Source organism: Sporosarcina sp. USHLN248 (assembly GCF_037144575.1).
Classification (GTDB): domain Bacteria; phylum Bacillota; class Bacilli; order Bacillales_A; family Planococcaceae; genus Sporosarcina; species Sporosarcina contaminans.
Genome location: NZ_JBBCZC010000012.1, coordinates 1 through 82569, shown reverse-complemented (window position 1 = coordinate 82569; position 82569 = coordinate 1). Strand labels below are relative to the sequence as shown.

The following is an 82569-nucleotide window of genomic DNA, read 5'->3' as shown; positions in this document are numbered from 1 at the left end:
CCGCAAATTCTCACTGCGGGGCATCGAAAAGGTGCATACGGAATTCGGAATTGTGGCATTGGCCCACAATCTACTGAAAGTGGCCGGCATCCGCGAGCTACTTTCAGTATTAAATGAGAAAAATACAAGAACAGGTGGCGAAAAACGATTCGTTTTTCGCCACCTGTTCTATTTTAGGGACTTATTGGACAGCCCCGTTTTCTTTAAAGGCAGTGTCATTCAACGTGGGGACATCCCGAATAATGGCAAAAGCCCTAAACATTGCTTGCAAGTTAAGTCGTACATCTCTTATTGTTCAAAAACCTCTTCGTTGGGTACAATTTAGAATGTTTTCGTCATAAAAACTTGTGATATTGGCGTATTTTCAAAACCACTTGCTCGTAAAGATGAAATTGCGCGTCCATTTCCTTTTAGGAAGTTATAAGTTGTACGATTGATTGGTTTGTCGTATTCCAATGCATAAGATAGGAGTTTGTTTAAAGCATCTTCATTTCCATTTTCCTTCACTTGAAACAACGTAATGCTTTCCGTCTCATTGCCAAATGTACAATTTTTCCGAATGAGACAAGCTGCCTCCACTTCTCCATTCTTTATAATCAGGACAGCTTCCCCACCCAATTTCGGTGTGTTATTAGCATCTGTTTGCCAAGGAACGATACTTGGAAATAAATCCGATCCAATCGTTTGGGCAGCCGGAATTCTTACCATTTCATAGCCATCAAGCTCCGGCAACTGGCTAACTATTCTTCCGTTTGCACGCAAGAAAAGCAATTCGTCCTCTACTTGATAACCACAGTTTTCATATAAAGAGATTGCTGCCTTATTTTCAGAAAGGGACTCCAACGTCGCAACAGAGACATTACGCTCCAGTATGCGTTTTTCTGCTTCCTCCATCAAGGAATAACCTAACCTTCTTCCTCGGTATTCCGGAATAATCCCCGTTCCGCCATTCCAGGAAATCTTTTGACCATCCACTTCTCGAATGCCTTGAAGCACAAAGCCGATTGGGTCTGTTCCATCATATGCAACGACAGACAATGCCGAAGATAATCCATCATTCCCAAAACGGCCCACAAAAGTATCTAAAGATAAATTCATCGGCACTAAATACCCTTCAAACCCACGATTAAACAGGGCATGCGCCTCTTCAAAGCTAATTGATGACATTAATTTAAACGAAATGTTCATAATTTACCCTCACTCAGAAAAAATTTTGAAACAAATTATACATTATTAGAATGAAGTGAAGCAAACAGGTTTGTTGGTAGGCTTAAACCATCGATCCAACTGATTTGCTGGCCAATTGTTCACTTTTACTTTTCCATACTGAGCTAGCTGCTCCAAGCTAACACAGCCCATCCACCAGGAACTTAAATCCGAAACTGCGATGCTTACATCAACTTCCTCAATAGAAATGGACGATTTTTCTATGCTCCAACAATCTTCGCTATAGGATAAATTGTAACTACCGTTTTGCTCCTTTATAAACGAATCTTGAACAAATAAAGAAATCGTTACAGGACGATCAGGTCGATCTAAGGAATTAAAATTCGTTTGTTCCACAAATGACATGATCGAGCTAATTCTATACATAATCCCTGTACCAACAGTACCGATTTCGTGATAAACACTCGGAATTATACGATTGCTATCGTTCTTCGGGTCTTCCAGTTGATAAATAAATGATTCATCTTGCGTTCGAACGTAGACACGATCTACTTGATCCTGTTGTGAATGAATCCACGTACACATATCGATGAAAGCGCTTGGCTTCGTCCATACCCATTCAAAAATATTCATTTCATGATGTAGAAAATGACTATCCTTTACAGGTTGCAACTTATATGCAAGCGCACCAACTAACTCATTCCCCTCATAAACACCGGCATAATACGTAGCTTTTTTCTTAATTAAGTTACGTTCATGCCAAGTCCGTTCGATCATGCCATGATGCATCGATGCAAATTTATTGTACACGGCGACAATCTCTTCCTCATTGGACGGAGACAACATGACTACTTTCTTTCGTTCACCACTGCTTGGAAAACTTGTGGGCTTTAGTTTATATTGATAGCGAGTTGGTCCATATCCATACCCCATCTTTTGATAGAAAGACGTGTTAAAAGGGTATAACGAAACAATCCCGACATTTTCTTGTCTAGCAAGCTCATGAAAATGCTGCAGCAACTGTTTCGCAATACCTTCTTTTTTGTGAAAAAAGTGAACAGCTACCGTACCGATTCCCCAAACACGTACAATACTACCATTTACATTCATGTTAAGGTCATGAAGCTTATACAAGCCTAACAACTCATCTTGTTCGGTAAAGAATCCATAGAAACTCAAGTTATTTTCAGATTCAATTTCGAAACTAAGTCGTTCAATAAACGTTTGTTGAGCTTCCTTTCCCGATATTTGCATCCCCGGATAAGCCATCGCCACAAGAGAAGCAGCTTGTTGTAAATCACTTTTTGTTACTAAACGAATCATGTACATCCCCCTTTCCAAAATTGCACCTTTGTGTATGTGCGCCCGATTCAGCGAATAAATGCCGCTTCCTTGTTTGAAAGAGCATCATCTAACCATTGAGGGTGCATTGTTAACAAATCCTTTGGTAAATTGTCTTGACTAAAAAATTGTATTTCAAGCGACTCATCTGAGTTGCATTTAAGTTCCCCACCTGTAATTTCAGCAAGAAAACAAGTTGTTATAAAATGCACTACTTTGCCATTTGGATAATTGAACACTTGTGAATCTGGATCTGAGTAAACACCGATCAGCTTTTCAATTTTTATATCTAAATTAGTTTCTTCTTTTACTTCTCTTATAATTGCTTCAGACACTGTTTCACCAATTTCCACATGTCCTGAAGGAATACCCCACAACCCTACATCGGCTCTTTTTTGCAATAGCACCTGATTCTCTTTGTTCAAAATAATTACAGCAACTCCAGCTTTTAAATCATCTATTTTTTTCAAATCAAAGCTCCTCCTTCAAGAAACGGCCCTAACTACGGCACTGTTCTAAGGCTATACTCTCCATCCCACACTGTCATCTCTACTATCCACGTAATTCTACCATCTGTCATTACATATGAACGCAAAAACTTTCCTATTAGAAGTATCTATCACATTCATTATATAAAATAAGTGTAACTTGCTGGACCACTTCTAAATGCTTTAATTCTTTTGTCTTCGATAACGAATCATCCCTACGTAAACAATAGGCAATAATGCAGTAAGTGCAACGAGCCCGTGCCAACCTAAGCTCTCATACAGCGGACTGAGCAATGTACTGCCCATTGCAACGCCAATATAATAGGAGACCAAGTAAAGGCTCGATGCACTCCCTTTATGATGTGTCGCTTCCTTGCTGACAGAAGCCGCCGTCAACGAATGCGCCGTGAAGAACCCTAAGCAGATGACACATAATCCGACAACAATCAAAACAAGCGGTGATAATGCCGTAAGACCAATCCCTGCTGATAATAAAACGACCCCTACCCGCCTCACATTACGGAGGCCGAATTTCCCCGCAAGCCATCCTGCAAGCGGTGCACCGATCACTCCAAAACCATATGCTAAATATAAATAAGATATCCATTCAAGTGACAGCGAATACGGCGCCTCAATTAAATGAAACGGCAAGTATGTCCAAATCCCGGTGAAGGATAATTGCAGCACAATGCCTAACCCGAAAACGATTAGCAAAGCCGGGGTTTTCAGGTGAAAAGCAATCCCTTCAATATCTTTTTTGAACGTCGTATCACTCGGCACAAAATTCCTTGACTTCGGAAGGATTAACAACAGAATGACAAATAGTACCGTTCCAAAAATGGAAAGGATATATAATGACATTTGCCAAGATGCTTGCTCGGCAATAAACCCCGTCATGAAACGGCCAATCATTCCTCCCAATCCATTAAAAGCAATATAGAATGCCGTGGCGACACTCGTAAACTGCCTATGTATTTCCTCACTAATATAAGCAAGCGCTGCTGCTGGAACACCAGCTAGCGCAAAACCTTGTAGGAAACGTAAAATGACGATGGTTAAAAAAGAATCCGTATTTGCAATTAAAAGAAACGGAATGACCGAGCCAATGAGCGATAAATAAATATAAACATTCCGCCCGTTTCGATCCGAAAAAAATCCAAGGACGATTAACCCCACGATCAGCCCGATTGTCGTCATTGACATCGCTGTACTGGCGTAAGACACCGAAATACCGAATTCCTTCGTGAACAAAGGCAAAAGCGGCTGCATCGCATACATCGCAGCAAATATGAAAATAGAAGCAAACCCTAAACCAATTACGATTTTCCAAAATTGAAGATCCCTCAACGTATAGCCTTCATGTTGCATTGTGTCACATCCAGTCGTCAGCCTATTTACTTTTATTATAGCATTGTGAATATTTTTGTTCCCTCCGAGGAAATTTATTGCCAAACAAAAAATGAGCAAAGGATCCTCACATTCCCTTTGCTCATTTCAGTTAATTAACAGCCATATTTCTTCGTTCTTTGTACACAACGATAAGTACACTTGCTTCGTATAACACGATCATCGGGATGAGCACGATCAATTGGCTAATGAAATCCGGTGGCGTCAACAGACCAGAAAGAATTGCCAAAATGACGTAAGACCATTTCCGAACCTTTTTTAATGATGCAGACGTCAGCAATCCAATTGCAGAGAGGAACATTGCTACAATCGGCAGTTCAAATAATAAGCCGATCGGCAATGTCGTCATCAAGAGAAACTTTGCATACTCTTGCGCAGAAACCATTACTGTGAAATTTACCGCTCCTAAAGATACTAAAAAATGATAGCTCAAAGGATTTACGACAAAATAGCCGAACGCGATGCCTCCCGCAAACAATAACAACATGACAGGCGAGTAGAGCCCAAGAAATTGACTCTCCTTCTCATTCAGCCCCGGCTTAACGAATTGCCATAAAAAATGACATAGAAAAGGTAGTGACAAACCGAATGCCAATGCAGCCGATATGGACATATAAAATGTCACAACTTCCATCGGTCCAAGGACTACTAGTTCGTGACCTCTCGTAATGAGTGGAAACCATTTGTTAATCGTCACGAAAATGAATAAGAAGAAAGATAGGAAAGTGGCGATACTTTTAATGAGCTGCTTTCGTAAATCATTCAAATGATCAACAAGTGAAGGTTGAGGTTCTGTCGTTTTTACTACTTCATCCCGCTCTTGATTTTTTACCGTAGATTGCTTCTCATCTTCAGTGTTGACAGGCTTTTTATCCAATGGACTACGTACATTTCTATGTTCTTGATATGGATCCATAATCGATCCTCACAGCTGATCTGTTTTCTTCGATTGATCTTCTTTCCCCTCTTCGTCTTCTAAGACATCACGGGCCGATTTTTTAAATTCTGCTAGCGTCTTTCCAACTGCCGATCCGACTTCTGGCAATTTCCGAGGGCCGAAAAGGATAAGAATAATGACTAAAATAATGATTAATCCAGGTACGCCGATGCTTGCTAAACTCATGTTTCATGTCTCCTTTCGATTAGACAAGTGAACCGCCATTTTTGCTGTATTTAATAATTCCTTCTGCTGCTCGGTACGCAAGGGCACCAACAGTCGCTGTTGGATTGTAGCCACTATTATGCTGAAAATTTCCAGCACCAACGACAAATAAATTATCCGCGTCCCAATGCTGCAAGTAATTGTTGACTACACTATCATCGGGGCTTGCCCCCATCGTCGTTCCCCCTGTATTATGCGTCGATTGGTAAGGAACAATGTCATAATCAGTAATTGGGCTTCCCGGTACAACTGTCTTTGCACCCATCTCTTTCATAATTTCTGCTGTACGCTCGGTAATGAACTGATGCAAGTTTCGATCCTGTTCCGTAAAGTTATACGTCATTTGCAGCAAAGGTACCCCATATGCGTCGCGATAATTCGGGTCAAGCGTCATATAATTCTCCTTATGAGGCATCGTTGCTCCTTGACCATGCACGGATAATGTCCGCGTATAGTTATATATCGAAGCTTTTTTAAATTCCGCTCCCCACGCCGGCACATCAGGCGGCACAGGGTTAGTCTGAATTGGACGTACTCCTGTTTGTCCCAAAGTAATGCTTGCGCCGTGGATGAAATCAACGTCGGAATGATCAAAGCTATCTCCATTAAAATCATCAATGGACATTCCCAATGCCCCCGCGCCCATAAATACATTCATTTGATCTTCAAAAAATCCGGTCGTTCCTGGTCCAAGCTGATAGCAATAATTTTTCCCTAATGTGCCTCTGCCTGTGTCAGGATCATATTGTTCACCGATTTTCGACACCATGAGCAGCTTTGCATTGTTCAACACATAACTTGTCAAAACGACAACGTCTGCTGGTTGTATGAACTCTTCGCCAGTTTGTGTATCAAAATACCTGACGCCGGTCACTTTATTCCCAGACTTCAAAACTTCCACGACATTGGCATGGAAAACCGGCTCGAAATTTCCTGTATTCAACGCTGTCGGGACAACCGTGATTTCTGGAGATGATTTCGCTCCGTACTCACAGCCGAACCGCTCGCAAAAACCACAGTATTGACAAGGAGCAATCTTCTGTCCATCTGGATTTTCGTACGCCTCCGAAATATTTGCAGACGGCAGCATGTATGGATGATAGCCCAACTTTTTCGTTGCACTTTCAAACATTTTCAAGATCGGTGTCTTTTTCATTGGAGGGGTAGGAAAATCGCTTGACCGCTTACCCCAAAATGGATTATTATCTTCCCCAGAAATGCCCGCTGTTTTTTCATATTTGTCGAAATAAGGTTCCAACTCGTCGTACGTAATGCCCCAGTCCGTTAAAAGATAATCGCTGGGCAGTTTGTTTTTTCCGTATCTTTCTTCTGTCATTGATTTAATTTGAAAATCATAAGGCAAAAAACGGTACGACATCCCATTCCAGTGCGTACCCGCTCCACCTAAATTTTCACCCAACAGGAAAGACCCCATCTGACGCATTGGAAGGGCGCGCATTTTGCGATGGTTTCGGAAAGTAATCGTTTCTTTCGATAAATCCTGCATGAGATCATATCGAATTGCATACCTATATTCGTCATGAATCATCAAATAGTCTTGGGTTCCCCTATTTTTCCCACGCTCAAGGCCTCTAACTTTCAACCCAGCCTTTGCACATTCAGCTGCAACAATACCACCCGTCCAGCCGATGCCCACCGTTACAACATCTACCTTATCCAAAGTTTTCGCCATGGCAATTGCCTCCCTTAGTGCTGCATACTGCTAATCGATTTAGGTTCAATCACTTGGAACTTCTCTTCCTCTATAACATTGACATATGCCATTTGATGTCCCGGAAAGCCTTTCATACGCCATCCTTCCATATTGGCATTACCGTTGTAAATCGGATCTGCATATGCCCCTTCAAGCGTTGCTTGCCGTAAAAGCCTAAAAAAGAATTCTGAGGACACACCTTTCATCTCAACTTCGTTCTTCTGAAAAGCGGTTAAAATTGTATCCATTTGCTCAGCGTCCAGCTCCGCAAACCCTTTTTCATACCGAGCATTCGCTTCTTCATCCAACTTTGCGATACCTTGCCTAAAAATCTCCGCACGTGTTAAAGCGCTCTGGTACCCCTGTGTCGCTTCACCAGCGAAAAACGGACCTTGCATATACTCTCTTGCATTGCTGCCGTAATTACCCGCTAATTGATTATCAATAAAATACGGCACTCCAAGTGCAATTGCCCCAGGCCCTAAGTCATCTTCCGGAAAAATCCTCTCAGTAGCTTGAGATAGAACGTGAAATTCATTTTGATTCGTTAAAAACATAAGCCCTTTCGGAGCGCCCTCCACGCCTTCTGTAGCGAGCTGTCCTTCATTGGCAGTCTTTCCATCCTTCTTGACGTTATAGCCGACAAGTCCCCCGATTAACCCTCCACCTACTAAAGCGCCGGTCGCTATTCCCGTCGTCTTTAGAAAATCTCTGCGCGATAAACCTTGTTGATTGTCTGCCATCTATTTTCCTCCTAAAAAATTCACCACTTTCTCCAAAGGATGTCCTCATACATATGGCTTTTATACAAACGTGTCATAATTTATCAAACTTTGTATAAGCGGTAGAATTTAATCGGGTTACGCCAGTAACGGAGAGGAGTGCGCCAGTATCCGGGGTGTTCGAGCCAGAAAACAAGCACCTTACGCCAGTAATTGGAGTGCGTTCTAAAAAATCGACCGACGCTACATGAGAGTTTTACGTTTTGTGGTATGCACTATTATTCGAACCAACCACAGCTTTCCACTTTCAACGATCCTTTTAAATGTTGAGCCGCCGAATTATTTTCAGAATAAATATAAAAATATTCAATGATTTGACGATAAAAGAGATAGAGGAAAATATAGGGAGAGGTGAGTTTATGTTAGGTAATTGGAATGCAGTGGGGCTTAACATTTTGCGCAACATGAACATGCATAATAATCAGATCATGCTGTCCATGGAGCGGCTTTCCTCTGGACTAAGGATTAATCGTGCTGCGGATGATCCGGCAGGACTGGCCATTTCGGAGAGAATGCGGGCACAAATTCGAGGGTTGCAAGTCGCACAGCGCAATATACAAGACAGCATTTCTCTATTCCAGACTGCTGAATCAGCGTTGGACGAAACACATGCCATTTTGCATAGAATGCGTGAGTTAAGTGTAGAAGCTGCTAATGGCACGTTAACTAATGATGACCGTGAATTGCTGAATATCGAATTTCAAGAACTAAAAAAAGAACTTGAACGAATTTCAAAGGACACTCAATTTAACACAATGCCGTTATTGGACGGATCGCGCTCATCATTTAAAACACAGGTTGGAGCAAATGCGGGGCAATCAATCGAATTTACGATTGGAGATACAGGCATGGCTGCTTTGGGGATAAAAGATGCCACAATAGAAACTCGCGAAGAGGCAGATCAAGCCATTTCATCATTAGATGAAGCCATCAAAAAGGTGTCCTCCGAACGAGCACGCATGGGAGCTTATGTAAATCGATTAGAGCATGCGTATAACAACGCTATGACGATGGAGGAAAACTTGACTGCTGCTGAATCGCGCATACGGGATGTAGATATCGCAAAAGAAATGATGGCGTTGACAAAAGCAAACATCCTTTTACAAGCAGGGCAGTATGTATTTTCGCTTCATCTGCAGCAAGCGCAATCTGTCCTTCAACTGTTAAAGCAATAAATGAAAAGACAGTGCTGATTACGGCACTGCCTTCTTCATTCATCAAAACCTAAAATCGGCAAACGGTCTTCCAATATTTCTACCTCTTCTATTGGCAATACGATCCTAAATTCATCTCTGCCATAAGGTGTTACCGATAGCTTCTTCTGGACAAAGGGATTGTTTGTTGTCAACGTCACTTTCCCATCCTTCTCATGAAAGGTATCCACTACAAAACGGTAGCCCGACAGCATGACATAAGGAAATATTTCATAAGCGTCATCTAAATCCTCAACTGACACTTCTTTATATGCGGTATCACTATTCGTGCTCCATTTTTTAAATCCATTTATTTCATCTTCATAATCGGATTGTAAATACAAAGTTCGTTGTTGGGAAACGATCGGGTACTCTTTCCCTTTCCAAATTGCAAAGCGCCCTTTTCTTACCGCCATACGAATCTCCTCCGTATTTAGCTTCTTTGTCTTTCAATTATATAAAATGCCATTTCAAGTAACCACGTATGTTTCGATGCATTTTTCATACCCTATTTAAGGACTTTACACTCTTGCCATTTCACTCTCGAAACCTTCCATAGCCCATAAGTTTAATTGCATTCAAGACCGGGTACTTACAAACAACTACTTTTTAGGAGGCCATAAGAATGAAAGACAATAGTTATTCAGATAAAATCAAAGGTGCCGTTAATAAAACGAAAGGCGAATTGAAAGATCAAGTTGGCAATGCGACAGATGACGCCATGCTGCAAGCTGAAGGAAAGTTCGATAAATTAAAAGGCGAGGCACAGAAAGAAGCTGGGAAATTAAAAGATCGTGTTTCAGAAAATCATAAAAAATGGTGATCAAAAAGGCCGGGGCCATCGAAAATGGACCCAGCCTTTTCTAGTCAAAGATGATCGGTGTTAATGCGTGGAACAGTACCTGAGTTGTCGTCTCTCGGCTGCAAATCATCTTCTCCCGACAACGGTTCAAAACTGTTCGTCAAAGCAGCCCGACTATCCCTTTCCGTATCTTCTACAGCTCCACCGCCGCGTCCTTCTTTGGGCAATTGAGTATTTACGCGATCAACGAATATTGCAATGCCTCCATTTTTCACTTCATTATAAATATTTGCAGACTCTTCTTTTGAAAACCCCATATCTTCAAATACTTTTTCCTTCCTTTGCCGCTCGTCGATAAACATTGCTTTAAACCGCTCCAAAAGGTTTCCCTCATCCCTTCCATCTAACGCAATGAATGTCTGACTTCTCAGTTGAGATAGGTCTTCCTCCGAATATGCTACTGCAGAAATTTGTTCTTCACTATAGCCTTTCGATATCAATTCTGTAATTTTGTATAGCGCCGCATCAACCGAATGCATTGTGCCGACATATTCCTTTTCCATTACACCACTCTCCTCTATCTGCTTTTGATCACTTTACCCTCTGCATCTATAGAAAACACATGTACCTTAATTAGCAATATGGATTTGTAATCAATGTTTATAGTTATGCCAAACGGTAAATAGTATAAAAACAGAAAGGATGTGGATTCATTGAATAAGAAAAAGCCTTTCACTGAGCGTGATCGCAAAGATGCGGAAGGATCGTTCATGGATAATCCTGAAAACATGCCAACGGATAAAGAAAGTATTTACGACATGCATGAAGATATGCAAAACGTCGACCCGATTCCTTTGGAAGATTTGAGAATGGAAGAGGAAGAAGAAAGGCATCATCACAAAACAAAAAATCGTTCGTCAAGCGAAGAAAAATACAATCAATCATGATAGAAGGAAAGAAAAATCGTTGAAAGGTTTGCTTTTCCAAAAAGCTCCTCTTTTCAACGATTTCCTTCATGACTATGTGAGATCCCGGTAGAAATTTCCCGGGAAATGAAAATGCTTGTATTATACTGTCGTTTTCGATGCATTCTTTTTCGACGCAACTATTCCTAAGACGATGAAAAGTAGTATCAACATACTATTCAACCCGACCGTCATCCAATATCCAGATTGATCCATCGTATGGTAAAATTGATCCGCCGCATAACTCGATAGCTTCCAAGGAGTTACTTTCCAATACGCCCCAATGACGGAGTCAATCACTTGGAAAAATAATAAAAACAAAATAGATAAACCTGCAGTAGCGCCTGTTGATACCGAAGCGCTGAAAAACAGGATAAGCGTCACCGCAAAAACAATCCATAAACTGTACGTCGCAAGAAAGGCAAGCAGTTCCCCAATCGGCACTGTGTTAAATAAAATTCGAATATAATACCATGCTGCTAAAAACCCAATCCATACGCTGCTTAGCGCGATTCCATTAATGACGATCCATTTACTGAGGAAATAATTTTTGAATGATAAAGGACGAACATAAAGCAATGTCGCTGTTCCGCTTTTCCTTTCCCCTGCAATTGAGCCCATAAACGCAAGAGAAAATAGTAAAATGCCAACCGTTTGATATTGCCCCATCAACGATATGAAAATATCTTCACCGGTAAATTCAGGCCATAAAAAATCCATTCCTTCAGGCAAGTTCCCGACACTTTGCATAATTTGAGGCAAATAATAATTGGTGACTGGTTCTATTATGCCGAAGATGATGAATACGATCGGAATCCAATACAATTTGTAATTCCTGCTCATCTCTCGCCACTCTTTTCGAATAAGCACATTCAAATCATTCATGCGTCCATCACCGCTTTCATGAAGATTTCCTCTAAATTCGCCGTCTGCATTTCGACTTTCCGCACCGCGTAATCCCCTTTATGCAATATCGCCAAAACATGAGGCATCATCACTTTTCTTTCGACCACTTCTATCGACACTATTTTCTCTTTTGACTTCATGTCCCAAGAAGACATACGAACAAATCTACCTGCCTCCTGCGCCGTCTCAAATTCTATAACGATACGTGGATCAGCATATTTCGAGCGGATATCGTCCAGCGAACCATTTTCCACAAGAATGCCTTTTCGAAGGAACAATAATTGATCTGTCATTTCCTCGGCATCATTCAAAATATGTGTCGAATAAAGAATTGTCGTTTCTTGTTGCAACTCTTTCAATAAATTCATCACCTGTCTACGGCCTACCGGATCGAGGGCAGATACAGGTTCATCCAACAGCAGCAGCTGCGGTTTATGGACGATTGCCTGAGCCAATCCTAACCGCTGTTTCATGCCACCGGAAAATGTACCGGATCTTTTTTTCATTGCCTCTCCAAGTCCAACAAACTCCAACGCTTTTTGCGCTTCTTTTGCAGCTTGCCGGCTATCTACTCCACTTAACCTCGCTGCCATTTCCGTAAATTCCAATGCCGTCAGCCACGGGAAAAACTTTGGATATTGCGGCAGAAAACCGATTGCTGACCGTATATCAGATTTTGTTTGATTTAGAAATGAAATTGTACCATCCGTAGGCGTCACAAGTCCTGCCAGCATGGATAATGTCGTCGTCTTTCCTGCCCCATTGGGACCTATTAGCGCTGTGGATGTATGCGCTGTTAAGTCGAAGGTGATTGAATCTACAACTCTTTGCTCTCCATAGGCTTTAGATAATTTTCTGACATTCAGAAGCTCTGTCATGTTTGCTTCCTCCCAAAAATAAAGTACACGATCGGGCCTATAATATTTACGAAAACTATAATGAATATCCACATAATGAATGGCCCATTCGTCCGTTGATGGCGGATTACATCGAATAGCGCAACAATCATTAAAATCAACTGCAGCACAATAATGGGCATTATTAAATCCCAAGGGATTTTTGCGAGTTCTTGCATACTTTCACAGCCCTTCTTTTGTTATATGTTTAGTATAACACCCCTGTTCTATTTTGTATATAACAAATTGCATTACTCACATACGCTACTAAAGATTTCATCTATTAACCAAATCCATATTTTAGGATTCCACTATCGAATCTTTATCCTTTCCCGTGTTATACTATTGCATGGACTGGAGGATTATAAGATGAAACAATGGATGTATCCCTTATTAGTCATAATAGGGGCGAGCAGCTATGGTATTTTATCGACAATTGTCAAATTGGCGATTGCAGATGGTTATACAGCTGCCCAAGCAGTAACGAGCCAATATTTCACTGGATTTGTATTGGCCGCAATTCTATACCTTTTCACACATCGGGGCCTGCCCAAATTCGGCGGCGGGTTTACTCTTATATTAGCTGGTTTGCTGACAGCCACTACAGGCACTGTTTACGGCATCACTGTCAGCTATATGCCTGCTTCTTTGGCTGTTGTTATGCTTTTCCAATTTACATGGATTGGCATGCTTCTTGATTGTATACTTCACCGTCGATTGCCGAAACGTGCAGAGGTCATCTCTCTGCTTTTTTTATTTGGTGGCACAATATTTGCAGCAGGTATAATCGATGCGGATTTGAGTGGCATCCCTTGGCAAGGTTGGGTGTGGGGAATGGCATCCGCTATTAGTTTTTCAGCGTTTCTTGCAGTAAACCAGCGGCAAGTTGAAGGAATGGATACGATTACTCGCTTGCTATTCATGTCTTTCTTTGCAGCAATTGCCATTTCCTTTTTTCAAGAACCAGAAATTGTTTGGAACGGTGTGCTATTTAGCGGATTATGGGTATACGGATTAATATTAGGTGTATTCGGTATTATCATTCCAATTTTATTCTTCTCAATTGGTATTCCGAAAGTTGGAGGAGGAACCGCGTCTATCCTAAGCGCTATCGAATTGCCAGTAGCCGTCACCGCTTCCGTATTGCTTTTAAATGAACAAATGACAACCCTGCAAATATGCGGTATAGTGATCATCCTAATCGGAATGACATTGCCAACGATCGCTAACCGAAGAATTCGATTGCAGCAGGAAGTATAGATCCTATAGCTTTTACTTTTTTAAAGGTGTTTGTTAGCAACTGAAGATTCCACATGACTAAGAATAGTTGTGTGGAATCTTTTTTTCTACCGAAAACTTTTAGATCTTTCCGCGGGTATAGTAAGTAGAAGGATAAAAGCAATGCAGAAAGGTGGGGACAGCTTGGAGAAAAATTGGCTAACACTTATAAAATTTGGCGATAAAAAGGCATTTCGGCAATTGTACAATGCCTATGCAAACACTGCCATTCGCACAGCTTCTGCCATAACCAAGAACCGTGAACAAGCGAAAGATGCCGTTCAGGAAACCTTCATCCGTGTCTATCGGCAAATTGGAAGCTACGATGAATCATTACCCTTTGACCCTTGGTTTTATAGGATATTGACAAACGAATGCTTGCGCGTCATGAAAAAGGAAGCTTCACATAGCAAGTATGTTGAGCAAATTGAATTGTCTGCTCCTTATGAAGAAGAGCATTTATTTGATCTATATTCGCTCATTCAATCTTTAGAAGACCATCAAAGAATCCCAATCATATTGAAATATATAAAAGGATGTTCCGAAAAAGAGATTGCCGAAATTTTAAGTCTGAACCAAAACACGGTCAAATCGAGATTGTTTAAAGGTAGAAAACGGCTAAAAGAACAACTTATGAAGGAGGATTCCGAATGAGCAAGTTCGATGAACAAATTCAGCACATATTGAACGACAAAACAGAACAGGAAGCCATAGAACTGAAAGAAGAGATTTGGAAAGGCATTGAAAAAGAGTTATTTGAAGGACACCCAACACGGACGAAAAAGAAAAAGAGATTGTTGCCGTTAATCATGGCTGCTGTGGCAGCTATAGCGCTTCTAATAGGCGTGCAAACGGAAACAGGTTTGGCTTTTATGAAAAGCATAAAAGATATGTTTGTCCCGGAAAAAGAAATAATTCAAAGCATTGAAGGACAGGAAGAACCAACAAACGTTCAATTGCATGAAGGGAAAGAAGCTGAATATGTCATTTACATCGATGAATCCCGATACAAAATGATAATTGGCGAAAACTCCGATCTCATTACGACAATTGATCCACTTCCGGAAAAATACCCTGAAGTTAGTTTAGAAATTAAACAATATCCTACTGTTCCTCCCGAAGCACTTGCAGACGAGTTGCAGTCTTCCTTGAAACCGGAGTTTCCTAATCTGCGAGACGTTGAAACCGTAACAGAACCGGTGGAAGGCTATCATCTTCACGGGCTGACTGAATCTACATGGGATGGAAATGTGATTGATCTATATATTGTCAGCAATGGCAAAGGCGGTAGCTTCGCGCTGACTAGCAAGTATTTTTTAGAAGCCGCTGAAGGTCATGGAGCAAGGTTTTATCATATGCTAGAGAGCTTCGAAGTAATTGAATGAACAATGGCTTATAATACATCCCTTCTTCCTATCTTCATTCCTATGAGGCATAATTTCTATGGAATTTGGGTATAGATTCAGAAGGTGATTCGTTTTGGAGGTTGATGAGTATGGATATAATCATGATTGTTTTAAATACGCTGATCATTGTTTTCTATATTGTGTTGATCGCGTTTTTAACACCTATTACGATGCGCTTCATGAAAAAGAGAGGTTATGATCTATTCATGCAACTCATTCCAGTCGCCTTGATTCTATTTATTAGCAGTTTATCGATTGCAATAGGGCTCGGGGGCTTCAGCGAATTGCTGTTCTTTAAGGTGACAACAATTGTATCGACACTCCTCCTATGCTCATTATTATTTTTAACTTTGGCGATGCGTGTACTTTGGAAAGAAAAATACGATCTTCTCATAAAGCAAATTTCATCATTGCGCAATCGAATGAAAGGAGCTTTCCATTAAACGGGAAGCTTCTTCTTTTTTAGTGTACACTAAAGAAAAAGTTTACTACGGGAGATTGAATATGTTAAAAGACCGCCATTATTATGAAGATGTGTATCGTACAACATTTACTGCAAAGCTTATGAAAAATGGAATAGATGAGAACAACCGACCGTATGTCGTATTGGACAATACCGCTTTTTATCCGACAGGAGGCGGGCAGCCCCATGATACGGGTACACTCAACGGGATCGAAGTAATTGATGTCGAAGAAATAGATGGAGAGATCCTTCACTTCTTGGCAAAGGAGATAGAGCTTCAAATCGATGTTGAAGGCGTTATTGATTGGGACCGCCGATTTGATCATATGCAACAGCATGCCGGTCAACATATATTAACGGCTGCTTTCGTTGAACTGTTCGGCATTCAAACCGTCAGTTTCCACTTAGGAAGGGAAATTGTGACGATTGATCTGGATGTATCAGATTTTGGGTTTCTTTACAATCAACTTTTGTGGAAATTAAGTAATCCTCTGGTACGTCAAGTCTCTTTGCAATTAATTTAATTGTCTCTATAGCCGCGTTATATCTTCCACTTTCAATATTACTGTAGTGGGAATTAGAGACTATACCCGTGAAGATATCTTCTTGCGTCAAACTTTTACTCTCCCTAATATTCTTTATTCTTTTGCCTAAATTCAAAACATCATCTCCTTTCTTGCATTTGTATAGCAAATAAATGTCGTATTTTATTTATTCTTGTATAAATACGTAATACAGATCGTTAAAATAAATTGAAAACCCATTATATTGCTATTGTATCAAAAAACGTAAAAATATTATTAATGTTTTATAGTTCTATTGGAATTGGTTGTATGTACGCAAATTTCAAGCTTTCCATTACTAATGTTAAATTATATATAGTTGTACAACTTTAGAGGTCGCTCCTCTGAACATGCAGTAAAAACAAAACATTGCTGAAAATTAATAAAAAGGAGGATTTTCAAATTGAAAAAGATCGGATATATAGTGGCTATTGTATTTACTCTGTTTTTAGGTAATAGCTTAAATGCATCTGCGGAGGAAAGCTATTTTCCGGATGAAGCAGAAATAGAAGCTATGAACTTGGAGCTTAAAGCCTTAGTGGAGGAAGCGAATAAACAATTAGAGAATGGTGCAGAGAAAGTAGAAGTAACTTCTGGCAATGTCACATTATTTTTTGAAGCAAAAGAGAATAGAGTTTCTCCATTTTTGAAAGAAGGTTCAGTCTCTGCAACCTCTACTGTTGGATCCAAAAGCTATCAAGCATATGTAGCAAATACATTGGGGTTCAATTTCAGGCACGCTGTTTCTGGTACCTTCTCATGGAATAGCTCAGGTCAATTAACTGGATTGACTGCTGTTCCTGATCTTAGCGGTGCTGCATATAGCAGAACTGAAACTACCACGAAATCTGGTGTAGACGGTATACTTGGCAGAGATGCGAAAATAGCAGAAGTCTATAGCCGGGGAACATTTACACCATTAAAGTGGTCTCCAAAGTCATATTACACAACTATTATTGTAAATGTATACGGTCCGACTCAAGAATATCGAATTATGGAAGCGAAAATTGATTATTAAGGAGCTACTTTAGATGAAAAATATATTCACTCGCTTTGCAACTATATTGGTTTTAGTTTTGGCGATATTCACGGTTAATTCGGGCCTGGCTTCCGCTTCAACTGTCCATATAACGAATTTTAGTGGGAAGACAACAGAGTCAACTTCAAGTCACGTAAAAGATTATGTGCATTTTTACTCAAGTCGTGATACAATTAACGTTAAGTTTAAAGTTGACGAATTCGTAAAAACCAAAAATGTTAAAAGAGTTCATATTGATGTGCAAAAAAGTAATGGGCTCTGGTGGACAACTCAGGAATCTAAATCAGTGACGAGTACAAGCCAAATCAGCTTTAATGTCTCTGGTGGTAAGGGAGACTACCGACTTGTGATTTACGACGCTCCCGAGATGACCGGCTGGGATAAACCACCGTTTTACTATGCCAAATCTTCTATGTATTCAGGAGTTGTAACCGGTCTATAATTCTTAAAATGAGGTGTTTCCCATGATTACATTTATTATGTTTGGCGTACTCTTCGTTATTAACTTCATTATTTGTAGTTTTATAAGCCTGTTATTTGGCCAAACTAGAAAAGTCGATTGGGGAATATCATTAGTTATAAGTTTTATGGTCTCACTAACTGCTATATTTGTGCTGGGAGTCGGACCTTCGTAAATAAGTCAAAAAACACCTTCGGATGGATGTACTAGTTATCTGGTACTAAATCAAAGGTGTTTTTATTTATAATTTTTTCCTTCTTAATTTAAACAGGCGTTGCATTCAGCTTTGCTTTCTTATTTCTTTCCCACCAATCGGCCAGTTGTTGTAGAAACCCCTTCATCTTCAAAATTCCCCTTTTGTATATTGATATCAACCATAAGTAAACATGATGTACAATCGCCAAACCGCCACTACTGCCGCCACAAACCCGACCAATCGAAAGAAGAATGAACGAACGATCGACAACAGGCGGAAAACAAAAATTACAATGACAGCTGCAATCAATAACGTAAACCAATTCACATTCATCATCTCACCGGTGCTTAGTTGGCATTCTCCAACCACTCCTTTTGAAAATTTCTATACTCTTCTTCCAACCATTCAAAAAGTCGTTTCACAATAGCCCGCTGATACCTTTCCCGATGGATTTAAAATATTGTATCAATATGTATTAAAATTAATGTAGGAAGGATACAAAACGCTCCGATCAATTAGATACGATTCAAATAATTTATGGTCGATATCCAATTCGATTGTCATTGTTGTAGTATCCTTTGTTATTTGAGTTGTTAAGATAGTCCACACGTTAATTCAACACCCGATAATTTTTATGGTTTACGACTGTAAGCTCGTTTTCGATTTACAAATACTTTTGTATGTCAGCATCTACTTTCACGATGACGGAGTTTTCCCGGATCATGTCAATGACGCCTTCAAATTCCTTGTTTTTTCGATGAAACGCAATAAGAGTACCTATCTCGATGCTTTAGGGTTGTCTAGCGGAGCGTTTGCCCTTCTTTTTTTCCAAGACACACTGATTCCCCCTCTCCATAAAAAAACACCCTGAAAGAACACGATAAAACGTGTCCAATCAGGGTATTCCTGTTCCGTCTTTTAATTAGCCATATTATAACATACCAATATTCTTACTTCAATGGGAAGTTACGCGCTTGCCTGGTATCTGACTATTTTCCCCTTTTCAAAAACGGCAATGGATCCTGCTTTTGTTGGACTACAAAATTTTCGAACGGAAATGTTGATTTATAGGTTTTTAAATCATCAGCTGCATCCTCTTTACTTGGATAAGTCACTTCTTGTTCTGACGTTCCTTGCTCGCAGGAAGTGAAACGCATTCCTTTTTTTGTTCCGACAATTACGTACTCGTTCCCCATTTAATCGCTTCCTTTCTTAATTACGTTAAGACGACTATTAAATTATGTCCAAATTACTCATTTCCTTTTTGCTTCAGACCGGCAATGATAAGCAATCCATCTCTCAATACAATTGATCTTATATCCTCAATCATATCTCCAATATTTCCAAAGAAACATGCCCCTGCTTCCCATTGGAAATCCTCCGCATTCATATTTTTTTTGAAAATATACAGCTAGCAAGCAGGGTGTGTTTCTTCTTTAACCCATGGTGCTAACAATCACGACACAAGTATTCACCATTTTTAACGCGGCCATCGTCAATCAAAACACCGCATGAAGCACAAGGTTTATATCCGTCTTCAAGCAAATTTAACGCCTCCCCATACTTTTCCCTACGATGAAACAAGAAATGAAAAGGCAAATCACATAAAATCATATCGAAGATCTTATCGGGTAATTGTGGCATGATCTCCAAACAATCTCCGTGAATTAGCTGGTTGATCATTCTACTGAGCTCCTTCCTATTGGATAAAGATTTTTCGCCATTAATGTATAAACTTAAAGTACACAAAACCCATTAGCATTCCGATACCACCGAAAACCCCTAGGGTATAATATATCTTGTCAATTTTGTCGTTCCTTTTTGTATTACCAATCAGCATGCCAAATCCGCAAAGGCATAAAGCTGTAAAGATAAACACTAAAATAACCGCAATTCTTTCTATTGACTAATCCGTCCTTTCTAACTTATTAATCTGCATTGCTCCTTCTTTTTGGATAAACAGTTTTGGTAAAAAATCAACGGTAGCATCCTCTGTCTGATGTATAAGTTTTAAAAAAGACTGGGGTTGAGTTTACCTTAGTCTTTTAAATTGCTCAAATTTGAGCCTAAACAATAAACTTTAACTTGAAATTCTCATAAATGGGTTTCCAGAACACTTTTCAATAGTATTGGTGGTGGGATATTGTCTGGTCTTACTCCCCTGCACTATGTATTTCGGCAAAATCTTAAAATAAAAGTGATTATGGGATTTACCTAAATTATTGTTACTCTATTTTATGATCGCTGTTATGCGGCCTACCGACATCTCCTTCGTCTGAGCTGACAATTGGGGCTAGGATAAGACAAGAAAAGCTATAAGGGTTCCAACCTCTATCCCTTTTGGCTTTTTATGTGAGGTATTTGCTCTTTCTTTTTTCCAAGACACACAATAAAACCTCCCTTCAAAAAACACCTTCATGCAATACCTCAATTTCTTGAATGAGAACATTTTGTTTGTTCATAATCAATTCTCCTTTCAGCGATTTTATCTATATAAAAAAACGCACAAAGAAGGATGGACAGTTGTTGAGCTGTCTCCATCGCTCTTGAGCGTTTGAATAGTTGGTAATACACTTGTCCCGCCTGGGTCAAGTTCATCAGTTAGTAAATGCTTAATATGTTCCTATCATAGCATACTTGAGCAATTTAGGTGAAGCGCGATTTCAAGGTGGGATTGAAATAACTTCTTCTGATCTTCAGAATCCAATTGACGATGAAGAAACTTCTGTGAATGCTCCTTGCATAGATACGTTTCCGAACGATTTGTGTAGGTCGTAATTTTCACTTCTGCTTGATCGGTACATAGCAGGCAGTTCATTGCTTCGATGCTTTCGTTATCGTTTGGAAATGAATCGATCGGACCGTTATTTTGTAATAATTGCCCTAAATTATCAGAATGCTGAGTGCAGACGGATAAGCGGAGATCTGTCCTTTCGATATGGATCAATAATGGAGTCGCCGTTATATCACAATCTTTTATACAGCATTTTTGAATATTTATCTTTAACACTCCTCTCTTTCGAAAAGTGCTCAAATAGATATCAGGTCTGGCATAAAATGTTCAAATTGAATGAGATCCAGTGTATCCAAATTAGAATACTCCGGAACCAGTTTGAAAGACTTAAAGAAAACACACTCTATAGGTAGAAATCCCACCAAAATGTTTATATCAACAGCATCCGGGTAGGTAATAACACTACATACTCATTCTCTATGACTATTTGTAAAAGGAGACAAAAGCGATGCAAAAAAGAATCTTGTTCATTTCTGATCATGGTGACCCACTGGCAACGCTTGGCGGAGAACAGGCGGGCGGACAAAACAACTATGTTAAACAACTATCCATGGCGTTAAGTGAACGGGGGCATTCTGTAGATGTCGTCACTCATTGGGCAAACGCAGATGCTCCGAAAATTGAACATTTTGGGGAGAATTGTAGAGTCATCCGCGTCGCAGCAGGCATTAAAGGGTTTGTGGAAAAAAGCGATTTGTATAGCATGCTTCCAGATTTCTATTACGAAATGCGTGAGACTTTATCGCTTTCAACATACGATGTCATGCATACACATTATTGGCTATCGGGATTATTAGGGAGAAAAACATCGCTTGACATCGGTCTCCCTTGGCTCCATACATCCCATTCGTTATCCGTTGCAAAGCAGCAGGCAACAGGAGTTTCTGAGCCTAAGAGACGATCAGCAGAAGAACTCATTTTAGAAACTGCCGATTCAATCGTCGCTACAACAAAAACCGAACGGAAACTAATTCGTAGTGTTACTCCTGACCCGGCTCCTATCCATGTAATACCAATCGGTGTAGATGAAACATTCCAACCAGAGGATACAAATAGTAGCAAAAACACTCCTTTCTTTGTTTTTGCAGGAAGGTTGGAAGAGACGAAAGGCATCTATACATTAATAAAAGCATTTCGACTCCTATTGGAGCAAAAAGAAATCCCTCCATCTGCAAAACTGTGCATTGCAGGCGGTGACACGTATCAAATCGATCTAAAACGGAAATCGCCAAAATCCCGCAAACTGCAAAGGGCTATTAGCGGAATAGAAGATTACGTCGAGTTCATCGGACCCCGTACACAGGAAGAGCTATCAGAGCTTTTCAATAAAGCGACTGCAGTCATTGTACCTTCAACTTATGAGTCCTTCGGTATGGTTGCGGCAGAAGCCCAAGCTTGCGGCAGCCCTGTCATCGCATCGGAAGTCGGCGGATTAAAAGATGTCGTCAAAGACTTAGAAACCGGAATTCATGTTCAAAAAGAAAATCCTGCACATTTAGCAAGTGCCATGAAATTCCTTGCAATGAATAAGGATGTTGCACAGTCCTTAGGGAGAAAAGCTGCATCTCGTGCAAGGAAGGAATTTAACTGGTCGAGAATTGCAAAAAGAATGGATCAATTATATGAGGTGGTCGCTGGTGAGACACAAGCCATTCATGTTAGCAACTGATCTCGATGGTACATTTGTTGGACAAGAAGAAAATTTAGGAGCTTTGCTTGCTCATTTCGATCGTCTTCCCCACGACGTCTCCCTCGTTTATATAACAGGCAGACATCTATCTTCAGCAAAATCTTTAATTTACAGCGAAAAGCTCCCGATTCCCGATTTATTAGTAACAGATGTCGGAACGGCGATTTATCATCATGCAAACGTCGAAGACAGCCAATGGGCCGAAAGAATGTCCGAAAATTGGAGGCCCGATGAAATTATCTCGATTGCAGAAGACTTCCCATTATTAAATAGGCAAGCATTGCCAGACAATCGGCGCATTTCTTTCACTGTTCCAAAGGGCAACTCATCGTTAGTGGAGGAATTTCAGAATGCACTTGAACGGCAAGGCATCACACATACATTCATATTTAGTTCAGATCGCGACATCGACGTTCTTCCTGCGACGGCCGGAAAAGGGAAAGCATTAGAGTATATATTTTCCAACTACACTGCGAAGAACGTTCAGGCACTCATCGCTGGAGACTCCGGCAACGACATGGACATGCTTTCATTAGGCTACCCCTCCGTGATTGTCGGTAATGCACAGCCCGAACTAATCGCGATGGAAGACCACCCAAACCTCTATCGCGCCGTAGCCCACTGTGCGGGGGGCATCCTCGAAGCATGGCTGCATTTTTATGGGAAGGAAGCAGAGGTAGTACGGACATAGGGAATTGAAGGTGTTTCAGGGGAGTAACCACCAGTGTTCAGGCGGTTATCACCTATTCTACTCTTTTTTTCCACCGAACGGTCACAGTCGTCCAATTAAACCTGACAGGACGGGACAACGCCAAAAAAGCTGCCGCCCCTCTTGAAGGGCGGCAGCCAATTTCATTCAAAAAATCAATAAGCTCTCGCAAACCAGACGGTATGCTCTGCTTCTTTACCACAGCAAATGCATGTCGATTTTTCTGCAGGAGGATTGAATGGAATGTTGCGTGTTGTGAATTTCGTTTCCTCTTTCACTTTTTCCTCACAGGCATCATCTCCGCACCAGCCAGCCAAAATCCAACCAGGAATCTCACCTTTACTTGCAGAATTCTCGATATGCTTTGTTAACTCATCAAGCGTATCAATATGTGTATGAGAATGTTCTGCGCGGAATGCACGTGCTTTTTCAAGCAAGCGTGTTTGCATCGTTTGCAGTTCCTGCTCAATACGCGAAACAATTTCCGATAGATCTACCGCCATTTTTTCATCTTCGTCGCGGGCTTTCAAGAGCGCTTGGCTGTTTTCAAGGTCACGTGGTCCCAATTCAACGCGAAGCGGCACACCTTTTAATTCCCACTCATTGAATTTAAAGCCAGGCGATTGATCGGAGTCATCCAAACGGACACGGATGCCTTTTGCCTTCAGTTCAGCGAAAACTTCATCCAACTTCTCCATAATTGCCGGATTCTTTTTCCACGGACCGACAGGGATTAACACAACTTGCGTCGGTGCAATCCGTGGAGGCAGTACGAGACCTTGCTCATCGCCGTGTACCATAATAACAGAACCAATCAATCGTGTTGAAGTACCCCAAGATGTCGTATGAACGAATTCATGGCGATTTTCTTTCGTCAAAAACTTAATATCGAATGCTTCCGCAAATTTTGTTCCTAAATAGTGTGATGTTCCCGCTTGAACGGCTTTTCCATCCTTCATCATCGCTTCGATTGAGTACGTATCGACCGCACCCGCAAAGCGCTCGGATGGTGTTTTTTGTCCATCGTAAACAGGAATCGCAAGCAAGTCTTCAACAACTTCCTTATAAATATTCAACATTTGCATCGTTTCTTCACGAGCTTCTTCCTCATCAGCATGCGCTGTATGCCCTTCCTGCCAAAGGAACTCAGAAGTACGAATGAACGGCAATGTCTTCTTCTCCCAACGGAATACGTTCGCCCATTGGTTGATCAACACAGGTAGGTCGCGGTAGCTTTTAATCCAGTCAGAATACAAATGCCCAATCATCGTTTCGGAAGTTGGACGCAACGCCAAACGCTCCTCCAACTTTTCACCCGCAGCTTCTGTCACCCATGGAAGCTCAGGAGAAAATCCTTCGATATGGTCTTTCTCCTTTTGGAAGAACGACTCAGGAATTAACATCGGGAAATATGCATTGCGATGGCCAGTTTCTTTAAAGCGGCGATCCATTTCATCTTGAATATGCTCCCAAATTTCAAACCCGTCCGGTTTAAACGCAATACACCCTCGAACTGGCGTATAATCCATTAAATCCGCTTTCTGAATCGTGTCGATATACCATTTTGAAAAATCATTTTGCTGATTGCTCATCAGACTTCCTCCTCTACATTGTCTCCATATAATCCGCGATTAGCCAAAGGTTCAATTGATTTCAAAATGCAAAAAAGCGCAAAGCTGTCCCCAATAAGGACGTCTTTGCGCTGTGTAGACGTGGTACCACCTTCATTCGGCTCCTCGAATAGAAAAGCCCTCGAACGTTCAATAACGGAAACGAACCGGTCATGTTTGCATGACATCTCCGTGGTAGGGTTCGACGAAAAGCGGTGATATAGCTCTCAGCACCTCGCTATATTCTCTGTCTCACAATTTCCATCTACTTGGCCACATCGTGGATTGTATATTGCTTATAATATAGCAGAGTTTCATGAATCATACAAACCCAAGATTTTTGGGCGAATCAACCCACTGATGAAGACCTCACTTCGTCATTTCCAAATCTTCGAGACACATATGAATACCATGTTTCCTTAATATCGTAAAAAAGTGATTTACAAATATGAATTGAATACGGACAGGTTGAATCAACCTCTTTTTCAATAAAGTGAATTCCGTGTTCCTTAGCATACTGCAGCTGTTTTCGAAGCATTATGTCCAATACATCCATTTGATCATTGTCCTCTACACCGACCCACCCAAGTTCATAGCTTCTTTCCGAAAGCCCGTACATTAAGCTAAAGCCTACCACCTTTTCACCCGTTATTGCGACATAACTACACTCCTGTAGTAACCCATCGATTATGAATTGTTTCCATTTCTCAATCGGCAATTCTGCCATAGGATTACCTGTATGGGTTTCCGCATATTTTTGCTTAGAAAGTAAAACGAGGCTGGCTAAAAGCTTTGGATGATCTATGATGTCAGCAATCGGGTAGATGGATTCGTTTTCTATACTTGAAAAATAATCTGCTATAAAATGAACAATGTCCGTCTGACGTACTAATTGAAAACCGCTTCCACTTAACACATCCATTAAACTTGCAAACCGATTGTCTATTAAAAAGAAGAGCGGTTTCTGAAAAGCATTTTTTAAGTACTCGACAATCCTTTCAAGTCCTTCAGTATCTTCTTCGTACGCAATCCTTATATAAACACAAAAAGGATGGATAGAAGAAGAATGCGCAGATACAAATGCTTTCACATCGCCGCTATTCCAAAAAAGAAATGTGCCTTCATTTTGCTTGTTTGCAACACTCCTATACAAATCCCATTTCAAATCGGCGTGTTGTGCAAAAACTCGATTCACAAACGGTTCATATTGTTCCTTTTTCGGACTCGTAATGATTTGCATACTGCTCACCCTCAACCCAATATTCCACCCCATCATCGCTCCGATTCATAAACCCATAATCAATCAAAAATCGCCGGATCGTTGCGAAATCGGGATAAATTTGTTTTAATAACTCGTTTACCTCTTTCTCCATATAGATTTTGCCCATTTCAAACCGTTTCGCAATTTCTTCAGCAACTATATATTTTCTCTTTTCTTTGCTCGGAAACGTATCGAGCGGCCCGTCGACACCGAAGCGAAAATAGTTTTTCAAAACCTTTTCCCGCTCATTATCAGTTATTTGAAATTTTTCATCCATTTGGTTTCCCCCACTTACCAAGTCGTATTTAAGTTATTAGCATAAAACCCGATTGCTTTTTTATACGCTACAACATGAGGATCACTTGATGTCTCCGCAATGCATATTAATAATACTTCCATCGCTCTTTCATATTCGCCTACATTGTATAATGTCATCGCGTAAAATGTTTTGAGCGCATTGTTTTCAGGAAACTGTTCTATCCCTCTCTCCAATACTTCTTTCGATTCCGCATACTTGCCTAATGCGCGATAGGAGCTCCCAAGACCAATAAGCGCACCTATTGCATCTTGTTCTTCCAGTCCTATCTGCAATGCTCTCTCATAATAAGGAATTGCCGCAGATTCCTTTCCTAAAGCATCGAAACTCCACGCTGTTTGATAGTTCAACAGCGCATCACCCGGCGTCTCTTCAACAAGAGATGTTAATAGTTCATTGGATTTTACAAGTTCTCCTTCATTTCTAAGTTGAATTGCCTCATACAATCTGCTCATTGACAGTCCCCTTTCCTATGAAATCAATTCACAAAAACAGCCCTATGAACTTGACAAAAAAATTTACATATGCTATAATTTACAGTTACTGTTTTCCATTATATAATAAGATTCTCCTGGCCAGGGGGATCTTATTTTTGTTCTACGGGAGGAGCATATATGAAGAAGAATGAATCAAGTTTAACTTCCTTAATCGCAGCATTCGCCCGAGCATATCACAGTAAATTTGACACACCTAAAATTTTTGATGATTTCATTGCAAAAGATTTAATTACCGAAAAAGAATTCGCGAATATTCGCGAAAACATGATCCAAGGTATTCAATTCTTCAATAAAGATATTGCGAAGAAATATCAGGATCATCCGGATGAAATTTTAAAATGGGTAACCCAAGTTCAGCTATCACCCACTCCTCTGTCACGTGCAGCCTATTGCGAAAATGTATTGCTCAATGAAATCTCTTTAGGTGCAAAACAGTATGTTATTTTAGGAGCGGGGTTAGATACCTTTTGTTTTCGACATCCAAAATTAGAACAAAGTATAGAAATATTTGAAGTAGATTATTTAGCTACACAAGAATTTAAAAAGCAAAGACTGTCATATGCCGAATACCCAATTCCCAAACATCTTCATTTTGTTTCTATGGATTTTACGAAAGATTTTACTGTTCAACCTCTTGTTGAAGCAGGTTTTAAGCCGAACAAAAAAACATTCTACAGTTTTTTAGGTGTCTCCTATTATTTAACAAAAGAAGAAAATTCAAACTTGGTAAATCAATTGTTTACAGAAGTTCCATCAGGGAGTTCAATCGTTTTTGATTATGCAGATGACAACCTTTTTAAAGAAAAAGGTAGATCTAATCGAGTTCAAAATATGGTTCAAATGGCTTCAGCTAGTGGCGAGCCAATGAAATCCTGCTTTACCTATAATGAAATAGAGAAAATGTTAGAAAATGCAGGTTTACTCATTTACGAATATTTGTCGCCTGATACCATTAACAATGAATTTTTCCAAGAGAGATCCGATTACTTGTCCGCATTCGAAACGATTCATTATATCCACGCGGTCAAAAAATAATATGGCACCTCTCAATCCGTCATAGATTGAGAGGTTTTTCATAAATATTTAGATCTCCCAACGCGCATAAGCATTTTCCCTATCCATTCAGCTCTTGAAAATGCTTCTGCGTCAAATTCGCAAGATCCAATTCATTCTCCACTATTTTGTTTTTCAGAAGTCTAAAATCCTCCCAAGATTGCATATATTCCTCTTTGGTTATGTGTCCATTTTGCAATGCCTCTTCCAATTCATCCGCATCTTTTTCAATGACTTCGCCGGTAGGCAGTACGATCAAATCAAGGAACATGTCATCCATCCAAGGCCCATTCGTTTCGCAATAGCCATTTTCACTGCATATATCGATGTACCATTGTACGATTTCATTGTCTCCATTAAAAACTGTCGTCACTGAATAGCGCTTTCCGGTAGGAAAATGCTGCATCCAGCTAAATCCTTCGTCTGCTATGCATACCGACTTCCCCTCATACGTCTTATGTAAAGGTGCTGACACTGTATGCATCCGAAAAAGCGTAACATATCCTTCATATTCAGGGCTTACAATATACCGCTCCACATAGCTCCTTTTCAAAATCCGTTTCCAATCATATCGGCTGCCGTATTTTCTCTTTAACATTCCGTTCTCCTTCCTACTTCGGCCTAGCGCTATAAGGTTGCAATTGTCCGATGATTTGCGATTTTCCTCCGTGAACAATTTGATCGATGACACCGCCTGAAATTTCATCATGCGTCAGCCATCTGGCCGTATCTCCCTCTAAAATAAAACCCAAATACACTTCTTCATAAAGGCAATTTGTAGAGACTTGAATCTCTTCATCCTCAAAATACCTCCTACTACCTTTCACATGGACAAGTCGGAAGGAATTAGCTTCTTTATTAAGTTGGCATACTTGCTCTAACGCATTGGTATTCGGCATCCAGTTGACAATTATCTGAAATGGCCCCCGCGCATTTATGGCCTCCTTCACTTTTGTGAAAAGCAGATCGGTATTGTAATCAGCTTGAATCGGAAAAATCGACTCTGGCGGGCATCCGTTTTTAAGTAATTGTAACTTTGCATAATTTCTTCCGACAACAGAAACAGCAAATCCTTCTTTCGCCAAAAAGCGGCTCACTCCCGCCAACATGCCAGAGCCGCCGATGACAAGTGCATGCTTTTTACTCATCATTTCTCTCCTTTCTACTCAAATAATCCTTCGCCATATAATAAGCACTCACTGTAAAAAACTGCGTAATCTCTTTCTTTTGAATCAATTCTGGTATACGGCTAAAAGGAAAAAGTCGAACTTCCAATCTCTCTGTCTCATCCAATTCTTGTTCATACCGTTTTTTTGCATTATTGATTAAAAACATAGCCACTTTATTTGTTTGTGTAGCCGGATTTACCATAAATTCGCCTAATGGAATCGGCGGTTCATTAGATAAATATCCGGTCTCTTCTCTAACCTCCCGAATGATGGCATCTTCATATGTTTCCCCTTCTTCTATCTTGCCAGCAGGCACTTCAATGTAAAAACCATTACCCGGATGGCGATACTGCTCGACAAGAACAATCTGTCCATCTTCCGTCATCACAACCGCATTTACCCAATCCGCATACTCATTGACATAGTAATCTTGAATGATTGTTCCGTCTTCCATTTGGCAAGTATCATTTCTCAAATTTCCAAATGGCGTTTTAAAATGATATTTCGAATCAAGCACTTTCCATTTCATATAAAGTCTCCTTTACAATATCTTTTATGGTACATGCATCATTAGAGAGCTCGCTTCTGTTTTCGCCGATAAACAAATTGCCATACACGAAAAGATATCCAACCAAGCAGCGGAAATAAATTCGCCATATACAAGTGCTGTCTATTCGCGAAAATCAAAAAGAACACTCCCGCCAAAAAAGTCGGTACCATAATTGCAACCCACATTCGGACTTCCTTATTTTTAAAGCTAAGCTCAAAACGATCATCCATACGACCTTCCCCCCCTTTATCGAAGGACGCCAAATATTTCACTGATTTCTATCACTTCCGAATTTTAAAACTACCTATATCATACAACATTCCGAACAGATTGCATGCATCGATTCATCATTCGAAGCATATGGACGACTTGGCATAATCCGTATATCTGCTATAGTAAATGTATTATAGTTGGATGGAGGAAACAATTTATGATGAATTTACCAAACTGTCCCGAATGCAATTCAGAATATACATATGAAGATGGCAATCTTTTTGTTTGCCCGGAATGTGCACATGAATGGATGATTGGTGCAGAGACTGAGGAATCAGAGGAGAAAGTCGTCAAAGATGCAAATGGCAATGTACTAACTGACGGTGATACAGTTTCTGTCATTAAGGATTTGAAAATAAAAGGTAGTTCATCTATCGTCAAAATGGGAACAAAAGTGAAAAATATCCGTCTCGTCGAGGGTGATCATGATATTGATTGTAAAATCGAAGGATTCGGCGCTATGCAACTGAAATCGGAGTTTGTAAAAAAGATCTAGGCATTTAAATTAAAAAGGGAAACCAAAATAACGGTTTCCCTTTTTTCGATATTATACTACTTTCATGGCGTTATCACTAGTCGCTTATACTACGCTGCTTTCCTTTTTCGCTTGGACCAATTGCCCGCCACCAGCTTTTAAATATTTCTCAATGCCTTCTGCTGCTCGGTAGCCCAATGCTCCAATTGTGGCTGTCGGATGATGCCCGCCAAATTGTGGGAAAGCGGATCCGCCGACAACGAAAATATTTTCAGCATCCCACATTTGCAAGTAGTTATTTACAGCGGAAGTTGCTGGATCAGACCCCATGATAACTCCTCCTGCATAATGCCCACCATCGTATATATGATCGAATTCATGCGGCACTTCGTCCTCATCGATTATGTCAGCACCCATCTTCTCCATGATTTCACGACATTTCTCAATTCCGAACTTGGCAATATTTCGATCTTGATCTGTGTATTTGTTCGTTACACGCAAAAGTGGATCGCCGAAATCGTCTTTGTAGGTCGGATCTAAGTCAAGGTAGTTATGCCACCAAGACATAATATTCGGAGTATACCAAACAACGAGATTCCGATAAGCGTAATGAATGGAATTCTTCTTGAACTCCGCACCCCATTTTGGCGTTCCTTTAGGTACGTGGTTGCTCGAAATGGCCGCCTCTCCGTACTGCCTCATTTCAATTCCTCCACCGCCAATGAAGTCCAAGTCCTTATGGTCAAAGTTATCAGCTGCAAAGTCGCTCAGCGTTCCGCCTAACGCTCCAGCGCCAGCATAATAATTAAATTTCCGATCTTCAAAATACCCTCTTGCGCCAAGGAATGTAATATCGAATTGACCATTAAAATTTCTTCCAATGACACCTGTCCTCGTTTTTGGGTCATATTGCTCGCCAATTCCCGATAGCATCAATAACCGATTGTTGGTAAACGTAAATGCTGCCAATACGACTACATCTGCAGGCTGCTCGTACTCCTGGCCTGTCAATGTATCGACATACATTACACCTGTTGCTTTTCCACCTTTATATAATACACGGCGGACGTATGCCCCGACTCTCGCTTCAAAGTTCCCAGTCTTCATCGCTGTCGGTAGAACTGTCACTAATGGATCGGACTTAGCGCCGAAATCACATCCGTATTGCGTGCAATAAGAGCAGTACATACATCCATTCATTTGCTCGCCGTCAGGATTCGTGTAGGCTTGAGACAAATTGCCGGATGCGACTTGAAATGGATGATACCCTAATTCTTTTGCCGCTTTTTTGAATAGCTTAATCGGTGGAGATTCTAACATCGGCGGATTAGGATAATCACTAGAACGCGGAGCTCCTAACGGGTCAGGTTCACCCGAAATACCAGCCGTTTTTTCCCACTTATCATAGTACTTTTCCATTTCATCATATGTGATGCCCCAGTCTTGAATGGTCATGCCTTCCGGGATTTTCTCTTTACCATACCGATCGATCGTCATGCTGCGAATTTCAAAATCATATGGACGCCAACGGTATGTCGACCCAGCCCAGTGTACACTGCCACCGCCTAAGTCCGTACCCACCATCATTTCTTGACGGGTCCGAACAGGCAGTGCCACTTCGTCAATATTATTACGTGAAGTAATCGTTTCAGAAGAAAGATTCTGCATCATTTCGTATCGGTTCGTGTAGCGCAGCTCGTCTTTTACTCCTATGTAATCCTCGCGCACTTGGTTTTTCCCGCGTTCCAATCCAACCACCTTATAGCCCGCTTTCGAAAGTTCAGCTGCCACTACACCACCGGCCCAACCAGTTCCAACAATTACTACATCTACTTTATCTAATTTAATTGCCACGCCCAATGACCTCCTTTAATGACCTTGATAATCTCGCAAGCTTTTTTGTTCCAATAGAATGAACTCCTCCGGCTCGATTTGCGCCATATAACTCGCTCGCGGTCCAGGGTATTCTTTCATTTTCCAGCCCATCATATCTTTGTTTCCTCCATAAACCGGATCAGCGTAAGCACCTTCAAGTGTTGTTTGACGAAGCAAATTGAAAAAGTTTTGTGAACCGACACCTTTCAGCTCGACTTTGCCCTCATCAAACATCCGCATTACTTCGTCTTGCTGTTCAGGACTTGCCTCGACAAAACTCGTTCCAAATTCTCTCTGTGCTACGTTGTCCATTTCCCGAAGCCCTAAGATGAAGATTTCTCCCCGGTTCATTCTTGTCTGGTATCGAGGAGTTGGAGTAGGGTTTTGCACTTCTGCATTCGGCCCTTGTCTATCCTGATTGTCCGTATTATTATGTCTGCCTGCGTCTTCCATACTTAGAAGAAATGGCCCTTTCATATATTCTTTCGCATTCATACCCCATTCACTGTTCAATTGTTTATCAATGAAAAAAGGGACACCAAGCTCGATTGCACCTGGACCTAAATCATCGCTCGGCAATATTCGCTCAGTAGCGGCCGATAGTATGTCAAAATCTTCTACACGTGTGAAGAACACGCGTGCATCTTGCAAATAGCCACTATCCTGTTTGCCGGCCTGCTTGACATTTTCAGGATTTTTTTGAAGTTGATTCGTCAGTAAACTACCGAATAATCCTCCACCAACTACACCGCCTGCAACAAGTCCAGTATTTTTTATAAACGTTCGGCGGCTCATTCCTTTTTTCTCGTTCACATCCGTTGGTTGATCAGCCATTTTGCACTCCTCCTTCTTTACTAACCGCTTACCTTCCATGTTTACCCTCTGTATATTGATTTATTCACTATTTTTTGTTTCTTTACAATAAAAATCGTCGTTTAATAGGGAAGCGAGTCGAAAACCGCGATGGGGGTAGGCGAAGTGAGTGAAAAATTTGAAGCTGTCTTGACATTGATTAGAGTGCAACATTGCATGCGGATGTAAAGAATCGCTAACATTATGCTGAATGCCTATGTGATGTCGACACTCTGATATGTATCAATATCTTCTTCCTTGCGAATGCAGCTCTAAAGCTCGTTACCGATGAATTTTCAAATCTCATTGGTAGACGAAAAAGCCGATTCCCGCTCGTTCATGTATTATGGATGAGTAATTCCATTAAAAAACCAGCCCGGATATGACATTACGGGCTGGCATCACTAAAATAGTTATTTAATTTGATTTGCGTTTTATCCCCCTGACTTTATTGCTGGTGGACAGCGGCTGTATCATTCGAAAGACCGGCATGAAGGGCCGTTTTAATGCGATTCATTGCTCATTCAGTTGATGGCAGCTAGCTCGTTTTGCTTTTTGATTACAATTTAAATTGCAAGACGTGGCGATTAAGCTCCTCGGCATATTTTGCAAGCTCCTCTGAACTATTTGCCACTTCTTCCATCGAACTATTCGTCTGTTGGGCTGATGCGGATGTTTGTTCAACGCCTGCAGATGTTTCCTCTGTGATAGCTGCAATTTCCTCCACAGATCTGCGCATTTCCCGACTTCGTGATACCATTTCCGACAAATTACTTGAAATCGTCGTAATATGAGCAGTCACTTCTGTCACTGCGTCATTAATATCGTTAAACGTTTGACTCGTTTGGGTAATTTGCTCCGTTCCTTTTTGTACTTCTTCATATCCATCCAATAAAGCAGCTGCTACAGAACTGGATTCAGCTCTGCACGGACAAGCTGACCTACTTCATCCTTAGCATGTGTTTTCATGTTTTCGCCGCTTAAGTCGCCTTTTGCAATTTCCAACATGCGATTCATTACCATTTTAATTGGTTTTGTAATTTGATCGGCTGTAAAAAGTGCCGCAGCGATACTTATAAGGATTAAAAGGGCAGTAACCACACTTACAATTTTAAGTGTCAGTTCACCACTAGCCAGAATCTCCTCTTCCGCAGCATTAATATTTTCTTCAAAATCTGCAGCCAATTTTTCATAGCCTGACATAATCTCACGAACCATTGGCGTTGACTGCTCTAAGTTTCTGAGCGCTTCCTCTTGATTGCCCTTGTCATACTCAGCAAATACATCTTCTGAAATGAGTGTCCTCCAAGCAACAGTTTTACTGATCAGCTGATCAAACTCCTCTGTTTCCTGTATCGCCCGTATCACTTCTTCATTTTGCATTCCATTTTTACTGAACTCATTGAATCGATCCTTATAATCTCCTCCATACAAAATATATCCTCTTGCCGCCGCAATACGGTTAGCCATAGACAATGCCAGTTGCTCATGTGCAATTAATAAAGGCAGCTCTTTCTCTACTATATTCTTTGCTTCATTGTTACTTTTCACCATTACTGAAATATTATAAGCGCCGTATATAAGCACTAATATAATCACCAACGCGAAAGCAAGTAGCAGCTTTCTTTTAATGCTTTTGAACATATTCTACATCTCTCCTATCATTTTTGAATAGCGAACACGTAACACGGTAATTTATATCGACCGAAAGGACCATATATAAAATAATTAATTATTCATGGTTATATCCATCTTTATAATCATTTTAATAATGGAATTGTTATAATGGGTATTTGTTGAACACTGTTCACAGTAGAGGTTGTTTTTCTTGAACATCGAATTTCTTTATACTACTCCTCTATTTTGTTATACTTTAAATAGAACAAACTGGAGGGAGATTTATGAAAAAAGCCATTCTATTTTTTTGCTTATTAGCAAGCATAATTTTTATAGTTGCAGGATGTAGCAAAAAGGATGTTGATTCGAAAACTGATCAGAAAGGATTAGATGCATTGGAAGCAATTGAAGGCGTTTGGAACGGCACGATCAATATACCGAATCAGCCGCTACCAATCATTTTAAAATTCACGGAGGACAAAGGAATGCTCAGCATTCCTGTACAAGGATTAGACAACTTTCCACTATCCAACGTGGACTTAGAGGATGCGGATTTAAAATTTGGTGCAACGATTCAAGGACAGCGCATCACTTTTGACGGCAAAGTAGAAAATGATAAAATTTCGGGAACCTTTACTCAAATGGGGCAATCTTTTCCTTTTGAATTAGTGAGGGGTAGTGTGGAAGAAACCCCTGATTCAGGGGATGCTGTCGAAGTACAACTCGAAGATGGCATGATGTCAGGTCTTTTAGAAATGCCTAAAGGCGATGGTCCGTTTCCACTAGTGGTAATTATTGCAGGATCCGGTCCGACAGATCGCAACGGGAACTCTCCTTTGATTCCCGGTAAAAACAATAGCTTGAAAATGCTTGCTGAACAGTTGGCGGATAACGGCATTGTAAGTATCCGATATGATAAACGAATGATTGGCGAGAATGCTAAGTTAGGCGGAAAAGAAGAGGATTTACGATTTGATGATTATATCGAGGATGCAGCTGCATGGGTGAACTTTGCTAAAGCAGACGATCGTTTTTCGAAGGTCGGAATTATCGGTCATAGCGAAGGTTCTTTAATTGGAATGGTGGCAGCTGAAAAAACGGATGCAGATATGTTCATTTCCATTGCAGGGCCGGGAAGGCCAATTAATGAAGTGTTATTGGAGCAACTTGAACAACAGCTCCCTGTAAACTTATTGAAAGAGTCGGATGATATATTAATACAATTGAAGCAAGGCGAGCAAGTAAAAACGGTCAGCACCGAATTGCAAAGTATATTCCGCCCTTCTGTCCAGCCGTATTTAATTTCGTGGTTGAAATATGATCCAGCGAAAGAAATCCAAAAAATTAAGGCACCTGTACTTATTATTAATGGAACGAGGGACGTGCAAGTACCTGCCACTGATGCTGAACGTCTTCACAACGCCAAAGAGGACTCGGTACTAGCCATTATACAAAACATGAATCATGTATTGAAAGAAGCCCCCGAAGATCGAGAAGGAAATATGGCAACATATATGGATCCAGATCTTCCATTAGCCGAAGGACTGATGGAAGAGATTTTGAGCTTTTTGAAAAAATAAAACCAATAAAAGAGTGAGCCTTCCAACAGATTCAGAGGAAGGCTCACTTTTACTTTTAATGCAATTTTACTCGTTGAAGCCTAAGGGCATTTAGTACGACCGATACTGAGCTAAATGCCATTGCAGCACCCGCAACCCATGGAGCCAATAATCCGAATGCAGCAACCGGAATACCAATCGTGTTGTAGAAAAACGCGAAAAACAAGTTTTGCTTAATATTGCGCATCGTTTTTCTGCTCATAATGAAAGCGTCGGCAACACTATTTAAATCGCCACGCATTAATGTAATGTCAGCCGCTTCAATTGCAATATCCGTTCCAGTTCCGATCGCCATTCCAATATCTGCAACAGCGAGTGCTGGAGCGTCGTTAATGCCGTCCCCAACCATTGCGACTTTCTTTCCTTGCGCTTGCAATTTCTTAATTTGATCGCTTTTCTGGTCAGGAAGCACTTCTGCAATAATATGCGTCAAGCCGACTTGGCGCCCGATTGCTTCCGCAGTTTTCTGATTGTCTCCCGTCAACATGATGACGTCAAGACCAAGCTCCTGCAATCGTTGAATCGCCTCTTTGGACGTTTCTTTCACGGTATCTGCAACGGCTACGACACCCGCAAGCTTCCCATCGATTGCGATGAGCATCGCCGTTTTTCCTTCGTTCTCCATTTTCTCCATGGTCGCTTCGATATTATCAAGTGCAATGTCCCGGCTTCGCATTAGTTTCCGGGTACCGGCAAGCACATGCTTACCAGCAACTTCCGCTTCAATTCCGTAACCAGGAAGCGCTTTAAAGGCATCCACTTCAACCAATTCAACGCCTTTTTCTTTGACACCTGTAACAATTGCCTGTGCCAATGGATGCTCTGATTGATTCTCAGCAGACGCGACCAATTGCAAAACTTCCGCATCCGCAAAGCCCTCAGCAACGATTGTATCTGTCAATGCGGGTTGACCTTTTGTAACTGTTCCCGTCTTATCCAACACGACCGTGTCAATGGAATGAGTATTTTCAAGGTGCTCGCCGCCTTTAAAGAGTAAGCCCATCTCAGCCGCTCTACCTGAACCCGCCATGATTGACGTCGGTGTCGCTAAACCGAGCGCACACGGACATGCGATGACAAGAATCGAGATAGTCGGGATGAGTGAAGATCTGAAATCGCCAGGCGTGACGACAAAATACCAGATGAAAAACGTCAAAATCGCAATTCCGACAACAATCGGTACGAAAATACCCGAGATTTTATCCGCCAACCGTTGGATTTCCGCTTTGGAGCCTTGTGCTTCCTCAACGACTTTCACAATTTGTGATAGTGCGCTATCTTTTCCGACTTTCGTCGCTTTAATTTGCAAAGATCCATTTTTATTGATGGTCGCGCCAATGACTGAGTTTCCGGGAACTTTATCGACAGGAATACTTTCTCCCGTAATCATCGATTCATCGATCGCCGATTGTCCTGAAATAATTTCTCCATCAACTGGAATTTTTTCTCCCGGCTTCACAAGAATAATATCTCCTGCCACCACTTCTTCGATTGGCACTTCTTGTTCGACGCCATCTTTTAAGACACGAGCTGTTTTCGCTTGTAATCCAAGCAGTTTTTGAATGGCTTGGCTCGTTTTCCCTTTTGCTCTCACTTCGAACAATTTACCAAGTACGATGAGCGTAATAATGACCGCAGATGCTTCAAAATACAATTCTGGTTCTCCGACGCTCCCCGCATTCATCCATTCAAACGTTAAATAGAGACTGTAGAAATAAGCTGCACTTGTACCTAATGCCACTAAAACATCCATATTAGCGCTTTTATTTCTCAATGCTATAAAGGCACCTTTGTAAAACTGTGCCCCTACGATGAACTGGACAGGCGTTGCAAAAGCGAGCTGCACCCAAGGATTCATGAGAAATTCGGGTAAGTAGAGGAACGATAGAAACTCAAAATGCGCTACCATCGTCCATAATAGCGGAAGCGTCAAAATCGCCGATAAAATGAATTTCCGGTATTGCTTTTTAATCTCTTGCTCTTTATGATCCAACTTTTCCTTGCCATCGCTTTTGGGAATCAATTCATAACCCATTTTCTTCACATTGGCGATCATTTCGTTCGGACTCGTTTGCCCGCCATCATAATCGACAGTGAGCGTTTCAAGAGCGAAATTGACCGTTGCTTTTGAAACACCATCCATTTTATTAATGCGCTTTTCGATTTTCATAGCACACGCCGCACACGTCATGCCAGAAATATCAAACTCTGCTTTATCTTGAATAACGCCATACCCCAACTTCTCGATTCGAGCGGTAAAGTCATCGACATTCGTTTTTTCAGGGTCGTAAACAATCGTCGAGTTCTCCAAAGCGAAGTTGACATTCGCCTTTTCAACGCCCTCAATTTTAGATAACCCTTTTTCTATACGGTTTGCACATGCCGCACATGTCATCCCGTTTATCTTAAGTGTTTTTTCTATAGTTGCCATTTATATCCCTCCAATACTATGCAGGGGTATATTTTTTTGAAAAAAGAAGGATTATACAGGTAACGTATAATCACTTCTACATTCGCTTTATACCCCTACATGGTGTAAGCGAAAGCGTATTTACTCCTAATTAAGCAACTTCGTAGCCTTGATCTTCAATTGTTTCTTTGATTTGTTTTAAGGTCGTTTCGTTATCAAATTCAACTGTTACTTCATTATTCGCAAGATCTACTTTTACTGATGAAACACCTTTCAGTTCACCGACACTTGACTCGATTGAATTAACGCAATGACCGCAAGACATGCCTTCAACTTTTAAAACTTCTTTCATGATGTAAAACCTCCTGTTTTGTTGTTAGTTACAATATAATATACCCCATACCAGTATGTCAAGTGGATAGAAGCAATTATTTTGTCATTGTTCTCATGACACTCATAAGCTCCTGTATGGCCGCCTCGCCATCTTGTCCTTTAATGGCATTGACGACACAGTGGTGTGTATGGTCTTCCAATAAAGCTAATGAAACCTTGTTCATTGCTGATTGAATCGCACTTATCTGATGTAGGATATCTACACAATAGCGATCGTTTTCAATCATTTGATGAACGCCCCTCACTTGTCCTTCAATTCGTTTTAATCGATTTAGCAACTGTTGTTTATTCGGTTGGACAGTCTTTTTTGTCGTTTCTGACATATTATCACTCCTCAGAGTTTTGTATACCCCGTACCCCTATAGTAACATCTATAGCAAGGAAGAGCAATTATAATGTTTCGACTGACAGGAAGAAGCAAACATTCTAGACCGCCAACAGCTTTTTTATTTCCTCTTCGTTCCGCTCAAATCCTATTATTACTTTCGGTTTGCCTCCAAAACCTAAAAACGTTTTTTTCTTAAATACGAAAGCTGGCACGACCCGAGAGCCACTTACTTTAATAAGCTCTTTCTCTTTTTCCGGTTCTATCGATAAATCATAACCGACATACGGAATATTGTGTTCGGCAAGAAATGCTTTTGCTTCTTGGCAATCCGAGCAGGTCGGCCGTGTATAAAGTTCAAATTGAACATTCTTCATAAGTCGCCACCGTTGCCAAAACCTTATAAAACACTATAAAGCCTGTTTGATTCTTGCTTCATCCTGTCCGATTTTGCCGAAGCTACTTTCGTTTGGTCTAACAGTCCACAAGCGTTAATTCGGGTACAACGGACCCTACACATTAACAGTGTCTTGTTGGTGACTAAACTGTTAATCCTTCGTAGCTTGCCAAATTTAACGATGCATTTCTATCCCGATCCAACTTCAATCCACATTCACATGAAAACACACGATCAGCCAGTTTCAGGTCCTTTTTAATCGTTCCACATGATGAACACTTTTTGGAAGACGGGTAAAAACGATCCGCTTTAGTGAAGCCAATTCCATATTTTTCGCACTTATATTCCATTTGGCGAATGAACTCATGGAATTTTTGGTCTCCAATTGCTTTTGAAAGATGGCGATTTTTCAACATGCCACTCACATTCAAGTCCTCCACCACAACTTTGCTTGGTTTGGTTTTCACGATAGCGTTCGTTGCCTGGTGGATATGATTGTTTCGGATATTCGATAATCGCCTGTGTAGGTGTTGTATCTGCTTTTCAAGTTTTATAATGTTGCTCGTTTTGACGAAACGGTCTCCCTCCTTATTCATTTCGTATTTGCGCGATACGCTTCGTTGCAACCTACGCAAGCGTTTCCCGGTCTTTCTTATTTCTTCCGTTTTATTGATATTCTTGAATACTTGACCATTGGAACAAACAGCCAACTCTTTAATCCCTAAGTCAATTCCAATGATTTCATCCGTTAGTTCAGGCTGTTCAAATTCCTGTTCAATCCCCACGGAAAAATACCAATATTTACTGTCAAAACTAATTCTCGGATTGGTGTAGGAAACACCCATCGGAATCTGCTCACTTGTTTTGATCCAACCTACTTTTTCAATCAACACAAGGTTCTTTTTTACCTTCAATTTAGCGGTATCATTATAAAATGATGGTTTGGATTTCTTCCGACTTTTAAACTTTGGAAACTTTGCCTTTCCTTGAAAAAAACGTTGATAGGCATTGCAAGCATCCTTTATCGCTTGTTTGGTAACATTGTTTGAAACCTCATATAACCAATTAAATGCTTCTGTTTGCTTCAATTCCGTCAGTTCTTTTCGTAAAATGGTATTGGGAATAAACTTGTTTCCCTGCTCGAAGTTTTCCAGTTGTCTGTTTAACGCCCAATTATATGCCCATCTGGCAGTACCTACAGACTTCCATAACTGTTCTTCCTGTTCTCTAGTCGGTCGGAGTCTGATTTTCTTCGCTAGAATCATTCTCTAACAACTCCTTGATCATCTTCTTGGCTTTGTTTGTCTTTCCAAATCATCTTTTTGTTTCTGCGAACTAACCCTGCAATAACCTATTACCACTTTATTCAGTTGTCTTTCATCATTGATGCCTAAGAAGTGATGGAGTTGTCCTTGCGAGTAAAATCGGTAACTGCTTTCTAAAACATGATGTGGCTTGATAACCCCCGCTTATCCCAATTTCGTAATGTCTGACGCGTTTTCCCAATCAATTCAGCGAATTCGCCTATTGAATAATACTTCATTCACTACCACTTTTAATTTCATTATACGGAAAATTATAATAAGGTTAAAAGGTTTTATATTCTTTCGTAACCTTATGTCGACTGTTATTACCCTCCCTTATTATGAGGACACATATCGAAAAGAATTCATTTTACCTCAAGAACATATGAGTACAGAGAAACTTTGCCATTGAATTGAAATTCTGCCCAAAGTTTGTACTTGCCTGCTTCCGTCAAGACCGTATCAAATTGCGTTTGATCAGCTGAAACCGGATGGACATGGATAAATTTTTCGGCATTCTCATCTAAAATGACGACGTGCCCTAATGCACCTAAGTACCGTTCAGGCTTTTCGCCTTTTGTATCAAATTGCAATGAAATGTCTTGGCCTGCTTCAAATGTATTTTCGTTTAATTCAACAGTATGACCGTCAACAGTTTGTAATAGATCTTTACCGACAGACAAGTTATTTGAAGCTTGACTATGATGGCTGTGCCCTACATGTAGCTTAATTGGTGAAATAGCATAGGGCAGATTTTCGGGTGTAATATCTACGAATACTTTGTATTCATTATCCGCCAGCTCCTTTTCCAACGTATAAATGCCAGCATCTATTTTTTCAGGATGAACATGATAAAACTCTTGTAAATCTGCACTTACGATAATGAGATGCATCTCTTTTTCGTGAGAGGTCCCTAATTCAGGCGCATTGCCATTCTTGTCTTTCAATTCGATTGTAATCACACCATCTTTATATGTGACATTGACTGTCACTTCACTTTCTCCTTGAACATTGTGGTGATGGTGATGTTCAGCATGATGATCCATCAAAATTTCCTCCTTTTTTTATCTACTTATATACTTCCCCTCTAACATTATTTAATACTATATAGGGGTATATAGTTTACAAAAATATATACCCTTCATTTCTCCCCGTCAATCATTCGAAGTGGAATTGCACAACATCAATAAGTTTATAACTCATAACGTTTTCTCTTGTTTTGCTGAGCGTACAAGTAGAAGCGCTAATATCGCACCTGCAAAAGCCACCATACCAGACCAGAAAAATGCTTGGTGGAAGCCCTCGTTCAAAGCAACGATCGAGTCACCTGCGATACTGGAGGACGTTGTTGCAGCTGCAATGACAACCATAATGGCTAGGCTAATCGCCGCACCGACCTGGGAGGTAGTATTGTAGATGCCCGATACCAACCCTGATTCTTCCGGCTTGGCACCTTCTATCGCCGCCTTTTGAGCCGGGATATAGGCTAGTCCTCTACCAATAGAGCCCAGTACTAAAGCAAGTAGGAGGTTAGCCAAATAAGTTCCATTCACAGGCGTGTCGAAGGCAAGCAAGAGCATGGAACCTCCAAGTGCAAGAAACCCAACAAATAGAACGACTTTTAATCCAAATTTCTCAACCAATTTTCCAGCTATAAAAATCATTGTAATCGCTATAATTATCGGTACCGGAATTAAGGCCATACCCGCTTTTAAGGGAGAGTATTTCAATACCTGCTGCAAGTACAACATAATGAAATAATTGAATGGCATCCACATTCCATTCAGCAAAATAAGCGCAATATTCCCCGCGGCCAAGTTGGGAATTTTAAAAGTGCGTAACGGCAAAAGCGGCTCGCTTTTCTTTGCTTGAATAAAAATAAATAAAATGAATAACAAGATCCCAAGAAGCAATGTCCATATAGTGGCAGGTGAACTCCAGCCATGTTGTTCCGCAGTTACGATGCCGTATACGAGCAGGACGATAGAAGCCGTAACGGAAATAGCACCGGTATAATCGATGCTGCCAGTTCTACGTACGCTTTTCTTCAGAAGCCCTGGAGTCAAGAGTAAGATCAGAATGCCGATGGGTACGTAAATCAGAAACGTCCATCGCCAGCCCAGCCACTCCGTAATAATGCCTCCGAGGAATACGCCGGCAAATCCTCCTGCCGCACCGGAAAGCCCCCAGAACGCAAGCGCCTTATTCATTTCCTTCGGGTTTGCGGCAAACAGTGTCATTACAATAGACATTGCCGCCGGTGTAATTAGTGCGGAACCAGCACCCTGAAAGGCACGTGCGACGTTTAGCACCGAATCATTCCAAGCGAATCCTGCAAGTAAGGATGCCAAGGTTAAGATTGAATACCCCCACATAAATATGCGCCGTTGGCCGAACAAATCGCTAAACTTGCCTCCCAATAGCAAAAGTCCTCCAAAAAAAATAATATAGGCGTTCACCACCCATTGTAAACTTACCTGCGTATAGCCAAGCCCTTCTTTGATTGCCGGCAGGGCAACTTGCATGATCGTTCCATCCATCGTAGTCATGGTAAACGCGGTGCACAATAAAACAAGTGCTTTCCAACGGTTTGGGTCTGGTCGCGAAATTGTCTGCGTTGGGGTAGACATATTGATAAAACCTCCTATACTGTTCAATTGAATAATGCCCCAAACACTCCCATTTATACGACATGGGGGTATTAATGTTGTGAAAAATATACCCGCTAATCCATTTGTAAAGTGGAATAGTAGGTTGACCACATCATAGTATACCCCCGTACTGTATGTAAAGTGTTTTGTCTCATCTTCAAAAAAATAGTGACCGGAGCATGGCTGCCGCCGGTCACGAACTGTCTTAATGATGGTGATGATGATGTCCTCCTGACACTTCAGGCTTCATTTGACATAAAATTGAATCGTCATGCTGATGGGCAGACGTTTCCAATTGAATCGTCACATGATGAATGTTTTCATGCAATAAATCATGCTCAATGCTCCGAAGCAATTGCTCACTTTGCCCGATTGTCATTTGTTCATCCACAACAGCGTGGCAAGATAATGCGTTCAGTCCGCTCGTAATAGACCAGACATGCAAATCATGAACGCTGTGCACTCCTTCAGCATTCCGGATTGTATTAATTATATCGTTCATTTTGACATTTTGAGGCACGCCTTCCATCAATACATGCAAACCGGATTTCGATACAAAATAACCGCTTCGCAAAACAAGCACGGCAACGATGACACTTGCCAATGGATCAGCCCAGCCCCAGCCGAAAAACATCATGAGCAACGCCGCTGCAATCGCTCCAATTGAACCCAACATATCGCTCATAACATGCAAATAAGCACCTTTCATGTTCAGGTTCTCTTCCACATCACCGCCGCGCATCATAATCCAAGCCACTAAAATATTGACTGCTAATCCGATGCTACTGACGATCAACATTCCAGTTGTCGCAACTTCAGGCGGGTTTGCAAAGCGTTGAATTGCTTCGTAGAAAATGAATAAAGCAATGATAATTAATGTTACACCGTTTAATACAGCAGCTAAAATCTCGAAGCGTCTATAGCCGAAAGTCTTGCTTTTACTGGCTACTTTTTCTCCTAACTTAAATGCAATTAACGCAATTGCTAAAGAAATCGAATCGCTTAACATATGACCTGCGTCTGCCAACAGCGCAAGGCTGTTCGTCAAAAACCCGCCGATCGCTTCAACAACCATATATGCTGTAATGATCAAGAACGAAATGAGTAATACTTTCTTATTCGCTCCGTGTGTATGATCATGCCCGTGATCATGTCCCATTTGACTGCCTCCTCCATATAATTAATTATGCGTCGCGTGTTCAATAGCCTGTCTCAATAAATTCATAACGTGATGATCATCTTCCGAATAATAAATCGTCGTTCCTTCTCTTCTAAACTTCACTAATCGTAAATTTTTCAAAAAGCGCAATTGGTGAGAGACAGATGATTGACTCAAGTTTAATGTTTCAGCAATATCATTAACTGAATGCTCCTCTTTACATAACAAGTTTAAAATTTTTATTCTCGTTGGATCACTTAATGCCTTAAATGTTTGAGATACAACAAAAAGCGTTTCTTCATCTAAAAGTTGCTTGTTCTCCTCCAAAACTTGATCTACGCGATTCTCTTCACTCATTTTCGTCCCTCCCTTTATTGATTATATGAACATATGCTCATATATTATAATCCCCATTCCCTTTTGTCAATTAAAAAATATAGTACCCCCCTATTTTTTATACCCACTAATTTCACATATTAACAATCATTTATATTGAACGTACTCTCACTTTAGATAATAATTCATTTGTTTACATACCCTACACAGGTATAGTAAAATAAATTTTGAAAGCTTTTTGATGAAAGGTGTGTTGATTGCGTGCAAACCTGTAAAAAGATAAAAATTGCCGTTAATGGTGGGATTTCGTTCGGGGCAAAGCTCAATGCCAGGCAACTATCGGTCATTGCTGACTTTTTAGGTGATCAGGAATTGGAATTGACGACATTCCAGCAGCTATATATTGAAGTAATGGAAAGCGATGTAGAATTTGTTATAAAAAAATTTAAGGAGGTCGGTCTTTTCTGTTATCCTGTTGGAAATTATGTAAAAAGCTTACGCCATTGCAATTTTTGCAAAGGTGCGGAGGAAGAAGGAATGCCTGTTGCTATTGAGCTAAATAAACGGATTGCTGGAAGACCCGTTCCCTTCACGCTCCGTCCAGCCTATACCGGCTGCCCGATCGGCTGTGGGGAACCACTTATCAATGACATCGGCGTCATTAAATCCAGGAATGGTTATGATTTGTATATCGGCGGGAATCCGAAAGGGGCTTACGCGAAAACAGGCACCCTCTTCCTCGAACAAGCGCAGCCCGAGGAACTATACAAAGCTGTCGACAAAGTGATTGACTTCTATGCGGAAAACGGAAAGAAGCGGGAACCGTTTTACAAATTTGTAAATCGATTTGGTGTAGAAGCATTAAAAAAATTGGTGCATGAACAAACGAATGCGACACTATCCTGAAAAAATAAATACCAAAATATACACAGGCGAAGGAATGTATAGATTCTTTCACCTGTGTATTTTTGTAGGATTTTTTTAATTAAGTTCTTAAAATAAATGATTACAACGTCACATGCTTCGGCTTTTTCCAGAACAACGCTACTACAGTGCCTAACAACAGGACGATAGCCGCGAAGTAATATGGGTAGTTCAAGTTGATGTCGAATAGTATTCCTCCAATAATGGGGCCAAATATGTTGATGATACTTGTAAACGTCGAGTTCATGCCACCATGCACCGAGACGGATGGATTATTTTTTTTCTTTTGAATGATTATAGCGCCTTTATATTTAATACTTGTAAATATCCGCGCCCATTCCTACACATAGTTGCAGAATTCCTCTATACCGAAAATTTATCATTTGTAGGCCTGCATATGGTTGGCCATTTCAATAGGAATTTGCTTTTGCACGAAGCGATGAAGCACCAACTTTATTTCTTGCATAATCAACAAAAATATAATAATATGACTGTGGGTCAAAAATGACTAAGGGTCAAAACGAGGTGGGTTTTAATAATGTCAGAAAGAATGGAAAAAATATTTCATGATAGAAATATAACAATCCTAAATAATGCAGAAACGTTATTTAGATTAAATGGTTTCGATAAAGTAACTATGAACGACATAGCAAAAGAATCAGATGTCGCTAAAGGCACTTTGTATTTGCATTTTAAATCTAAAGAAGAATTACTTTTTAATATTTTGAAACCTAAATTGGAGGAATTTAATCATAAAGTAGAACTAATAGACAAAAATGAAAGTCTAACAAGAGATAAAATAATTAAAATAATAACTTATGGATTTGATAGTGACTTTTTTGACTTTTCCAAGGATCATTTTCTTTATATGCATAAGTTATTTAATGTGCAATATCACAATGAATTAAATTCATGTATTGATAAAATCATAAAGAACTTTTCTAAAGTAATACAAGAAGGTAAAGAAAAAGGCGAAATAACATCCTCTCTACCAAATAACTATTTATCACATCAATTGATGCATGTTTTTGACCCTCAAATTTATTTTAGTTTAGTTGAAATAGAAAAAAACACAAAAGAAAATTATGTTTACCATACAATTAATTTTTATTTAAATGTATTAGGTATAGAAGGAGAGTAATATATGGATTTACAATTAAAAAATAAAAAAGCACTAATTACTGGGTCAACTAAAGGGATAGGAAAGGCAATAGCTTTCGAACTTGCAAAAGAGGGTGCGGATGTTTTAGTCAACGGGAGAAACAATGAAGAAGTTGACATGATTGTTAATGACATAAAGAAAAAATATCCAGAAACTAATCCTCAAAATGCTTTTGGTAATCTATTGAACAGAGATGAAATGGAAAATATTTATAATAATCATCCCAATGTAGATATTCTTGTGAATAATTTAGGGGTATACGAAATGATGACTTATGAAGAAGTCAATGATGAAGTTTGGAAGAAATATTTTGATACAAATTTTCTTGTAGCTGATAACATGTCTAGATTTTATTTAAATAATATGCTGAGTGGAAACTTTGGTAGAATTATTTTTATCGCTAGTGAAGAAGCTGTCATGCCTTCAAAAAATATGCCCCAGTATGCTGTGACTAAATCAATGATTTTATCTTTATCCAAATCATTATCATTTTTAACCAAGGGCAAAGAAGTTACCGTTAATACCATTATGCCTGGACCAACATTGTCTGAGAATGTCGAAGAGATACTCAAAGACATATATAGTAATTCTAGTAAGTCTTTCGAAGAAATTGAAAAGGACTTCGTCTTGTCTAATTTACCTGATTCGCAAATTGAAAGGTTTATTCGTCCTTTTGAGATAGGGAGAATGGTGGCATTTGTGAGCAGCCCATATTCAGGTGCTCTGAAAGGTACAGCAGTTCGAATGGACGGTGGTTTGATACCTACTATTTATTAAAATAATAATAAAAGCCCAATATAAAATAAATATGAGGCTGGGACAAAACCCTCCTCTGAGATGAAAAAGCCGGTGAAATTTACGACGAGTAAAATTTCACCGGCTTTAATTTTTGAATAAAAATAGTCTGATAAAATAAAGTCACTACACAAAACCTTATCAGTAAAGCACAAAGCTAGTTATGTCCCAGCCTCTTTTACTTTTAAAACTTCACCTTTTCCGGAATGTCTGATGGCTGCACTTCATCATAGGAAGTAACTTCATCTCCCTTTTTCAAATACAATTTCAAAAATGCCCCTTCTTTCAACTCTTTCGCTGCGGAAAATTCCACTTCGATTGGCTCGCCATTTTCTTTATAGGCAGTACCCGTATAGAAATACCTTTTCATAATCTCACCTGAGTCCAACTTTGTTTCTTCAACAGAATTTTCAGCCGGAATTTGGTAATAAGCATTGTCTTTTCCCATTCGATTGAAATCTATCGTTGCCAAAGCAACTATTGCTCCAATGAGCAAAACTGCTAATACCCCTATCGCAATTAACCCTTTCTTCATCGATTATCCCTCCAAATAGCTTCTTCTAATTATTTTGTTGAAGTTACGAACTGTAGCAATATAGTAAACTGCGTATATTAACGTGTAGGCAGCCATCCAAATGATGACTGGGACTAAGAAATCCATCATGAGCAAGTTGGAGACAGCTGTCAATGCTACACCTCCATGAAGGAGTCCTAAAAGGAGCGGTGCCATGAATATAACTCCGATTTGCCCACGGATCGTCCGCTTCATATCTTTGTTCGACACGCCGATTTTATGGAGAATCGCATACTTCGCTTTATCCTCCTCCGCCTCCGTCATCATTTTAAAGAAGATAATGCTTCCTGTAGCGACAAGGAAAACAAGCCCTAAAAAGCTTCCAACGAATAATAATGATCCTAAAGACTCGATGGAGCTATTGTAATCGGCTGTTGCGCTTGAAAAACTCTCTGTCGACGCCGCCAATTTGTCGGACACTTCTCCCTGTTTTTTATAGTCAATGACGTTAACCGCTTGTAGTAACTTCTCCTCCGAATCTATTTCATCATATAATTGATCCGTCACTACAATCGCATTTGCGCCTAATGTTCCTACATTGAATAATGCTTGATCATATAGCTTCGCAACTTTATATTCGGCATCGTTAATCGTGACAGATTCCAATTTGTCAGACCACTTCTCATTATAAAAAACGTCAATTGCAAAAACTTCATTCTGTTTAAGTTTTTGCACTTTCGGCCACTCCAAGTTCTTCGCCAATGCCTTATAGGTGGTCTCATCAATGACGGTATATTCCATTTCATAAGTATCGAACGGTACACGGACCATCTTACTGTTGAATGAAACTTCCGATTCGATGATCGCAGGGTCAATTGTCTGCTGATCCCCTTCCCACATAAACGTGTACGGAGAATACGCCTGCACATTTTTTTCTGCATTATAATAAACCCCGAACACCGCTCCACCTGACGTAATCGTCGTTGCGCTCAGCACAGTAATGATCGTCAATGTTTTCGCATTTCCCCTAATCCGGTAAAGCAATTGGGAAGCAGTCATCATATGAAGGCCCTTCCAAGCCCAATGCGGATTTCTTTTCAACGCGGACAATACATATACGAGAACGCTATGGAACAGTAAATACGATCCGATTACAGTCAATGCGATAATAACGATCGGTGTCGCCAATCCTAATACTCGCCATACTTGCGAGTCCATTAAATCTTGCAACGCAATTGTATAGGCAGCAGCTAATGCCAACACACCTAAAATCGCTGTCAAAATGCGCGCTTTCGGGACTTCTTCGCCCTTTTTCTCGGCATGGAATAGGTCAATTAACTTGAAACGATAAATTACCCGATACCCCATCAATGAAGTAATTAAAAAGATGATAAAAAACACAATGATTGTATTAATGAGCGCACCTGTTGAAAATGCAAATCCTGCCACAACATCCAGTCCCATTAACTTCAATAAAATGCTAAGCAATGCGCGAGAGAGTAAAAATCCTAATACGACCCCAATGACAAGGGATAGCAGTCCGATTACCATGTTTTCAAAAAACAGAAGGAATCCAATCGAACGCTTTCGCACGCCAAGCAAGGAGTAAAGCGCGACTTCCTTTTTCCTCTTTTTCATGAAAAAAGAATTTGAATACAGTATAAAAATCGCTACAAAAATCATGAGCACAAATGCAGCTGCGCCCATTACTCCTTGAATTTGCTTTGATGTTTGAGCTGCTCCGCTAATATCATCGCTATATTTCAATGTCGCAAATGTAAAGTAAATTAGGATGGAAAACACGGTAGATCCGATGTAAAGCGAATAGCTTTTCATATTGCGGCGTATATTTTTCAATGCCAAATCAAATAACGTCATTCGTTTCACCGCCTACTTGCGAAAGCTCATCCAAAATCATTTGGAAAAACTCCTTGCGCGTCTTCATTCCACGCACGATTTCTTTCGACAGTCGACCATCTTTTATGAATAAAATACGGCGGCAAAAGCTTGCGGCGTATGCATCGTGCGTTACCATCATAATCGTTGCTTCATGCTTTTCGTTCAGCGAACTCATACTTTCCAGCAAATCCGTTGCTGACTTTGAATCCAATGCACCAGTCGGTTCATCTGCAAAAATAATTTTAGGGTTAGAAATCAATGCACGACTTGCAGCTGTACGCTGTTTTTGACCGCCTGAAATTTGATAAGGATATTTATCAAGCAAATTGGAAATGCCGAAAGTCGCTGCAATTTCTTCAACTCGTTCTTTAATGACCGCTGGTTTCTTCTTTGCAATCGCAAGTGGCAATAAAATATTTTCGCGAATCGTCAATGAATCTAATAAATTGTAATCCTGAAAGATGAATCCAAGGTGGTCTCGCCTAAAATCTGCAAGCTTCTCTTCATTCATCTTAGCGATATTGTCTTTTCCAATTACGATATCCCCGCTTGTCGGTGTATCAATTGTTGCTAATACATTGAGCAATGTCGACTTTCCGGCTCCTGAAGGACCCATAACACCGACGAACTCCCCATGGTCGATTTCAAATGATATATTTTTAAGCGCATTGAATACATTTGCGCCTTTTCCATACGTTTTTTCTACATTTTTTACAAGTAATAATGGCTCCATTTATTAGCACCTCTTTCATATGCCCTTACTATACCGGCCATACCTTAAACAAAATTAAACTGTATCTTACAAAATCCTTAAGTTGATTCTGACGATCACAGAAATCGCTTCTTCGCTTGAATGCCAGTAAAGGCGAATATCGACAAATTGCTTTATACTATGAGCAAATGCTTAGGCAAGTCCCCTTTGCCTTACGAAAGGATGTGCACGTTTTGGACAAACCACGGATCTTAGTTGTAGATGACGAAAGCGATTTACGCCATTTAATGAAAACAGCGCTTATAAAGGAAGGGTTTTCGGAGATTGAAACGGCGGGTTCTGTTCGAGAAGGTTGGGAGCAATTCAAAACGTTCTCGCCTCATATTGCGATATTGGACATCATGCTGCCAGATGGCGATGGCTATGAACTATGCAAAAAAATTCGGGAGGTTTCCCATATACCAATTTTATTCTTATCGGCGAAATCTGACGAATTGGACAAGATTTTAGGGCTCGCGATTGGTGGCGACGACTACATTACAAAGCCATTCAGCCCGAAGGAAGTTGCTTTCCGGGTAAAAGCTCAATTAAGAAGGGCAGGCTATAACGATTCTGGAACGGCACCCCAATCAAAAAGGATTACTGTCGGGCCATTTTCGATGGATGAGGAAGAAACTGAAGTGACTAAGAATGGCGAGCCAATGGAGTTGACTGCAAAAGAGATGGGTTTGATGGCATGTTTCATGCACCATCCGAACCAAATTTTAAGCAAGGAAACACTTTTCGAACGTGTTTGGGGAGAGGATTTTTTCGGAGCAGACAATACGTTAATGGTCCATATTCGCCGGCTTCGTGAAAAAATCGAAGATCAACCATCAAAGCCTACTTTTCTAACAACTGTAAAAGGCTTAGGCTATAAATTTATCGTGAAATAGGTGATCCGATGAAATGGAAGTTAACTGCACGCTATTTGTTTTCGGTATTGATTATTGTATGCATCGTCGTCTTCGTGAACATGCTTGTCCTATTCGGAGTGCTTTATTACCAACAATCAAATGGTAATGAAAACTTATCCTCTGAAACAGGAGAGACGTTTACACGCCAATTTTCACGTTATATGTCAATAAATAATGGACAACCCATCATATCAGATGAAGGAATTGAGGCATTGCGTACGTTCGGCGGTTGGGTACAAGTGTTGGACAAAAACGGAAATGTTGTGGCTGACGCCTTATCGCCGGAAGATGCACCTACGCATTACAGCCCTATAGAGCTTGTGCATAAGTATAAATATATGGATGATCAAAAGACAACATATTTCATTAGCCAATTTGACGAGTACAGCTATCTATTGGGGGTCAAAAATTCAGTAGAACAGCGAATTGTTCTTATGTTCAATGGTCCCTCTTTCTTATCTTATGCTTCAAAAGCGTTCATTGGCATGACCATTGCAGATCTCATCATTGCGATACTTATCGGCTTGCTGTTCAGCACAATTATTACGAAGCCTGTCTCGCATATGATCAACCGAATCTCGCAGTTAAAGGAGCGGAACTTCTCCGTTCAGAAAATGAAACGTCAAGGCATTTTTAAACCGGTCTTTTCGAATTTGAACGCCGTTTCAGAAACATTGCTATCTCACGAAGAAGAACGCGCTAAATTAGAAAAAATGCGTGAGGAATGGGTTAGTAATGTTTCGCATGATTTGAAGACTCCCCTTGCGTCCATCCAAGGGTTTGCAGAATTATTGCGTGAGCAAAACGTAACAGAATCTGAACGTATTGATTATGCAGAAGTCATCGAACGAAAATCGATCTATATGAAAGAGCTTTTAGATGATTTTAATTTAACAATGCGGTTGCGCAATCAAGAAATGCCTCTGAACAGAGAAGATACACGGCTCGAAAGTTTCGTGCGCGAACTGGTTATTGATGTGTTGAATGACTCACAATCCAACAACTGTACAATTTCCTTTAATAGCAATGCACCAAATTTGAAGTGGAATATTGATCAGCATTTAATGAAACGAGCTATATTAAATTTTATTCACAATGCGATCACTCACAATGACAGCGATGTACAAATTAACGTCAGCTTAACGCCTAAAGGCATAACAATAGAGGACAACGGCAAAGGAATCTCGGAGCATGACATAGAACAAATCTTTGATCGCTATTACAGAGGAACGAATACGGATCATATACATGGCACAGGCCTCGGTCTGGCTATCTCGAGAGACATCATCGAGGCGCACGGAGGGACTGTTGCATTGACAAGTGAAGCCGGCAGCGGAACGAAAATAGAAATTCGAATGAACGCCGAGATCGATTCACAAGCAAATTGATAGGCATCTTCATTCTTTATTAATCGGGATTTTAACGCGTTAATTGAGAACAATAATGAAAATTAAAGCTTCCAATTAACTACAAATCTGAACAATCCATTCGCGTTTTGTTTCGAAAAATCAACAAAAACTGCTAAGAATAGACACAATTCCCCGTAATAAATGGTGTATCGGTTGACATAAACCTTAAAATATACAACAATGATTATGTCATTAGAATTATTATAGTTAGGCGGCTCCTAAACATTTTTGCTTGCCGCAGTTTAGGTTTTATCGATACGACCTAAACTATCTACGAAATTATATTTTATAGGAGGAGTTTATTTATGTCTCTAATCGGAAAAGAAATCCTACCATTCAAAGCATCTGCTTACAATAGCGGAACAGGTGAATTTATTGACGTTACTGAAGAAAACTTAAAAGGCCAATGGAGTGTTGTTTGCTTCTACCCTGCAGACTTCACATTTGTTTGCCCTACTGAACTGGGAGACCTTCAAGATCAATACGCAACATTAAAAGAACTTGGCGTTGAAGTTTACTCTGTGTCAACTGACACACACTTCACTCATAAAGCTTGGCATGATCACTCAGATGCAATTAGCAAACTTGAGTACATTATGATCGGTGACCCTTCACAAACAATTTCTCGCAACTTCGATGTACTTGACGAAGAAGCAGGTCTTGCACAACGCGGAACGTTCATCATCGACCCAGATGGCATCGTTCAAGCTGCTGAAATTAACGCTGATGGCATCGGCCGTGACGCAAGCACTCTTGTGAACAAGATCAAAGCTGCTCAATACGTTCGCAACAACCCAGGTGAAGTTTGCCCTGCTAAATGGAAAGAAGGCGAAGAAACACTTAAGCCAAGCCTTGACCTTGTAGGCAAAATCTAATTTCACGATAGCTATATGACGAGGGTAGCCTCCTTTCTGTACAGGGAACGGGGCTCCCTTTTTATTGGGCTTCGGTGGATGTCTTAGATTTTGAATCGAATCTTCTACCTTCTCGATTCAAAATCTAAGGCGTTCATGCCGAGTTATACAGATAAAGAAAAGTTGAGGAGTAGATACATATGTTAGATGCAGATATAAAAGCGCAATTAGCCCAATATCTTGAATTGATGGAGGGGGACGTACTTTTAAAAGTTAGCGTTGGAGACGACAAAGTATCACGTGAAATGGCAGCACTTGTGGATGAATTAGCTACGATGTCATCACGTATTAAAGTAGAAATAACCGATTTGGAAAGAACACCAAGCTTCAGTGTCAATCGCATCGGTGAAGATACTGGCATTACGTTTGCAGGTATCCCGTTAGGACATGAATTCACTTCCCTTGTGCTAGCATTATTGCAAGTGAGCGGTAGAGCTCCAAAAGTAGACGAGAAAGTAATCAAGCAAGTGAAAAACATTCAAGATGAGCTTCACTTCGAGTCATACATCAGCTTAAGCTGCCAAAACTGCCCTGAAGTCGTACAAGCATTAAACACAATGAGCGTGTTAAACCCGAACATTACACATACGATGATTGACGGCGCAGCATATAAAGAGGAAGTTGAAAGCAAAAACATCCTTGCCGTCCCTACGGTTTATCTTAACGGAGAACCTTTCACAAACGGACGTAAAACACTTGAAGAGATTCTTGCAGAACTTGGCAGCGGTCCGGATGCGTCCGAATTTGCCGATAAAGATCCATATGACGTCTTAGTTGTCGGCGGTGGCCCTGCTGGCGCAAGTGCAGCTATTTACGCAGCTCGCAAAGGGATTCGTACAGGAATTGTTGCAGACCGTTTCGGTGGCCAAATTTTGGATACAGCTGCGATTGAGAACTTCATTAGTGTAAATCGCACGGAAGGCCCTAAACTTGCCGCTAATCTTGAAGAGCATGTGAAAGACTACAACGTCGATGTAATGAATCTTCAAACTGCGAAACGTTTGGAAAAGAAAGATCTTGTTGAAATTGAACTGGAAAACGGCGCTGTACTGAAAAGTAAAACCGTCATTCTTTCAACTGGAGCTCGCTGGCGCAATATTGGCGTTCCTGGTGAAGCGGAATTCAGAAATAAGGGCGTTGCCTACTGCCCGCACTGTGATGGTCCTCTATTCGAAGGCAAGGACATAGCAGTTGTCGGAGGCGGAAACTCTGGTGTCGAAGCGGCAATTGACCTTGCGGGTATCGTTAAACATGTAACCGTTCTTGAATATAATTCCGAGCTGAAAGCCGATTCTGTTTTACAAGAACGCCTTCGCAGCTTGAAAAATGTCACAGTTATTACGAATGCACAAACGAAAGAGATTACTGGAACGAATAATGTAAACGGGATCACATACACTGATCGCGTCTCTGGCGATGAAAAACATATTGAACTTGCTGGCGTCTTCGTTCAAATCGGTCTAGTGCCAAACACAGACTGGCTTGGCAATGCAGTTGAACGCAATAAATTCGGTGAAATTATTGTCGACAAACGCGGTGCTACGAACGTACCGGGCGTATTCGCTGCAGGAGACTGCACAGACAGCGCGTACAAACAGATCATTATTTCTATGGGATCTGGCGCAACCGCTTCGTTAAGCGCATTCGATTATTTAGTTCGCAACTAAAACGTACTCTTTTAATTGTAAAGGAACAGGTCTAAAATGCGACCTGTTCCTTTTTTGATTGCCCTTATAGATGTAATCATTTAATAATTACCTTTGCGGTGTAGCACCTACTCATCCATATTATATACGTGACAAATTCCCCTGCTGGTTTTCGGTAACCTCTTAAACGCCGACTGGCATCTTTTTCTTTTCCAACCGAGATCATTAAAACAATTTCATGGCTACTTGGAATGTCTAAAATCTCTCTTACTTTGTCTTGATCAAAACCAATCATTGGACAGCTATCAATCCCTCTATTTTTTGCACGAGCATAAAGAGCATGGCGGATAGAGAACTGTTTCGAATTGCATCTTCTTTCATAAATTCTTCCCCACGGGATTCAAACATCGTATTATCATCTATTACTTCCTGCAATTCAAAATTAGACAAGATTCTTAGGTCGACCATTCCCTTATTGATTCTTTCTGATAGGCATAGCGATCGAATTTTAAGAAATCCTACTTCCCCCATTGCATAATATGGTGAAATGTTCATTACAAAGGAAAATGGTCAAAAGATTGACCACTTTCCTTCATAAAGAGCCATGGCTGTACGAACAACCATGGCTCTTGTAAATTATCGAATTGTATAAAGCGCTTTTGACCAAGGAATCACTTGGTCTAACATTTGATTTACAGACTCTTCTTGAACTGCTTTTGGTTTGAAGTCTGTGCCATTTTCAAAATCAGTGAATAAAGATAATGCTGGATGTACACGTACGTCAGCGATTAGCAATTCACCTAAAATGCCACGTAAATGTTCTGCCGCACGTGCACCGCCTACTGAACCATATGATACGATGCCTGCTGCTTTGTTGTTCCACTCTTCGCGCAAGTAGTCTAAAGCATTTTTCAATGCGCCTGTAATGGAGTGATTATATTCTTGAACGATAAATACAAAGCCGTCTTGTTTAGCGACTGCTTCTGACCAAGCTGCTGCGCCTGATGCATCAGCACCCGCTTCGCCTAAAAGCGGAAGTTTGTAATCAGCGATATCAATAACTGTATAGTTTGCGTCACCGCGTTTGTCTGCAATTTCTTTAACCCATTGTGCTACTTGTGGAGATACACGACCTTCACGAGTTGATCCGATGATGATACCAATATTTAAAGTTGCCATTTGTTTTTCTTCCTCCTGTGATGAACCGAATAATTTATTTAAAAAACCCATAGTGTTTTTGTTCACCTCCATGATGACTCCTATGCCTCGAATTCATACATCTTGAATTCAAGATAAATATATCACAGCGATCTACATACCGTCAAGGCTATAGCTTAATAAAATTTTCATAGTGAAAAACTTTTAGTAGATTGCAATTTAAATTGCTATTAGACAAATATTTCTTAATAGTGTATAATTAGAAGTCCTGCCAACAAATCGTTGGTGCTAAGGGAACTGTGAAAAGTTCATTCTTATTTATGGAGGATGGATCATATGGACAAAGAGCTGTTAATGGAAAGCGCACGCAAGATAAAGGATAGGGCATATATTCCTTATTCTAAATTCCCGGTTGGAGCAGCATTATTGCTAAAAGATGGGACTGTCATCAATGGAGTCAACGTGGAAAATGTTTCATTGGGTGCGACAAATTGTGCGGAGAGAACGGCTATTTTTACTGCAATCGCAAGTGGCTATCAAAAGGGAGATTTCCAAGCGATAGCTGTCGCAGGCGACACAGAAGATTTTCTTCCGCCTTGCAGCATTTGCCGTCAAGTATTAGCGGAGTTCTGTTCACCTGAGATGCCTGTTTATTTAACGAACGATAAAAAAGATATATTGGAATTAACCTTAAAAGACCTATTGCCTTATGCATTTACAGATTTAGAAATGTAAATAAACAAAGAGAATAGATTACCCAGACTGTAGACAAAGTATCTTTTTACTTTGTCTACAGTCCTTTTGAGGTTTGTAGTCATGAGATAGGTGTTTGCCCAGCTTGGCTTGAAAACGCTTGTCAGACAAGGCGCGAAGTCGAGCGAAGACCCGAATAGAACTTAGGTTCATGAGGGGACGAGCGAGACGAGCAACGCAGTATGCGAGCGTTTGTCAACAAGCTGAGATTACAAGCATGTTTTGATGAATCATCATTAAAAACATGCTTTTTATTTATAAAGATACATACATAGTCATAAGATGATAATGGCGATCTTAATATAAAATGATAAGTAACATTTATTAAAACCTATAAATAGAGCTGTTGTTAGTACTGAAGTCGGATTATTAAAAAAACATTGCCGGATTATACCTGTTTGGATATGATAATCTTAAGGAAGGAGAATTATAATGAAAAATGACCTTGATGATTTATTTGATAAGGAACAGGCACCGAAAATGAAAATAGAGAGAAGAGACGGCGAACCAACCGCAGCTTTTAAAGGGGCTTCCTATGCAGCGCTGTTAATAGGAATCTCCGCTTATCTAATAGGCTTATTCAATGCAGGTATGGAACTAAACGAAAAAGGTTACTACTTCGCAGTTTTAATAATCGGTCTCTATTCATCTGTATCTCTCCAAAAAGCAGTAAGAGATAAAGATGAAGGAATACCAGTTACGAATATTTATTATGGCATTAGCTGGTTTACAATTATTATAGCGATCGCATTAATGGCGATCGGATTGTACAATGCAGGCAGTATCGTGTTAAGTGAAAAAGGATTTTACGCCATGGCTTTTGTGCTTAGTATATTTGCAGCTATTACTGTGCAGAAAAATGTTAGGGACACACAGAAAGCAAGAGAGGCAGATTAATAGGGAAAACAACTTAAGGGGCCACGGAAAGTCAGTGAAAACTGATTTCCGAAGGTCTCCTTTTTTTCTGTGAAATTAAGAAGTTTTTGTAATTCTATCCGAAGAAGAAACTTATAGGTGAAATTGCAGCGAAGGCGTCTTACAAGCGGCAGCGGAAGCCATAAGACTGCTGGCGAGCAAACGCTGACCAGTCTTATGGCGGGAGGCATCCGCAAGCGCCGAAGCGGATTATATTAGAGATAATAGATAGATTTATGCGCTTGTATCCGACTTTTTGAGTCGAAAGAAGCTGTTATGCGCGCCGGATAGAAGGTATGCGTTTTTGTATCGTTTTATGCGAACGTTGAGGGATTTATGCGTTTTGCATCCAATGTATGCGTTTCTGTAAGTATATATGAAGTAGAAAATATAAACGGAGCAGAAGCGAAGGCGCCTTACAAGCGGCAGCCGGAGCAATAAGACTGCCGGCGTGAAAACACCGGCGAGGCTTATGGCGGGAGGCATCCGCCAGCGCCGAAGCGGATTATATTAGAAAGAGTAAATAGATTTTATGAGATTCCAATGTTGCGTACGAGCTATTTTTTATTGCCAATGAACGCAAAATTCTTATCTACAAGATATGCACCCCAACCAAAATCAGCGACTACTGTTACACCGTTAATGTAGGAATGATAACAGTACAATATTTGCTATTTCGCTCGTAGTACTGGCATACTGGCATTTTCAGAAAGAACGATGATCGATAGTACATATTTTTCACTCTTTCACTTGAATGACAATTTTCCCGCGTGTATGACCTGTTTGAAGTTGCTCATGTGCCCGTTGGAATTTATCTTCTTCAAACGGAAGAACTTCCTTGACTACTGCTCTTAGTTCTCCACTCTCCAGCAACTTAGTGATTTTTGTCAATAATTCTCCGCTCGGTTGTACCCAAACAGAAGCAGTATGAATCCCTTCCACTTTACCTTCTTCTATGATTCCAACCGCCGAAGTAAGAGTGCCTCCTTTTTTAAGCACTTGATAACTTCTTATTTGTGTTTCACCGCCTACTAAATCTACAACTAAGTCGTAATCATGTAGAACTTTTGTAAAATCCTCATTTGTATAATCAACCACTACATCTGCTCCGAGCTCCTTCAGGAAGTTCACATTAGACGTGCTGCCGGTTGAAGCAACATAAGCACCCGCATGTTTCGCTAATTGGATCGCCATACTGCCAACCCCACCTGCACCACCGTGAATGAGTACTTTTTGATCCTTTGTCAGTTTTCCATCAATGAACAATGCAGTCCAAGCTGTCATGCTTGTAGAAATAATGGATGCAGCTTCGTTAAAATTAATATTTTCAGGTTTCGCAACAACTTGATTTTCATCTGCAACAGTAAATTCTGCGTAGCTACCATTAGCAGTAGCTAAAACGGCATCCCCTATTTTCCACTTACTCACATTCCTGCCGACTTCACGAATAATACCAGCTACATCGTAACCAAGAATATGTGGGAACGTAAATGGCATTACATCCTTCAAATAGCCTTCTCTCATTTTCCATTCCGCTGGATTTGTTGCAATTGCATAAACTTCAATTAGTACTTCATTTTCACCAACATTCGGTTTGGATACCTCTTTTAATTTTAATTGCTCAGGTCCTCCATAATGCTCAATCACAATCGCTTTCATAAGTGTATCCTCCTTAATCTATTATTTTGGTTCGCTCCAATACCGTCCATTACACTTATCGAGATGCCAACTTCCCATCTATTATTCCCCTTCAATTTACTAGCCTCACGAAGCAAGTTCATCAAAACACGATTTCTACCGGGCTTTCTTTAAACATTGAGTCTTGTACTTGCAGAAGGAACAATTGTTAGCATTTTACATAATTAAGGAATTGTTAAGATCGTCATTAAGCATAATGAACAGATTGGATAAGAAAAGTGATATCTTTTAATGCGAATGCATCACCAGATAGCTTTCCCACCCGTCTTGCGAACCTCAAGACGGTCAATTAAAGACAGTTACTTACCAAATAATCTGAACTACAAGTCTGCAATACAATTCAACCTTACGATTCGGAAGTTTTTAGACAACTAATCTTCTTTTCTCTATTAATAAGATATGAAATGTAATAGACTCTAATTCATTTGTATATACAAATGTGTTTCACAATACTAATTATAAGAATGTTTGGCCCCGCTGTAAATGAAATTGTCTTCTTCAGTAACTAATATTCATCAAAAGATTTGTGGCTTTTCATATTTAATCATTATGAGTAACAATAAAACCTCAATACCAATCAAAATAATTGCGTACAAGTAATTTCCAAAGTCCCTAAAATAGTAAAAGGCTTCCCGGAAAGTAGTTAAAAACTGTTTTCCGAGAAGCTCTTATCTATCGATTAACTTTTCATTGTAATATGAACAAACAGGGCGTTTTTCGCATACTTTAAGGCAAGACTATATCTTACAGACGACAACCGCTCCCGCTTAGATGGGATCTGCGGGGCGGTTTCTATTTTGGAGCGTGGAGAGCCATTTATTTATAGAATATCCAATTGAACAATCAGCGCCAAGAGGACTTGCAACAATAGCTGCAAGGAAATTGCTACATCGATATCTTCTGTTATCACATCGACGTCGCGGGAGTTAACGATAATAAGCTTTTGACGGTTTGTTTGCCGGATCTGTGCTTTTTCCAATAGTTCAGCTGTCACTCGTTCTGCCCTTGAAGCATCTGCAATTGTAATATTGATTACGATTGCGATCGCCACTTGGAGTGCCGCTTGTAGTGACGCAGCAATTTGTGTGTCAGTCGTGCTAACCTTAATATTGCAAGAATCACGGATGACGATCAGTTCGTTGGAAAGCTGCTCAATTTCAGAGACTACTTCCGCAGCTTCGTTTGATTTCGAGGATTCCCGAGAACAGGAAACGATCGGATGTGCGCAACAAGGATCTAAAGCAGACCACCTATTCCCGTCGCGTGAATAATATCTCATTGGTTCTTCCCCCCTCTCTCTTTCTATTACATGTATAAGAAAACGAATGAGTTGGACAAACTATCTACTCTTCTTTATTTTTATTACTTTCTTTCTTCTGTCTCATTTGAATGATTACGTCTCTTAGCGGATGTACTTGCTTAACTGTTTCTTCTTCGTCAGCTGTAACTGTTTGTACATTTTTTGTTGCCAAAAAGTCCTCAACTTGGACTTTCAACTGCTCAACAGTCTGTTTCAAACGCTCACGCTGTTCATCTGTCATTCGGCTCTTAGCTTCGTTTACGTTAACTTTGTTTTTGGTAAATAAATCGGCTACAAACAACTCCATTAATTGTCCTGATAGCCCTTGTAATTGTTCTCGGTTCATCTTGCCATCCACTCCATTCACCTCCTTCAGCGCTTACTTCTATATGTATTCTTATTGAAGAGCCTTTGGTCAGGCCTCTGTACATATAAAAATCCCCCAATTTAAAAATCCACATTATATGAAATGGCGCTGATAAAAAAGAAACAAATAAAACCACCTTCCGCTGAATATCGGTATTGTACCTAACTATCAACGTGGAGGTGTTGTACTTCGGGAACTATAGATAGCCATCTAAAAGAAGTAAAATTGAAGGCATTTGAAGCGCGGTTAGTGTGTCTTAAAAAAGAAAAATTAAATAGCCAATCGCCGGTTCAATACCGACAACTGGCTACATAATAGGGTGTTTTTTACTGTCTCAAAATTGAATTTAAGCTTTTTCCTTTTTCCATGAAAGCTTCCTTTTGCGGCATAGTTAGAATTAAATATAATGTGGTGAACAAAATTGATTTAAAAAATTAGCTTTATTCAACCTTTATTGGTATCACTTTCCACTAAAATCGTCTACCAATCAATATTACAATATTAATGCTGGGTATTCTCTAAACGCTTAAAATAATACGATTTCCTGAAGGATCAACAGCAATTGTAGCACCGTTTTCTTCTATAACGGGTGCTCCGATGCGCTCTAATCTATTCATCATTTCGTTCTTCGTTTCTTCACTTGGAAGCATTAACGTAAATGATTCCAGCCCGACACTTTGTGCAGATGGCTTAGGCGCCCCTACCCCATTCCATGTGTTTAAGCCAATATGATGATGGTATTTGCCATCTGATATAAAAAGCGCTTGATTGCCGTAACGATTTACAACTTCAAATCCTAGGCCCTTCGTATAAAATTCTTCAGTATCGACTAAATTGGATACGTGCAAATGGATATGTCCCATAACTGCGTCTTCAGGCATCCCTTTCCATAAGTCATTTACTCCTTTGGACAAAAGGTCTGTAAAGTTTAACGGATCAACTGTCATAGCAACTTCACCGTTAGCCCACTTCCATTCAGAAGCATCACGGTCAATATAAATTTCAATTCCGTTGCCATCAGGATCTGATAAGTAAAGAGCTTCACTGACAAGGTGATCAGACGAACCAAACTGCAGCCCTATTTCCGCAAAATGCCGTACGATTTTAATAAGATCTGATCGTGTAGGCAAAAGGATTGCAAAATGATAAAGACCTGTCGTTCTGCTTTGTTTCGGCTCAACATCAATTGGTTGTTCGATTGATAATAAAGCTGTTTTTCCATCCGCAGTTAACTTAGCTTGTCGCTCAGTTCTTTCTAAAACTTTAAATCCAATTACCCTTTCATAAAATGCGATCGACCTTTCTATGCTTTGTACTTTAAGGTTTACTTGCCCTACAAACATAATCGGTTTACGATGAAAATTCATAAAAATACCTCCTGTAGAGTATCATGCCAGTCACTTACTTTATGTAAGTCAATATATATTTATAACAATTGATAGTCAAGTAAGTACTTTATAATAAATAATTTAATTATTTGTAAGCACTCGTTATACTATAAATAAGGAGCTGATTACATTGGCGAATCCAATTTGTCCAAGATTTGAAAAAGCTATGGGTTTACTAAGCCAAAGGTGGACAGGTTTGATCATTTACCAGCTGTTACCCGGTCCACAACGATTTTGCAGTATTGAATCTTCCATTGGAATTAGCGGCAGAGTCTTATCGGAGAGATTAAAAGACTTGGAGAAGGAAGGCATTGTGAAGAGAGATGTCTATCCTGAGACACCCGTTCGAATCGAATATTCATTAACAGATAAAGGACGATCATTGCAGCCTATCATGCAAGAAATAGAAAAATGGGCACAAAACTGGCTACAAGTAGAATAAAGATAAAATCGTCCTCAGCATTCGTAATAACTGAGGACGATTTTTCATGATGTAATATTAATTGAAAGAATTGAATTTAGTCGCGGAGTACTTTAGTTGTACGTCACCTATTTTGCAACAAAATCGAAAAAGATACTATAGCATTCCTAATTAGGAATCATTATGATTTAAAAAACAGTAAAAAATTTTCACTTCATTTCTCTATGAAGTGTCACTTTCCTTATACGTGGGAAATACTTCTTAAATTCGATGCGCTCCGGGTTGTTGCATTTGTTTTTTGTCGAAATCAAATTGTTCCCGATTCCGTACAGCCATTTTGCAGCTCTACCAATTTTTCTTCTGTTCGTGAAAACCCGCCTTGTTAATTAATTGAGCATCAATATTTACCTCACTCATTGACGATGACAGCAACTTTCAGCTCATTCCGTTTGTTTAGAATATGGTTCAATAACGTCGTCTTCCCTGCTCCTAAATAACCACTAAGCACTGTAGCAGGTATTTTTTTCATCCTTTACTCCTCCTTTTAGCAGGAATTATTCGTTGCTCAACGCTTTCTCCAACGTTTCGATATTGCGCTCCATTAACGATATATAATCCTCATTATTTTTCAAGTCATCCGGGGTTAAAACACCGAGATTATGTAGCATCAATGATTCAGCTCCTATTTCTTTTCTGATGACGTCGGTTAATTTCGAGGAAACATTTTGCTCAAATAACACATATTTAATATCATTTTCCTTCGCATATTCAACAAGTGATGTTAGTTGCTTTTGTGAAGGTTCACTTTGTGAATTCAATCCAGCTACTGCAACTTGCTCTAACCCATACGTATTCGCGATATAGCCAAAAGCTGCATGGGATACAAAAAATGTTTTCGTAGGCGCATTTGATGCCATTTCTTTAAATGTTTGATCCAGCTCTAAGAGATCAGTTTTTAAGCTTTCAAAGTTTTGTTCAAATACATCTTTTTTCTCAGGCAATGCCTCAATTAGTGAGTCTTTAATTGTCGTTGCAAGTTCTACGCTCAATAATGGAGAAATCCATACATGCGGGTCGTACTCCCCGTGATGATGATCGTGTTCCTCTTGATCTTCTCCTTCATGATCATGATTGTGCCCCTCATGATTGTGATTATGTCCCTCGCCTAAAGACTCTTTCGAAATACTGTCCGCTACCGCTACCATTTTGACGTGCTCGCCTTTCATCGTTTTTTCGGCATTTTCTACAAATCCTTCAAGTCCAAGTCCTACATAAAAGAATAAGTCCGAGTCAGCCAGCGTCATCATATCTTTTTGAGTTGGCTCAAACGTATGCTCATCGGAGCCTGGTGGATAAATAGATTGGACTTGAACCGACTCCCCTCCAATTCGATCTGTAAAATATTGGAGCGGATATACAGTTGTGTAGACGGATAAAACATGATCCCCTCTTGTTTTATCCTTCTCTTTTGCCTGCTCTTTGTTGCCACAAGCAGTAAGCAGCAATAAGAAAATCACTGATAAAACCAAAAGAAACTTTTTACTCATTCCATTGCATCCTCCTTTTCATAAATCGTAATCATTACGTTTTGCAATGCCTGTTTATCTTACAAGAAAGATTTCAACTATGCAACTGTTTTTATTAATGTATTTAATTCCTGCTCTATTTCTTATTAGTAAGCTGCTTTATTGCTGCTCTATAATTGGCCTTATGCAAACAAAAAATCATTGAAAAAGCCCACTTTAGTTGCAGTGTCCTTTTCAATGATTCTATTTTTTATGGATAAATGTTGCTATCCGGCCTATTCAAAAAAGAGGTTCAATAACTTCTCAACATAACTGTGTTCACGAACCGTTTCCATAAGCTTCGGTCGCCTTAAATATAGATCATACAATATACCATTTATGGAAATGTTAATCCGTTAAAAACACCTTGCCTCGATTTCCTACCGAAGATTCGACAATCCGAACAGCCTCCTGTATTTCCGATAAGCTGTAACAGGATTCGGGCCTCAAAAGACTTAACTTTTTATCTTGGACGGATGCTATGATCTCTTTAAATGTTTCCTGCCAAGTATCAGACGAGACTTTTTTATTCCAATGTCGCAAATGAAATAATGTGGCATTCACTTGTGTCTCATTGGCGATCTTTGCCCAGTTTACTTGGATGCCCGATAAAAGGCCTAAGCTTAAAAAAGTACCCTTCGGTCGAATGCAATAGGATAGGTCGTTACCAGCCGTTCCTCCAATTGAATCGATAGCCGCGTCTGCTCCAAATCCACCCGTTAGTTCCATTACGGTTTCTCGCAATGGCTCTATAGACGTATTAATTACATAAGAAGCACCATGCTCCAGTAGATCTTTTGCATATTTTTCATTCCTAATGATTGCAATTAGCCGGAAGCCTATAATTTTCGACAATTGAGCAAAAATATGCCCAATGGATGAACCACATGCATTGACTAAGAGGACATCATTTGGTTGTAACTTTAACTCTTGCGTACAGATGACCCATGCTGTAATTGGATTTATGTATAATTGAGCAGCTGTAAAATCATCAATTGCATCTGGAATGACCACTGTATATTGTGCCGACGTTTTAACGAACTCCTGCCAAGTTCCCTCTCCCTTTAAAGGCAAGACCCGCTTGCCGATAAGATTTTTAGATACTAGAGACCCTACATCTTCAACAATTCCAACTCCCTCATAACCTGGAATATTTGGTAAGGAAATTCTGTGAGAGTAAGCTCCTCTAATTGGAATTAAATCAGATGGGTTCATCGGCCTGGCTACCATGCGCACAAGCACCTCGTCTTCTTTTGGGGGCTGTATGTCTTTACATTCAAATTTAAGTACTTCTTGGGGGTTGCCAAATTGATTGAATCTTAGACATTTACCTTTCAAAAAACCCTCTCCCTTAGAAACTTCTACTCATAAGCAAGATAATGCTACTATAAACAACTAATCTTATACAGTTACCTAAATATAAATGTACGATTGAAAATAATTCCTTACAATCTTTTCACCAAAAATATTTCTAAAATCGTAAATGTCGTCCTCTCTCCTTTGTCAGATTATACTACAATGTTAATGAATTGATAGGATTGTCTAGAATACGCAATAAACATTTAGGTGAATGAAATTTTCAACAGCCTTCGGAAAACTACTTTCTATGTCACTCAATATCGAAAAATTACTTATACTTATATAAAGGAGGAATGAGAGCAAATGAGCCGAAAACGATATAGTAATCTAGATCCCAAGGCAACAACTTCCACGCTAAAGGATATTTTACGTTGGCAAAGAGAACGAAGAGGAAAGCGCAAAGATTTAAGTTTCCGTATTGGCCAAGCCGAACAAAAGCAACAAGCATTGCTGAACAGTGATCACGAAGACCTGACAATTACGTGGATTGGACACTCTACTTTTTTACTGCAAATTTGCGGATTGACCATTGTCACAGATCCCGTTTGGGCAAAGCAAATGGGGTTTAGCCGAAGGATGGAAGAACCTGGTCTGTCTATACATGAGATTCCCCCGATTGATGTCATTTTATTGTCGCACTCCCATTACGACCATTTACATATACGTTCTATAAGAAGTCTTAAAGGGTCTCCCGTTGTCTTAGTTCCAGAAGGGCTCGGTCAATACATGCGAAAACTGATGAATGGAAACGAAGTGCATGAATTGCCGTGGTGGGATTATGTAACCATAGATTCTGTTGAATTTCATTTTGTACCCGCTCAACATTGGACGAAACGCACGCTTACAGATACGAATACGTCACATTGGGGTGGATGGGTCATCCAACGGGCGTCTACTGAAGGACAAACAACCCCTTCGATTTATTTCGCTGGGGACAGCGGGTATTTTCAAGGTTTCCGTGAAATTGGCAATGAGTTCAAGAACATTACATACGCGCTTATGCCGATTGGTGCTTATGAGCCTGAATGGTTTATGGGAACACAGCATGTCACCCCTGAAGAAGCGATCCAAGCTTTTGTCGATGTTGGAGCAGAAATCTTCATCCCTATGCATTATGGCGCATTTCGACTGGCCGACGACACGACCGACGAAGCGCTGAATCGCTTGCTTGCCGAATGGGAACGGTTCGAATTAAGTTCAAGCCGTCTCCGATTGCTAAAACATGGAGAGACGATTGTACAAGAGATAAAAACTCGGTAAATTTTGAAGCCATTTGACATGGGAGTGTTGAATGGCTGTCGATTGCCGGTTATGAAACGACAGCCTATTGCGATAAAACTCTATACCTTCAAAATAATAGTAAACGAGAGCTTTATATAAGCAAGCTCTCGTTTATTTGTCGATGTCTATAGTCAATGTTGTCCTTCCAAGACCAATATTTAACGGCGCTTTTCAGGCATATATTTTAGCCATTTTGACAGATTATAGCTACTCACGTAATACCCAACTGCTGATAATCCTGATAATGCCGTTGCTATTTTTAACAGTAAATCTTCTGTCAAATAATAGCTGGTGCCCATTCCTATTAACCCTAACAGGAAAAGTTGAAAAAACCGCTTTTTCCGACTCTCATAAACGGCAAATTGAAATTCTCTGCGCTGCTCGGTTTCTTTCAACTGTTCGTATTTTTGAGGTGCGTCTAAAAACTCTGTTATAGAATGGAAGATTTTAAACAACGGCTGGGATTGAATTGCCCTCCAATAAAATGACCACTTGCTGCCCTGGGTGCTAAGCCATTCGGTAAATACAGGCTTTGCTAAATGGATCAGTTCCTCTTCCGGCAATAGTTGACGGACGATCCCCTCTATCGTAATAAAAGAACGACCAAGGAAAACAAAACGAGTTGGTACTTGGATAGGAAGTGCCGCAATCAGATCATTTATCTCCAATTTTAGTTTAATCAAATCCATCTCTTTTAAATCGGCAAGATCAATTGAAATCCACTCATTAAGCAATCTTTCTACCATTTTTGAATCTGCATTCGGTAGCAAAAATCCTAAATGGGACAAAACTTCGACAGTTTTCCCGTAATTTTTTGCAAGAAAGCTTTCAATTAGTGCTTGAAAGTGTGCTGCATCTTTTTTGGATAGTTCTCCCGCCATACCAAAATCAAGCAGGATAATTTCTCCGCCTCTGGATAAAAGGACATTCCCTGGATGAGGATCAGCATGGAAGATTCCCGGCTCCAACCATTGAGGAAGGAAAACTTTTACTAGACGCTGGGCCACCTCTTCTTTATAGGGCCCCATTTCATTGATTGTCTCCAAATCCGTAATCCGCTTTCCTTCTATCCATTCCATAACAAGCACTCTTTTAGTGCATAATTCAGGATGAATGGCTGGAATTTTTACGATTTCACGATCTTTATAACGCTCCCTGAAGTAAAGAAGTGTTTCTTTTTCTTTTGAAAAATCGAGTTCACGCTCAATTACCTGTTTCAGTTCTTGAAACAGCACACTTAAATTGATCAATCCTTTCGGAATTGGAACGAGATGATCAACGAACCAAAGAAGAATCTTTAGCGTCCGAAAGTCTGTCTGCACAATTGATTGGATTTCTGGACGTTGCACTTTTATGGCAATCGCTGTTCCATCATGCAAAATTCCTTTATAAACCTCACCAATGGAAGCAGAGGCAATTGCTTCCTCTTGGATTGACCGTACCTTTTTTGAACCTTCTTCTCCCCATTCCTCATCCAATACTTTTTGAATTTCACTCCATTTAGAAGGTGGGACCTTATCTGTAAGATCTTGAATTTCCTTTATAAACGGACTGGGAAGCAAATCCGAACGGATACTGATAAATTGACCTACTTTAATGAGCAGCCCTTCCAATTCAAAAAGCGTTTTCCTAAATCTTTTTCCGATTCTTTCCCATAATTTTTCCCATTCGGCTTCGGGTTTGCGAGTCCACTTGTACCAATAAATTTGTAGAAAAATGATCAATGCGAATGAAAGCACTTTGTATATTCGTAGAAGTTTATTTTTCTTATTCATACAATCAACTCACCTCCCTTTATAAATATTGATATATCAATGGTTTAACTCCGATAGCATAGGATGCCGTACCCTGCTACTATGTCTTTTGGCGTCTAAAGTATTTGATAAATATTTATTCTACGAAACATGTAAATCCCCTTTAATCTTCTTTTTTCGTTTGACAATCCCACCTATAGCCTTTACACTTGCCAGTAGACAGTCACATATCGGACCCTCGCTAGGTGAGGCTCCTATGCGGAGATACGCTGCTGCCCAGAAAAGTCGAAAGACTCCAATGGGTCAACAGGAACCATCGACTTAAGGTGGTTTTTAATGTAGCTGGAATTACTCCTATGCCGCATAGTGCCAAAGCTCTGCAACGGAGGTTTATTCACACTATTTTTATTATGAATTGCTGAACACCCTTCTTTGCGGAGGGTGTTTTTTCGCGTTTAAGATCAAAGAGGGTTCATATGATGACACACGTAAAGGAGGTGGTGGGGATGGATTGGCCCCCTGATAGTAGAACGAACACTTATCAGTCAATAGAAGTCCCCGCACCTCGGGGACAGTACCAGTAGAAGGAGGTCCTCACGATGAACCAAATTTATCGTCATGAAACAACCGGATCACTAATGAAGTTAGGATATGTCGCATTGTTGGATTCCTACACTGTAGAACAAGCAATCTTCCATTTGCGGCAGCAAGTTCAAGGAAAGAAGAATGTGCATTATGTATATTTGATTGACGAAAAACAGCAATTAACCGGAGTATTGTCGGTACGCGAGCTTCTTGCCGCATCCAATACCGATCTGCTCTCCAATATTATGAAGAAAGAGCTTGTTTGCTTCCCTGCCGACTTGGATCAGGAAGAGGCGGCAAAAGTGTTTCGGGATGAAGATTTAGTTTCAATTCCCGTCGTCAATCAGCAAAAAAAATTGATGGGAATCATTCATGTTGAAGACATTATCGATGTCATCCACCAAGAAGCCGATGAAGACATCGGAAAACTGACAGCATCGGGTAAGGAAATCGATTTTAGAACAAGTCCGTTAGCAGCTGCAAAGAAAAGACTGCCTTGGCTCATTTTATTGCTCTTTATTGGGCTTATTTCCGGTGGTATTATTGAGAGTTTTGAAGAAACATTGGAAACAGTCGTCGCACTCGCCTTCTTTATGCCGATGATTGCGGGGATGACCGGAAACACAGGAACACAGTCATTGGCTGTCGTTGTCCGCGGACTCGTATCGGAAAAGCTAAATATGAAAAAGGCATGGAAGCTGCTATGTAGAGAATTCATGGTCGGAATCATCATTGGCATTACATGCGCGATTCTAATCGCCATTATCGCGTATGTGTGGAGAGGAAGCTTAATGTTAGGATTTGTCGTCGGTGCATCTCTCCTATCAACACTCATAATCGGTACGCTCGCCGGAACGATCATTCCACTTATTTTATATAAATTCAAAGCTGACCCTGCTGTCGCTTCGGGTCCTTTAATTACAACGATTAATGATATTTTATCTTTGCTCATCTATTTCGGTATTGCGACAATGTTCATTTCGAAACTTATGTAAAATAGAATTGAAGGATTTCCCTTTTGGGGAGTCCTTTTTTTACTAAAAAGACGGGGTACTCTTCATTCAGTTTAGTGCGATTATGTGTAACGATTAACCGGCCCATAAAAAATTATAATGATTTGTAACGAATGAACTCTTTTCTGGATATATAGATGATTCGACTTTCATAAGGGTTCGATCAAAATAGAAAAAGTTTTCGTGGAGAGGGGGTAAATTGTGGATAAAAATTCAATCTATGAAGATTATGGCGATTTTGTTTTCAAATATCTAGTAACCCTGACAAATGATCGTCAATCTGCAGAAGAATTAACGCAAGAGACATTTTATCAGGCAGTGAAATCCATTGATAACTTTCATCATGATGGACAAGCAAAGTTTTCAACGTGGTTATGTTCAATCGCAAAAAACGTTTGGTTACAAGAAGTACATCGTGCTAAAAAGAAGCTTCAGTTAGAGCAATCACTAAGTGAGCAGACCCCGTTATTTTACAGTTTAGAAGAAGAGTATTTTAGAAATGAAGACAAAATCATTTTTTTTAAAAATGCTCAGCACCTAAGTGAGGTTAAGCGTGAAATACTGTATTTAAGATTATTAGGCGATTTATCTTTTAAAGAGATTGGCACAATTTTAGGTGGAACAGAAAATTGGGCAAGAGTCACATTTTATCGTGCAAAACAACAAATGGCAAAAGGTGGGGAAAACAATGAATCATAGTGTTTTTAAAGATTTAGTTCCGAGCTACATAGAACATTTAACAAGTAAAGAAACGAATCAGCAAATGGAACAACATATGAAACAATGCGAGGATTGCAGACAGTATGTAAAGGACATGCAAGAAGACCTCTTGGTGGAACAAACGATAGATCAAAATGGAGAGAAGAAAAAAATCGACTATTTTAAAAAAGTACGGTCAAAAAACAGGAAAAAGATTGTTCTTATTGTCGGCTCACTATTGGCCATTTTCATCGGTTGTTTCTACTTCCTTACTTCTATGTGGATAGCAGATGAAAAGAATGTTCAAACAACCATCCAGCAACAAGGGACAACGGTGACTCTTACCTTTCAATCAAAAAGTAACAATCGCTATCTGTTGCCGATGGAACAGAGAGAACAGTTCTACACGCACGAAATCATTGTTTATGAAAAATGGAATGATTTTTCAGAACCAGCGGCGCTTTTTAAAGATGGAAGTAAGGTGACATTCACCTTTTTAGATGAAAACAGATTATTATTAGGAAATGGTGAAGAAAAGAAATTGACAGATGAAGACAAAATAACCATCCGATATAAAAATAGTACAGAAGAGATTGTATTAAAGGATTTATACAAGCCGGTAAATTGATAAACCCTCTTTCCGAAGTGCTCGGGTGCTTGTTCCACTATCGTAAACGATTGCATATGCCAACTGCTCCAGCTTCTCTTATGGAATGACGAACAGAGCTACCCTTATGTAGCCGATTAATTGACAAAAACCTTTTGAAAATAAAAGACCATCCGATGATCCAGTGATGCTTCCAACATGTTGCTATAGTGACGATTATGAACCCAATAGTGATCCCTTTTGGACATGAAGCGAGGGAACAGCCTATTGAATAATAAATATACTTTCGAGATGCCTAATCCTTATTTCAATACTTTTAACAGAGGAGGAGAAAATAATTCAGGATATTATGTTACAGAACAATTTAGAATTCAATGAGAACCTGTTATTTTCCTATAAATCGTAAACTATACGAGCAATCTACCGATATGAAGAAGGAAGAAGAAGCTATAAGGACGGTGTTAGGATATGCAAGTGTTAACTGGATTAAAGACAAGTCCGGTCACGAAAATGTATTCACCACAGAACGTTCAGAAAGAGAATGAGAAGAGCGCAAATAATCCTGTCAAAAGAGATACGATTATGATTAGCGATGAAGCACGAGCACAGTTGGGGAATTGGAGAGAACGCTCTGCCAACATGATTGAGAGCTTAATTGAAAAACGCCAAAAGGTCCAAGAGGCGAAAAGTAATTTAATTGAACGTACATTAGAGGCCGGGGAAGAACTATCGACGATTAAAGAGCAATTAGGAGCGTTTGATGAGCAAATTGCTGAAATCGAAGAACAAATGGCAGCAATCGAAGCACAGAAGCGAGAAAGAGAAAAACGTGAACAAGAGGAAAAGCAACAAGCAGCTATTAAAACGGAGGAAGCTGAAGGAATGCAATTGACCTCTCTTCTTCAATCAGCCCAATCTCTTGAACAAGTCAGTGCTTTAAAACAAGTGAAAGTACCATTAGAAAATGCGCATCGCAGGCTCAAAAATGAAATGGAGTATGACCAGGGACGCGGGTCTGCTTTGGAGAGTAAGGCAAAGAAAATTGACGAACTGGCTGGACGTATCCGGAGCATCGACAGCGAGATAAATAACCAAATTATAAAAGCGAATGAATCTTCTAACGAAGTAAACCGGAAAGTTTCTGTTGAAGAGGAGCAGGATGAGTCCGTGCATGAACCTCTTGAGGAATAGTCACTGAGAAGTGGCTAATTACTTAAAAATGTACGAGTGCATAAATGATGAAATTGTAAGCTATCCAGCTCCATATGCGGTAAAGGCTCATGCTTGCCGAATAGTAACGGTGAGGATTGCAGTTTAGTGTCTGCAATTGCTGAAATACGATTAAAGGATTGTACAAAAGCAAAAATAAGGTATTTAAGCTATGGTACTCACCACTGCTCCGTTAATAATAAAACAAAGTGCCGGGCACCCGATTTCAAGTGCTCGGCACATTTTTCGCTTCCAAAAATATAATGGAAAATATCGAAGCAATCCCACACCCAATTTACATTGTACTTGTACAATTTTAATGGTGTGTGCGCCTGTTTTATTTTCCTGTCCTGTGTCCACTACCATCTGTTCTATATGGCGACGGAACTGCACTTTGTTTCGATTTCTGCCCAAAATCACCTCATCACTTGCTGCAAATCCGGCAATGTGATTTCTTCCCCTACTAAATTGAATGTGATATTTGTATAATTCACTTTCCCACGCAACCGATCTAATGAATGCGAATTGATTTCAGCATGGTCAAAGGCAATCCCATCCCACTTTGTAATCGACAAGGTGGTTTTCGTATTTGCTCTATCTGTCACCGTAACTTTTTCTACCGTTGCACATTCTTTGATCTTCCCGGAAGTCCGTTCAAGTTCAATTTGCTTTTTTCCGTTTATCCGGGGCCTGGCTCGTGCAATTATTTAGAACCTTTATCCTATCTAATTGAGGATGTATGTGAGGTAATTATGTTCGATCCAAAAGGATGTGGGCGTTCTAGTTATTATGGAAATGGTTACGATATCGATTCAGCTCTTCATGATTTAGAACGAATTCGTGAAGAGTATGGGTACACTAAATGGATAGTAATAGGACACTCTTGGGGGGCTGATTTAGGTTTAGCGTATTCAATGTTATTTCCACAATCTATGTTGGGATATGTTTCCACATCCGGGAGTGGACGCTTATCAAACATTTTCTTCAGAATCTCATTTGTCTTTTTCCGCACTTCCGGATCATTAAATGTCTAATAATCATCCGCAACCCATTTTACATCCGGCTCCAAAAACAAATAAAAATCTGCTGGTCTCAACGCCGTATGCGAGCGTTTTGTCAACAAGCAGAAGCTCACACACAAAGTGTGAGCTCCTTACGATGTTATTCATCATCATTCCATTTATTATTAATCCACCGTGATCGATAGGCTCTTAATTTTCAAGGACGGAGAACCGATATATCCATTAAAAGACATAGGTGAGAATTCCAAGTCTTCTCCAATTTCCTCTATGTCCTGAAGCAATTCAAAGAAATTGCCTGCTACGGTCATCTGCCTTGTCGGACCGACGATCTTGCCATCCTTCACATAGTATCCGTCTGCCGCGAGTGAGAAGTCGCCCGAAATCGGGTTGGCTCCCGAATGCATCCCAGCCAAATCAGTAATGATGATGCCCTCTGCAATTCCTTTATAAAGCTGCTCATATGTTTGCACGCCCGGTTCAACATAGAAATTGGACGGGCTCACTTCGATTGCATCTTGATAGGATCGGCGATGTGCATGCCCCGTCGTCATTACCCCATCCTTCTTCGCCGTCTTCAAGTTATGGAAGTATGTTTGAAGCTTTCCTCCATCTACAACAATATGTTTTTTCTTCGGAACCCCTTCCGAATCAAATGTAGCACTGCGTAATCCTTCCCGAAGAAATGGATTATCGATCAGATTCACGTGATCTGCCGCAATCTTCTCGCCTAACTTCCCTTGAAGGCGGGATTGGTTATCCTGTACTGCTTGTGCGGAGAAAGAAGAAGTAAATGTCGCCAATAGTAAGGCAGCCGCTTCATTCTTTAGTATGACTGGATATTTCTTATTCGGATAATTCCTTTCGCCCAACATGCTTAACCCTCGTTCTACGACTTCTTCAGCAATCTTGTCGGCATTTAGTTCATTGAAATCCTTGGTGGTCCGAAAAACAGTCCCAGATTTTAATTCATCATTTTCCTCGACAAGGATTGATACATAGAATAATAAAAAATTATTCCCTTCTTTTTTTTGCAAACCTTTATTATGAAAAAGACCCTTTTCTAATTGTCGGATCCCTATTTGGGAGGCCGTAATTTTCTTTACTCTCTGATCGGTAGATAAAATCTTTTTTTCAACTACTTGCAAAAAGCGGATCATCTCTTCCGGCTTGACCTTCTCCAGTTCTGGGCTATAAAAATGAACGTTTTCATATTCCGCTTTTTCCGTAAATAATTCTTCTGGATCCGTTTCAATCAACTCAGCATTTTCCGCCGCATTTTTCAACAAGAACGAAACCGAGTCCTCATCAAATTTCTCCGTATACGCGTAGCCTGTTTTACCGTTATAAATCCCTCTAATAGCTGCCCCTTGAACATCGGAAAAATCATACTGATTTACTTCTCCTTCATAAAGCCCGATTGAAAGGCTTTCTGTTTTCTCGTAATAGAGTTCAAGATCTGTGAATCCGGCTTTCTCCCCTTCGTCAAACAGCTGCTGCTTCAATTGTTCGATGTTCATTTTTATGCCTCCTTTCCCCCGACCGTAATTTCAGAAACACGCACCATCGGCTGCCCGACATTCACCGGCAAACTGCCGCTAGATGCGCCGCACATTCCTGCACCGTGACCTAAATTATTGCCGACTCGATCGATGTTCAAAATCGTTTTCGCACCGTTCCCAATCAATGTCGCACCGCGGATCGGTTTTTCAATTTTACCGTTCTTCACTAAATAAGCTTCGTCTACTGCAAAGTTGAAATCCCCCGTCCCAGGGTTGACCGAGCCGCCGCCCATATATTTCGCGTAAATTCCATACTCCGTATCCCCAATAATCTCTTCAGGTGTGGACTTTCCGGGCGCAATGTACGTATTCGTCATCCGGGAGGTAGGGGCAAATCTGTATGATTCCCTCCGGCTTGAGCCAGTAGAATCCATTCCCATCCGCCTGCCGTTCAATTTATCGATCATATATCCTTTCAAAATGCCGTTCTCGATCAGTACATTTTTACGCGACTTTTCGCCTTCATCGTCGATATTGATCGATCCCCACTCGTTTTCAATCGTTCCATCATCTATATACGTAACAAGGTCTGACGCGACTTTTTCTCCTACCTTATTCGCAAAGACAGATGCGTTTTTCGCCACCGCTTCTGCTTCAAGCCCGTGACCGCAAGCTTCATGAAAAATGACGCCGCCAAATTCATTGTCGATGATGACAGGAAATTTTCCGCTCGGAGCCGGGTCGGCATGGAGCATCGTTTTAGCAATGCGGGCAGATTCCTTCGCATAATGATCAAGATTTAGATTTTCAATAAACTCAAAACCTTGATAAGCACCGGGACCATAAAAACCAGTTTGCATATCTATGCCGTCAGAAGCGATAGACACCATCGCCATTCGGCTTCTTACCCGCTGATCCTCCACAAACTTGCCTTCAGAATTGGCAATCAACACATTTTGCTCTTCATCAATTAGACGAATTATAGCTTGAACAATTTCCGGATCATAATTTCTAATGATGTCATTCGCTTTTTGCATGACCGACAACTTTTGTGATTTCCTTGCTTCATTTGGCATAATTTTTATGTGGTGGAGGTTTGAAACTGTTTCTTTCATGAGCGGAATGATCGTCGTCTTGCCATTCTTTGCTCCTTGAATGGCTTTGGAAGCTGTACGCGCAGCTCTCAAGAGCCCTTCTTTTGAAGAATCATTCGTGTAAGCATAAACACTCTGCAAACCGTTAAAAACCCTAATTCCTACGCCAAAGTCACGACCCGACAGATTTTTTTCCAATCGTGAATTTTGAAGGACCATTGTATTCGTGTACCGATCTTCTACAAATACTTCCGAGAAATCACCGCCCGTTTCAAGAGCGACTTGCAACACATCTTCGATAAGTGCTTTGTTCAGCATATTTTCCCCCTCTTCCTTCTTTTCTAAAGATTGCGTAACTACTAATACGTCTCTTCTCTAAGAATAGTTTCATTTCATCGATGTACTTTCAGATTGAAATTGTAAAACGGCCTTCAAGCTTTTTGTAAATAGTATAATCAAAGAGCCAACATTCTTTACATTCAACCTCCAATATAGGTACTGACAGCTCAATTCTTGTATAATGGAAATCGACTGAAATTGACTGCACTACAACATACATAGGCATACATATGACAATCAATGATCGATAGTAATGCCCGCCAAGCCTATACATTAAAAATGGACGACTGCAATGTTGCATGTGCAAACAAATAATTAGTAGGCATACTAAAACGAAGGGCGAGGAGCAAAAACATGGACCGAAAAATACCGTGGCAGCAAATAACCCAATCGGAAATCGTCAGAATCATCGGTATCGCTCTATTAACAGCGATTACCGGGGAACTGAAGGTAATTCCGTTTACTGGTGAGGTGTTCCGGTTTGCGCTTGGCGGAATTGTGTTCTTTTTGCTCATTTTAATTTATCCACCGAAATCTGTTTTACGGACAGGCCTTGTTACGGCTGTTACAGTCGTCTTATTCCGAGTAATCGAGCAGTTATTTCTTGGCGCAGGCATTTTAGAAAGTTTTCAAATGCATATGCCTGTTTTTTTGTTTTATGCATTGTTTGCGGCGGGCTGGCATTTTGCAAATTTAGAGAAATTCAAATCGCTTCCTCTTCAGCTTGGAACGCTGGCCTTTTTATTTGAAATAATGGGTAATACGGCGGAGCATGCTCTTCGTAATTGGTGGACTGCGCAGTACTTCATTGACTTGAAAGAGTGGTTACTCTTAGTAGGAGTTGCATTGCTGAGAAGCTTTTTCACTGTAGGACTCTATAGTTCTGTTGCGCTATCGAAAGAGAAGCAGCGAGTCCGAGAAGTTTTAGGCATCGGCTCTGAACTGTATGCAGAAACATTGTATTTACAAAAGTCGATGGATCATATGGAAAAAATCACTGCATCCAGCTATGAGTTGTATCGTAAACTGCAAAATGAGCAACAACGTGTCTTAGGCATCCAAGCTTTGCAAATTGCACAAGAAATCCACGAAGTGAAAAAAGATGCACAGCGAATTTTAGCTGGCCTTTCACAATTGACGAAACGAGAGGAAATGCCTGTCTTTTATTTATCAAACATTATAGAAATGGTAACTTCAGGAAATCGAAAATATAGTAAGATGCTTGGCAAACAGGTTTCTTTTTCAATCAAACAATCTACAGATTTTCAAACCGAGCAGCAAGTCTTACTGTTAGCCATTTTAAATAATATCGTTGCCAACGCAGTAGAAGCGATTCAACACGAAGGAGCTATTCAAATTACAGTGAGTGCGATCGAAAAACAAGTTATTTTTCGAGTAAAGGATAATGGAGTAGGTATTTCTCCCGATGATATAGGGTTACTATTCGAGCCTGGATTTACTACCAAATATAACGATCAAGGTACAGCAGCAACGGGAATCGGTTTGTCTCATGTGAAAGCAATTACCGAGTCGCTTGGAGGAACCATCGAGATAAATTCCCTAAAACAAGGTACCCTTTTCCAACTGATCATACCGTTTGAAAGATTGCAATAGTAAGGGGTGGAATTGATGAGGTATTTTATAATTGACGATGATAACGTAAGCCGTTCCATGTTGAAGTCCATCATCGCTGATCGGGAATTAGGAATGGTTATTGGCGAATCAGACGGTGGATTGAAAACGATCGAACAAGTGCATGCATTAGGACCGGATATTGTCTTAATCGATTTGCTAATGCCAGAAGTGGACGGCATTGAAATGATTCGTCAATTGAAAGAGATAGGATTTCAAGGTCAATTTGTCATGTTGTCGCAAGTCGTAAATAAAGAAATGGTCGGTGAAGCGTATCAAGCAGGGGTAGAATTTTTTATCCATAAACCGATCAACCGAATTGAAGTTGAAAACGTCCTACAGCGAATGACTGAGAAAGCTCAGCTAATGCAATCACTCGTAACAATCCGTGATTCATTGGCACATATCGGTGCAGAGACACCGAAAACAACACCTCGTTCTTTAAAAGAGATTGTACTTTCGGTTTTACGTGATATGGGCATAGCGAGCGAAAACGGCAGCAAGGATTTACTGTACATAATGGAAGTGTTGACAGAGCAGCCAAGTGTTGTGTCGATTCCTCCGCTGAAGCAGCTCTATGAAATGGCTGCACGCAAAATGGGTGTAGCAGAAGCAGAGTTGCCGAAAGAAGTAAAAGCGATGGAGCAGCGCATCCGGCGCGCTATTTCAGCAGCTATCGACCATTTGGCATCATTAGGGGCAGTCGATTATACAATTCATGAATTTGAATACTATGCACCGCGCTTTTTTGATTTCCAAGAAATCACAGCGCGAATGAAGCAAATTCAAAAGGAAGAGTTGCCGAGCCGGCCCGCAAAAGTTCATATTAAGAAGTTTTTACTCATGCTTTACAAAGAAACAATTGAACAGCATAAAAACTTTTTGTAGGTTTTTGTAGATTTTTGTAGTTTCCCTTTACAATTAAAATACGCTTTCAGAAAGCGCTTTCAAGTTGAATGTAAGGGGGACCCGCTATGAAAAAGAAATTTAAACTCTCTTTAGCATATCAGATCATAATTGGTCTTGTTTTAGGTATTGTGGTCGGCGCCATATTTTACGACAATCCGAAAGTAGAAACGTATTTGCAGCCGATTGGAACAATGTTTCTTAATATGATTAAAATGATTGTTGTGCCAATCATTATTTCGACATTAATTATTGGCGTAGCTGGCACAGGCGATATGAAACAGTTAGGTAAATTAGGCGGTAAAACGCTCATTTACTTTGAAATCGTTACGACAATTGCCATTTTAGTCGGACTGTTGTCTGCGAACATTTTCAAGCCAGGCGTTGGCATTGATATGTCTGCATTGCAAAAGGGCGATATTAATCAGTATATCCAGACGACAGAAGAAGTGCAGAACAATGGCTTCATGGATGTACTTGTCGGTATCGTTCCGAGTAATATTGTTGATTCAATGGCAAATGCAGATATGCTGCCGATCATTTTCTTTTCCGTACTATTCGGTTTAGGTGTGGCGGCAATCGGAGAGCGCGGCAAGCCGGTCTTGGCATTTTTCCAAGGCGTAGCAGATGCCATGTTCTATGTTACAAATGTAATTATGAAATTTGCTCCGTTCGGCGTTTTTGCCCTTATCGGTGTAACCGTTTCAAAATTCGGTTTGGAATCGCTCATTCCGATGGCTAAGTTAATGATCTTAGTTTACGCGACAATGGCTTTCTTTGTTGTTGTTGTATTAGGCGGGATTGCAAAAATTGTCGGTGTGAACATTTTCCAATTCTTAAAGCTGTTGAAGGAAGAATTAATTCTCGCCTATTCCACTTCCAGTTCGGAAACGGTGTTACCAAAAGTGATGGAAAAAATGCAGAAGTTTGGAGCACCGAAAGACATCGTTTCATTCGTCGTGCCGACTGGCTATTCGTTTAACTTAGACGGTTCAACTTTGTATCAGGCACTTGCAGCAATCTTTATTGCGCAAATGTACGGCATCGATTTATCGATTATGGATCAAGTAATGCTCGTCTTTGTATTAATGATTACATCTAAAGGAATTGCAGGCGTACCAGGCGTTTCATTCGTCGTGTTACTTGCAACTTTAGGTACAGTAGGTATTCCAGTTGAAGGATTGGCGTTAATCGTTGGAATCGACCGTTTGCTCGACATGGCACGCACAGTCGTAAATGTCGTAGGAAATTCATTGGCTACAGTTGTCATTTCGAAATGGGAAGGTCGGTTCGGTGAAGAACCGGAACAAGAGGAAAAGTCTACACAATACGTTCAAACTGAAGAAAATTTAGTATAAGATAAAGCATTGTCTATCGTTTGATAGGCAGTGCTTTTTTATTGGTTCTATAATATTTGTTGGGGTATTCACACAAATTCAACAAAAAAAAGCACGTAATCACCATTTCTTTTATACTTGAATTGTCGGAAAACAAGTAAACGAAAGGTGATA

88 protein-coding genes, 6 pseudogenes, 1 riboswitch and 1 other annotated feature are annotated in these 82569 nt (G+C 40.2%); of the genes and pseudogenes, 35 read left to right on the top strand and 59 right to left on the bottom strand.

Going from position 1 to position 82569, the window contains the following annotated elements; genetic code table 11:
• The coding region (locus tag WFH04_RS07000; RefSeq protein ID WP_408020175.1) for a hypothetical protein at positions 1 to 325 on the top strand (325 nt) is incomplete at its 5' end.
• On the opposite strand, the gene WFH04_RS06995 is transcribed toward WFH04_RS07000, so the two are convergent.
• The 8 genes from WFH04_RS06995 to WFH04_RS06960 form a co-directional block, all read right to left on the bottom strand.
• The gene (locus tag WFH04_RS06995) at positions 322 to 1188 is read right to left on the bottom strand and encodes a GNAT family N-acetyltransferase (RefSeq protein WP_336823347.1); all 867 of its coding nucleotides are present in this window, start codon (positions 1186 to 1188) and stop codon (positions 322 to 324) included. The two genes, WFH04_RS07000 and WFH04_RS06995, sit on opposite strands and share 4 nt — an antisense overlap.
• A 45-nt stretch (positions 1189 to 1233) precedes the next feature.
• Positions 1234 to 2490 (bottom strand): GNAT family N-acetyltransferase, encoded by a 1257-nt coding sequence (locus tag WFH04_RS06990; protein ID WP_336823346.1) that lies wholly within the window; start codon positions 2488 to 2490, stop codon positions 1234 to 1236.
• Positions 2491 to 2537: 47 nt separating this feature from the next.
• The gene (locus tag WFH04_RS06985; protein ID WP_336823345.1) at positions 2538 to 2978 is read right to left on the bottom strand and encodes an NUDIX domain-containing protein; all 441 of its coding nucleotides are present in this window, start codon (positions 2976 to 2978) and stop codon (positions 2538 to 2540) included.
• A 201-nt stretch (positions 2979 to 3179) separates the two neighbouring features.
• Positions 3180 to 4364 (bottom strand): MFS transporter, encoded by a 1185-nt coding sequence (locus tag WFH04_RS06980; RefSeq protein ID WP_336823344.1) that lies wholly within the window; start codon positions 4362 to 4364, stop codon positions 3180 to 3182.
• A 130-nt stretch (positions 4365 to 4494) separates the two neighbouring features.
• Positions 4495 to 5319, bottom strand: coding sequence for a twin-arginine translocase subunit TatC (gene tatC, locus WFH04_RS06975; RefSeq protein WP_336823343.1), 825 nt, complete (start codon positions 5317 to 5319; stop codon positions 4495 to 4497).
• Positions 5320 to 5328: 9 nt separating this feature from the next.
• Positions 5329 to 5526 (bottom strand): twin-arginine translocase TatA/TatE family subunit, encoded by a 198-nt coding sequence (tatA, locus tag WFH04_RS06970; RefSeq protein WP_336823342.1) that lies wholly within the window; start codon positions 5524 to 5526, stop codon positions 5329 to 5331.
• A gap of 19 nt (positions 5527 to 5545) precedes the next feature.
• A complete protein-coding gene (locus WFH04_RS06965) occupies positions 5546 to 7258 on the bottom strand; it encodes a GMC family oxidoreductase (RefSeq protein ID WP_336823341.1) in 1713 nt (570 codons plus the stop codon).
• 14 nt (positions 7259 to 7272) lie between these two features.
• The gene (locus tag WFH04_RS06960) at positions 7273 to 8022 is read right to left on the bottom strand and encodes a gluconate 2-dehydrogenase subunit 3 family protein (protein WP_336823340.1); all 750 of its coding nucleotides are present in this window, start codon (positions 8020 to 8022) and stop codon (positions 7273 to 7275) included.
• Between the two features lie 398 nt (positions 8023 to 8420).
• Here WFH04_RS06960 and WFH04_RS06955 point away from each other — a divergent pair, with 398 nt between their 5' ends.
• Positions 8421 to 9236 carry a flagellin N-terminal helical domain-containing protein gene (locus tag WFH04_RS06955; protein ID WP_336823339.1) on the top strand — a complete coding sequence of 272 codons (816 nt, stop codon included), beginning with the start codon at positions 8421 to 8423 and terminating at the stop codon, positions 9234 to 9236.
• A 35-nt stretch (positions 9237 to 9271) separates the two neighbouring features.
• Here the strand turns inward: WFH04_RS06955 and WFH04_RS06950 are convergent, their stop codons facing one another.
• The gene (locus tag WFH04_RS06950; RefSeq protein ID WP_336823338.1) at positions 9272 to 9670 is read right to left on the bottom strand and encodes a hypothetical protein; all 399 of its coding nucleotides are present in this window, start codon (positions 9668 to 9670) and stop codon (positions 9272 to 9274) included.
• A gap of 209 nt (positions 9671 to 9879) precedes the next feature.
• On the opposite strand from WFH04_RS06950, the gene WFH04_RS06945 reads away from it, so the two are divergent.
• Positions 9880 to 10077, top strand: coding sequence for a CsbD family protein (locus WFH04_RS06945; protein ID WP_336823337.1), 198 nt, complete (start codon positions 9880 to 9882; stop codon positions 10075 to 10077).
• A 44-nt stretch (positions 10078 to 10121) separates the two neighbouring features.
• On the opposite strand, the gene WFH04_RS06940 is transcribed toward WFH04_RS06945, so the two are convergent.
• On the bottom strand, positions 10122 to 10619 hold the full coding sequence (locus tag WFH04_RS06940) for a general stress protein (RefSeq protein ID WP_336823336.1): 498 nt from the start codon (positions 10617 to 10619) through the stop codon (positions 10122 to 10124).
• A 150-nt stretch (positions 10620 to 10769) separates the two neighbouring features.
• On the opposite strand from WFH04_RS06940, the gene WFH04_RS06935 reads away from it, so the two are divergent.
• The gene (locus WFH04_RS06935; RefSeq protein WP_336823335.1) at positions 10770 to 11003 is read left to right on the top strand and encodes a hypothetical protein; all 234 of its coding nucleotides are present in this window, start codon (positions 10770 to 10772) and stop codon (positions 11001 to 11003) included.
• A gap of 120 nt (positions 11004 to 11123) precedes the next feature.
• Here WFH04_RS06935 and WFH04_RS06930 read toward each other — a convergent pair whose 3' ends face one another.
• The 3 genes from WFH04_RS06930 to WFH04_RS06920 are packed head-to-tail and all read right to left on the bottom strand — an operon-like array spanning position 11124 to position 13002.
• On the bottom strand, positions 11124 to 11906 hold the full coding sequence (locus WFH04_RS06930; RefSeq protein ID WP_336823334.1) for an ABC transporter permease: 783 nt from the start codon (positions 11904 to 11906) through the stop codon (positions 11124 to 11126).
• Positions 11903 to 12805 carry an ABC transporter ATP-binding protein gene (locus WFH04_RS06925; protein ID WP_336823333.1) on the bottom strand — a complete coding sequence of 301 codons (903 nt, stop codon included), beginning with the start codon at positions 12803 to 12805 and terminating at the stop codon, positions 11903 to 11905. Before WFH04_RS06925 ends, WFH04_RS06930 begins: the two co-directional genes overlap by 4 nt.
• On the bottom strand, positions 12802 to 13002 hold the full coding sequence (locus tag WFH04_RS06920; RefSeq protein WP_336823332.1) for a PLDc N-terminal domain-containing protein: 201 nt from the start codon (positions 13000 to 13002) through the stop codon (positions 12802 to 12804). Before WFH04_RS06920 ends, WFH04_RS06925 begins: the two co-directional genes overlap by 4 nt.
• A gap of 190 nt (positions 13003 to 13192) precedes the next feature.
• Between WFH04_RS06920 and WFH04_RS06915 the strand changes: the two genes are divergently transcribed.
• The 5 genes from WFH04_RS06915 (at position 13193) to WFH04_RS06895 (ending at position 16494) form a co-directional block, all read left to right on the top strand.
• On the top strand, positions 13193 to 14083 hold the full coding sequence (locus WFH04_RS06915) for an EamA family transporter (RefSeq protein ID WP_336823331.1): 891 nt from the start codon (positions 13193 to 13195) through the stop codon (positions 14081 to 14083).
• A gap of 162 nt (positions 14084 to 14245) precedes the next feature.
• Positions 14246 to 14755, top strand: a complete 510-nt coding sequence (locus WFH04_RS06910; protein WP_336823330.1) for an RNA polymerase sigma factor — start codon at positions 14246 to 14248, stop codon at positions 14753 to 14755.
• A complete protein-coding gene (locus WFH04_RS06905) occupies positions 14752 to 15486 on the top strand; it encodes a hypothetical protein (RefSeq protein WP_336823329.1) in 735 nt (244 codons plus the stop codon). Before WFH04_RS06910 ends, WFH04_RS06905 begins: the two co-directional genes overlap by 4 nt.
• A gap of 110 nt (positions 15487 to 15596) precedes the next feature.
• Entirely contained in the window at positions 15597 to 15950 is a 354-nt protein-coding gene (locus WFH04_RS06900; RefSeq protein ID WP_336823328.1) for a hypothetical protein, read from the top strand.
• Between the two features lie 61 nt (positions 15951 to 16011).
• A complete protein-coding gene (locus WFH04_RS06895) occupies positions 16012 to 16494 on the top strand; it encodes an alanine--tRNA ligase-related protein (RefSeq protein ID WP_336823327.1) in 483 nt (160 codons plus the stop codon).
• A gap of 7 nt (positions 16495 to 16501) precedes the next feature.
• Here the strand turns inward: WFH04_RS06895 and WFH04_RS18345 are convergent.
• Positions 16502 to 16585 (bottom strand): annotated as a pseudogene (locus tag WFH04_RS18345) (hypothetical protein); the annotation flags it as partial.
• 351 nt (positions 16586 to 16936) lie between these two features.
• Between WFH04_RS18345 and WFH04_RS06890 the strand changes: the two are divergent.
• On the top strand, positions 16937 to 17551 hold the full coding sequence (locus WFH04_RS06890) for a hypothetical protein (protein WP_336823326.1): 615 nt from the start codon (positions 16937 to 16939) through the stop codon (positions 17549 to 17551).
• Positions 17552 to 17564: 13 nt separating this feature from the next.
• A complete protein-coding gene (locus WFH04_RS06885; protein ID WP_336823325.1) occupies positions 17565 to 18014 on the top strand; it encodes a hypothetical protein in 450 nt (149 codons plus the stop codon).
• A 388-nt stretch (positions 18015 to 18402) separates the two neighbouring features.
• On the opposite strand, the gene WFH04_RS06880 is transcribed toward WFH04_RS06885, so the two are convergent.
• The 5 genes from WFH04_RS06880 to WFH04_RS06865 all read right to left on the bottom strand — a co-directional run bounded on the left by WFH04_RS06880 (position 18403) and on the right by WFH04_RS06865 (position 21175).
• Positions 18403 to 18555 carry a hypothetical protein gene (locus tag WFH04_RS06880; RefSeq protein ID WP_336823324.1) on the bottom strand — a complete coding sequence of 51 codons (153 nt, stop codon included), beginning with the start codon at positions 18553 to 18555 and terminating at the stop codon, positions 18403 to 18405.
• 337 nt (positions 18556 to 18892) lie between these two features.
• Positions 18893 to 18997: a hypothetical protein gene (locus WFH04_RS18340; protein WP_408020176.1), complete on the bottom strand. Its 105-nt coding sequence runs from the start codon at positions 18995 to 18997 to the stop codon at positions 18893 to 18895.
• 220 nt (positions 18998 to 19217) lie between these two features.
• Positions 19218 to 19424, bottom strand: coding sequence for a hypothetical protein (locus WFH04_RS06875; protein WP_336823323.1), 207 nt, complete (start codon positions 19422 to 19424; stop codon positions 19218 to 19220).
• 253 nt (positions 19425 to 19677) lie between these two features.
• Positions 19678 to 19911, bottom strand: coding sequence for a hypothetical protein (locus tag WFH04_RS06870; protein ID WP_336823322.1), 234 nt, complete (start codon positions 19909 to 19911; stop codon positions 19678 to 19680).
• A 943-nt stretch (positions 19912 to 20854) separates the two neighbouring features.
• Positions 20855 to 21175: a hypothetical protein gene (locus WFH04_RS06865; RefSeq protein ID WP_336823321.1), complete on the bottom strand. Its 321-nt coding sequence runs from the start codon at positions 21173 to 21175 to the stop codon at positions 20855 to 20857.
• 295 nt (positions 21176 to 21470) lie between these two features.
• On the opposite strand from WFH04_RS06865, the gene WFH04_RS06860 reads away from it, so the two are divergent.
• Together WFH04_RS06860 and WFH04_RS06855 are read left to right on the top strand one after the other, a co-directional pair.
• A complete protein-coding gene (locus WFH04_RS06860) occupies positions 21471 to 22691 on the top strand; it encodes a glycosyltransferase (RefSeq protein WP_336823320.1) in 1221 nt (406 codons plus the stop codon).
• The gene (locus WFH04_RS06855; RefSeq protein ID WP_336823319.1) at positions 22660 to 23403 is read left to right on the top strand and encodes an HAD-IIB family hydrolase; all 744 of its coding nucleotides are present in this window, start codon (positions 22660 to 22662) and stop codon (positions 23401 to 23403) included. Before WFH04_RS06860 ends, WFH04_RS06855 begins: the two co-directional genes overlap by 32 nt.
• A gap of 173 nt (positions 23404 to 23576) precedes the next feature.
• Here WFH04_RS06855 and proS read toward each other — a convergent pair whose 3' ends face one another.
• The 4 genes from proS to WFH04_RS06835 all read right to left on the bottom strand — a co-directional run bounded on the left by proS (position 23577) and on the right by WFH04_RS06835 (position 27063).
• Positions 23577 to 25013 carry a proline--tRNA ligase gene (gene proS / locus WFH04_RS06850; RefSeq protein WP_336823318.1) on the bottom strand — a complete coding sequence of 479 codons (1437 nt, stop codon included), beginning with the start codon at positions 25011 to 25013 and terminating at the stop codon, positions 23577 to 23579.
• Between the two features lie 92 nt (positions 25014 to 25105).
• Positions 25106 to 25322 (bottom strand) — a binding site (T-box leader).
• A gap of 58 nt (positions 25323 to 25380) precedes the next feature.
• Positions 25381 to 26271 (bottom strand): hypothetical protein, encoded by an 891-nt coding sequence (locus tag WFH04_RS06845; protein ID WP_336823317.1) that lies wholly within the window; start codon positions 26269 to 26271, stop codon positions 25381 to 25383.
• Positions 26234 to 26569 (bottom strand): DUF2087 domain-containing protein, encoded by a 336-nt coding sequence (locus tag WFH04_RS06840; RefSeq protein WP_336823316.1) that lies wholly within the window; start codon positions 26567 to 26569, stop codon positions 26234 to 26236. Before WFH04_RS06840 ends, WFH04_RS06845 begins: the two co-directional genes overlap by 38 nt.
• Before the next feature lie 14 nt (positions 26570 to 26583).
• Complete coding sequence (locus tag WFH04_RS06835) at positions 26584 to 27063, bottom strand: tetratricopeptide repeat protein (RefSeq protein ID WP_336823315.1); 480 nt, start codon at positions 27061 to 27063, stop codon at positions 26584 to 26586.
• Between the two features lie 159 nt (positions 27064 to 27222).
• On the opposite strand from WFH04_RS06835, the gene WFH04_RS06830 reads away from it, so the two are divergent.
• Positions 27223 to 28140: a class I SAM-dependent methyltransferase gene (locus tag WFH04_RS06830; protein WP_336823314.1), complete on the top strand. Its 918-nt coding sequence runs from the start codon at positions 27223 to 27225 to the stop codon at positions 28138 to 28140.
• Between the two features lie 79 nt (positions 28141 to 28219).
• On the opposite strand, the gene WFH04_RS06825 is transcribed toward WFH04_RS06830, so the two are convergent.
• From WFH04_RS06825 to WFH04_RS06810, 4 genes are read right to left on the bottom strand one after another with little or no spacing between them, the layout of a single operon-like run.
• The gene (locus WFH04_RS06825; protein ID WP_336823313.1) at positions 28220 to 28756 is read right to left on the bottom strand and encodes a ribonuclease FAU-1 family protein; all 537 of its coding nucleotides are present in this window, start codon (positions 28754 to 28756) and stop codon (positions 28220 to 28222) included.
• A 13-nt stretch (positions 28757 to 28769) separates the two neighbouring features.
• Positions 28770 to 29306: a Rossmann-fold NAD(P)-binding domain-containing protein gene (locus tag WFH04_RS06820; protein ID WP_336823312.1), complete on the bottom strand. Its 537-nt coding sequence runs from the start codon at positions 29304 to 29306 to the stop codon at positions 28770 to 28772.
• Positions 29299 to 29856, bottom strand: coding sequence for an NUDIX hydrolase (locus tag WFH04_RS06815; protein ID WP_336823311.1), 558 nt, complete (start codon positions 29854 to 29856; stop codon positions 29299 to 29301). The genes WFH04_RS06820 and WFH04_RS06815 overlap by 8 nt, the downstream gene beginning before the upstream one ends.
• A gap of 41 nt (positions 29857 to 29897) precedes the next feature.
• On the bottom strand, positions 29898 to 30107 hold the full coding sequence (locus tag WFH04_RS06810) for a hypothetical protein (RefSeq protein WP_336823310.1): 210 nt from the start codon (positions 30105 to 30107) through the stop codon (positions 29898 to 29900).
• Between the two features lie 200 nt (positions 30108 to 30307).
• Between WFH04_RS06810 and WFH04_RS06805 the strand changes: the two genes are divergently transcribed.
• Positions 30308 to 30646 (top strand): zinc ribbon domain-containing protein YjdM, encoded by a 339-nt coding sequence (locus WFH04_RS06805; RefSeq protein WP_336823309.1) that lies wholly within the window; start codon positions 30308 to 30310, stop codon positions 30644 to 30646.
• Positions 30647 to 30730: 84 nt separating this feature from the next.
• Here the strand turns inward: WFH04_RS06805 and WFH04_RS06800 are convergent, their stop codons facing one another.
• The 4 genes from WFH04_RS06800 to WFH04_RS06785 form a co-directional block, all read right to left on the bottom strand.
• Positions 30731 to 32479: a GMC family oxidoreductase gene (locus tag WFH04_RS06800; protein ID WP_336823308.1), complete on the bottom strand. Its 1749-nt coding sequence runs from the start codon at positions 32477 to 32479 to the stop codon at positions 30731 to 30733.
• A 15-nt stretch (positions 32480 to 32494) separates the two neighbouring features.
• Positions 32495 to 33334, bottom strand: a complete 840-nt coding sequence (locus WFH04_RS06795; protein WP_336823307.1) for a gluconate 2-dehydrogenase subunit 3 family protein — start codon at positions 33332 to 33334, stop codon at positions 32495 to 32497.
• Between the two features lie 577 nt (positions 33335 to 33911).
• Positions 33912 to 34244 carry a hypothetical protein gene (locus WFH04_RS06790; protein WP_336823306.1) on the bottom strand — a complete coding sequence of 111 codons (333 nt, stop codon included), beginning with the start codon at positions 34242 to 34244 and terminating at the stop codon, positions 33912 to 33914.
• Between the two features lie 11 nt (positions 34245 to 34255).
• Positions 34256 to 34996 carry a HAMP domain-containing protein gene (locus WFH04_RS06785; protein ID WP_336823305.1) on the bottom strand — a complete coding sequence of 247 codons (741 nt, stop codon included), beginning with the start codon at positions 34994 to 34996 and terminating at the stop codon, positions 34256 to 34258.
• Positions 34997 to 35253: 257 nt separating this feature from the next.
• Between WFH04_RS06785 and WFH04_RS06780 the strand changes: the two genes are divergently transcribed.
• Complete coding sequence (locus WFH04_RS06780; RefSeq protein WP_336823304.1) at positions 35254 to 36549, top strand: alpha/beta hydrolase family protein; 1296 nt, start codon at positions 35254 to 35256, stop codon at positions 36547 to 36549.
• 55 nt (positions 36550 to 36604) lie between these two features.
• On the opposite strand, the gene WFH04_RS06775 is transcribed toward WFH04_RS06780, so the two are convergent.
• The 10 genes and pseudogenes from WFH04_RS06775 to WFH04_RS06730 all read right to left on the bottom strand — a co-directional run bounded on the left by WFH04_RS06775 (position 36605) and on the right by WFH04_RS06730 (position 45584).
• Entirely contained in the window at positions 36605 to 39019 is a 2415-nt protein-coding gene (locus WFH04_RS06775; RefSeq protein WP_336823303.1) for a heavy metal translocating P-type ATPase, read from the bottom strand.
• A 130-nt stretch (positions 39020 to 39149) separates the two neighbouring features.
• Complete coding sequence (gene copZ, locus WFH04_RS06770) at positions 39150 to 39350, bottom strand: copper chaperone CopZ (RefSeq protein ID WP_336823302.1); 201 nt, start codon at positions 39348 to 39350, stop codon at positions 39150 to 39152.
• Positions 39351 to 39426: 76 nt separating this feature from the next.
• Complete coding sequence (locus WFH04_RS06765; protein ID WP_336823301.1) at positions 39427 to 39714, bottom strand: metal-sensitive transcriptional regulator; 288 nt, start codon at positions 39712 to 39714, stop codon at positions 39427 to 39429.
• Between the two features lie 103 nt (positions 39715 to 39817).
• Positions 39818 to 40093, bottom strand: coding sequence for a glutaredoxin family protein (locus WFH04_RS06760; protein WP_336823300.1), 276 nt, complete (start codon positions 40091 to 40093; stop codon positions 39818 to 39820).
• Between the two features lie 163 nt (positions 40094 to 40256).
• Positions 40257 to 41378 carry an RNA-guided endonuclease InsQ/TnpB family protein gene (locus WFH04_RS06755; protein ID WP_336823299.1) on the bottom strand — a complete coding sequence of 374 codons (1122 nt, stop codon included), beginning with the start codon at positions 41376 to 41378 and terminating at the stop codon, positions 40257 to 40259.
• Positions 41379 to 41414: 36 nt separating this feature from the next.
• Positions 41415 to 41656 (bottom strand): annotated as a pseudogene (locus WFH04_RS06750) (MerR family transcriptional regulator); the annotation flags it as partial.
• 126 nt (positions 41657 to 41782) lie between these two features.
• On the bottom strand, positions 41783 to 42463 hold the full coding sequence (locus WFH04_RS06745; protein WP_336823298.1) for a hypothetical protein: 681 nt from the start codon (positions 42461 to 42463) through the stop codon (positions 41783 to 41785).
• A 153-nt stretch (positions 42464 to 42616) separates the two neighbouring features.
• Entirely contained in the window at positions 42617 to 44047 is a 1431-nt protein-coding gene (locus WFH04_RS06740; protein ID WP_336823297.1) for an MFS transporter, read from the bottom strand.
• 226 nt (positions 44048 to 44273) lie between these two features.
• Positions 44274 to 45227: a cation diffusion facilitator family transporter gene (locus WFH04_RS06735; RefSeq protein WP_336823296.1), complete on the bottom strand. Its 954-nt coding sequence runs from the start codon at positions 45225 to 45227 to the stop codon at positions 44274 to 44276.
• 21 nt (positions 45228 to 45248) lie between these two features.
• Entirely contained in the window at positions 45249 to 45584 is a 336-nt protein-coding gene (locus tag WFH04_RS06730) for an ArsR/SmtB family transcription factor (protein WP_336823295.1), read from the bottom strand.
• A gap of 240 nt (positions 45585 to 45824) precedes the next feature.
• Between WFH04_RS06730 and WFH04_RS06725 the strand changes: the two genes are divergently transcribed.
• Positions 45825 to 46469 (top strand): nitrite reductase, encoded by a 645-nt coding sequence (locus tag WFH04_RS06725; protein WP_336823294.1) that lies wholly within the window; start codon positions 45825 to 45827, stop codon positions 46467 to 46469.
• 100 nt (positions 46470 to 46569) lie between these two features.
• Here the strand turns inward: WFH04_RS06725 and WFH04_RS06720 are convergent.
• Positions 46570 to 46740 (bottom strand): annotated as a pseudogene (locus tag WFH04_RS06720) (MFS transporter); the annotation flags it as partial.
• A gap of 285 nt (positions 46741 to 47025) precedes the next feature.
• On the opposite strand from WFH04_RS06720, the gene WFH04_RS06715 reads away from it, so the two are divergent.
• Positions 47026 to 47628: a TetR/AcrR family transcriptional regulator gene (locus tag WFH04_RS06715; protein ID WP_336823293.1), complete on the top strand. Its 603-nt coding sequence runs from the start codon at positions 47026 to 47028 to the stop codon at positions 47626 to 47628.
• Positions 47629 to 47631: 3 nt separating this feature from the next.
• Complete coding sequence (locus WFH04_RS06710) at positions 47632 to 48426, top strand: SDR family NAD(P)-dependent oxidoreductase (protein WP_336823292.1); 795 nt, start codon at positions 47632 to 47634, stop codon at positions 48424 to 48426.
• 202 nt (positions 48427 to 48628) lie between these two features.
• Here the strand turns inward: WFH04_RS06710 and WFH04_RS06705 are convergent, their stop codons facing one another.
• From WFH04_RS06705 to WFH04_RS06695, 3 genes are read right to left on the bottom strand one after another with little or no spacing between them, the layout of a single operon-like run.
• The gene (locus tag WFH04_RS06705) at positions 48629 to 48979 is read right to left on the bottom strand and encodes a YxeA family protein (RefSeq protein ID WP_336823291.1); all 351 of its coding nucleotides are present in this window, start codon (positions 48977 to 48979) and stop codon (positions 48629 to 48631) included.
• A 3-nt stretch (positions 48980 to 48982) separates the two neighbouring features.
• On the bottom strand, positions 48983 to 50836 hold the full coding sequence (locus WFH04_RS06700) for an FtsX-like permease family protein (RefSeq protein ID WP_336823290.1): 1854 nt from the start codon (positions 50834 to 50836) through the stop codon (positions 48983 to 48985).
• Positions 50823 to 51590: an ABC transporter ATP-binding protein gene (locus WFH04_RS06695; RefSeq protein WP_336823289.1), complete on the bottom strand. Its 768-nt coding sequence runs from the start codon at positions 51588 to 51590 to the stop codon at positions 50823 to 50825. Before WFH04_RS06695 ends, WFH04_RS06700 begins: the two co-directional genes overlap by 14 nt.
• 212 nt (positions 51591 to 51802) lie before the next feature.
• Between WFH04_RS06695 and WFH04_RS06690 the strand changes: the two genes are divergently transcribed.
• From WFH04_RS06690 to ahpF, 4 genes are all read left to right on the top strand, one after another.
• A complete protein-coding gene (locus WFH04_RS06690) occupies positions 51803 to 52504 on the top strand; it encodes a response regulator transcription factor (protein ID WP_336823288.1) in 702 nt (233 codons plus the stop codon).
• 8 nt (positions 52505 to 52512) lie between these two features.
• Entirely contained in the window at positions 52513 to 53913 is a 1401-nt protein-coding gene (locus tag WFH04_RS06685) for a sensor histidine kinase (RefSeq protein ID WP_336823287.1), read from the top strand.
• Positions 53914 to 54239: 326 nt separating this feature from the next.
• Entirely contained in the window at positions 54240 to 54809 is a 570-nt protein-coding gene (ahpC, locus tag WFH04_RS06680) for an alkyl hydroperoxide reductase subunit C (protein ID WP_336823286.1), read from the top strand.
• Positions 54810 to 54988: 179 nt separating this feature from the next.
• Positions 54989 to 56515: an alkyl hydroperoxide reductase subunit F gene (gene ahpF / locus WFH04_RS06675; RefSeq protein ID WP_336823285.1), complete on the top strand. Its 1527-nt coding sequence runs from the start codon at positions 54989 to 54991 to the stop codon at positions 56513 to 56515.
• A 76-nt stretch (positions 56516 to 56591) separates the two neighbouring features.
• Here the strand turns inward: ahpF and WFH04_RS06670 are convergent.
• Together WFH04_RS06670 and WFH04_RS06665 are read right to left on the bottom strand one after the other, a co-directional pair.
• Positions 56592 to 56899: pseudogene (locus WFH04_RS06670) on the bottom strand (nitroreductase family protein); the annotation flags it as partial.
• Positions 56900 to 57130: 231 nt separating this feature from the next.
• Positions 57131 to 57724: an NADPH-dependent FMN reductase gene (locus tag WFH04_RS06665; protein ID WP_336823349.1), complete on the bottom strand. Its 594-nt coding sequence runs from the start codon at positions 57722 to 57724 to the stop codon at positions 57131 to 57133.
• Between the two features lie 264 nt (positions 57725 to 57988).
• Between WFH04_RS06665 and WFH04_RS06660 the strand changes: the two genes are divergently transcribed.
• Positions 57989 to 58387, top strand: coding sequence for a cytidine deaminase (locus tag WFH04_RS06660; RefSeq protein ID WP_336823284.1), 399 nt, complete (start codon positions 57989 to 57991; stop codon positions 58385 to 58387).
• A gap of 450 nt (positions 58388 to 58837) precedes the next feature.
• Complete coding sequence (yiaA, locus tag WFH04_RS06655; RefSeq protein WP_336823283.1) at positions 58838 to 59302, top strand: inner membrane protein YiaA; 465 nt, start codon at positions 58838 to 58840, stop codon at positions 59300 to 59302.
• A 756-nt stretch (positions 59303 to 60058) separates the two neighbouring features.
• Here the strand turns inward: yiaA and WFH04_RS06650 are convergent.
• The 4 genes from WFH04_RS06650 to WFH04_RS06635 form a co-directional block, all read right to left on the bottom strand.
• Complete coding sequence (locus WFH04_RS06650) at positions 60059 to 60979, bottom strand: NADP-dependent oxidoreductase (protein ID WP_336823282.1); 921 nt, start codon at positions 60977 to 60979, stop codon at positions 60059 to 60061.
• Positions 60980 to 61838: 859 nt separating this feature from the next.
• Positions 61839 to 62297, bottom strand: coding sequence for a spore coat protein (locus WFH04_RS06645; protein WP_336823281.1), 459 nt, complete (start codon positions 62295 to 62297; stop codon positions 61839 to 61841).
• A gap of 64 nt (positions 62298 to 62361) precedes the next feature.
• Positions 62362 to 62676, bottom strand: a complete 315-nt coding sequence (locus WFH04_RS06640; RefSeq protein WP_336823280.1) for a hypothetical protein — start codon at positions 62674 to 62676, stop codon at positions 62362 to 62364.
• Positions 62677 to 63203: 527 nt separating this feature from the next.
• A complete protein-coding gene (locus tag WFH04_RS06635; RefSeq protein ID WP_336823279.1) occupies positions 63204 to 64052 on the bottom strand; it encodes a VOC family protein in 849 nt (282 codons plus the stop codon).
• A gap of 187 nt (positions 64053 to 64239) precedes the next feature.
• Here WFH04_RS06635 and WFH04_RS06630 point away from each other — a divergent pair, with 187 nt between their 5' ends.
• On the top strand, positions 64240 to 64515 hold the full coding sequence (locus tag WFH04_RS06630) for a winged helix-turn-helix transcriptional regulator (protein WP_336823348.1): 276 nt from the start codon (positions 64240 to 64242) through the stop codon (positions 64513 to 64515).
• 188 nt (positions 64516 to 64703) lie between these two features.
• Here the strand turns inward: WFH04_RS06630 and rpmG are convergent.
• From rpmG to WFH04_RS06610, 4 genes and pseudogenes are all read right to left on the bottom strand, one after another.
• Positions 64704 to 64808: pseudogene (rpmG, locus tag WFH04_RS06625) on the bottom strand (50S ribosomal protein L33); the annotation flags it as partial.
• Between the two features lie 14 nt (positions 64809 to 64822).
• Positions 64823 to 65023 (bottom strand): annotated as a pseudogene (locus WFH04_RS06620) (GTP-binding protein); the annotation flags it as partial.
• A gap of 25 nt (positions 65024 to 65048) precedes the next feature.
• A complete protein-coding gene (locus tag WFH04_RS06615; protein ID WP_336823278.1) occupies positions 65049 to 66041 on the bottom strand; it encodes a metal ABC transporter solute-binding protein, Zn/Mn family in 993 nt (330 codons plus the stop codon).
• 366 nt (positions 66042 to 66407) lie between these two features.
• Positions 66408 to 67397, bottom strand: a complete 990-nt coding sequence (locus WFH04_RS06610) for a zinc-dependent alcohol dehydrogenase family protein (protein WP_336823277.1) — start codon at positions 67395 to 67397, stop codon at positions 66408 to 66410.
• A 324-nt stretch (positions 67398 to 67721) separates the two neighbouring features.
• Here WFH04_RS06610 and WFH04_RS06605 point away from each other — a divergent pair, with 324 nt between their 5' ends.
• Positions 67722 to 68678: an MBL fold metallo-hydrolase gene (locus tag WFH04_RS06605; RefSeq protein ID WP_336823276.1), complete on the top strand. Its 957-nt coding sequence runs from the start codon at positions 67722 to 67724 to the stop codon at positions 68676 to 68678.
• A 179-nt stretch (positions 68679 to 68857) separates the two neighbouring features.
• On the opposite strand, the gene WFH04_RS06600 is transcribed toward WFH04_RS06605, so the two are convergent.
• Entirely contained in the window at positions 68858 to 70474 is a 1617-nt protein-coding gene (locus WFH04_RS06600) for an ABC1 kinase family protein (RefSeq protein WP_336823275.1), read from the bottom strand.
• A 209-nt stretch (positions 70475 to 70683) separates the two neighbouring features.
• A riboswitch (M-box (ykoK) riboswitch) is annotated at positions 70684 to 70848 on the top strand.
• 204 nt (positions 70849 to 71052) lie between these two features.
• Here WFH04_RS06600 and mgtE point away from each other — a divergent pair.
• The 4 genes from mgtE (at position 71053) to WFH04_RS06580 (ending at position 74548) form a co-directional block, all read left to right on the top strand.
• Positions 71053 to 72033 (top strand): magnesium transporter, encoded by a 981-nt coding sequence (mgtE, locus tag WFH04_RS06595; protein ID WP_336823274.1) that lies wholly within the window; start codon positions 71053 to 71055, stop codon positions 72031 to 72033.
• Positions 72034 to 72252: 219 nt separating this feature from the next.
• Complete coding sequence (locus WFH04_RS06590) at positions 72253 to 72750, top strand: RNA polymerase sigma factor (protein WP_336823273.1); 498 nt, start codon at positions 72253 to 72255, stop codon at positions 72748 to 72750.
• On the top strand, positions 72740 to 73378 hold the full coding sequence (locus tag WFH04_RS06585; RefSeq protein ID WP_336823272.1) for a zf-HC2 domain-containing protein: 639 nt from the start codon (positions 72740 to 72742) through the stop codon (positions 73376 to 73378). The genes WFH04_RS06590 and WFH04_RS06585 overlap by 11 nt, the downstream gene beginning before the upstream one ends.
• Before the next feature lie 447 nt (positions 73379 to 73825).
• Entirely contained in the window at positions 73826 to 74548 is a 723-nt protein-coding gene (locus tag WFH04_RS06580; RefSeq protein WP_336823271.1) for a coiled-coil domain-containing protein, read from the top strand.
• Positions 74549 to 74982: 434 nt separating this feature from the next.
• On the opposite strand, the gene WFH04_RS06575 is transcribed toward WFH04_RS06580, so the two are convergent.
• A complete protein-coding gene (locus WFH04_RS06575; RefSeq protein WP_336823350.1) occupies positions 74983 to 75171 on the bottom strand; it encodes a hypothetical protein in 189 nt (62 codons plus the stop codon).
• Between WFH04_RS06575 and WFH04_RS06570 the strand changes: the two genes are divergently transcribed.
• Positions 75085 to 75600, top strand: a complete 516-nt coding sequence (locus tag WFH04_RS06570) for an alpha/beta fold hydrolase (RefSeq protein WP_336823270.1) — start codon at positions 75085 to 75087, stop codon at positions 75598 to 75600. The genes WFH04_RS06575 and WFH04_RS06570 overlap by 87 nt on opposite strands.
• Before the next feature lie 152 nt (positions 75601 to 75752).
• Here the strand turns inward: WFH04_RS06570 and WFH04_RS06565 are convergent, their stop codons facing one another.
• Both WFH04_RS06565 and WFH04_RS06560 read right to left on the bottom strand, forming a co-directional pair.
• Complete coding sequence (locus WFH04_RS06565) at positions 75753 to 77105, bottom strand: TldD/PmbA family protein (RefSeq protein WP_336823269.1); 1353 nt, start codon at positions 77103 to 77105, stop codon at positions 75753 to 75755.
• A 2-nt stretch (positions 77106 to 77107) separates the two neighbouring features.
• Positions 77108 to 78499 (bottom strand): TldD/PmbA family protein, encoded by a 1392-nt coding sequence (locus WFH04_RS06560; RefSeq protein ID WP_336823268.1) that lies wholly within the window; start codon positions 78497 to 78499, stop codon positions 77108 to 77110.
• Positions 78500 to 78874: 375 nt separating this feature from the next.
• Between WFH04_RS06560 and WFH04_RS06555 the strand changes: the two genes are divergently transcribed.
• The 3 genes from WFH04_RS06555 (at position 78875) to WFH04_RS06545 (ending at position 82416) form a co-directional block, all read left to right on the top strand.
• On the top strand, positions 78875 to 80134 hold the full coding sequence (locus tag WFH04_RS06555; RefSeq protein ID WP_336823267.1) for an ATP-binding protein: 1260 nt from the start codon (positions 78875 to 78877) through the stop codon (positions 80132 to 80134).
• A gap of 15 nt (positions 80135 to 80149) precedes the next feature.
• Positions 80150 to 81040 (top strand): response regulator, encoded by an 891-nt coding sequence (locus tag WFH04_RS06550; RefSeq protein ID WP_336823266.1) that lies wholly within the window; start codon positions 80150 to 80152, stop codon positions 81038 to 81040.
• A gap of 86 nt (positions 81041 to 81126) precedes the next feature.
• Complete coding sequence (locus WFH04_RS06545) at positions 81127 to 82416, top strand: cation:dicarboxylate symporter family transporter (protein WP_336823265.1); 1290 nt, start codon at positions 81127 to 81129, stop codon at positions 82414 to 82416.
• Positions 82417 to 82569: the final 153 nt, after the last annotated feature.

What these genes read in the sequence shown, in the direction of transcription:
- WFH04_RS06650 (WP_336823282.1), bottom strand. Translation starts at nt 60,979, where the DNA reads ATGAAAGCGATTGTGATTGAGCATTATGGAGGACCTGAGCAATTAAAA.
- WFH04_RS06845 (WP_336823317.1), bottom strand. Translation starts at nt 26,271, where the DNA reads ATGCAAATCATTACGAGTCCGAAAAAGGAACAATATGAACCGTTTGTG.
- WFH04_RS06995 (WP_336823347.1), bottom strand. Translation starts at nt 1,188, where the DNA reads ATGAACATTTCGTTTAAATTAATGTCATCAATTAGCTTTGAAGAGGCG.
- WFH04_RS06555 (WP_336823267.1), top strand. Translation starts at nt 78,875, where the DNA reads ATGGACCGAAAAATACCGTGGCAGCAAATAACCCAATCGGAAATCGTC.
- WFH04_RS06895 (WP_336823327.1), top strand. Translation starts at nt 16,012, where the DNA reads ATGTTAAAAGACCGCCATTATTATGAAGATGTGTATCGTACAACATTT.
- WFH04_RS06585 (WP_336823272.1), top strand. Translation starts at nt 72,740, where the DNA reads ATGAATCATAGTGTTTTTAAAGATTTAGTTCCGAGCTACATAGAACAT.
- WFH04_RS06950 (WP_336823338.1), bottom strand. Translation starts at nt 9,670, where the DNA reads ATGGCGGTAAGAAAAGGGCGCTTTGCAATTTGGAAAGGGAAAGAGTAC.
- tatC (WP_336823343.1), bottom strand. Translation starts at nt 5,319, where the DNA reads ATGGATCCATATCAAGAACATAGAAATGTACGTAGTCCATTGGATAAA.
- WFH04_RS06550 (WP_336823266.1), top strand. Translation starts at nt 80,150, where the DNA reads ATGAGGTATTTTATAATTGACGATGATAACGTAAGCCGTTCCATGTTG.
- WFH04_RS06705 (WP_336823291.1), bottom strand. Translation starts at nt 48,979, where the DNA reads ATGAAGAAAGGGTTAATTGCGATAGGGGTATTAGCAGTTTTGCTCATT.
- WFH04_RS06795 (WP_336823307.1), bottom strand. Translation starts at nt 33,334, where the DNA reads ATGGCTGATCAACCAACGGATGTGAACGAGAAAAAAGGAATGAGCCGC.
- WFH04_RS06665 (WP_336823349.1), bottom strand. Translation starts at nt 57,724, where the DNA reads ATGGGTTTTTTAAATAAATTATTCGGTTCATCACAGGAGGAAGAAAAA.
- WFH04_RS06600 (WP_336823275.1), bottom strand. Translation starts at nt 70,474, where the DNA reads ATGAATAAGAAAAATAAACTTCTACGAATATACAAAGTGCTTTCATTC.
- WFH04_RS06905 (WP_336823329.1), top strand. Translation starts at nt 14,752, where the DNA reads ATGAGCAAGTTCGATGAACAAATTCAGCACATATTGAACGACAAAACA.
- WFH04_RS06755 (WP_336823299.1), bottom strand. Translation starts at nt 41,378, where the DNA reads ATGATTCTAGCGAAGAAAATCAGACTCCGACCGACTAGAGAACAGGAA.
- WFH04_RS06695 (WP_336823289.1), bottom strand. Translation starts at nt 51,590, where the DNA reads ATGGAGCCATTATTACTTGTAAAAAATGTAGAAAAAACGTATGGAAAA.
- WFH04_RS06745 (WP_336823298.1), bottom strand. Translation starts at nt 42,463, where the DNA reads ATGGATCATCATGCTGAACATCACCATCACCACAATGTTCAAGGAGAA.
- WFH04_RS06710 (WP_336823292.1), top strand. Translation starts at nt 47,632, where the DNA reads ATGGATTTACAATTAAAAAATAAAAAAGCACTAATTACTGGGTCAACT.
- WFH04_RS06810 (WP_336823310.1), bottom strand. Translation starts at nt 30,107, where the DNA reads ATGGATGATCGTTTTGAGCTTAGCTTTAAAAATAAGGAAGTCCGAATG.
- WFH04_RS06635 (WP_336823279.1), bottom strand. Translation starts at nt 64,052, where the DNA reads ATGAATTTTCATCGTAAACCGATTATGTTTGTAGGGCAAGTAAACCTT.
- WFH04_RS06570 (WP_336823270.1), top strand. Translation starts at nt 75,085, where the DNA reads ATGCGAATTGATTTCAGCATGGTCAAAGGCAATCCCATCCCACTTTGT.
- tatA (WP_336823342.1), bottom strand. Translation starts at nt 5,526, where the DNA reads ATGAGTTTAGCAAGCATCGGCGTACCTGGATTAATCATTATTTTAGTC.
- WFH04_RS06900 (WP_336823328.1), top strand. Translation starts at nt 15,597, where the DNA reads ATGGATATAATCATGATTGTTTTAAATACGCTGATCATTGTTTTCTAT.
- WFH04_RS06870 (WP_336823322.1), bottom strand. Translation starts at nt 19,911, where the DNA reads ATGATCAACCAGCTAATTCACGGAGATTGTTTGGAGATCATGCCACAA.
- WFH04_RS06615 (WP_336823278.1), bottom strand. Translation starts at nt 66,041, where the DNA reads ATGAGTAAAAAGTTTCTTTTGGTTTTATCAGTGATTTTCTTATTGCTG.
- proS (WP_336823318.1), bottom strand. Translation starts at nt 25,013, where the DNA reads ATGAGCAATCAGCAAAATGATTTTTCAAAATGGTATATCGACACGATT.
- WFH04_RS06645 (WP_336823281.1), bottom strand. Translation starts at nt 62,297, where the DNA reads ATGAGATATTATTCACGCGACGGGAATAGGTGGTCTGCTTTAGATCCT.
- WFH04_RS06565 (WP_336823269.1), bottom strand. Translation starts at nt 77,105, where the DNA reads ATGAACATCGAACAATTGAAGCAGCAGCTGTTTGACGAAGGGGAGAAA.
- WFH04_RS06965 (WP_336823341.1), bottom strand. Translation starts at nt 7,258, where the DNA reads ATGGCGAAAACTTTGGATAAGGTAGATGTTGTAACGGTGGGCATCGGC.
- WFH04_RS06930 (WP_336823334.1), bottom strand. Translation starts at nt 11,906, where the DNA reads ATGAATGATTTGAATGTGCTTATTCGAAAAGAGTGGCGAGAGATGAGC.
- WFH04_RS06780 (WP_336823304.1), top strand. Translation starts at nt 35,254, where the DNA reads ATGAAAAAAGCCATTCTATTTTTTTGCTTATTAGCAAGCATAATTTTT.
- WFH04_RS06980 (WP_336823344.1), bottom strand. Translation starts at nt 4,364, where the DNA reads ATGCAACATGAAGGCTATACGTTGAGGGATCTTCAATTTTGGAAAATC.
- WFH04_RS06875 (WP_336823323.1), bottom strand. Translation starts at nt 19,424, where the DNA reads ATGGGGAACGAGTACGTAATTGTCGGAACAAAAAAAGGAATGCGTTTC.
- WFH04_RS06885 (WP_336823325.1), top strand. Translation starts at nt 17,565, where the DNA reads ATGAAAAATATATTCACTCGCTTTGCAACTATATTGGTTTTAGTTTTG.
- copZ (WP_336823302.1), bottom strand. Translation starts at nt 39,350, where the DNA reads ATGAAAGAAGTTTTAAAAGTTGAAGGCATGTCTTGCGGTCATTGCGTT.
- WFH04_RS06915 (WP_336823331.1), top strand. Translation starts at nt 13,193, where the DNA reads ATGAAACAATGGATGTATCCCTTATTAGTCATAATAGGGGCGAGCAGC.
- WFH04_RS06765 (WP_336823301.1), bottom strand. Translation starts at nt 39,714, where the DNA reads ATGTCAGAAACGACAAAAAAGACTGTCCAACCGAATAAACAACAGTTG.
- yiaA (WP_336823283.1), top strand. Translation starts at nt 58,838, where the DNA reads ATGAAAAATGACCTTGATGATTTATTTGATAAGGAACAGGCACCGAAA.
- WFH04_RS06605 (WP_336823276.1), top strand. Translation starts at nt 67,722, where the DNA reads ATGAGCCGAAAACGATATAGTAATCTAGATCCCAAGGCAACAACTTCC.
- WFH04_RS06660 (WP_336823284.1), top strand. Translation starts at nt 57,989, where the DNA reads ATGGACAAAGAGCTGTTAATGGAAAGCGCACGCAAGATAAAGGATAGG.
- WFH04_RS06815 (WP_336823311.1), bottom strand. Translation starts at nt 29,856, where the DNA reads ATGAAATGGAAAGTGCTTGATTCGAAATATCATTTTAAAACGCCATTT.
- WFH04_RS06860 (WP_336823320.1), top strand. Translation starts at nt 21,471, where the DNA reads ATGCAAAAAAGAATCTTGTTCATTTCTGATCATGGTGACCCACTGGCA.
- WFH04_RS06730 (WP_336823295.1), bottom strand. Translation starts at nt 45,584, where the DNA reads ATGAGTGAAGAGAATCGCGTAGATCAAGTTTTGGAGGAGAACAAGCAA.
- WFH04_RS06760 (WP_336823300.1), bottom strand. Translation starts at nt 40,093, where the DNA reads ATGAAGAATGTTCAATTTGAACTTTATACACGGCCGACCTGCTCGGAT.
- WFH04_RS06830 (WP_336823314.1), top strand. Translation starts at nt 27,223, where the DNA reads ATGAAGAAGAATGAATCAAGTTTAACTTCCTTAATCGCAGCATTCGCC.
- ahpC (WP_336823286.1), top strand. Translation starts at nt 54,240, where the DNA reads ATGTCTCTAATCGGAAAAGAAATCCTACCATTCAAAGCATCTGCTTAC.
- ahpF (WP_336823285.1), top strand. Translation starts at nt 54,989, where the DNA reads ATGTTAGATGCAGATATAAAAGCGCAATTAGCCCAATATCTTGAATTG.
- WFH04_RS06925 (WP_336823333.1), bottom strand. Translation starts at nt 12,805, where the DNA reads ATGACAGAGCTTCTGAATGTCAGAAAATTATCTAAAGCCTATGGAGAG.
- WFH04_RS06835 (WP_336823315.1), bottom strand. Translation starts at nt 27,063, where the DNA reads ATGAGCAGATTGTATGAGGCAATTCAACTTAGAAATGAAGGAGAACTT.
- WFH04_RS06715 (WP_336823293.1), top strand. Translation starts at nt 47,026, where the DNA reads ATGTCAGAAAGAATGGAAAAAATATTTCATGATAGAAATATAACAATC.
- WFH04_RS06700 (WP_336823290.1), bottom strand. Translation starts at nt 50,836, where the DNA reads ATGACGTTATTTGATTTGGCATTGAAAAATATACGCCGCAATATGAAA.
- WFH04_RS06840 (WP_336823316.1), bottom strand. Translation starts at nt 26,569, where the DNA reads ATGGATGAAAAATTTCAAATAACTGATAATGAGCGGGAAAAGGTTTTG.
- WFH04_RS06560 (WP_336823268.1), bottom strand. Translation starts at nt 78,499, where the DNA reads ATGCTGAACAAAGCACTTATCGAAGATGTGTTGCAAGTCGCTCTTGAA.
- WFH04_RS06920 (WP_336823332.1), bottom strand. Translation starts at nt 13,002, where the DNA reads ATGCAAGAACTCGCAAAAATCCCTTGGGATTTAATAATGCCCATTATT.
- WFH04_RS06805 (WP_336823309.1), top strand. Translation starts at nt 30,308, where the DNA reads ATGATGAATTTACCAAACTGTCCCGAATGCAATTCAGAATATACATAT.
- WFH04_RS06960 (WP_336823340.1), bottom strand. Translation starts at nt 8,022, where the DNA reads ATGGCAGACAATCAACAAGGTTTATCGCGCAGAGATTTTCTAAAGACG.
- WFH04_RS06630 (WP_336823348.1), top strand. Translation starts at nt 64,240, where the DNA reads ATGGGTTTACTAAGCCAAAGGTGGACAGGTTTGATCATTTACCAGCTG.
- WFH04_RS06775 (WP_336823303.1), bottom strand. Translation starts at nt 39,019, where the DNA reads ATGGCAACTATAGAAAAAACACTTAAGATAAACGGGATGACATGTGCG.
- WFH04_RS06735 (WP_336823296.1), bottom strand. Translation starts at nt 45,227, where the DNA reads ATGGGACATGATCACGGGCATGATCATACACACGGAGCGAATAAGAAA.
- WFH04_RS06955 (WP_336823339.1), top strand. Translation starts at nt 8,421, where the DNA reads ATGTTAGGTAATTGGAATGCAGTGGGGCTTAACATTTTGCGCAACATG.
- WFH04_RS06740 (WP_336823297.1), bottom strand. Translation starts at nt 44,047, where the DNA reads ATGTCTACCCCAACGCAGACAATTTCGCGACCAGACCCAAACCGTTGG.
- WFH04_RS06990 (WP_336823346.1), bottom strand. Translation starts at nt 2,490, where the DNA reads ATGATTCGTTTAGTAACAAAAAGTGATTTACAACAAGCTGCTTCTCTT.
- WFH04_RS06580 (WP_336823271.1), top strand. Translation starts at nt 73,826, where the DNA reads ATGCAAGTGTTAACTGGATTAAAGACAAGTCCGGTCACGAAAATGTAT.
- WFH04_RS06825 (WP_336823313.1), bottom strand. Translation starts at nt 28,756, where the DNA reads ATGTTAAAGAGAAAATACGGCAGCCGATATGATTGGAAACGGATTTTG.
- WFH04_RS06685 (WP_336823287.1), top strand. Translation starts at nt 52,513, where the DNA reads ATGAAATGGAAGTTAACTGCACGCTATTTGTTTTCGGTATTGATTATT.
- WFH04_RS06820 (WP_336823312.1), bottom strand. Translation starts at nt 29,306, where the DNA reads ATGAGTAAAAAGCATGCACTTGTCATCGGCGGCTCTGGCATGTTGGCG.
- WFH04_RS06545 (WP_336823265.1), top strand. Translation starts at nt 81,127, where the DNA reads ATGAAAAAGAAATTTAAACTCTCTTTAGCATATCAGATCATAATTGGT.
- WFH04_RS06945 (WP_336823337.1), top strand. Translation starts at nt 9,880, where the DNA reads ATGAAAGACAATAGTTATTCAGATAAAATCAAAGGTGCCGTTAATAAA.
- WFH04_RS06940 (WP_336823336.1), bottom strand. Translation starts at nt 10,619, where the DNA reads ATGGAAAAGGAATATGTCGGCACAATGCATTCGGTTGATGCGGCGCTA.
- WFH04_RS06785 (WP_336823305.1), bottom strand. Translation starts at nt 34,996, where the DNA reads ATGTTCAAAAGCATTAAAAGAAAGCTGCTACTTGCTTTCGCGTTGGTG.
- mgtE (WP_336823274.1), top strand. Translation starts at nt 71,053, where the DNA reads ATGAACCAAATTTATCGTCATGAAACAACCGGATCACTAATGAAGTTA.